The sequence below is a fragment of the Pseudoxanthomonas putridarboris genome (genome assembly GCF_038321125.1).
GTDB classification, from domain to species: domain Bacteria; phylum Pseudomonadota; class Gammaproteobacteria; order Xanthomonadales; family Xanthomonadaceae; genus Pseudoxanthomonas_A; species Pseudoxanthomonas_A putridarboris.
In genome coordinates, this window is record NZ_JBBWWT010000008.1 from 1 (window position 1) to 114,220 (window position 114,220).

General features: G+C 67.1%; 99 protein-coding genes (1 of these 99 cut by a window edge). 60 read left to right on the forward strand and 39 right to left on the reverse strand.

Annotated features, from left to right (window positions below):
* Nucleotides 1–52: 52 nt before the first annotated feature.
* Complete coding sequence (locus tag AAD027_RS15130) at nt 53–274, forward strand: hypothetical protein (RefSeq protein ID WP_341726858.1); 222 nt, start codon at nt 53–55, stop codon at nt 272–274.
* Between the two features lie 220 nt (nt 275–494).
* Here the strand turns inward: AAD027_RS15130 and AAD027_RS15135 are convergent, their stop codons facing one another.
* The 3 genes from AAD027_RS15135 to AAD027_RS15145 all read right to left on the reverse strand — a co-directional run bounded on the left by AAD027_RS15135 (nt 495) and on the right by AAD027_RS15145 (nt 3,353).
* Nucleotides 495–1,406, reverse strand: coding sequence for a hypothetical protein (locus AAD027_RS15135; RefSeq protein WP_341726859.1), 912 nt, complete (start codon nt 1,404–1,406; stop codon nt 495–497).
* Between the two features lie 76 nt (nt 1,407–1,482).
* Nucleotides 1,483–2,097: a DUF6998 domain-containing protein gene (locus AAD027_RS15140; protein ID WP_341726860.1), complete on the reverse strand. Its 615-nt coding sequence runs from the start codon at nt 2,095–2,097 to the stop codon at nt 1,483–1,485.
* A gap of 101 nt (nt 2,098–2,198) precedes the next feature.
* Entirely contained in the window at nt 2,199–3,353 is a 1,155-nt protein-coding gene (locus tag AAD027_RS15145) for a hypothetical protein (protein WP_341726861.1), read from the reverse strand.
* A gap of 1,243 nt (nt 3,354–4,596) precedes the next feature.
* Here AAD027_RS15145 and AAD027_RS15150 point away from each other — a divergent pair.
* The 3 genes from AAD027_RS15150 to AAD027_RS15160 all read left to right on the forward strand — a co-directional run bounded on the left by AAD027_RS15150 (nt 4,597) and on the right by AAD027_RS15160 (nt 9,119).
* The gene (locus AAD027_RS15150) at nt 4,597–6,504 is read left to right on the forward strand and encodes a hypothetical protein (protein ID WP_341726862.1); all 1,908 of its coding nucleotides are present in this window, start codon (nt 4,597–4,599) and stop codon (nt 6,502–6,504) included.
* Nucleotides 6,505–6,575: 71 nt separating this feature from the next.
* A complete protein-coding gene (locus AAD027_RS15155) occupies nt 6,576–8,378 on the forward strand; it encodes a metallophosphoesterase family protein (protein WP_341726863.1) in 1,803 nt (600 codons plus the stop codon).
* Between the two features lie 504 nt (nt 8,379–8,882).
* Complete coding sequence (locus AAD027_RS15160) at nt 8,883–9,119, forward strand: hypothetical protein (RefSeq protein WP_341726864.1); 237 nt, start codon at nt 8,883–8,885, stop codon at nt 9,117–9,119.
* A gap of 106 nt (nt 9,120–9,225) precedes the next feature.
* On the opposite strand, the gene AAD027_RS15165 is transcribed toward AAD027_RS15160, so the two are convergent.
* On the reverse strand, nt 9,226–9,564 hold the full coding sequence (locus AAD027_RS15165; protein ID WP_341726865.1) for a hypothetical protein: 339 nt from the start codon (nt 9,562–9,564) through the stop codon (nt 9,226–9,228).
* Nucleotides 9,565–9,822: 258 nt separating this feature from the next.
* On the opposite strand from AAD027_RS15165, the gene AAD027_RS15170 reads away from it, so the two are divergent.
* The 20 genes from AAD027_RS15170 to AAD027_RS15265 all read left to right on the forward strand — a co-directional run bounded on the left by AAD027_RS15170 (nt 9,823) and on the right by AAD027_RS15265 (nt 36,994).
* Nucleotides 9,823–10,218, forward strand: coding sequence for a helix-turn-helix transcriptional regulator (locus tag AAD027_RS15170; RefSeq protein ID WP_341726866.1), 396 nt, complete (start codon nt 9,823–9,825; stop codon nt 10,216–10,218).
* Between the two features lie 616 nt (nt 10,219–10,834).
* Entirely contained in the window at nt 10,835–11,371 is a 537-nt protein-coding gene (tssB, locus tag AAD027_RS15175; protein WP_341726867.1) for a type VI secretion system contractile sheath small subunit, read from the forward strand.
* Nucleotides 11,372–11,380: 9 nt separating this feature from the next.
* On the forward strand, nt 11,381–12,877 hold the full coding sequence (gene tssC, locus AAD027_RS15180; protein ID WP_341726868.1) for a type VI secretion system contractile sheath large subunit: 1,497 nt from the start codon (nt 11,381–11,383) through the stop codon (nt 12,875–12,877).
* Nucleotides 12,878–13,041: 164 nt separating this feature from the next.
* A complete protein-coding gene (locus AAD027_RS15185; RefSeq protein ID WP_341726869.1) occupies nt 13,042–13,545 on the forward strand; it encodes an Hcp family type VI secretion system effector in 504 nt (167 codons plus the stop codon).
* Between the two features lie 46 nt (nt 13,546–13,591).
* Nucleotides 13,592–14,404, forward strand: coding sequence for a type VI secretion system accessory protein TagJ (locus AAD027_RS15190; protein ID WP_341726870.1), 813 nt, complete (start codon nt 13,592–13,594; stop codon nt 14,402–14,404).
* A 16-nt stretch (nt 14,405–14,420) separates the two neighbouring features.
* Entirely contained in the window at nt 14,421–14,924 is a 504-nt protein-coding gene (gene tssE, locus AAD027_RS15195; RefSeq protein ID WP_341726871.1) for a type VI secretion system baseplate subunit TssE, read from the forward strand.
* A 5-nt stretch (nt 14,925–14,929) separates the two neighbouring features.
* Nucleotides 14,930–16,819, forward strand: coding sequence for a type VI secretion system baseplate subunit TssF (gene tssF / locus AAD027_RS15200; RefSeq protein ID WP_341726872.1), 1,890 nt, complete (start codon nt 14,930–14,932; stop codon nt 16,817–16,819).
* Nucleotides 16,783–17,799, forward strand: a complete 1,017-nt coding sequence (gene tssG / locus AAD027_RS15205; protein WP_341726873.1) for a type VI secretion system baseplate subunit TssG — start codon at nt 16,783–16,785, stop codon at nt 17,797–17,799. The genes tssF and tssG overlap by 37 nt, the downstream gene beginning before the upstream one ends.
* Nucleotides 17,800–17,881: 82 nt before the next feature.
* Entirely contained in the window at nt 17,882–20,653 is a 2,772-nt protein-coding gene (gene tssH, locus AAD027_RS15210) for a type VI secretion system ATPase TssH (protein WP_341726874.1), read from the forward strand.
* A gap of 75 nt (nt 20,654–20,728) precedes the next feature.
* Nucleotides 20,729–21,862, forward strand: a complete 1,134-nt coding sequence (locus AAD027_RS15215; protein ID WP_341726875.1) for a hypothetical protein — start codon at nt 20,729–20,731, stop codon at nt 21,860–21,862.
* Between the two features lie 13 nt (nt 21,863–21,875).
* Nucleotides 21,876–23,816 carry a type VI secretion system Vgr family protein gene (locus tag AAD027_RS15220; RefSeq protein WP_341726876.1) on the forward strand — a complete coding sequence of 647 codons (1,941 nt, stop codon included), beginning with the start codon at nt 21,876–21,878 and terminating at the stop codon, nt 23,814–23,816.
* Between the two features lie 3 nt (nt 23,817–23,819).
* The gene (locus AAD027_RS15225) at nt 23,820–24,356 is read left to right on the forward strand and encodes a DUF6931 family protein (protein WP_341726877.1); all 537 of its coding nucleotides are present in this window, start codon (nt 23,820–23,822) and stop codon (nt 24,354–24,356) included.
* Nucleotides 24,357–24,369: 13 nt separating this feature from the next.
* A complete protein-coding gene (tagH, locus tag AAD027_RS15230; protein WP_341726878.1) occupies nt 24,370–25,698 on the forward strand; it encodes a type VI secretion system-associated FHA domain protein TagH in 1,329 nt (442 codons plus the stop codon).
* A 37-nt stretch (nt 25,699–25,735) separates the two neighbouring features.
* Nucleotides 25,736–27,073, forward strand: coding sequence for a type VI secretion system baseplate subunit TssK (gene tssK, locus AAD027_RS15235; RefSeq protein WP_341726879.1), 1,338 nt, complete (start codon nt 25,736–25,738; stop codon nt 27,071–27,073).
* Nucleotides 27,074–27,075: 2 nt separating this feature from the next.
* Nucleotides 27,076–28,383: a type IVB secretion system protein IcmH/DotU gene (gene icmH / locus AAD027_RS15240; protein ID WP_341726880.1), complete on the forward strand. Its 1,308-nt coding sequence runs from the start codon at nt 27,076–27,078 to the stop codon at nt 28,381–28,383.
* Nucleotides 28,384–28,388: 5 nt separating this feature from the next.
* Nucleotides 28,389–31,958, forward strand: a complete 3,570-nt coding sequence (gene tssM / locus AAD027_RS15245; RefSeq protein ID WP_341726881.1) for a type VI secretion system membrane subunit TssM — start codon at nt 28,389–28,391, stop codon at nt 31,956–31,958.
* Nucleotides 31,955–32,686, forward strand: coding sequence for a type VI secretion system-associated protein TagF (gene tagF, locus AAD027_RS15250; protein ID WP_341726882.1), 732 nt, complete (start codon nt 31,955–31,957; stop codon nt 32,684–32,686). Before tssM ends, tagF begins: the two co-directional genes overlap by 4 nt.
* The gene (locus tag AAD027_RS15255) at nt 32,686–33,420 is read left to right on the forward strand and encodes a PP2C family protein-serine/threonine phosphatase (protein WP_341726883.1); all 735 of its coding nucleotides are present in this window, start codon (nt 32,686–32,688) and stop codon (nt 33,418–33,420) included. The genes tagF and AAD027_RS15255 overlap by 1 nt, the downstream gene beginning before the upstream one ends.
* The gene (locus AAD027_RS15260; RefSeq protein WP_341726884.1) at nt 33,417–36,686 is read left to right on the forward strand and encodes a bifunctional serine/threonine-protein kinase/formylglycine-generating enzyme family protein; all 3,270 of its coding nucleotides are present in this window, start codon (nt 33,417–33,419) and stop codon (nt 36,684–36,686) included. Before AAD027_RS15255 ends, AAD027_RS15260 begins: the two co-directional genes overlap by 4 nt.
* Nucleotides 36,683–36,994 (forward strand): hypothetical protein, encoded by a 312-nt coding sequence (locus tag AAD027_RS15265; protein ID WP_341726885.1) that lies wholly within the window; start codon nt 36,683–36,685, stop codon nt 36,992–36,994. The genes AAD027_RS15260 and AAD027_RS15265 overlap by 4 nt, the downstream gene beginning before the upstream one ends.
* 102 nt (nt 36,995–37,096) lie before the next feature.
* Here the strand turns inward: AAD027_RS15265 and tssA are convergent, their stop codons facing one another.
* The 9 genes from tssA to AAD027_RS15310 form a co-directional block, all read right to left on the reverse strand.
* Complete coding sequence (tssA, locus tag AAD027_RS15270) at nt 37,097–38,137, reverse strand: type VI secretion system protein TssA (protein WP_341726886.1); 1,041 nt, start codon at nt 38,135–38,137, stop codon at nt 37,097–37,099.
* A 33-nt stretch (nt 38,138–38,170) separates the two neighbouring features.
* Entirely contained in the window at nt 38,171–39,094 is a 924-nt protein-coding gene (locus AAD027_RS15275; RefSeq protein WP_341726887.1) for a LysR family transcriptional regulator, read from the reverse strand.
* Nucleotides 39,095–39,125: 31 nt separating this feature from the next.
* Entirely contained in the window at nt 39,126–40,781 is a 1,656-nt protein-coding gene (gene glsA / locus AAD027_RS15280; RefSeq protein WP_341726888.1) for a glutaminase A, read from the reverse strand.
* Between the two features lie 14 nt (nt 40,782–40,795).
* Nucleotides 40,796–41,410, reverse strand: a complete 615-nt coding sequence (locus tag AAD027_RS15285) for a cupin domain-containing protein (protein WP_341726889.1) — start codon at nt 41,408–41,410, stop codon at nt 40,796–40,798.
* 85 nt (nt 41,411–41,495) lie between these two features.
* On the reverse strand, nt 41,496–43,943 hold the full coding sequence (locus AAD027_RS15290) for a two-component system VirA-like sensor kinase (protein WP_341726890.1): 2,448 nt from the start codon (nt 43,941–43,943) through the stop codon (nt 41,496–41,498).
* Nucleotides 43,940–44,866 (reverse strand): cytochrome-c peroxidase, encoded by a 927-nt coding sequence (locus AAD027_RS15295; protein WP_341726891.1) that lies wholly within the window; start codon nt 44,864–44,866, stop codon nt 43,940–43,942. Before AAD027_RS15295 ends, AAD027_RS15290 begins: the two co-directional genes overlap by 4 nt.
* A 23-nt stretch (nt 44,867–44,889) precedes the next feature.
* Complete coding sequence (locus AAD027_RS15300) at nt 44,890–45,621, reverse strand: response regulator (protein WP_341726892.1); 732 nt, start codon at nt 45,619–45,621, stop codon at nt 44,890–44,892.
* Nucleotides 45,622–45,832: 211 nt separating this feature from the next.
* On the reverse strand, nt 45,833–46,480 hold the full coding sequence (locus tag AAD027_RS15305; RefSeq protein WP_341726893.1) for a response regulator: 648 nt from the start codon (nt 46,478–46,480) through the stop codon (nt 45,833–45,835).
* Entirely contained in the window at nt 46,477–48,063 is a 1,587-nt protein-coding gene (locus AAD027_RS15310; RefSeq protein WP_341726894.1) for a sensor histidine kinase, read from the reverse strand. Before AAD027_RS15310 ends, AAD027_RS15305 begins: the two co-directional genes overlap by 4 nt.
* 482 nt (nt 48,064–48,545) lie before the next feature.
* Between AAD027_RS15310 and AAD027_RS15315 the strand changes: the two genes are divergently transcribed.
* Entirely contained in the window at nt 48,546–49,451 is a 906-nt protein-coding gene (locus tag AAD027_RS15315) for a c-type cytochrome (protein ID WP_341726895.1), read from the forward strand.
* Between the two features lie 235 nt (nt 49,452–49,686).
* Here the strand turns inward: AAD027_RS15315 and AAD027_RS15320 are convergent, their stop codons facing one another.
* Complete coding sequence (locus AAD027_RS15320) at nt 49,687–50,124, reverse strand: DoxX family protein (protein ID WP_341726896.1); 438 nt, start codon at nt 50,122–50,124, stop codon at nt 49,687–49,689.
* Between the two features lie 50 nt (nt 50,125–50,174).
* Nucleotides 50,175–50,738 (reverse strand): cupin domain-containing protein, encoded by a 564-nt coding sequence (locus tag AAD027_RS15325; protein WP_341726897.1) that lies wholly within the window; start codon nt 50,736–50,738, stop codon nt 50,175–50,177.
* Nucleotides 50,739–51,218: 480 nt separating this feature from the next.
* On the opposite strand from AAD027_RS15325, the gene AAD027_RS15330 reads away from it, so the two are divergent.
* Nucleotides 51,219–51,419 carry a hypothetical protein gene (locus AAD027_RS15330; RefSeq protein ID WP_341726898.1) on the forward strand — a complete coding sequence of 67 codons (201 nt, stop codon included), beginning with the start codon at nt 51,219–51,221 and terminating at the stop codon, nt 51,417–51,419.
* Here AAD027_RS15330 and AAD027_RS15335 read toward each other — a convergent pair.
* Nucleotides 51,371–51,907: a DUF1801 domain-containing protein gene (locus AAD027_RS15335; protein WP_341726899.1), complete on the reverse strand. Its 537-nt coding sequence runs from the start codon at nt 51,905–51,907 to the stop codon at nt 51,371–51,373. The genes AAD027_RS15330 and AAD027_RS15335 overlap by 49 nt on opposite strands.
* Before the next feature lie 286 nt (nt 51,908–52,193).
* Complete coding sequence (locus AAD027_RS15340) at nt 52,194–52,970, reverse strand: alpha/beta fold hydrolase (protein ID WP_341726900.1); 777 nt, start codon at nt 52,968–52,970, stop codon at nt 52,194–52,196.
* Between the two features lie 104 nt (nt 52,971–53,074).
* On the opposite strand from AAD027_RS15340, the gene AAD027_RS15345 reads away from it, so the two are divergent.
* Both AAD027_RS15345 and AAD027_RS15350 read left to right on the forward strand, forming a co-directional pair.
* On the forward strand, nt 53,075–53,665 hold the full coding sequence (locus AAD027_RS15345; protein ID WP_341726901.1) for a sigma-70 family RNA polymerase sigma factor: 591 nt from the start codon (nt 53,075–53,077) through the stop codon (nt 53,663–53,665).
* Nucleotides 53,665–54,321 carry an NrsF family protein gene (locus AAD027_RS15350; RefSeq protein ID WP_341726902.1) on the forward strand — a complete coding sequence of 219 codons (657 nt, stop codon included), beginning with the start codon at nt 53,665–53,667 and terminating at the stop codon, nt 54,319–54,321. Before AAD027_RS15345 ends, AAD027_RS15350 begins: the two co-directional genes overlap by 1 nt.
* A 49-nt stretch (nt 54,322–54,370) precedes the next feature.
* Here AAD027_RS15350 and AAD027_RS15355 read toward each other — a convergent pair whose 3' ends face one another.
* The 4 genes from AAD027_RS15355 to AAD027_RS15370 form a co-directional block, all read right to left on the reverse strand.
* Nucleotides 54,371–54,733, reverse strand: coding sequence for a VOC family protein (locus AAD027_RS15355; RefSeq protein ID WP_341726903.1), 363 nt, complete (start codon nt 54,731–54,733; stop codon nt 54,371–54,373).
* A gap of 25 nt (nt 54,734–54,758) precedes the next feature.
* Nucleotides 54,759–55,316, reverse strand: coding sequence for a TetR/AcrR family transcriptional regulator (locus AAD027_RS15360; RefSeq protein WP_341726904.1), 558 nt, complete (start codon nt 55,314–55,316; stop codon nt 54,759–54,761).
* 190 nt (nt 55,317–55,506) lie between these two features.
* A complete protein-coding gene (locus AAD027_RS15365) occupies nt 55,507–56,472 on the reverse strand; it encodes an arsenic resistance protein (RefSeq protein WP_341726905.1) in 966 nt (321 codons plus the stop codon).
* Between the two features lie 12 nt (nt 56,473–56,484).
* Nucleotides 56,485–58,416, reverse strand: a complete 1,932-nt coding sequence (locus tag AAD027_RS15370; protein ID WP_341726906.1) for an FTR1 family protein — start codon at nt 58,414–58,416, stop codon at nt 56,485–56,487.
* 349 nt (nt 58,417–58,765) lie between these two features.
* Here AAD027_RS15370 and AAD027_RS15375 point away from each other — a divergent pair, with 349 nt between their 5' ends.
* The 5 genes from AAD027_RS15375 to AAD027_RS15395 all read left to right on the forward strand — a co-directional run bounded on the left by AAD027_RS15375 (nt 58,766) and on the right by AAD027_RS15395 (nt 75,445).
* The gene (locus AAD027_RS15375; RefSeq protein ID WP_341726907.1) at nt 58,766–59,479 is read left to right on the forward strand and encodes a response regulator transcription factor; all 714 of its coding nucleotides are present in this window, start codon (nt 58,766–58,768) and stop codon (nt 59,477–59,479) included.
* Nucleotides 59,480–59,838: 359 nt separating this feature from the next.
* Nucleotides 59,839–69,255, forward strand: a complete 9,417-nt coding sequence (locus AAD027_RS15380) for an SdrD B-like domain-containing protein (RefSeq protein WP_341726908.1) — start codon at nt 59,839–59,841, stop codon at nt 69,253–69,255.
* The gene (locus tag AAD027_RS15385) at nt 69,252–72,662 is read left to right on the forward strand and encodes a hypothetical protein (protein ID WP_341726909.1); all 3,411 of its coding nucleotides are present in this window, start codon (nt 69,252–69,254) and stop codon (nt 72,660–72,662) included. The genes AAD027_RS15380 and AAD027_RS15385 overlap by 4 nt, the downstream gene beginning before the upstream one ends.
* Before the next feature lie 11 nt (nt 72,663–72,673).
* Nucleotides 72,674–73,675: an OmpA family protein gene (locus tag AAD027_RS15390; RefSeq protein WP_341726910.1), complete on the forward strand. Its 1,002-nt coding sequence runs from the start codon at nt 72,674–72,676 to the stop codon at nt 73,673–73,675.
* A gap of 468 nt (nt 73,676–74,143) precedes the next feature.
* Nucleotides 74,144–75,445, forward strand: coding sequence for a sensor histidine kinase (locus AAD027_RS15395; RefSeq protein WP_341726911.1), 1,302 nt, complete (start codon nt 74,144–74,146; stop codon nt 75,443–75,445).
* A gap of 69 nt (nt 75,446–75,514) precedes the next feature.
* Here AAD027_RS15395 and AAD027_RS15400 read toward each other — a convergent pair whose 3' ends face one another.
* The 4 genes from AAD027_RS15400 to yczR all read right to left on the reverse strand — a co-directional run bounded on the left by AAD027_RS15400 (nt 75,515) and on the right by yczR (nt 78,466).
* Complete coding sequence (locus AAD027_RS15400) at nt 75,515–75,769, reverse strand: hypothetical protein (protein WP_341726912.1); 255 nt, start codon at nt 75,767–75,769, stop codon at nt 75,515–75,517.
* Nucleotides 75,770–75,887: 118 nt separating this feature from the next.
* On the reverse strand, nt 75,888–76,304 hold the full coding sequence (locus tag AAD027_RS15405; RefSeq protein WP_341726913.1) for a VOC family protein: 417 nt from the start codon (nt 76,302–76,304) through the stop codon (nt 75,888–75,890).
* Nucleotides 76,301–76,819: a helix-turn-helix domain-containing protein gene (locus AAD027_RS15410; protein ID WP_341726914.1), complete on the reverse strand. Its 519-nt coding sequence runs from the start codon at nt 76,817–76,819 to the stop codon at nt 76,301–76,303. Before AAD027_RS15410 ends, AAD027_RS15405 begins: the two co-directional genes overlap by 4 nt.
* Nucleotides 76,820–77,014: 195 nt before the next feature.
* Nucleotides 77,015–78,466: a MocR-like transcription factor YczR gene (yczR, locus tag AAD027_RS15415; RefSeq protein ID WP_341726915.1), complete on the reverse strand. Its 1,452-nt coding sequence runs from the start codon at nt 78,464–78,466 to the stop codon at nt 77,015–77,017.
* Nucleotides 78,467–78,526: 60 nt separating this feature from the next.
* Between yczR and yczE the strand changes: the two genes are divergently transcribed.
* From yczE to AAD027_RS15430, 3 genes are all read left to right on the forward strand, one after another.
* Nucleotides 78,527–79,207 carry a membrane protein YczE gene (yczE, locus tag AAD027_RS15420; RefSeq protein WP_341726916.1) on the forward strand — a complete coding sequence of 227 codons (681 nt, stop codon included), beginning with the start codon at nt 78,527–78,529 and terminating at the stop codon, nt 79,205–79,207.
* Nucleotides 79,204–80,067 carry a PhzF family phenazine biosynthesis protein gene (locus tag AAD027_RS15425; RefSeq protein WP_341726917.1) on the forward strand — a complete coding sequence of 288 codons (864 nt, stop codon included), beginning with the start codon at nt 79,204–79,206 and terminating at the stop codon, nt 80,065–80,067. The genes yczE and AAD027_RS15425 overlap by 4 nt, the downstream gene beginning before the upstream one ends.
* Nucleotides 80,068–81,057: 990 nt before the next feature.
* A complete protein-coding gene (locus tag AAD027_RS15430) occupies nt 81,058–81,786 on the forward strand; it encodes a class I SAM-dependent methyltransferase (protein WP_341726918.1) in 729 nt (242 codons plus the stop codon).
* Here the strand turns inward: AAD027_RS15430 and AAD027_RS15435 are convergent.
* A complete protein-coding gene (locus tag AAD027_RS15435) occupies nt 81,746–82,153 on the reverse strand; it encodes a RidA family protein (protein WP_341726919.1) in 408 nt (135 codons plus the stop codon). The two genes, AAD027_RS15430 and AAD027_RS15435, sit on opposite strands and share 41 nt — an antisense overlap.
* A gap of 143 nt (nt 82,154–82,296) precedes the next feature.
* On the opposite strand from AAD027_RS15435, the gene AAD027_RS15440 reads away from it, so the two are divergent.
* The 4 genes from AAD027_RS15440 to AAD027_RS15455 all read left to right on the forward strand — a co-directional run bounded on the left by AAD027_RS15440 (nt 82,297) and on the right by AAD027_RS15455 (nt 87,269).
* Nucleotides 82,297–83,232 (forward strand): LysR family transcriptional regulator, encoded by a 936-nt coding sequence (locus AAD027_RS15440; protein WP_341726920.1) that lies wholly within the window; start codon nt 82,297–82,299, stop codon nt 83,230–83,232.
* Nucleotides 83,233–83,445: 213 nt separating this feature from the next.
* Nucleotides 83,446–84,357 carry a hypothetical protein gene (locus AAD027_RS15445; protein ID WP_341726921.1) on the forward strand — a complete coding sequence of 304 codons (912 nt, stop codon included), beginning with the start codon at nt 83,446–83,448 and terminating at the stop codon, nt 84,355–84,357.
* Between the two features lie 229 nt (nt 84,358–84,586).
* Complete coding sequence (locus AAD027_RS15450) at nt 84,587–85,534, forward strand: MBL fold metallo-hydrolase (protein ID WP_341726922.1); 948 nt, start codon at nt 84,587–84,589, stop codon at nt 85,532–85,534.
* A gap of 358 nt (nt 85,535–85,892) precedes the next feature.
* Complete coding sequence (locus AAD027_RS15455) at nt 85,893–87,269, forward strand: alpha/beta hydrolase family protein (RefSeq protein WP_341726980.1); 1,377 nt, start codon at nt 85,893–85,895, stop codon at nt 87,267–87,269.
* A gap of 340 nt (nt 87,270–87,609) precedes the next feature.
* On the opposite strand, the gene AAD027_RS15460 is transcribed toward AAD027_RS15455, so the two are convergent.
* Nucleotides 87,610–88,374: a hypothetical protein gene (locus AAD027_RS15460; RefSeq protein ID WP_341726923.1), complete on the reverse strand. Its 765-nt coding sequence runs from the start codon at nt 88,372–88,374 to the stop codon at nt 87,610–87,612.
* Nucleotides 88,375–88,781: 407 nt separating this feature from the next.
* On the opposite strand from AAD027_RS15460, the gene AAD027_RS15465 reads away from it, so the two are divergent.
* Nucleotides 88,782–88,943, forward strand: a complete 162-nt coding sequence (locus AAD027_RS15465) for a hypothetical protein (RefSeq protein WP_341726924.1) — start codon at nt 88,782–88,784, stop codon at nt 88,941–88,943.
* Nucleotides 88,944–89,042: 99 nt separating this feature from the next.
* Here AAD027_RS15465 and AAD027_RS15470 read toward each other — a convergent pair whose 3' ends face one another.
* Entirely contained in the window at nt 89,043–90,431 is a 1,389-nt protein-coding gene (locus tag AAD027_RS15470) for a serine hydrolase domain-containing protein (protein ID WP_341726925.1), read from the reverse strand.
* Between the two features lie 90 nt (nt 90,432–90,521).
* Here AAD027_RS15470 and AAD027_RS15475 point away from each other — a divergent pair, with 90 nt between their 5' ends.
* Entirely contained in the window at nt 90,522–90,980 is a 459-nt protein-coding gene (locus AAD027_RS15475; protein WP_341726926.1) for a hypothetical protein, read from the forward strand.
* A 316-nt stretch (nt 90,981–91,296) separates the two neighbouring features.
* Complete coding sequence (locus AAD027_RS15480; RefSeq protein WP_341726927.1) at nt 91,297–92,610, forward strand: hypothetical protein; 1,314 nt, start codon at nt 91,297–91,299, stop codon at nt 92,608–92,610.
* A gap of 190 nt (nt 92,611–92,800) precedes the next feature.
* On the opposite strand, the gene AAD027_RS15485 is transcribed toward AAD027_RS15480, so the two are convergent.
* Nucleotides 92,801–93,556: an SDR family NAD(P)-dependent oxidoreductase gene (locus AAD027_RS15485; RefSeq protein WP_341726928.1), complete on the reverse strand. Its 756-nt coding sequence runs from the start codon at nt 93,554–93,556 to the stop codon at nt 92,801–92,803.
* Nucleotides 93,557–93,697: 141 nt separating this feature from the next.
* On the opposite strand from AAD027_RS15485, the gene AAD027_RS15490 reads away from it, so the two are divergent.
* The 5 genes from AAD027_RS15490 to AAD027_RS15510 all read left to right on the forward strand — a co-directional run bounded on the left by AAD027_RS15490 (nt 93,698) and on the right by AAD027_RS15510 (nt 98,728).
* Complete coding sequence (locus AAD027_RS15490; RefSeq protein ID WP_341726929.1) at nt 93,698–94,588, forward strand: AraC family transcriptional regulator; 891 nt, start codon at nt 93,698–93,700, stop codon at nt 94,586–94,588.
* Nucleotides 94,589–94,850: 262 nt separating this feature from the next.
* Nucleotides 94,851–95,627: a hypothetical protein gene (locus AAD027_RS15495; RefSeq protein WP_341726930.1), complete on the forward strand. Its 777-nt coding sequence runs from the start codon at nt 94,851–94,853 to the stop codon at nt 95,625–95,627.
* 83 nt (nt 95,628–95,710) lie between these two features.
* Nucleotides 95,711–96,952 (forward strand): glutamate carboxypeptidase, encoded by a 1,242-nt coding sequence (locus AAD027_RS15500; protein ID WP_341726931.1) that lies wholly within the window; start codon nt 95,711–95,713, stop codon nt 96,950–96,952.
* Between the two features lie 52 nt (nt 96,953–97,004).
* Nucleotides 97,005–97,376 (forward strand): hypothetical protein, encoded by a 372-nt coding sequence (locus AAD027_RS15505; RefSeq protein ID WP_341726932.1) that lies wholly within the window; start codon nt 97,005–97,007, stop codon nt 97,374–97,376.
* A 107-nt stretch (nt 97,377–97,483) separates the two neighbouring features.
* Nucleotides 97,484–98,728, forward strand: a complete 1,245-nt coding sequence (locus AAD027_RS15510; RefSeq protein ID WP_341726933.1) for an MFS transporter — start codon at nt 97,484–97,486, stop codon at nt 98,726–98,728.
* 16 nt (nt 98,729–98,744) lie between these two features.
* On the opposite strand, the gene AAD027_RS15515 is transcribed toward AAD027_RS15510, so the two are convergent.
* The gene (locus AAD027_RS15515; RefSeq protein ID WP_341726934.1) at nt 98,745–99,296 is read right to left on the reverse strand and encodes a mechanosensitive ion channel domain-containing protein; all 552 of its coding nucleotides are present in this window, start codon (nt 99,294–99,296) and stop codon (nt 98,745–98,747) included.
* A gap of 220 nt (nt 99,297–99,516) precedes the next feature.
* Here AAD027_RS15515 and AAD027_RS15520 point away from each other — a divergent pair, with 220 nt between their 5' ends.
* The 3 genes from AAD027_RS15520 (at nt 99,517) to AAD027_RS15530 (ending at nt 101,912) form a co-directional block, all read left to right on the forward strand.
* Nucleotides 99,517–99,948 carry a hypothetical protein gene (locus tag AAD027_RS15520; RefSeq protein WP_341726935.1) on the forward strand — a complete coding sequence of 144 codons (432 nt, stop codon included), beginning with the start codon at nt 99,517–99,519 and terminating at the stop codon, nt 99,946–99,948.
* 79 nt (nt 99,949–100,027) lie between these two features.
* Nucleotides 100,028–100,423, forward strand: coding sequence for a hypothetical protein (locus AAD027_RS15525; protein WP_341726936.1), 396 nt, complete (start codon nt 100,028–100,030; stop codon nt 100,421–100,423).
* Between the two features lie 223 nt (nt 100,424–100,646).
* On the forward strand, nt 100,647–101,912 hold the full coding sequence (locus AAD027_RS15530; RefSeq protein WP_341726981.1) for a glycoside hydrolase family 2 TIM barrel-domain containing protein: 1,266 nt from the start codon (nt 100,647–100,649) through the stop codon (nt 101,910–101,912).
* Nucleotides 101,913–102,059: 147 nt separating this feature from the next.
* Here the strand turns inward: AAD027_RS15530 and AAD027_RS15535 are convergent, their stop codons facing one another.
* A complete protein-coding gene (locus AAD027_RS15535) occupies nt 102,060–102,482 on the reverse strand; it encodes a hypothetical protein (RefSeq protein WP_341726937.1) in 423 nt (140 codons plus the stop codon).
* Between the two features lie 164 nt (nt 102,483–102,646).
* Here AAD027_RS15535 and AAD027_RS15540 point away from each other — a divergent pair, with 164 nt between their 5' ends.
* Nucleotides 102,647–102,871 (forward strand): hypothetical protein, encoded by a 225-nt coding sequence (locus AAD027_RS15540; protein ID WP_341726938.1) that lies wholly within the window; start codon nt 102,647–102,649, stop codon nt 102,869–102,871.
* On the opposite strand, the gene AAD027_RS15545 is transcribed toward AAD027_RS15540, so the two are convergent.
* Nucleotides 102,866–103,504 (reverse strand): cysteine hydrolase family protein, encoded by a 639-nt coding sequence (locus AAD027_RS15545; protein ID WP_341726939.1) that lies wholly within the window; start codon nt 103,502–103,504, stop codon nt 102,866–102,868. The two genes, AAD027_RS15540 and AAD027_RS15545, sit on opposite strands and share 6 nt — an antisense overlap.
* A gap of 295 nt (nt 103,505–103,799) precedes the next feature.
* Here AAD027_RS15545 and AAD027_RS15550 point away from each other — a divergent pair, with 295 nt between their 5' ends.
* The gene (locus AAD027_RS15550; protein ID WP_341726940.1) at nt 103,800–104,021 is read left to right on the forward strand and encodes a hypothetical protein; all 222 of its coding nucleotides are present in this window, start codon (nt 103,800–103,802) and stop codon (nt 104,019–104,021) included.
* A 36-nt stretch (nt 104,022–104,057) separates the two neighbouring features.
* Here AAD027_RS15550 and AAD027_RS15555 read toward each other — a convergent pair whose 3' ends face one another.
* Both AAD027_RS15555 and AAD027_RS15560 read right to left on the reverse strand, forming a co-directional pair.
* Nucleotides 104,058–104,576 carry an adenine phosphoribosyltransferase gene (locus tag AAD027_RS15555; protein ID WP_341726941.1) on the reverse strand — a complete coding sequence of 173 codons (519 nt, stop codon included), beginning with the start codon at nt 104,574–104,576 and terminating at the stop codon, nt 104,058–104,060.
* A gap of 148 nt (nt 104,577–104,724) precedes the next feature.
* Nucleotides 104,725–105,258, reverse strand: a complete 534-nt coding sequence (locus AAD027_RS15560; RefSeq protein ID WP_341726942.1) for an outer membrane beta-barrel protein — start codon at nt 105,256–105,258, stop codon at nt 104,725–104,727.
* A gap of 321 nt (nt 105,259–105,579) precedes the next feature.
* Here AAD027_RS15560 and AAD027_RS15565 point away from each other — a divergent pair, with 321 nt between their 5' ends.
* Nucleotides 105,580–106,095, forward strand: coding sequence for a DUF1993 domain-containing protein (locus AAD027_RS15565; protein WP_341726943.1), 516 nt, complete (start codon nt 105,580–105,582; stop codon nt 106,093–106,095).
* A gap of 52 nt (nt 106,096–106,147) precedes the next feature.
* On the opposite strand, the gene AAD027_RS15570 is transcribed toward AAD027_RS15565, so the two are convergent.
* From AAD027_RS15570 to AAD027_RS15590, 5 genes are all read right to left on the reverse strand, one after another.
* Nucleotides 106,148–107,410, reverse strand: coding sequence for an RNA polymerase sigma factor (locus tag AAD027_RS15570; protein ID WP_341726944.1), 1,263 nt, complete (start codon nt 107,408–107,410; stop codon nt 106,148–106,150).
* 91 nt (nt 107,411–107,501) lie between these two features.
* A complete protein-coding gene (locus tag AAD027_RS15575) occupies nt 107,502–107,915 on the reverse strand; it encodes a VOC family protein (protein WP_341726945.1) in 414 nt (137 codons plus the stop codon).
* Nucleotides 107,916–108,025: 110 nt separating this feature from the next.
* Complete coding sequence (locus AAD027_RS15580; protein ID WP_341726946.1) at nt 108,026–108,415, reverse strand: MmcQ/YjbR family DNA-binding protein; 390 nt, start codon at nt 108,413–108,415, stop codon at nt 108,026–108,028.
* 100 nt (nt 108,416–108,515) lie between these two features.
* Nucleotides 108,516–109,379, reverse strand: coding sequence for an SDR family oxidoreductase (locus AAD027_RS15585; RefSeq protein WP_341726947.1), 864 nt, complete (start codon nt 109,377–109,379; stop codon nt 108,516–108,518).
* A gap of 123 nt (nt 109,380–109,502) precedes the next feature.
* Entirely contained in the window at nt 109,503–110,393 is an 891-nt protein-coding gene (locus AAD027_RS15590; RefSeq protein ID WP_341726948.1) for a TIGR01777 family oxidoreductase, read from the reverse strand.
* Between the two features lie 128 nt (nt 110,394–110,521).
* Between AAD027_RS15590 and AAD027_RS15595 the strand changes: the two genes are divergently transcribed.
* The 6 genes from AAD027_RS15595 to AAD027_RS15620 form a co-directional block, all read left to right on the forward strand.
* Nucleotides 110,522–111,229: an alpha/beta fold hydrolase gene (locus AAD027_RS15595; RefSeq protein WP_341726949.1), complete on the forward strand. Its 708-nt coding sequence runs from the start codon at nt 110,522–110,524 to the stop codon at nt 111,227–111,229.
* 114 nt (nt 111,230–111,343) lie between these two features.
* Complete coding sequence (gnd, locus tag AAD027_RS15600; RefSeq protein WP_341726950.1) at nt 111,344–112,249, forward strand: phosphogluconate dehydrogenase (NAD(+)-dependent, decarboxylating); 906 nt, start codon at nt 111,344–111,346, stop codon at nt 112,247–112,249.
* A gap of 219 nt (nt 112,250–112,468) precedes the next feature.
* Entirely contained in the window at nt 112,469–113,146 is a 678-nt protein-coding gene (locus tag AAD027_RS15605) for a type 1 glutamine amidotransferase domain-containing protein (protein WP_341726951.1), read from the forward strand.
* Nucleotides 113,147–113,212: 66 nt separating this feature from the next.
* Nucleotides 113,213–113,500, forward strand: a complete 288-nt coding sequence (locus AAD027_RS15610; RefSeq protein ID WP_341726952.1) for a DUF3247 family protein — start codon at nt 113,213–113,215, stop codon at nt 113,498–113,500.
* Between the two features lie 46 nt (nt 113,501–113,546).
* On the forward strand, nt 113,547–113,741 hold the full coding sequence (locus tag AAD027_RS15615) for a CPXCG motif-containing cysteine-rich protein (protein ID WP_341726953.1): 195 nt from the start codon (nt 113,547–113,549) through the stop codon (nt 113,739–113,741).
* Between the two features lie 78 nt (nt 113,742–113,819).
* Nucleotides 113,820–114,220, forward strand: partial view of a hypothetical protein gene (locus AAD027_RS15620; RefSeq protein ID WP_341726954.1) — the 5' portion only. The gene runs 43 nt beyond the window's last position; the window shows 401 of its 444 coding nt (coding positions 1–401); its start codon is at nt 113,820–113,822; the stop codon falls past the right edge of the window.

The following is a 114,220-nucleotide window of genomic DNA, read 5'->3' on the forward strand; positions in this document are numbered from 1 at the left end:
TCCCGGACCAGCTTTACCGCCTCAAGCTTGAACTCGGGCGTGAACGTCCGCTTTGCCATTTACCACCTCCGATTTCATCATTGCACCTAAACTAGGTGTCTGTGAAATCGGCAGCAGGCCAGACTTCCATCTGGAGCATCCGCTCACCAATGAGCTAGCCGTCGTACAAGTCAATCGTTCGGCAACACAGCGTGAGCTGGATGATTTTGTTGAGAGCTTCAACGCCTCACAGGTGTACACCCGCGGCTTCTTTCTGCACCACAGCAGCGCATAACCGCTCCTCACGGCCGACGAGCGGGTCTACTTGATGGACTCGGAAGCTATCACTGAACAAGTCATCGAGCTGGGGTTCATGCGCTGGCTGATCGAACAGAACTCATAGGCGCCGCTAGCGTTCTAGTGACGTCAGAAATGGTAGCGACGAGCGCGCTGCCATACCGTAGCAGTGGAAGTTGTGGAGGGAGCCGAGCCGGGTAGGGTCTTGGAAGAGGCAGTCAAGTTCGAGGGCCACGTGGCTTTGGAGTGTGATCCCCAGAATCGTCTGCAGTTTGCTGATTTATCCGATCTTCTATTCTCTGCGCAAGCTCCCTAAGCGCCTCTTCTTCAGGTGAGGATTGGCCCGTGCCGCGGGGTTGAGCTATCGTCCCTCGCCTTCTTTCTGATCTAACTACACTTGCTAACACTGATCGGGCTGCGTCTAGGAAGTCTTGAGGCAGATCTCGGCTCAAGGATCGAAACGCCTCATCTAGCCCTTCTCTGCTTTCCAGAAGTTCTCTAGCTGCTAATGCTGATATGGTCATAACTTGATTTCCGCCGGGCATCACGGAAGCCAAGATCAGGATCTTGTTTCTGAGCTGATGAGTACTCAGCTTCAGGAGATGATTAATCAGTTGTGCCGCGGTGGTGGCCGAGCTGGAGTTCCGATCCAGGAGAAGCCATTCGAGGAGATTGCTGTGCTCGGCACTGTCAGGATCTTGAGCTAGAAGATTCGCCATACTCCCGAAAAGCTCGCTAGGTTTACACAAGTAAACTTCAAACAACGTGGTGTTAGGCCACTGTCGCTCGCGAGGCTGCCGAAGATAGCTCAGGTCGTCGACGCGGGCATACGCATACTGAATCGGCACCCCCTTTAGTTCCAGCTTCCAGTCATGAACATGCTGGATTGGGTTGTAAGAAGGGAGTATTTGGGTCCCGTACTTAGGGTCTACGTCAAGTTCCTTGATCTCAAGGAGAATCAGTTTTGACGTCGAAAGCTTAACTATGAGATCGGCGCAGTATTTGTTGAAGGCGGCGCCCTGCTGATTCGCATAAGGTGCGAACAGATCAGTGCCTATCCAGTTTCTGTCGCAATAGACCTCTAGCGCTGCCACGATTGCGCCCTGCACAACATTCTCCTTTCCAGCCATGCTTCTGATCCTTTTTCGTTGTGCGCATCAGTTGAAAGTTATCGAACCTGTAGAGGCGTGCAAGCCCATGAGTAGCTCAGGCGAGTCCTGCTTCATCAGTTCCCCTGTCATCGTCCGTAAGCCGTCCCTTGAGGAACTTTCCGGTCGCTCCTCTAAGCTGGCTGCGCTCGAAAAGCTTGCCTTTGAACTGGAAGTTCCGGTCGATCCGAATGATGAGAAGTTGCTCGAAGTCCCCTTGGCTCTTGACAAGTACACGATCGGAAGATCTCTCTGGCGAAATAGTCTTGACCTCCACCCGCCTGCCGGCGATGGTGCCGTCAGATCCCGCCTGGTGCGTGCCATGACGACGTAAGCCAAACTTGATCTCAGCGTAGATTTCGCCGAGTTCGCCCCATACCTGCAGGTAGCGGCCGGTGTTCTCGAAATGACGCTGAGCGCAGTCCACCAGATCCAGGAAGATCTCTGTCTGCTGGACGACGCTGAATGGGAAGCCTTCGCGACTCTGGAACGGAAGATGAGCTTCGATGTCATCGAACTCATCACCAGGCTCATCATCCAGCTCGGAAGCTAGCCAATCTCGGTCGATGTACTTCCACTCCCAAGGGGCAGCGCCGGAGCCTGCAGCATCGGCGATATCCTGCGAGCTGTAGCCACGCTCCCGCATCTCGTAAAGAAAGTCCCAGTCCCCCATGGCCACCCCTGGCTTAACGTGAATTATTACAAGCTTGCCGGCCGCGCGTGCCCGTGTCACGAGCAAGCGCTCGACTGACTTTCATCATGCTGACCTGAATCTTAGTACCCCTGCAGTCGGTTGATGCGCTTTGCGATTAGCTCGGAGAGCGCACACCGCTGTTCGGTATCCCAAATGTCCCCGTGCGAAGACGACAGGCTGCGATCTGCCTCTACGATCCATACTGACTGCCCAAACAAGACTTCGCATTGATCCTCGGACGCTGCGTCGGCCTTGATTGTGAGTCCGCTCTCTAGAGTAAACCGGCAGTAGTTCCCGGGAGGCTTGCCGACAAGCTTGGGGCATGCGGAGAGCGGCGCTGCGTTAGCGAAGTGGGTGCGTCGCTCCTCATCGAAGCCAATCGGCAGGCCATAGGCTGTTCCGAATAGACTCCGCACGACCCAGTCGTTCTTCGCCTGGATGATCATCAGCTTGCGATGCTCCCTGCGCTGAACACGCTCTTGGGCCTCGCGAAGTCCAGTTAGGCTGCTGGAACTGGGCGAGGCAGGCGCGATTCGTCTGGACAACGCCTCAAACTCAGCAGAGGTGGTGGCAGGATTGAGCATGAAGTAGTTGTGGCCGTCTCCCACCTCCGGCTTGAGTCGATCGAATGCGTGATACAGGGCGTTAGCACCTAGGCTGTGGCCGGCGACGAACAAATCGCGGTCTTTGAAGCTGGATACAAGCTTCAGGATACGCTGCAGGTCCCCTGTGCCGACCCTTGCCGAAGCGCGTTTTCGCCCGCCAAACGTGCCGACATCAAGGATATCCGGCAATATCCACGGATCGAGCGAGTCTCCGCGCCAGCCGACATAGATGCCCTGAACTTGGGTGCAGCTCGCGGCAGACTTGGCGAGCCTGGCGACGTCGCAGATGTCTCGATCCAACTGGGTGATGAATTGTTTGAATCTTGGCAGGTTGTCCTTCTTGCCTGATGCATTGTGGTGCCAGCCATGGATGTAGACCACGATCGGGGCGCCGTTCCCACGTTCGAGCCAGGCTTTCAGCGCATCAAAGTCCGCCGCGTTGAAGAACTCACCCGAACGCTGCGAGTCGCCCTTCGGAACACCCTCATCTATCTGGATGACGCGGATGCCAGATGTCGCGTCCGGGGCGTCGCCGTCGGGGACCGACCATTGTTTGTCCGGAATTGACCGGCAGGCCGTCAGCCCGGATAGCAGGACTATGAGCCAGGTTGCGGAAAGCCTCCACGACATACTTCATCTCCCCTGATTTTGGTTGGTCTCTGGACGATGCTTGGAATTCGCCCACCTTGGTTCGCGCCTCTCAAGCGGCCTGATCGACCCGACAGCCACAAAGGCTTCGCCTTTCGTTTTGACCCCCGGCATGATTTTGCCCGCCTCTTGGATCCAAGCAACGGGTATCTATAGGGGGTGAGGAAGCCGCTCATCGGCTGATGTCAGGTAAATCTATGTATCTGGGAAGCGGCCAAGGAAGGTTTTGGTGTTGCAGAGCCTTAGCGAACAACTGCGAAATGACCTCGTAGTCATTGAGCACGTTCGAGTTCTTTGTCCCGGATCAGCTCGCGACCTAAGCGCCGGTCCGCCGCTTACTCTATGGCCGGGATATCGGCGCCGGCTCGTTGACTACTAGTCCCCCTAGATGGCTGTGCACCCGCCACGGAATGACCAGCTAACGTACTGAGCCAGACGGGATACAAGGGGCTAGTTGCCCCAAGCCGTTTGAAGGGGAGCGCTCAAGTGAAGCCTACTACCACTCCGACCGGCGATGGCTGGTGCCTGAGTGGGGTATCAACTTGTAGGGCGAGATCGCCGGCTGGTTGACGGCGCGCAGGATCGGCGCTGGTGCTGAAAGAAGTAAAGAAGGCATGCCGGCAACGGCCGGATCGTAGCGAGGTGATCCTGCACTCGAACCGCGGCATCTAGTTCATCAGAACCCAGTACTAGCAGACTTTGAAAGATCACCTCAACTTCAGCAGCCATGAGCACATCACGGACTGGCGGGCGAATGGACTCTGATCCTAGCTCAAGGCTCACAGACGCGGTAATGAAAACTACCTCATTAAAAGGTACATGCGTTTACTAGATGTGACGACGAACGGTGTCCGACAGGCCCGTTCTGGACCGTTCAGCCGGACGAAAGGCTAGCTCCAAGAGTCCTCGCAGGCGGTGCCCGATGACGAACACGCAAGGAGTTTCGCTATCGCGTCCGGCTGCAGGTTTGGATTGGTTGAGTCTGCCGCTGCGATCTCACTTTGGGGAAACGAGAACTAACTCGACGCTGCGCATGCGTTTGGCATCCAGTACTAAGTGCGTTGTTCGAATGGTCGACCGAGTGAAGAAACACAACACATAGTTATGGATACACTTTTAGTGCCTTACAAGAATCATTTCTCGCGGACACAACACTCACGTTCCCCAGGTTGGGGCTGAGGGTTGTGGAAGATCCTACGGCCCGCTCTCAAGAAGGTGAATCGACATGCCCATTGAAGTCAAACCAACCGCGTTACCCGTAAAGGTAATGTTTGCCGCGACATATCAGGGGATCGAAACTCCAGACGATACTTTTGACGATACAGTTATACCAATGCTGCGACATGTAAGGGCTGGGCTTTTACATGAGTATCGATCTAGCTATTCGCAGGCGGGCATTGAGCTTGGGCCGTACGAGCAGGTCCTGTCAGTAGGCCCCGAAGAGACAGTCGAGATTGCGGTGGAGATCGCCAAGCGATCAACCGTGGAGCAAGAAAGTGAGTCAAGAATTGACGCCAGCACATCCTCAGAGCGCGAGGATGCGCTGGAACAGGAGTTCACGGACCGAGTGACTCGCACAGTGCAGCGAACTGAGACCTCATCGACCACCATGAACATCGGCGCCTCCTATGCCGTCGTTAGCGCAGGGCTTTCGCAGACGAAGAGCGTAAGCAACTCACAAACCGATAGCTCGGAAAAGATGAAGCGCACTCTAAGTCAGGCGAGAACGAAAGTTCAGAGTCAGATGGCGAAGAGCTACTCAGTCCGTATAAAGAGGACTGAGGAGATAACTTCGAGAGAGGTATACAGGCGTGTAATACAAAACACCGATAAGCTGAATTCTAAGCACTTTGGACTGAGGCGAGGGATGCAGGTGTACAGCGTTTGCACGCAGTACATGGGTCCAAGACTTGGCTGGGAGACTTATGTATCGGAGCCTGGTCGTGGCCTCGGAACATCGAGGCTTATAACCGATGAATTCCTTCCTGCGCATTTCATACAAGACGCCCAGAGTCATATTCGAAGAACCCCGTTCTCAGGCCATAAGCTTGCTGTAGATTTCACGAAAGTGGACGACTCGAGCACCGGTTTGATAAAGCAGAGAATCGACGAGTACGCACAAGCGCTAACGCTTTGCTTCCAAGACGGAAGCAAGGAGACACTGATCAGGCTTCCATACGACAACGTGGCCATTGGAGCTTACGCGATTGTCAGTGTGAAGCTCATGTTGAGAACGCTAAAGCAACGAGAGATGGAGATTTTCTATACAGCAAAGATGGTTAGTTTCAGTCATCCGAACGGAAGCCCTCCAGGAAAACTAGACCTCTATCTCCCTACCTCGTACTTGATGTGGACAGATCCCAGTGATCTTGTAGTTTGGGACTCAGAGACCGTCGAGCCGACGTTGTCCGCTTATGCGTCAAAGTACGCCGCGCTACTTGCTGAGATGGACAAAGTTCAGAGGCGGGAGCCCGGTGATCTCCGGCAGGAAGAGCGTGATGAACTGTTGCGCAGAGTTACTTCCAGCCTTAACGCCCAGGATAAACCGACGTGGTATCGGGAAACCTTGTCTGATCTGGTGTCGCTGTTTGACATAAATGCAGCTTTCTACACGCTGTATCCGTGGTCAATGGGATCAAGAAACTTCGGCGCGCATGCCTACGTTGACACACAAGCACGTGAGTATGACTTGCTAGGTGAGTCTAACCCTAGGCCGGCTGGCTACTCGCTTGGATGGAGAATGCAGCTAGACGGCGATGGTCGAAGAAATGAGATGCTCAATTCGCCAGGAGCAAAGGTGGTAGTGCCGATCGCGAAGGGGTGTGAGAGACGGGCGATTGAGTTGATAAGGAAGCTCTATACCAATACTGAAGGAACTACTTCCGGTGTGGTTGCGCAAAGTACGAGCGACGTAATTGAAGAGTTGGAGCAGCGCTGGCGAATGGAGAGGGCTGCTGCAGCGGAAGGCCTCGGCCCTGAAGATGTAGATAAGTCGGTTGTCTCGCCCGTGATTCCATTGGATCCTGAGCCCGACCCAATACTGCTGCCGATAGCGCTGTACCCGGTTACAGAGGTGGAGATTGCGGCGGATCCGCTGACTGGAGTGTTCTATGAGTCTGTAGACGTAGGTTAGCGACGATGCCGTCCGTTCATGCTGGGCCCATCCTACGAAGGGTTGATGAGACCTCAATAACTGTATTCATCGTGTCTGACTCCGCCGCCAAGTCAGAGATAGAGGTTGAATACCTTGATCGATCATATAAGGGAGTTAAATGGATTTCTCTTTCGGGAGTTAGGTCAGATGCTTTGATCGAACTTTCCAGTAGCGTGTACGCGCACTGGCTTTCCATCAGGATACCTGCAGGGAAGAGAATTCCGTCCGGGACAAAGATCCGATACAGAATTCAAAGTGATAACGAACCTCTTCAGCAGGCAATCAATTCTCAAGTCTCCTTGCTAGTTGCTGAGCGCCCGCATTGGATCGAGTTCGCCTCTCCATTCTCAGCGGCGGGTGAATCTAGCCTGCTTATCCAGATGTCTTGCCGCTCTCTAGAAAACAAGCAGACTGACGCCGTCTTGGGGGCAAAGGCTGCTATTGAAAGCCATAGAAAAAAGAATCCTTGGGGCGCCATAAGGCTTCTGTTGGCAGGAGATCAGATATACACGGATGAGTGGAGCTCAAGTAGCATTAAGGATGTAGTTGCGCTTGCTAAGCATCTTGGGCAAGAAGTTTCCGTGCCGGACGGCGTTCGCCGGCGGGTGGTGCTCGGCACCCCAATGGACCTTGTGGGTGAGGTGAGGCTACTTACAAACCTAGAGATTGTATCCGCCTACCTGCTGGGCCTGTCCCCCAGACTTGCTGAGAGGTTTGTTAGTGATAAAAAGATCAGGATGCGAATAGTTAATGAGAACAAGGCCTGGATGGAGCTCATGGCCACAGTGCCAACTTACATGATGTTTGATGATCATGAGGTGGCGGACGACTGGAACATAGATGCCAGTTGGAGCTCGGCTTGTGAGAAGAGTGCGGTTTGCCGATGGCTTATGGGAAACGCCTTTCTCGGCTGCTACATATTTCAGATCATTGGAAATGAACCCGATGCGGCCGCATGGGATATGGCGTCTCTCGCAGCTAAAGAGTGCCGGAAGGACCTGATCGGATCGGCAAGGGAATCCGCTTTGGCTCTTATGAAGCACAGCATGAGCTTCGTCATTCCTGGAACTAAGGAAGTAGCCGTTCTTGATTGCAGAACGAAACGTGTGCCGTATCGAGATCGCATGTGGGTGGCCGACCATAGCAAGAGTGGTCGGGAACCCTGCCTGTCTCACGAAGAGCAGAAGATTGTTCTGTGCGCAAGAACGGAAATTGAAAGTGTACTTACAAGGCTTGAGAAAGGGGAGTTAGCTGTGCTTGCAGTCGGTACTCCAGTTCTGGCGCGTCCTGGAGTAGAGAGGGCGCAAAGGCTTGGCGGGCGAGGTGTTGGAGCGCGGATACTCGATAGAGAGAGTTGGGACAACTTCCCTCAGTCATGGGTAACTCTTGCTGATGTACTTATGGATCGGACCAGTGCCAAAGGGGTAGTGATACTGTGTGGCGATGTTCACTATGGGTTCGCAATAGACGGATCTATCTGTCGGTCCGACGGGAAGAGTTTGAAAGTTCTTCAGATAACATCTAGTCCAGCGAAGAACTACTCCACTGTTCAGAGCGTTCTCCCTCTGCTTGATGAGCACGGAGAGATCATCTCCGCTTGTTGGGAGGTGGACAAGAACGGCTTTGAGTCCATATCGGCGGCTAGGAACGACGAAGTTATAAGTAAGGTTATTGAAGATGCCAAGAAGCATGGCGCCAAGATGCATCTGAAGAGATGCAATTTTGACAAGAAAATCCGCTTTTTTAGGGGCACTAACTTTGCCATGGTAGAGCTGGGAGTTCATTCAGTTAAGACGACCTTGTGCAACTCTCGCGGCGAGGAAATTTGCTCCAAAGAGCTAAAGCACAGATAGGCCGGCATTGCTCTCCCCACTAGTGCAGCCTTGCCTTGCGGGCGGGCGGGCGGGCGGGCGGGCGGGCGGGCGGGCGGGCGGGCGGGCGGGCGGGCGGGCGGGCGGGCGGGCGGGCGGGCGGGTCCACGGTAAGCCGGGAAGTCGGGTGCAGCGAAGGCTCCTAGGCGGCTGTCTTGTGGCGTCTTATACAGCGCGTGACGCAAGGACAACGGGCGCCAGGCCGAATGAAGTGAGGTGTGCGCTCAGGCCCAGCCAAAAGCAAGCAATTACATTGACCTAACGCTTTGATAGATATGGGGTTTGTCGGCGGAATAGTGGCTCTAGCCCCTTATGGCTATCCGTCTTTCCGAAACTGGCGCCTTATGCCTGTCATTCGCTAGACGAGTTGGCCTTCTACGTCGAGACAATCCTCTGAGCTACGGGGGTGATTACTAGCGCCTTTTGGCAAGACCCACACCGTCTCAGTTCCTGCGTCAGACTCATAGGTTGAAAAATTAGGAGTCAGTGGGGGCAGGTCAAACCGTCCCCAAGGAGGAGAGGCGGTGCGAGCACACCGGAGGCGCGCCGCATCCTTCCGAGCGGCGCGCGGTCCAACTGCCGCCGCTGGGCGACGAACTGAAGCCCAGGTTCTCCAAGGAGAACGTGAGCCGTACTGATCGCTACGATGCCATGGTGATCGCGTCCACGTACTTGATCGTCCAGCTCGCCCCCACGGGCGTGCTGCTGGGCGGCATGCCGTGAGCCCCCAAGACAGGCTGCAGGCCATGCCATTCCAGTTACGGCCGACCGCTCCACGGACCTGTTCCGGTCGTTCGCGAAGCGGCCGTGCAACCGAGATGGACGAGGGCTAGCCCTTCGCGCTGGTTTCCTGCAGGTCGCGTTGGGACAGGACCTTCATGCCCTCCGGCAGCTTCAGTGCATCGAACTGTCCCTGGACGGATTCCAGCAATGCCTTCTGCGGCCCTTCCGACAATGTTTGCGCCAACGCATCGATGGTTGCGAGCACTTGCAGGTCGTGCGTCAGCTCCGGCCTTATCCCTTCGCCCAGCAGCCACGGAGGATCCGGGCTGGGCGGCTCGAAGATGGGTTTGACCAGGACGAAGATGGGGATCTTGATGACCCAGAGGCAGATCCGCGTTACTGGGTCGCGAAACAGGCAGATGTAACGCCAGCCGATGATGCGCATGTTGACCTCCTATGTCGAGCGAGATTCGCTCACCGGAGATCACGTGTAATCGGCCCTTGGTCGGCTACCGGATCGCACCGCTCGTCGGCCGGATCGGCACCCGCGCCGTCAAGCGGCGCTTTCCCGGATGACGCACTGCGTGCGATGGCGTGGAAATAACACGTACGGCGACAGGCGGTAAGCATGGCTCTACAGGATTGGATTAGCGTTGCTTCACCGTCAGTCCGGCTGAACACATGCCTTGCCAGGAGGTGGGCCATGGTGAACCTGTCCACGAGAATCCGACGCGCACGGACCCTGTCCAGGATCACGCAGTCGGAGCTGGCCAAACGCATCGATGTCAAGCGCAGCGCCGTGAGTCAATGGGAGAGCGCGCTCGGGACAACGCCGAGCGTCTCGCATCTCATCCAGATTGCCCTGGAAACCGGAGTCTGCTTCGAGTGGCTGGCAACCGGACGAGGCCCCGCGAGATTGGGACAGGAAGCATTCGGCGAGGCCGTCATTCTCAAGGACTTCGCACAGGATGAACTGGAGAGTCGCGGACTCGTTGCCTTGGGCCGACTTTCGCGGCAGAAAAAGCTTGTTGCTGTCGCGATCATCGAACTCTTGAGTGGCGTCACTGCGGTCGAAGCCGAGACCAGGAGCCATACATAGGATGGAGTGGCCGAGCACCACCCGGCGCCGCCGATCCCGTGCGACGTCTCCTCCCGTGGAAAGGGGTTCCGTTCCCAGTCCTGCCGGGACCTGAGCAGGCACCCACAGACCACGCCGACCGCCAGGATCAGCCCGGTACGCAACAGGTCCGCGTAGAGCTGCGGCACGAGCAGCTGAAGAGTGTCGATCACACCCTTCGGGACCGAGTTCACGGCGCCATGCGCCAGCGCCGCCGGCCAGAAGCTGCCGGCCTTGAGGGTGAGCCAGCCCCGGCAGGATACCGAACCGGCGGGTGACTGGCCTTGCGGGAATCCCCGCCAGGCGAATCCCCCGCCGGTGAACGTCGAGGGCACGTGGCCGGCGCCGGCGCGTAATCCATGACGGCCTCCCATGCGCCGGGTCGATAGGTCGTATACGCACGCACGATTTCATGCCGTGGGTCGCGGCCTCGACAATCGCCGGGTAGACGGACAGGCGGTCGCCGTAAGGCGCGCCCATCCGGAGCGGGCCGCCGGCATCGTACGCGTGCGGCCTGCCCTGGATGCGCCTGGCGTCCGTCCGGATTTCGCCGGTGGCCGCATGGCCATCGCATCGCAGAGAGACCATCGGAAAAGCAATGGCCAAACAGAGCAGCCAGAAATTCATCGCGAGGAACCGCGCCCCGCGCGTGCAGATCGAATACGACGTCGAGGTATACGGCGCGCAGAAGAAGGTGCAGGTGCCCTTCGTGATGGGCGTGATGGCCGATCTGTCCGGCGCCAATGCCGAGGATCTTCCGCCGGTGGAGGAGCGCAAGGCGCTGGAGATCGACGTCGACAACTTCGACAGCCGCCTGCAGGCGGTCAGGCCCAGGGTCGCCTTCGCGGTGCCTAACACGCTGACCGGCGACGGCAACCTGGAGATCGACATCACTTTCCAGGGCCTGGACGATTTCTCCCCGGCCGCGGTCGCGCGCAAGGTCGCGCCATTGGCGCAGTTGCTGGAGGCGCGCACGCAACTGGCCAACCTGGGCACCTACCTGGACGGCAAGGCCGGCGCCGAGAAGCTGATCGCGCAGGCCATCCGCGACCCGGCGTTGCTGCAGGCGCTGGCCTCGGCGCCCAAGGCGGGTGATACCGGCAATCCCGGCGATGCCGGCACGGACAAGGAATAGGACGCCGCCATGGCCAACGCAAAGGCAATCGAGCAGGCGGCAGTCGCCGCGACGACCGAAAGCGGCAGCGACTTCGCCTCGCTGCTGACCCGCGAATTCAAGCCCAAGAGCGACCGCGCCCGCGAAGAGGTCGAATCGGCCGTGCGCGTGCTGGCGGAGCAGGTGCTTGGCCAGTCCGACATCGTGTCCGACGACGTCACCCAGACCATCAACGCCTACGTCGCCGAAATCGACCGCAAGCTCAGCGAGCAGCTCAACCTGATCATGCACCACGCCGATTTCCAGAAGCTGGAAAGCGCATGGCGCGGCCTGCACCACCTGGTCGGCAACACCGAGACCGACACGCTGCTGAAGATCCGCGTGATCAACCTTTCCAAGCACGACCTGGGCAGGACGCTGAAGCGGTTCAAGGGCACGGCCTGGGACCAGAGCCCGATCTTCAAGAAGATCTACGAGGAAGAGTACGGCCAGCTCGGCGGCGAACCCTACGGATGCCTGGTGGGCGACTACTACTTCGACCACAGCCCGCAGGACGTGGAGATGCTGCGCGGCATTTCGCAGATCGCCGCCGCCGCGCATGCGCCGTTCATCAGCGCGGCCGGATCGCGGCTGATGGGCATGGACAACTGGAACGAACTGGCCAATCCGCGCGACCTGGCCAAGATATTCTCCACCCCCGATTACGCCGCGTGGCGTTCGCTGCGGGAAAGCGAAGACGCCAAGTACATGGCGTTGACCATGCCCCGGACGCTGGCGCGCCTGCCGTACGGAGCCAAGACCGATCCGGTGGAAGAGTTCGATTTCGAAGAAGACACCAGCGGCGCGGATTCGTCCAAGTACACCTGGCAGAACGCTGCGTACGCGATGGCCGTGAACATCAACCGTTCGTTCAAGATGTACGGATGGTGCACGCGGATCCGGGGCGTGGAGTCGGGTGGAGCAGTGGAGGGGCTGCCCGCGCATACGTTCCCGACCGACGATGGCGGAGTGGACATGAAGTGTCCCACCGAGATCGCCATCACCGACCGGCGCTCGGCCGAGCTGGACAAGATGGGCCTGATGCCGCTGGTGCACCGCAAGAACTCGGACATGGCCGCCTTCATCGGCGCGCAGTCGCTGGCCAAGCCCGAGGAATACGACGATCCCGACGCGACCGCCAATGCGGCGCTCAGCGCGCGGCTGCCCTACATGTTCGCGTGCAGCCGCTTCGCGCACTACCTGAAGTGCATCGTGCGCGACAAGATCGGTTCGTTCAGCAGCCGCGAGCAGGTGCAGAACTGGCTGACCAACTGGGTGATGGACTACGTGGACGGCGACCCGGCCAACTCCAGCGAGGAGACCAAGGCGCGCAAGCCGCTGGCCGCCGCCGAGGTGGTGGTCGAAGAAGTGGAAGGCAATCCCGGCTACTACACCTCCAAGTTCTACCTCAAGCCGCACTACCAGCTGGAAGGCCTGACCGTTTCGCTGCGGCTGGTCTCGCGCCTGCCCTCGGCGCAGGCGGCCTGACCGGCACGGCGGCCGCCGTGCGCATGCCGGCGTAATCCGCCGACCACGATCCGGAACCGTCGCGCGGCGTCCCGCCGCGCGGCGCATCGGCCCAAGACCTCATCGCCGCCGCGGCGACCGCGACGGCCATCCCTCAACGCGACAACCACATCCGGAGATCCACCATGGCATTCGATATGCACCTCAAGTTCGGCTCGGGCGAAGTCGAGATCAAGGGCGCGTCCAACCACGACAAGCACAAGGACGAGGTGCCGATCATCGCCTGGTCGTGGGGCGCCAGCAATTCCGGCAACCTGCACACCGGCGCCGGCTACGCCGCCGGCGGCAAGGCGAACATCCAGGACATTTCCATCACCAAGTACGTCGACTCGTGCTCCAACGCGCTGCTGAACGCGTGCTGCACCGGCGCGCGCGTCGAAACGGCCACGCTCTACGTCACCAACGCCACCGGCGAGCAGACCGACTTCCTGACCATCGAGCTGAGCGAAGGCGTGATGGTGACGTCGGTCTCCACCGGCGGCAGCGGCGGCGAGGACCGGCTGACCGAGAACATCACCCTGCATTTCGGCAAGTTCAAGTACTCGTTCCAGCCGCAGGACGACAAGGGCAAGAAGCAGGGCGGCGCCAAGGACTTCACCTACAACATGCAGGAAGTGAAGAAGTCCTGATGCGCCCGCCGTTCCGCCCCTGCGCCGACGCGACGGTTTCCCTCGGATGAACGCCGTCCGTTCGCACGATGCCGCGGCGGCCCTGCTGAAGTCGGGCGCCGTGGAGGACGCCATGCGCGAACTGGCCGCGCAGGTGCGCCGCGATCCCGCGAATGCGGCGTTGCGCGTGTTCCTGTTCCAGTTGCTGTCGGTACTGGGGCAATGGGACCGCGCGCGCGATCAACTGCGCGCGGCCGGCGAACTCGACCCGCGCAATGCATTGCTGGCGAACGCCTATAACGTGGTGCTGGATGCCGAACGCGAGCGCGGCGAAGTCCTGGCCGGTGCGTGGACGCCGACGATGATCGGCCAACCGGCGCAATGGCAGGCGCAGTTGCTGCAGGCGCTGCGCTGGAACCTGCAAGGCCATCACCTTCAGGCTTCGCGATCGCGAAGCCTGGCCTTCGAGCAGGCCGAGGCGATCGGGGGCAGCATCGATGGCACCCGCTTCGAATGGATCGCCGATGCGGATCCGCGCTTCGGCCCGTGCCTGGAGATCGTGCTCAGGGACGGTTACGCCTGGGTGCCGTTCTCGCAGTTGCGCGAACTCAGTTTCGAACCGCCGCAGGACCTGCGCGACGTGATCTGGGCGCCGGTGCAGGTGACCTGGGCCGACGGCGGGCGCGCCACCGGTTTCGTCCCGGGCCGGTACCCGGCGACCGAACGCGCCGCCGACGGCGACCTGCTGCTGGCCCGACGCACCGGCTGGACGGACATCGGCGGCGGCTACTTCGTCGGCAGCGGCCAGCGCATGCTGGCGACCGATGCCGGCGACTATCCGCTGCTGGATGCGCGCACCCTCGTTTTCGACGCGGCCTGAACGGAATTCCCGCGTCATGGCCGAACTGACCACCCAGGAACGACTGCAGCCCTCGCTGCTGGATCGCCTGACCGACGATGAGCCGGACAAGCGCGAAGAAAGCCGCGACAAGCGCGTGATCACCGCCGCGCGGCTGCGCCAGTGCGTCGCCCGCGATCTGGCCTGGCTGCTCAACTGTACCCAGCGCTGGCCCGACGGGGAACTGGCGGACCATCCGCACGTCGAGCGCTCGACGCTCAACTTCGGCATTCCCGATCTGGCCGGTTCGGTGTTGTCCGGCATCGACGCCGGCGCGCTGCAGAATCGCATCCGCGCGGCGATCCTGAGCTTCGAGCCGCGCCTGACCGGCAGCACGTTGCAAGTCGGCGTCGACACCGATGCCAAGCGCATGGACCGGCATTCGCTGCGCTTCCACATCGAGTCGGAAATGTGGGCGCAGCCGCTGCCGTTGACGCTCTACCTGAAGACCGAGGTTGACCTGGAAACCGGCAGGTTCCAGTTCGCCCAGGGCCAGGAGTGACGGCGATGGATCCGCGCCTGATCGGCTATTACAACCGCGAACTGCAGCATGTCCGCGAGATGGGCGCCGAGTTCGCGCGCGACTATCCGAAGATCGCCGGGCGCCTGGGCCTTGAAGGCTTCGAGTGCGCCGATCCGTACGTGGAGCGGCTGCTGGAGGGCTTCGCCTTCCTCGCCGCGCGCGTGCAGCTGAAGCTCGATGCCCAGCATCCGGTGTTCACCCAGCATCTGCTGGAAATGATCTACCCGCATTTCCTGGCGCCGGTGCCGTCGATGGCGGTGGTGCAGCTGCAGCCGGATGCGGCCGAGGGCGTCGCGCCGGAGGGGCATGCGGTGCCCCGGCACACGCCGCTGCACGGCCTGGTCGGCCATGGCGAGCGCACCGCATGCGAGTACCGCACCGCGCACGAGGTGACGCTGTGGCCGCTTGCGCTCACCGAGGCCCGCTATCTGGAAACGCCCGCGGCCATCGCCGCCGCCGGCATCGCAGTGCCGCAGGGGCGGGGCGTCCGCGCCGCGCTGCGGCTGAAGTTCGCGGCCAACGTCGGCGTCGGGCTGGACATGCTGACGCTGGACGAACTGCCGGTGTTCCTGGCCGGCACCGACGAACTGCCGAGGCTGCTGTACGAACAGTTGCTGGGCAATGCGCTGGGTTACGTCGTGCGCGCCACCGGCGCCGATGGCGGCATGGACGTGCGCGCATCGTTCGATGCCGCCTGCCTGCAGGGCAGGGGGTTCTCCGACGACGAGGCGCTGCTGCCGTACACCGGGCGCTCGTTCAGCGGCTACCGGCTGCTGCAGGAATACTTCGCCTGTCCCGAGCGGTTCCTGTTCGCCGCGTTCACCGGGCTGCGCCGCGCGCTGTCGCGGGCGCGCGGAAGCGAGTTCGAGATCGTCGTCTGGCTGGACCGCAGCGTCGAGCGACTGCACGACGCGGTGAGCGCCGACAACTTCCGGCTGTTCTGCGCGCCGGCGATCAACCTGTTCCCGCGCCGCGCCGACCGCATCCATCTGCAGCCCGGCAGCGCGGAATACCACATCCTCGGCGACCGCACCCGGCCGATGGACTTCGAAGTGCACAGCGTGCAGCAGGTGGAAGGGTTCGGCGACCGCCAGGAGCCGGAACAGCGGTTCCAGCCCTTCTACGGCGGCGATCAATCCAACTGGCATGGCGCGCAGGCGGCCTTCTATACGCTGCGCCGCGAACCGCGCCTGGCGTCGGCGCGGCAGAAGCGGCAGGGCGCGCGTTCGAGCTATGTCGGCAGCGAACTGTTCATCGCCCTGGTCGACAGCCAGCAGGCGCCGTATTCCAGCCGCCTGCGGCAGCTGGGGATGCAACTGCTGTGCACCAATCGTGACCTGCCGCTGCACATGCCAGTGGGCAAGTCGCGCACCGATTTCACCCTGGACACCGATGCCCCGGTGGCGTCGATCCGCTGCGTCGCCGGGCCCACCCGGCCGCGCGCGCCGGCCGCCGGCGGGGAAACCGCCTGGCGCCTGCTCAGCCACCTGCAGCTGAACTACCTGTCGCTGCTGGACGCGGGCGGCGAGGATGGCGCCGCCGCCTTGCGCGAGATGCTGACGCTCTACCACGACGAATTCGATGCCGCCGCCCGTCGCCAGGTCGAAGGGCTCAAGCGCGTCCATGCGCAACCGGTGGTACGGCGTATCCCGGTACCGGGGCCGATCGCCTACGGCCGCGGTCTGGAAATCGTCCTGACCTGCGAGGACGCCGCCTTCGAAGGCACCGGCGCCTTCCTGCTCGCCGCGGTCCTGCAGCACTTCTTCGCACGCTACGTCTCGGTGAATTCGTTCACCGAGACGGTGCTGCGCACCCACGAACGCAACGAGGTGGCCCGATGGCCGGCACGACTCGGCACGCGCCCGATCCTGTAGCGCTGCTGGACGCGCTGCAGCGGCGGCCGCAGGACTTCGAGTACTTCGAAGCGCTGCGCCGGCTGGAATGCGCGTTCCCGCAGCGGCCGCGGCTGGGACGCTCGGCACGTCCGGCGGAGGACTTCGTGCGCCTGGGCCATACCGCCACGCTGGCGTTCGCGCCGCGCGACATCGATCGCCTGGTGCCGGGCGAGTCGGGCCGGCCGCCACGCCTGCAGGGATTGCTGCTGGGCCTGTTCGGACCCAACGCGCCGCTGCCGCTGCATCTGACCGAGTACGCGATCGACCGCCAACGCAATGCGAAGGACCCCACGCTGGCCGCCTTCGCCGACGTGTTCCATCACCGCATGCTCAGCCTGTTCTACCGTGCCTGGGCGGACGCGCAGCCGACCGTGCAGGCCGACCGTGCCGACGAGGACCGGTTCCGCACCTACGTCGGCGCGCTGATCGGCCTGGCCACACCGTACTTGCAAGACAGGGATGCGCTGCCGGACCGCTACAAGCGCCATTTCGCCGGCCGCCTGGTCGCCCAGGCGCGCAATGCCGAGGGCCTGAAAAGCTTCCTGGAGCATTTCTTCCGCATCCCGGTGCGCGTGGTCGAATTCGTCGCCGCCTGGATGCCGTTGCCGGCCGAGGCGCACCTGCGCCTGGGCGGCGGCATGGCCGGGCTGGGACGCACCGCGGTGATCGGCGCGCACGTGCGCGGTGCGCAGCAGCGCTTCCGCCTGCGGCTGGGACCGATGGGCCATGCGCAGTACCGCCGCTTCCTGCCCGGCAGCGACGCGTCGCGGGAGCTGGCCGCCGCGGTCCGGACCTACGTGGGCGATGAAAAGGCCTGGGAGGTGCAGCTGGTGCTGAAGAAGGACGAAGTTCCGCTGACCCATCTGGGCAAGGCCGGCCGCCTGGGGCTGTCCGGCTGGCTGGGACGCTACGCCGGGCCGGCCGACGCCGACGCGCTGGTCTTCGAACCCAGCGGGTGAACGTGGACATCCCACCCATGCCTTTCTCCTCGCATCGCCGCATCGCCGCCTCTTTGGAACACGCCTCTTTGGAGCACGCCCCATGACAGACATCAGCCGCAGCGCCCTGTTCGGCAAACTCAACGCCATCGCCTACCGCGGCATCGAGAGCGCCACGGTGTTCTGCAAGCTGCGCGGCAATCCTGAAGTCGAGCTGGCGCACTGGATCCACCAGATCCTGCAACTGCAGGACTCGGATCTGCACCGCATCGCCCGGCACGCCGACATCGATGCCTCGCGGCTGGCGCGCGACGTCACCGACGCGCTGGAACGGCTGCCGCGCGGCGCTCTTGCCATCTCCGACCTGTCCAGCCACGTCGAGGAAGCGGTCGAACGCGGCTGGGTCTACGCCACGCTGATGTTCGGCGAGGCGCAGGTACGCACCGGCTACCTGCTGCTCGGCATCCTGCGCACGCGCCACCTGCGCAACGCGCTGCTGGCGATCTCGGCCGAGTTCGCCAAGGCCAGGCCCGAGGCGCTGGCCGACGGCTTCGCCGCGATAACCGCCGGCTCTCCGGAAGACGGCCAGCGCGCCACCGACGGCTTCGGCCTGCACGGCGCCGCGCCGGGCGAGGCCAGCGGCGCGCTGGCGCCTGCGCAGATGGGCAAGCAGCAGGCGCTGCGGCAGTTCACCATCGATCTCACCGCGCAGGCGCGCGGCGGCGGCATCGATCCGATCATCGGCCGCGACGAGGAAATCCGCCAGGTCGTCGACATCCTGATGCGCCGCCGCCAGAACAACCCGATGCTGGTCGGCGAGGCCGGCGTCGGCAAGACCGCCGTGGTCGAAGGCTTCGCGCTGAAGATCGCCGCCGGCGACGTGCCGCCGCCGCTGAAGGACGTGGAACTGCGCACGCTCGACGTCGGCCTGCTGCAGGCCGGCGCCAGCATGAAGGGCGAGTTCGAGAACCGCCTGCGCCAGGTCATCGACGAGGTGCGGGCCTCGCCGAAGCCGATCATCCTGTTCATCGACGAGGCGCACACGCTGGTCGGCGCCGGCGGCACGGCCGGCACCGGCGACGCCGCCAACCTGCTCAAGCCGGCGCTGGCGCGCGGCGACCTGCGCACCATCGGCGCCACCACCTGGGCCGAATACAAGAAGCACATCGAGAAAGACCCTGCGCTGACCCGGCGCTTCCAGACCGTGCAGGTCGGCGAGCCGGACGAGGCCAGGGCGATCCTGATGATGCGCAGCGTCGCCGGGGTGATGGAACAGCACCACCGCGTGCAGATCCTCGACGAGGCGTTGGAAGCGGCGGTCAGGCTTTCGCACCGCTACATTCCCGCGCGCCAGCTGCCGGACAAGTCGGTCAGCCTGCTCGACACCGCCTGCGCGCGCGTGGGCATCAGCCAGCACGCGGTGCCGCCGGAGGTTGACGACACCCGCAAGCGCATCCAGGCACTGGAGACCGAACTGGCGATCATCGGCCGCGAGAAGCGCGTCGGCGTGGACGTGCACGAGCGCGAGGCCAGGGCGGCCGACGCTTTGGCCGTGCAGCAGGCGCGGTTGCAGGAACTGGAGCGTTCCTGGCAGGCGGAAAAGGCGCTGGTCGATCGCATCCTGGCGCTGCGCGCGCGCCTGCGCGGCGACGATGCGGGCGAGTTGCAAGCGCAAGCCCATGGCGCGGACCAGGTGCAGACGGCAGAAGCGGAAGCGGCATCGCCGCAGGCGCTGGACGCCGCCCGCAATGCCGCATTGGACGAACTGAAGACGTTGCAGATCGAACTTGCCGCCTTGCAGGGCGAGCGCCCCCTCATCCTGCCCAGCGTCGACTACCAGGCCGTCGCATCGGTCGTGGCCGACTGGACCGGCATCCCGGTCGGGCGCATGGCCCGCAACGAGATCCAGACCGTGCTCGATCTGCCCGCGCTGCTCGGCAAGCGCGTCATCGGCCAGGACCACGCGATGAAGACGATCGCGCGGCGCATCCAGACATCGCGCGCCGGCCTGGACAACCCCGACAAGCCGGTTGGCGTGTTCCTGCTGGCCGGCACCTCGGGCGTCGGCAAGACCGAGACCGCGTTGGCGCTGGCCGAGACGCTGTACGGCGGCGAGCAGAACCTCATCACCATCAACATGAGCGAGTTCCAGGAGGCGCATACCGTCTCCACGCTCAAGGGCGCGCCGCCCGGCTACGTCGGCTACGGCGAGGGCGGCGTGCTGACCGAGGCGGTGCGCCGGCGGCCATACTCGGTGGTGCTGCTGGACGAGGTGGAGAAGGCGCACCCGGACGTGCACGAGATCTTCTTCCAGGTCTTCGACAAGGGCTGGATGGAGGACGGCGAAGGCCGCCGCATCGACTTCCGCAACACGCTGATCATCCTGACCACCAACGCCGGCACCGAGCTGATCTCCAGCCTGTGCGCCGACCCGCAACTGATGCCGGACCCGGAGGGCATGGCCAAGGCGCTGCGGGCGCCGCTGCTGAAGGTATTTCCACCGGCGCTGCTCGGGCGGCTGGTGGTGGTTCCGTATTACCCGCTGAGCGAGCAGATGCTCGGGAAGATCGTGCGCTTGCAGCTGGACCGCATCAAGAAGCGCATCGAGGCGCGCTATCGGATTCCGTTCGAGTACGACGATGCGGTAGTGGAGCTGGTGGTCAGCCGCTGCACCGAGAGCGAGTCGGGCGGGCGGATGATCGATGCGATCCTGACCCACACCCTGCTGCCGGACATCAGCCGAGAATTCATCCTGTCCGAGATCGTGGGAACCCCGCTGACGGCGGTGCGGATCCGCGTTCGCGAAGGCGGCTTCGACTACCGCTTCGAACAGGCCCGGCCAATGCTGGCGGACGTGCCCGGGCTATCCGCTTAGCGACCCCCGCACGGCACGACGGCGCCAGGCGCGCGCCGGCGCCCTGGACCACAACAATCATCAAGGGAGGTTTCCATGTCTACGGCAATGACGATCTTCTGCCACGGCACCAAGTCCTACTCCGACGAAGTCAAGCTCAAAGGCGCCAGTCGCAAGGAGTACGGCGAAGAGGAGAAGGAATTGGTGTGGGTGCTGGAGAAGCACTATCAGATGCCCAGCGATCGGCAGGGCCACACCTTCAATGGCGGCAAGCTGCTCCTGCAGGGCGTGGGTTCCCTCAACGATCCCACCAGCAATCGGATCGTGCAGGCCGGCGATGGCCTGCAGGGCAATACTGGCTCGAGCTGGCCGGTGACCCGTCTGTTCAACATGGCCTGCGGCAACGGCATCGGCCGCAACATCGAGAAGGCGATCACCTTCCTGGAATACATGGTCGACCACAACCAGCGGCCGACGTGCATCAACATGGTGGGCTGGAGCCGCGGCGGCGTGACCTGCGTGCGCCTGGCCCAGGCACTGCACCGGAACAATAAGCTCAATGGCATCGAGGTCAATATCTTCGCCGGCGACCCGGTGCCCGGCGCCTTTCGGCACGACACCTGGGGACTGTCCAAGGAGTACGCGATCACGCCCAACGTGAGGCGGTACCTGCAAGTGATGGCGATGCATGTCGGCGGCCTCAAGGGAAGAGGGTTCAAGCCGCTGATCCCGGCGGTGGTCGCTCCCGCAGTGACCGTGGCCGGGGTGCTGCCGATGCCGGGGAACCACAGCCAGGTTGTGAAGGCCAAGGATTCCCCGGGCGAAATCACCCTGGACATGGCCATCCGCTTCCTGCGCATCTGCGGCAGCGAGGGAGTGAGATCGGAATTCCTGACATTCGCGCTCACCAAGGAGGATGTGTATCGCCTCTACCAGGAGATCTCCGAGTCCGTCAGCAACGACGACGGCACCTATGGTCAGCCGCGCCCGTCGGGCATCATCGGCGCGATCAAGAGCCGGGTGAGCTACACCCGAGACGCCGCCGCGGCCGGAGTGGGGGCGTGGGGCTACATGGCGCCCAGAGCCGTAGGCGCGGGCCAGGATGGCGATGCGTATCCCCGCTATGTGAACGACCACCATCATCTGATCGGCTACCTGCTGGGCAAGCCGGGAGGCGGGCCGATCATGGAGCCCAGGCTGCGGGCAATGCTCAACCAGATGTACACCTAGGCCCGTCGACGCCATGGCACACGCCATCACATTGAAGTCCGACCTGGGCGATGGCCTGCTGTTTGTGCGCATGCAGGCGCACGAGCGGCTGGGTCACGACTTCCGGTACGAGCTGCGCGCCATCAGCCAGGACAGCACGGTGGACCTGGGTGCGTTGCTGGGCAGGCCGATGTCGGTCACGGTCAAGGAAGCGCAAGGCTACACCCGCCACTTCCACGGCATCGTCGCCGAAGCGGCGCAGGCCGGCTTCCAGGTGATCCAGGACCTGCGCTACGCCGTGTACGAAGTGACGCTGGTTCCCAAGCCCTGGCTGCTCAGGCACGGGAAGGACTGCCGCATCTTCAAGAACCAGAGCGTGCCGGAGATCGTGCGCACGGTGCTGGCCGAAATCGGCTACACCGATGTCAGGCTCGGCCTGGGCGGCAGTTATCCTCCGCGCGAGTACTGCGTGCAGTACCGCGAGAGCGGCTTCGACTTCATCAGCCGGCTGATGGAGCAGGAAGGCATCTATTACTACTTCACCCACAGCGCGGCGACGCACACGATGGTGCTGGCCGATGCGCTGGGCGCGCACGCCGCGGCGCCCTCGTTCGAACGGATCCCCTATTGCCCGCCCGGGCAGAAGGGCAGTCGCATGAAGGACTCCATCACCGACTGGGAAACGGCGCGCAGCATCGATTCGAACCGGGTCCAGCTGACCGACTACGACTGGCTGAGGCCGAAGGCCTCGCTGCTGGCTACGGAGGAAGCGCCCGATGCCGTGGGCGGTTCCGGCATCGGCGACCTGGACGTCTTCGATTATCCGGGCGAGCACGTCACCGTGGCCGATGGGCAGCGCTACGCGCGCGTGCGCGCCGAGGCGCTGGGCGCGGCGCAGTCGCAGTACCGCGGCCATACCGACGCCTGCGGCCTGGCCGTGGGCGCGCTGTTCACGCTGAAGGATTTCCCGCTGGCCGAATACAACCAGGAATACCTGGTCACCCAGACCGAGATCGAACTGGTCGAGGTGGACTACGTCTCCGGCGACGCGGCCGCGCGGCCGCCTTTTTCCTGCCGGTTCACCGCGCTGCCCAGCCGCCAGCCGTTCCGTTCGCTGCCGACCGCGCCCAGGCCGGTGATCGCCGGCCTGCAGACCGCAGTGGTGCAGGGCGATACCGCCGAGGACATCGCGGTGGACAAGTACGGCCGCGTGCAGGTGACCTTCTTCTGGAACGCGCCGGACAAGCCGAAGGCGCAGACGTCGTGCCCGGTGCGGGTGGCGTCGAGCTGGGCGGGCAAGCGCTGGGGCGCCGTGCAGATCCCGCGCGTGGGCCAGGAAGTGGTGGTGAGTTTCCTGGAAGGCAATCCGGACCGTCCATTGATCATCGGCAGCGTCTACAACGCCGACAACATGCCGCCCTACGCACTGCCGGAAAACAAAACCCGGAGCGGGGTGAAGAGCCGCAGCCACCTGGGCGGGGCCGAGGACTACAACGAGATCCGCTTCGAGGACAAGAAGGGCAGCGAGGAACTGCTGCTGCACGCGCAGAAGGATCTCCGCCACGAGGTGGAGAACGATCATTTCGCCACCGTCGACGGCAACGAGACCGCCGAGATCAAGCGCGAGCGCACCCATACCATCGGCGGCGACGACACCCTGAAGGTCGGCAGGACGCTGCGGATCGAGGCCGGCAGCGAGATCGAACTGGTCACCGGCGCGGCGCGCCTGGTGATGAAGCGAACGGGCGAAATCGAACTGAGCGGCACCCGCCTGACCTTCGATGGCCAGGTGAGCGTGGACATGAATGCGGGCGTCATGACGAACATCGGCGCGGGCGCTAACCTGACGATCAAGTCGAACGCGGCGCTGCTGGTGAACGCCAACGCCGCCGCCGTGGTCCGCTCGATGGGCGGGTTGCTGTTGAACGCGACCGGTCCGGCGGTGCTGAAAGGCCTGCCGCCGATCATCGGCTGACCCATGGACGCGACGATCATCCTGGCGGCCGCGCGGCAGATGCGGATCCCGGCCGTGGCATTGGCCTGCATCGGACAGACAACGATGCCGCATGAAGCGGTGCGGGCACTGGTCGCCGCTGGCCATCGGCAGGCGGCGCTGGAGTTGCTGATGCGGCTGCTGCCCAAGCGCTACGCGGTGGCCTGGCTGTGCCAGTGCGCACGGGCCGAGCCCCTCGACACATCCGATCGCGAGGGCGTGACCCTGGCCGAGGCCTGGACGAAGGAACCCACGGAGCCGCATCGGCGGGCGGCGCTGCGGCTTGCGGCCGAACGCGACTACGGCTCCGTCGGCGCCTGGATCGCGGCGGCGGCGGGCTGGTCCGGCGGCAGCCTCAGCGAAGAGGGACAACCGCCATCGCCCGCGCCGGACCATCTGACCGCCATCGCCGCGACGGCGGCGGTCAACGGCCTCGCGGCGCTGGACACCGCGCGGTTCGAGGACCGGCGCGACCGCTTCATCGGCGATGCGCTCGGATTGCTGGACGGCCCGGCCCATTGAAGGAAACAGGATCATGGATTCCAACCACAGCCTGACCCTGGTGGTGCAGGGACAGCCGGCCGAGCGGTTCGGCAGCCGCGGCAGCCGGCGATTCGACGCCTGCGATGCCAGCATCGGCCGCGCGGAGACGTGCGACTGGGTGCTCAACGCCGAGGGCGTGTCGCGGCTGCACGCGACCATCCGCTATCTCAACGGCCTGTACTTCATCGAGGACCGCAGCACCAACGGCATGCTGCTCAACGGCGCGCCGATGGGCAAGGGCGATCCTTCGGCGCTGAAGGACGGCGACCGGCTGCAGATCGACACCTTCGAGGTGGCGGTCCACCTGCGCGCGGACGAAGACGCGCGCAGCACCGAGGCGTCGCGCGCGCCGGTCGTCGCCGCAGTGGAGACCGGGCCATCGCGGAATGCACTGCCTTGGCCGTCGCTGGCCGGTTCCGTACCGATCACCGATGGCGACGCCGGCGCGGCGCCGGACATCGATATCGGCATCGGTGGACTGGAGAGCGATGCCGAGCTGGATCCGCTGGTCCATCTGAAGGCGGTCGATGCCGTCGCGACCGGACCCGCCGACCACGGCTGGAACCATTCGCCCGGCATCGCCGATGTGTTCCGGCCGCCGTCGCCGGGCAGCGTGGCGGCCGAGCCGGTGCTTCCGGAAAACTGGGACCGCACCCGCAGCCAGTTCACCGCCGCGCAGTCGGCGCCGTCCGCCGCACCGGTTGTTCCCTTGCCGGTGCCGCCTGCTGCGGAGGCCGAGTCACCGCAAGCGGCCGCTGCGCCGGTCCGCACCGTCGCCGCCGATGTTCCGCAGCCCGCGGCGCAACCGCTGGACGAACTGTTCCGGATCGTCGTCGAAGGCGTGATGGATGTGCTGCGCGCGCGCGCGGAACTGAAGAACAGCTTCCGCCTGCCGGTCACGGTGATCCAGCGCACCGAGAACAATCCGCTGAAGTTCGCTCCGACCGCCGAAGAAGCGGTGGAGCGGATATTGGCCGCACCCAACCGCGGTTTCCTGTCCGGCGCCGCCGCCCTCGAAGACGCGATGGACGACATCCGCCACCACCAGGTGGCGCTGCTGGCCGGCGTGCGCGCGGCGTTCGACGGGTTGATGGAGCGGCTCGACCCCGCCCGCTTCGAACCCGAGGACGGTGGCGGATCGCGCTGGGCGGCGTTCGCTGCCAGGAACCGTGCCTGGGATCGCTACAAGGATCATTACCGGGACCTGCTCGCCGACCCGGACGAATGCTTCCGCCGGCTGTTCGGCGATGAATTCGCGCGCGCCTACGAAGAACAGCTGGCGCTGCTGAAGTCCGCGCGCCCGGCGCAGCAGCAGCGCTAGCGCCCGCGCGCAACGAAACCCCCACAGGTAAGAAGAGATGACGCAGCACAACAAAGTGGTATGGAGCGAAGGCCTGTTCCTGCGCCCGCAGCATATGCAGCAGCAGGAACGCTATCTGGAGCGGTTCGTCGAACTGCGCGCCGGCGGCCTGCGTGCGCACGCGTGGGGGTTCGAGCAGCTGGAACTGGAACGGGACCTGCTGGCCATCGGCAAGCTGGGCATCAAGCGCGCGCGCGGCGTCTTCCCCGACGGCACGCCGTTCTGCATTCCCGACGACGACCCGCCGCCGCCGCCGCTGGACGTGGACGCCGATTGCCGCGACCAGATCGTCTACCTGACCCTGCCGCTGCGTTCTTCCAGCCAGCCCGACAGCGCCTGGCCGGACGCGCAGGCCGAACGGCTGTTCCGCTTCCGCGTGCGCGAAACCGAAGCGCGCGACGCCTCGGGCAGCATGGAAGGGTCGGTGCCGCTGGAAGTCGGCGGCATGGACAGCCGGCTGTCCACCGAATCGCAGCCGCGCGAGGGCCTGGTGCAGATCCCGCTGGCGCGCATCGTCGAATGCCGCGCCGATCGGCGGGTGGTGCTGGACGACGCCTTCATTCCCAGCGTGCTGCGCAGCCAGGCCGCGCCGTGGCTGGCGAACCTGCTGTCGGAACTGCTGGGCCTGCTGCACCAGCGCGGCGAGGCCCTGGCCGGCCGGGTGACCGCCACCGACCGTGGCGGCGCCGCGGAGATCGCCGATTTCCTGATGCTGCAGGCGATCAACCGCTACCAGCCGGTGGTCGCCCACCTGGCCGAATCGGCGCTGCTGCATCCGGAGGATTTCTACCGCCTGCTGCTGGCGATGGCCGGCGAACTGGCCACCTTCGCCGCGCCCGGCAAGCGCGCGCAGGCGTTCCCGCCGTACCGGCACGAGCGGCTGCGGGAGAGCTTCGAGCCGGTGGTCGCGTCGCTGCGCGCCAGCCTCAGCGCGGTGATGGAGCAGACGGCCGTCGCCATCGCGCTGCAGCAGCGCAAGTACGGCGTGTGGGTGGGCGTGGTCGCCGACGCCGCGCTGCTGGACGACGCGATGTTCGTGCTGGCGGCGAAGGCGGACATGAAGTCCGAGGACGTCCGCCGGCAGCTGCCCGCGCAGTCGAAGATCGGGCCGGTGGAGAAGATCCGCGACTTGGTCAACCTGCAGTTGCCGGGCATCGGCGTTTCGCCGATGGCGGTCGCGCCGCGGCAGATTCCCTACCACGCCGGCTACCTGTATTTCGAACTCGACAGGCACGCCTCGCTGTGGAAGACGCTGAAGACCTCGGGCGGCGTCGCGCTGCATTTCGGCAGCGGCTTCGCCGGGCTGGACCTGCAGCTCTGGGCGATCAGGAAGTGACCATGAACGGAATCGATGCGTCCGGCGCGGCGCCGGACGACGCCACCGTCGTGCGCCCGCGATCCGGTGAAGTGCCACCCAGCGTCGCCGCGGAAACGCGCCCGCCGCCGCATGCGACGGCCGGCGAAGACTTCGGCGCACTGCCCGAAGGCGGGACCAATCCGCTGGTGCGCGCGGCCAGCCCGCTGCTGTTGCTGGCGACGCAGTTGCGCCAGAGCGCGGCGGCCCCGCGCGATCCGCAGCAGCTGCGCGAACAGGCGGTGGCCCATCTGCGCAGTTTCGAAGGCCAGGCGCGCGCCGCGCGCCTGGATGCGCAAACGATCATGGCCGCGCGCTACGTGCTGTGCACGCTGGTCGACGAGGCGGTGCTGAACGCGCCGTGGGGAGAAAGGACCGGCTGGGCGCAGAAGACGCTGCTGGTGGCCTTCCACGGCGAAGCCTACGGCGGCGAGAAGTTCTTCGACATCCTGGACCGGCTGTGCGCGGATTTCCCGCGCCATGTCGACCTGATCGAGATGATGTACCTGTGCCTGGCGCTGGGTTTCGGCGGCCGCTACCTGGTCGAGCCGGGCGGCACGGCGCGGCTGGCCGACCGGCAGGAGGATCTGTACCGGCGCATCAAGGCGCAGCGCGGAGCGGACGCGCAGGCGCTAGCGCCGCACTGGCGCGGCATCGAGGACCGGCGCAACCGGCTGGCCCGGCACGTCCCGCTGTGGATGGTCGCGCTGGCGGCAGCCTGCGCGCTGCTGGTGGCGTTCCTGTACTTCAGCGCCAGGCTCAACGCGCTGTCGTCGCCGGTCAGCGCGCGGCTGGCGCGGATCGGGCTGGAAAACCTGGCGCCGCCACGGATGAACATCGCGCCGGCGCCGGCGAAGCTGCGGCTGAAGCAACTGCTGCGGCAGGAAGAGCAGGCCGGCCTGCTCAGCGTCGACGAAACCGCCGACGGCCAGGCGACGGTGCGCATCGCCGCGGCGGAAATGTTCCCGTCCGGCGGCGTTGAAGTCGCACCCGCGCAGGCGCTGTTGCTGCAACGGATCGCGCTGGCGCTGGACCGGGTGCAGGGACGGGTCGTCGTGGTCGGCCATACCGACGATCAGCCGGTGCGTTCGCTGAAGTTCAAGGACAACTACGCGTTGTCTTCCGAGCGCGCGCGCAACGTCGCGCAACTGCTCGGCCGCGGCCTGGCCGATCCGCGCCGGCTGGAAGCGAGCGGCGCCGGCGATTCGCAGCCGGTGGCGACCCCGCCGGCACTTCCCGCCAACCGGGCGCGCAACCGCCGGGTCGAGATCATGTTGATTCCGGAGGCATGAAGCGCATGGACAAGCTGTTCGCGTTGTTCAAATCCAGGGAGTTCCTCGCGCTGGCCGGCCTGCTGTTGCTGGCGGCGCTGATCTGGCTGGGCGGGCCGTACCTGGGCATCGGCGATGCGCAACCGCTGGCGAGTCCGGCGCCGCGGCTGGCGTTGATCCTGCTGGCGGTGACGCTGTGGCTGGCCTGCCGGCAGGTCCGGCAGTGGCGGGCTTCAGCCAAGGCCCGGCGCATGGCCGGCGAACTGGGCGGGCAGGACGCGCGGCTGGCCGAAAGCGACACCGACGCCCGCACCGCCGCCGAACGCAGGCAATTGCAGCAGCGTTTCCAGGAAGCGATGGACGTGCTGCGCAAGACCCGCCGCGGCGGACGCGATCTGTACGCCCTGCCGTGGTACGCGGTGATCGGTTCGCCCGGCTCGGGGAAGAGCACGCTGCTGCAGCACTCGGGACTCGAGTTCTCGCTTCTCGACCGTTTCGGCAAGCGCTCGCTCGGCGGCGTCGGCGGCACCCGCAACTGCGACTGGTGGTTCACCGACGAAGCGGTGTTCCTGGACACCGCCGGACGCTACACCACCCAGGATTCGGATGCCATGGCCGACGCCTCGGCGTGGGAGGCGTTCCTCGGACTGCTGCGCAAGTACCGGCGGCGCAGGCCGTTGAACGGCGTGATCGTCACCGTCAGCATCACGGACTTGCTGACGCTGGACCATGACGGGCGGCGCCAGCACGCGCGCACGGTGCGCCAGCGCCTGGAGGAACTGGAGCTTCGCCTGCGCATCGGCATTCCGGTCTACCTGGTGTTCACCAAGTGCGACCTCGTCGCCGGCTTCGGCGAGTTCTTCGACGATCTGGACGCGCGGCAGCGCGGCCAGGTCTGGGGCATGTCGTTTCCCGCGGAACGGACCATCGACGGCGGCGCCGCCGACCTGTTCGGCGCGGAGTTCGACCTGTTGCTGGAGCGGCTGGATGCGCGCGTGATCGATCGCCTGCACGCCGAGCGCGATCCGGCGCGGCGCGCCGCCGTGCTGTCCTTCCCGATGCAACTGCGCATGTTGCGCGAGGCGGCGGCGCAGTTCGTGGAAGGCGCGTTCGCCAGGGACGCCTACGCCAAGCCCGTGCTGCTGCGCGGCGCCTACTTCACTTCCGGCACCCAGGAGGGCACGCCGATAGACCGGCTGTTGACGGCGGTGGCGCGGATCTTCGGCATCGACGCTTCGCGCGCGCACGTGCGCCGCACGCAGCGGCGCACGTATTTCGTCGAGCGTCTGTTGAAGGACGTGCTGTTTCCCGAATCCGGCTTCGTCGGCACCAGCCCGGCGCTGGAGCGGCGCAAGCTCGCGCTGCAGACCGCTTCCCATGCGGGCATCGCGGCATTGACCGTGCTGCTGATGTTCGGGCTGGCGTCCAGCCATGCGCGCAACCGCGACTACACGCTGCAGGTGCGCGAAGCCCTGCGCGCCTATCCGGACCCGGCCCCCCAGGCCGGCGCGCGCACGATCCAGGCGCATTTCGCCGAGGTGCTGCGGCGGCTCGACGCGCTTGCGCAGGTGCGCGGCGCGGCGCAGGCGCACCGCAGGGACGGCGTTCCGCTGTCGATGCGCTTCGGCCTCTACCAGGGAGGCGCGCTGGGCCGCGAGGTCGAGGATGCCTACCAGCGGGAGCTCAACGGCATCCTGCTGCCGGGCGTGGCCGCCGGCTTCCGCGAGGGCTTGAACGAAGCCGCCAACGATCCGCAGATGCTGTACTACTTCCTGAAAGGCTATCTGATGCTCGGCGAACCGGCGCATCGGGACGCTGAGGAACTGGCGATCCTGGCGCGGACGCAATGGCAGCGCATCTTTCCCGACGATCCATCGTTGCAGGACGCGCTGGACACGCATTTCCAGGCGCTGTTGGCCGGCCGCCAGGCGCCGCGCGCGCTGCCGCTGGACACCGGGCGGGTGGAGCAGGCGCGCGCCACGCTGCGCACGGCGGATCTGTCGACGCTGGTGTACGGCGGACTGAAGCTCGCCGGGCCCGATGCCGGCGCCGCACCGGTGCGGCTGGACAGGACCCTGGGCCTGCTGGGCGACGTCTTCCACCGCAAGAGCGGAACGCCGCTGTCGCAGCCGTTGCCGGCGCTGTTCACCCGGCCGGCGTTCGCGGCGCAGATCGACCAGGGCATCGAACAGGCGGTGCAGCGCTTCCTGCGCGACGACTGGGTGTTCGGCGCCGGCCATGTCGATGTGCTGGAGCGATCGCGCCTGTCGCAACAGGTGCTGGCGCTGTACCAGCGCGACTACATCCAGGCCTGGGATGGGCTGATGAACGACTTGCAGTTGCGGCCCGTCGGCAACCTGCAGGAAGCCAGCACCGTGGCGGCGAAGCTGGCAGGGCCCAGCTCGCCGCTGAAGGCGCTGCTGGATCTGCTGCGCGAGAACACCCGCGATCTGCTGCGCGAGCCGCCCGCGGAAGCCGCGGGAGCCGGGGACGGCGTGGCGGCCGCCGTCGAGGCGAAAGTACGGCAGGAAGCCACCCGGCGCAGCAGCGCCCTGGCCCGGCTGCTGCAGGCTTCGGCGGACGGCACGGCCGGCGAGGACATGCCTAGCGAGGGCACGCTCAACCAGGCAAGGCGGGCACCGGACGCGCCCATCGGCGATCACTTCGCCGAACTCAACCGGCTGACCGAAGGCGCGCCCGGCGCGACGCCGCTGGACCGGACCCTGGCCACGCTCGACCAGTTGAGCCGGACGCTGCTGACGGTGGGCGACTTCGGCGACGCGTCGGGCCGGCCCGATCCGGCGCTGCTGATCGCGCGCCAGCAGGCCGAACAGTTGCCGCCGCCGGTGTCGGACTGGATCGCCGCGTTGACCGGCAAGAGCCAGGCGCTGGCGGCCCGCAGCGCCAGCAACGCTCTGGAGGACGGTTTCAGGCAAATCGCCGGCGGCGATTGCGCGTTGTTCGTGCAGGGGCGCTACCCGTTCTCGCCGGACAGTCCGGCCGAGATACCGTTGCAGAATTTCGCCGAGCTGTTCGGCAACGGCGGCCGTTTCGACGCCTTCTTCAAGCAGGCCCTGAGCGGCCGGGTGGATACCGGACGCGCGCAGTGGCAGTGGAAAGCCGACAGTGGAAGCGCACAGGGACCGGCCGCGTTGCTGGCGCAGGCGCAGATCGCCGACGGCATCCGCCAGGCCTATTTCCGCGGCGGAAACCAGCCGGAGGTCGCCTTCACCCTGCTCGCGCCGCAGCTCGGCGCGGGTATCGGCCGGCTGCTGATCGAGGTCGATGGACAGCAGTACGACTATCGGCCCGGCGGCGCGCCGAGCATGGCGATGACGTGGCCGGGGCCGCAACCGGGGCTGACCCGGATCAGCGCCTGGGACGCGGGCGGAAGCGCGTTGCCGATCCGCGAGTATCCGGGCGAATGGGGCTTCTTCCGCGCCCTGCGCGCGGCCGGCCTGAAACGGCAGACCGATCTGCGCTACGCGGCCGGTTTCGATTTCGGTCCGTCGGCCGCGACGGTGGTCGTGCAGGCCGCCAGCCTCAAGCATCCGTTCATGGACACGCAGGTGCGGCGTTTCCGGTGCCCGTCGTGAACGTGCGGTTTCTTCCGCAAGTGGGTTGCTTCGGCAAGCTGCCCGGCGTCGGCGATTTCGTGCAGCGCAGGTTGCCGGCCGCGTTCCTGGACGCATGGGATCCCGGCTTCCAGCAGGCGCTGGCCGCCAGCCGCCGATGGCTGGGAGAACGCTGGCCGGCCGCGTACCACGGCAGCGCGGCATGGCGTTTCGTGCTGCCCGCGCAGGTCTGCGGCGATCGCGCCTGGGCCGGGGTGACCGGCGCGGCGACGGACCGGGTCGGGCGCTGCTTCCCGATGGTGATCGCCGCGCCGTTCGCGGACGGCGACGCCGAGGTTGCGCGGATCTTGGAGAACGATGCCTGGTTCGGGGCGCTGGAAGTCATCCATCGCCAGGCGCAGGCCGCCCCGTTGATCGACGCGCGCGCGTTCGATGCCGCGCTGGCCCGCCTGCCGGGACCGCTTGCGCGGTTTCCCGAGCGATTGCCGACATCGGAGGTGGTCGCCGCATCCGATCGTGCCGGCAGTGTCGACGGCGATCGCCTGCACGGGTTGCCGTCTCTGGCCGCGAACGTATCCGAACGCCGCTGCCTGTGGTGGACGCAGGGCAACGCGGACAGGCCCGCCGACCGGTTCGCGACGCACGGGTTGCCGGACCCGGACACCTATCTGCGGATGCTGGGCACCGCGCGGGATCCGGTGGCCGACCCCGGCGACGATGCGCCGTTCGTTCTTTCCGATCCGGCCTGATGCGCATGGACTATCTTTCCTTCGGCCGGACCGAGACCGGCAATGTCCGTCGCCACAACGAAGACGCGGTGCTGGTCCGTGACGACCTCGGCCTGTGGGCCGTGGCCGACGGCCTGGGCGGCCACACGGCCGGCGACTACGCCAGCGCCCTGATCGTCGAACGGCTGGGCGCGCTGGAGCGCAATGGCAGCGTGCTGGACTTCGTCGATGCCATCGAGGACGCGCTGCGCGGCGTGAACGCCGATCTGCGCGCCGCCGCCGCCGCGCGCCGGGTCGACGTGATCGCGTCCACCGTCGTGGTGCTGGTGCACGACCACGACCTGATGCTGTGCGGCTGGGTCGGCGACAGCCGCGCCTATTGCTTCGAGGACGGCCGCCTGCGCCAGCTCACCCGCGATCACGTGCACGGCGAAAAGGACGACCTGACCCGTTACGGGAACCATGCCGGATCGCAGGCCGGCGCGGGCGCGCTGACCCGCGCGGTGGGTGCGGAGGAACGCCTGTTCGTCGACTGGGTGGTGACCGGCCGGCGGACCGGCATGCGCTTTTTGATTTGCTCCGACGGCATCAACAAGGAATTGTCCGACCAGGAGATAGGCGAGCAATGCGGATCGCACGCGGATCCGCCCGCGCTGCTGGAGCGCCTGTTCGCGATGGCGCTGGCCCGGGCCGGACGCGACAACGTGTCGGCGGTGGTGGTGCGGATTCAGGAACCCGAAGGATCACAACGATGACTAGCCTTGCCGAACTGATCGGCCGCTACCGCGACAACACACTGGAACTGTCCGGCCTGCTGGAGGCGGTGACCGCGCGCGGCGCGCTCCCCGAGGCCGAGCAGCGTGCCGAACTGGCCTGGCTGCAGGAACTGGCCGGGCGCGACGGCATCGATCGCGACACCGTGCGACGGCTGACCGAACACCTGCGCACGCTGCCGCTGCGGCCGCCGCGCGAGGACAGCGACGACGCCACCCGCGTCAGAGCCTCCGCCGGCGATCCCGCCACGCAATCTTCGGCAGTTGCCGATGCGGTGGCGCCGCATGTGCCTGGCGAACCGCCATCCGGCGGCGACGCGACCATCGTCAAACCGTTTCCGGTGCGCCCGGCCAACACGGAGGAAGTGCGCGGAGCCGACGAGGGGACCGGGACCGGTTCCAGCGCCAGCGGCTCGAACCAGTCCAGCTGGCGGCGGATCGCGCGGGCCGAAGGCGGCGACCGCCCCGGCGTCGGCAGGCTGCTGAAGGGACGCTTTCTGCTGGAACGGGAGATCGGCCGCGGCGGCATGGGCGTGGTGTTCCTCGCCCGCGACGAGCGCAAGGTCGAGGCGCGCGATCGCGATCCGTACGTGGCGGTGAAGGTACTGAACGACGAGTTCCGCCATCATCCGGATTCGCTGATCGCCCTGCAGCGCGAATCGCGCCGCGCGCAGCAGCTGGCGCAGGACAACATCGTCCGCGTCTACGACTTCGACAAGGACGGCACCATCGTGTTCATGACGATGGAGTACATCGACGGCTCCGATCTCAGGGCGCTGATCCGCCAGCGCGCGCAACATGGATTGACGTTCGCCCAGGCGTGGCCGCTGATCGAAGGCATGGCGCGCGCGCTGCAGGGCGCGCATGCCGTGGGCATCGTGCACTCGGATTTCAAGCCCGGCAACGTGATGGTCACCCGCGCCGGCGTCCCCAAGGTGTTCGATTTCGGCATCGCCCGCGCCAGCAAACTGGTCGGCGATGCGGCCGGGGAACAGACCGTGTTCGACGCCGGCACGCTGGGCGCGATGACCCCGGCCTACGCCAGCCTGGAGATGCTGCAGGGCAGGGAGCCGTCGCCCGCCGACGACGTCTACGCGCTGGGCTGCGTGGTCTTCGAACTGCTGACCGGCCGGCATCCGTTCGACAAGGCCAGCGCGGAAACGGCGATGAAGGAGGGACGCCGGCCGCCGCCGGTGCCAGGACTGGACAAGCGCCAGTACCGGACCTTGTGCGAGAGCATCGCCTTCGATGGCGACAAGCGCCTGCAAAGCGTCGCGCAACTGGTCGAAGGCCTGCGTCGGCGCAGCCTGCGCGAGCGGCTGGGACCGTATGCGCTGGGCGCGGCGGCGATCGTCGCCGTGGCCGGCGGCGGTGCATGGGCGCTGTCGGGCCATCTGCACCAGCAGCGCACCGCGCAGGTGCTGGAGCGTTTCGGCGACGCGGCAAGCGATCGTTTCCAGAGCGAGGAGCAGGCAAGGCAGGCGCTCAACGATCTGGACGAGGACGAACGGCGCAAACTCATCCTCGATCGCGGCGAGACCATCGAATCCTTCCTGCTGGGCCGGCTGGATCGCTACTGGAATCCGGCACAGGGGCGCGAGAACTACGCCGGCGCGCAGCGGATATTCGCCCTGCGCGATGAACTCAAGCTGTTCTCGCCCAGGCTGGACGCCAGAAGCGGGGACATCGAGCGCGAGCGCGACGATCTGCTCAACACGCTGGACACCGGCCTCAACCGGGCCATCGCCGCCGGCGCCATCTTCGAGGACCAGCCAGGCAATGCCGTCGCCATTCTCGACCGGATCCGCGCGATCGTGCCGGGCAGCGCGCTGCTGAAGAATCCCGAACTCGAACTGAAGTACGACATCGCCATAGGCCAGTCGCTGGACGGCGGCGACATCGAGCAGGCCGGGCGGCGGATCGCATTGGCCAGGCGCCTGTTCCCGGCCTCCGAACGCCTGCGGCAGCGCCGGATCCAGTTGGCCACGCTCACGACCGCGCACGCCGGATCGCAGGATTCGCCGGCGCTGGCGGCCCTGGCGCCGGACGAGGAACTGGTCAAGGCGGAAATCGTCTCGCGGATCGAATCGCTGCGCCGCGCCACCGCCGCCCACGATATCGTCAAGGCGAAGGAGAGCCTGGCCAGGATCGGCGAGTTGCAGCCCGGGCATCCGTTCATCGCCGGGGAAGGCGCGCAGCTGCTGGCCGAGGCCTATCTCGGCCGGGCGCGCGCCGTCTGCCGCAACGGCAGGTGGCGCGATGCCATCCAGGTGATCGCCCAGGGACTGGCGACGGTGGGCGAGCACGCGGAGATGTCCAAGGCCAGGGAACGCTACGAATTCGCGCTGGCCTTGATGGAGGCCCGACGATCGCCGCCGCTCGCGGCTCCCGAAGTGGAGCAACTGCGCAGGCGGTTGGCACGGTTGCGCAATGTCGATCCGGACGGAATGAAGCAGCTCGAGAGCGACATGTCCGCCAAGGGTGGGCTTCCCCAGGGGGCGCTGGACGGGCTGCTGGCGAGCATGGAACGCCAGGGACAGGCGAACCCGCCGGTCGCCGCCGGCGACGGCGCGGCTTCGCGCGCCGGGAATTCCGTGGAGGCAGCCGGCGCCGCTCGCAGGCAAGGCCCCGATCCTTGCGCGGCCCGGGCGCTGATAGGCAGCGGCAGGGAATGCTTCGACACGTTCGCCATCGGTGCCTACGGACCTTCGCTGGTCGTCGTGCCCGGCCGCGGCGGAGGCAGGCCCTACGCGCTGTCGCGCACGGAAATCTCCGTCGCCAATCTCGATCTGTTCTGCAGGAACACGCGCAGCTGCCCGGTGTCGCAGAAGGCGCAGGCGAACGGACCGGCGCGGGATGTGTCGCTGTCGCTGGTCCAGAAGTACGCCCAGTGGCTCAGCGACACCAGCGGCTACGTGTACCGGCTTCCCACCGACGAGGAGTGGCTGCACGGCGCCCGCGCGGGACAGCGCTGGGATGGCGCGGCCGCGGGCAAATGCGCCGATCCCGCCAAGGGCCCCTGGTACACGCAGCAGGCCGACCTGGGCCGCCCGGGCGTTTCCAATCCCTGGGGCCTGGTCGATCTTGCCGGCAGCGTCTGGGAGTGGGTGGCCGATGGCGGCGCGGTGAAGATGCGCGGCGGAAGCTACCGCAGCAGCGGCGCGGAATGCTCGGTGGAAAGCCAGCGCGCCGGCAAGCGGTCCGGCCAGCGCGATGTCGGGTTCAGGCTGCTGAGGGAACTGAAATGATCGAATGGGAGCGCTGGATCAATGTCGCTTTGGACGATCTGGGCCAGGCCCACCGCCAGGGCCGGGTGGACGGCCAGGAATATCGCCGCCGCCGTCGCCGCCTGCTGCTGACGGCGCTGCACTTCCAGAATTCCAGCAATACCGTGAGGCGTGCCATCCGGGACCGGCCCGGACCCGCGCCGCAACCGGTGCCCTGGCGGATCGAATCCACGCTGGCGTACCGCAGGCGCGCGTGGACCGGGCCGTTGCTGCTGTTCGCCGGCGGCCTGCTGTGCGCGACCTGGTTGTGCTGGAAAGTCTGGAAATGAATCCGGCGGACGCCACGCGCGTCCAGCGGGATGCGATGCATGGGATGGCGGTTGGCGATGGCGACTCGCGGGCGTCGCCGGCCGGAGGCGCCCGGTCGATGCTCAGTTCTCGTCGGTCCGGCCCGAGATGACCTGCAACTCCGATATCCCGCCTGGCGCCAGTTCCTTCATCAGATCGACGAAGTTCATGCCGACCAGCCGCTGGGCCCGCCGGAGCAGCAGCGGAACCGGGCTGGAGGGCTCCGACCTGGCGTAGTAGTCGCACAGTTCGTCGAGGCGACGGACGACGTCGTGCGGATTCTCGATGGCGTGACCGTGGCGTTCCGCCGGCGATGGATCGGAACCGGAAGCGTTTCCTGGCAGGGCTTCCTCAACAGAAGCCCGGGGAGTCCTCTGCGCCGCGTGCTGGTCGATGAACCTGTGCAGTTCGCGCACGTCGCGCACAAGCGGTTCCAGATCCGGTCCCGCGCCAGGCGTGTGCATCTCGAAGACGCGGTTGATCGCCTGCGCGTGGTCGAGGGCATGGTCGAGCGCCTCCTTTACCTCGAGAAGATGTTCGAGCGGACACTCCTGGCAGCACGCGTCCATGTCGAGCATGCCGGGCCGCGCTTCCTCGCCGGCCTCTCCCGCGGCGGGCTTGAGCGTACCAGTGGCGATGCGCAGGTCGCGCAGGGAGAAGTGTGCCGGGTGCGCGCCACGGAACAACCTGGTGTTGCGGAAATAGGCCAGCATGCCGGTTGCGCTGCCGATCGCCGCGATCGCGTTGATCCGTTCGGTCGGGTCGCCGTCCTCGTCCTTGTCCAGGACGGGATGAACGTCCTCCCAGAAGCATTCGAGGAATCCGCGGACGAGGCCCAATCCGGCGGACCAGCCAGGCAGGCCATGCACGTTCAACCATGCTGTCGCCACGTGGACCGCTATCCTGAGATCCCTGGTCTGGGCCAGCAGCCGCTCGCCCCTCGCGGCGACGTCGTTCCAGTCCGGCTCTTCGGCGTGCCTGACGCTGTTGCCGATGCCGCGCTCCGGAAGCGGCGACGCGGCCTGCTCCAACGCCAGGAAATCAGGGTGGTACTCCAGGTTGGCGCCGGCCGGCGCCTGTTCGTCGATCGGCAGCAGCAGTGTCTCAATGCCGGGAATCGTCATGGGTAAGGGTCCGGGGAGTGGGAGGCGAGTCAATCAGCAGTTTCCCGTGGTGCCGCATTGGCATGCGTGGACCAGCGTGTCGCGCAGCCAGCGATGGGCGGGATCCTTGTCGCTGCGGCTGTGCCAGGCCATCGCCAGCGACGATTCGGGGATGTCCAGCGGGAGTTCGAAGGTGTCGAACCGGCCATCGAAGGCCTGCAGGAAGCCGACGGGCAGCGTGGCCACCAGGTCGGTGCCATCGAGTATGCCCGGCACCATGTCGTAGCCGGGAACGACGACGGACACCCGGCGCGTCTGTTCCCTCTTCTTCAGGTGCTCGTCCATCATGCCGTTGAACCGGCCGGAGCCGGAGACCAGCACATGGTTGAGGGAGCAATAGGATTCCAGCGTCAACGGCCCGGTTCCGCGCGGATGGTGGCGGCGCTGCGCCATGACATAGCGGTCGGTGGTCAGGCGGCGCATCTTGAGCGCGTCGGGAATGGCCATCGCCGGTCCCAGCAGCAGGTCCACGTCGCCGCTCTCGAATTGCTGGAGCGACCGATCCGCATCCGCGCTGGCCAGCGAAATCCGGAGCGCGGGATTTCCCTGCTCCTGGATCGAATGCACCAGGCGCTGGCCCAGCGTCGCGATGGCGTTGCTGTTGCCCACGATCCTGAATGTCGTCGCCGAACGTTGCGGATCGAAGGCCTGGGTGCGCGCGCCGATGGTTCCCAGCCTGGCCAGCGCTTCGCGCAGGGGCGCGGCCAGGTCGACCGCTTTCTTCGTCGCCACCATGCCGCGCCCCGTTTCGGACGGCACCAGGAGCGGGTCCTTGAACAGCAGGCGCAGCCTAGCCAACTGTGCGGACAGCGCGGGTTGGCTCATGTGCAGCTTGGCCGCGGCGCGGGTGACGTTCTTTTCTTCGAGCAGGGCGTCGAGTGAAACGAGCAGGGGGAGGTCGCTCGGTCTTATGTCCATACAGGGAGGGTGCGTCGGCTTCGGGGGAGGATCATTTCGGACCGGCCTTGGCGAGCACCGGCTTCAGGGACCTGGCGGTGGCGGTCGCGCGGAATGGCCGGCCTGCCGCCGCCTTGAGCCGGGCGACGATGTCGTGATGCATTCCGCGTTCCGCGTCGTCCAGCGGCGTATTGCCCCACCTGTCCAGTTTCACCGCGTCGGCGCCGCGTTCGAGCAGGTACGCGATGGTCTCCGCGCGTCCTTCGCTCGCGGCCAGGTGCAGGGCGGTGCGGCCGTCGTAGTCGGCCCGGTTGATGTCGATGCCGCGCGCCAGCAGGCGCCGCAGTTCGTCGATGTCGCCGGCGGCGGCGGCGGCGCAGAGATACGTGGCCTCGTCCGCGGAAATCTCGGCGCGGGGACGTCGCGGATTGGACAACCCGGAATCCGAGACCATGTCGGAGAACGTGTGGAAATTGAATGCCCGGGTAAGCTGCCGCGAGAATTCGACCCCTCGCACGGAATTCCCGAGCGCGTCGAGTCGCGGGCTCCACAAGGCGATCCCGCACACCCCGGGGATGGTGATGAAGAGCGCGCCGGAGACGCCGGATTTGGCCGGCAGCCCGACGGTGAACGCGTACTCGCCGGAGAAGTCGTACATCCCGCAGGACGCCATCAGCGACAGGCAGTTCTTGACGGTGCCGCTGGTGAAGACGCGTTCGGACGTCAGCGGGCACACGCCGCCGTTGGCGAGGCTGGCGGCGATGACCGCCATCTGCCGGACATCGACGGTGATGGAGCAGCACTGGAAGTACAGATCCAGGGTGCTCTGCAGGTTGGTGTCCGGAGGGAACGCCCCGTTCTCGCGCATGAAATACGCCAGCGAGAAGTTCCGGTCGGCGGTATCCCTCTCGGACAGGAACACGGCGTTGTCGAAACCCACCGGGCGATCGCCGGCCATCGCGCGCCAGGTCTTGATGATCCTGTCGAACCGATCCGCTGAGGAGTTCTGGGGCTCGATGAGGGAGGCGCACATGATGGCGCCCGCGTTGATCATCGGGTTGTGCGGCAGTCCGGCGGAGTTCAGCGTGATCTCGTTGAACGAGCGGCCCGACGGTTCCCGGCCGACGTGCCTGTGCACTTTTTCGGCATCGAGCAAGTCCAGCGCGATGGCGTAGTTGATCGGCTTGCAGGTGGACTGCACGCAGTACGGGGTCGCATCGTCGCCTAGCGAGAACTGTTGTCCGTCCAGCGTGCACACGGCCATGGCGAAGGCATCGGCGTCCACGCGGGCCAGTTGCGGTATGTACGAGGCGACCTCTCCCGTCCGGATGCCCGTGACGTCATCGAATATCTTCTTCAGCGTCGAAGTGAAGAGGTCGAAATCGGGAATGGTCAGGTCCCCGCGCAGGGCGCGGCGGAGCAGGGTGCCGCCGTCCCCGCGCAGCGCGGGAAGCAGGGCGTCGAAGGGCACCGCGTCGGACATGGCGTAGGGCTTGAGCACTCCGCGCAGTGTCGCCAGCCGGGGGTCGTCCGTCGTGAGGCCGGTATGGGCGAGGACGCTTTCGATCTCGGCGCGGGTAGGCGCGTCGCGCCCCTCGCGCAGGAGTCCGTCGTAGAAGCTGCGTTCCTGCGGATACTGCATGGTCTGCGGCTTTTGCATGCCCGGCTTGCTTTCCGGGGAAGCGCTGGTTTCGGTCGTCGTCTGCATGGCACGATCAATGCTCAATCGATGGGATGGAGGAGCCTGCTGTCGTGCTGCCTGGCCACCAGTTCGCGTTCCTGAGGTTTGATCCGGGCCACCTTCACGAAGTAGTCCTCGATTCCACCGGGAGTGAAGTAGGCGAGAACCCGGACTTCCCGCGGGGACGTGTTGGACCAGGCGTGCGGCAGGCCCCTGGGGATCACGACAGTGGTGCCTTCCGGAGCCTCGAAGCGTTCCTTCCCGCACTGGACGACGAGCGTTCCCGCGAGGACGTGCAGTTTTTCGTCGGCGGTGTGGTGCACGTGCGGCGGACAGGACGAGCCCGGCGAGATCCTCGATTCGCACAAGGTGACGGCGGTTCCCGTGCCTTGGCCCGGCGCCCGCAATGTCATGCGCTCGCCCGGGCCGACGTCGAACCAGAAGCTGTCGCGGTCGTACTTGATCCATGCGTGCTGCGGCGGGCACCTTGGGGCGGCAGAGGCATGCCCGGAAGCACTGTCCGGACGCGCCCGGACCGGGGCGGCCGGTGCATGGCCATCGATGCGGTCGATACCGGCGGCGCGGAGCGAGCCGACCGATGCTTCGCTGGAGCCGGATCCGCCAGCGTCCTTCCGGCGTGGGACTGCATAGAGCATGTTCAAGCTCCTCGAAATCGAATGAGAAGCTTAGAGGGGCAGGGCTACGAAGCCATTTCCAAACGGACGATCATGGTTACGATTGTCATCGTCTGTAACCTGCGCGCATCAGTCCGCATCGTTCCATCGCATAGGCGATTTCGGTGGCCTGCGGCGGGCTGCCGATGATTTCCGCCACGCCACTGGCCGATGCCGGGCCCGCATCCAGCGAATCGGTCGCCGTCGCCACGACGATGGGCGTTTCCGGGGCGACCGAATGCAGCGCATGCGCCGCGTCGATGGCCTTCCCGACATTGGACAGATGGATCAGGAACGCGCCGAATCGTTCCGGATCGTGCGCGACCGCGCTCACGGCGGCCTCCAGCCTGAGGTAGCCCACGGGCTCATGGCCGAGCGCCGCCAGGGTGTCCTCGTCGCGTGTCACGCGGACTGGCTCGTCGCCCAGGACGAGGATGGCGCCGTCCATGACGGGACTCGCGGTCGAATCGGCCCGATCGTGCGCGGGAAGCGCCGGCAGCCATATGGAAAAAGTCGTTCCTTCGCCGACACGGCTGTCGACCTCGATGCTTCCCTCGTGTTCGACGACGATCTGCTTGACCGTCGCCAGGCCCAGCCCGGTTCCTTCGCTGCGGGTGGTGAAGAACGGCTCGAAGATGCGCTCGATGGTATCCGCCGCCATGCCGATACCATGGTCGGTGATGGAAATGCGGAGGAAGTCGCGCTGGCCGATGGCGGAGGTGCGCGCATCCTGCAGTTCGATGGCCTCATGGAAAGTCAGGCCGATGACGACCGTGCCCTGCGACGACATCGCGTTGGCGGCGTTCTGGACGAGGTTGAAGACGACCTGCTGGAGCTGTCCCGCGTTTCCCCTGACCAAGCGGTTCTCGCGATGTCCGTCGAACGACAGGCGTACGCCCGACGGCAGCGAGGCGGCGAGCAGGGACACGCTTTCCGTGATCAGGTTCCCGATATCGACGGCCCGCATGATGCCGCGCTGGCTGCGGCCGAAACTCAGTATGCCGTCTATCAGGTCGCGCGCCCGTTCGGCTGCCCGGCATATCTCGAGCAGGTTGTGCTGGGCGGGCAGCCCCGCCGGAATCGCGGCGTAGGCCGCTTCCGCATTGCCCTGGATGGCGCCCACGATGTTGTTGAAATTATGCGAGATGCCGCTGGCCATCACGCCCACCGTTTCCATGCGCCTGGCCCGTTCGAGCCGGCGTTCGAGCCGCAGGGCGCCATCCTCCAGCGTTCTTCTTTCCACGGCCCCCGTGAAGGCGTCCAGCGCCGTTCCCAACAGGTTGAAATCGCCGTATTTGTCGAAGAACGGTCCATCCCGCCGGACGAAGCAGAGCATCGCATCGATGCCCTCCTGCGTCTTCCTCTGTATGCAGAGCCAGTCGCCCGTTTCGCTTCTTTCCAATGGCGATGCCGATGCGGACGCCTTGGCAGTGGGGGACGACAGCAGGACCACTTCGCTCTGCGTGCCGGCGGAGGCCAGGAAGTCGAAGGCGGATTGGAGGGTACGGCGGACCTCGCAGCCGATCCCGCGCGGCCATGCCTGGAGCTGGCTGGGATGAGGGGAATAAGCGAAATAGCCTTCATCCGCCCCCACCCAGGCCGCGAGCTGTTCCAGCGAGGCGCCTATGTCGTGGTTCAGCGATGCCTTGTCGCCGCCTAAAAAACGCGCGGAAACGGCGATCATGGTGCGTCCGAATGCCGAATGCCGGCGCAGCGCGTCCGCGCGATGCTTCAGCAGCACCGCAAGATAGACCAGCGTGAACAGCATCAGCAGGGAGAGCCCCAGCAGCAGGAAGCGGAGGTGCGCCGACCTGGACTCGGTGCGGGTGCGCTGCTCCTTCATCAGCGTCCGGACGGATTCGAATTCCGGCAGGGAGGCGATGGGATGGATCTGCGAAAGGGTGGCGTCGGTGGCGGGAAGGAGATGGATGAGAATCCTGCTGTGGACGATCAGGTTGCGGATCGACGCCGGGTGGTCGCAGCAGAGGGCGACGCGCTGGAGCCGGCGATCCGCTTCCTCGACCGACGCCTGGGTGGCATCCATGGTCAGGCGCTGCATGGCGCTGGCCAGGGCCACGACCGCAGGCGTCGTCTCCCCGTCCGGGGCATCCATGATGTGACGATCGCTCGTGTGCCAGAAGTAGGTCAGCGAGTTGGCCAGCAGCGAATTCTGCGACTTGAAGATCTCCACCTGGTCTTCGTTCCGCTGCGCGACCTTCCGCAGGCGACCGAGCCTCTCCGTCATTTCGGAATCGCCCGCCGCGTGGACATGCAGGCGTTCCAGCGCATGGCGGATCCGGTCGCTTTCCCGGTTCAGGACGTCGTAGTTCTTCAGGAGGCCGGCGCGGGCCTTCAGGATGTCGCGGCCGAGTCCGCTGTCGGCGAGTTCGAGTTCGTCCAGCACCGCCTGCGCGTCGCCGTGGCGACCGGTTTCCTTTTCCAGCACATGCGCCTGCGCCGCCAGCACGACCAGCGTGATGAAGAGCAGGGTGCTCAGGGCGATGGTGAACCTCATCGTCCGGGGACGCTTACTGGCTTCCCGTCATGGAAGCCGGTGAGCGTTTCCAGGAAGGCGGATATGTCGGCGACGTCGGCCGGATCGAGTTCGACCCCCAGTTGCGCGCGTCCCATCGACTCGATGGCCTGGGCCAGCGTCGTGGCGCTGCCATCGTGGAAATAGGGTGCGGTAGCGGCGACGTTCCGGAGGCTGGGAACGCGCAGGCGATCGACGCCGTGAAGTGCCGCCGGCTCGAATATCCCGCTGCGCTGGTAGATGTTCCCGCCCACGTTCGCGCCCTGGTGGCAGGAAACGCAACCCGCGGTCTTGAATGTCCGGTAGCCGCGCAACTCCTGCGGCGTGAGCGCCCTGGCATCGCCGGCGAGCCAGCGATCGAAGCGGCTTCCCGGCGTGACGAGCGACCGCTCGTACGCGGCCAGTGCATCCAGCAGGATGGCCCGGTCGATATCGCGCCCATAGAGACGGCGTGCCGCTTCGGCGATCCGTCTGTCGGCGCGCAGACGGCGCACCACTTCGGCGGTATCGGCATTCATGATGTCGGGGTTGCGCAGCGAGGCGTCGGCCTGTTCTTCCAGCGTGCGGAAGCGCCCCGACCAGTTCAGGCGGAAATTGTGCGCTGCGTTGAATAGGGTGGGAGTGTTCAACTTGAGCGGCGTGCCGCGGGGAGACAGGTGTCGCCGCTGCGATCCGGCGCCGTTGCTGGCGATGTCGTGGCAGGAGGCGCAGGAACGCGACTGGTCGCCGGAAAGGCGGACATCGCCGAACAGCATGCCGCCAAGTTCGACTTTCCCCGCGGACAGGCGTTCGAACGGCAGGACCGGCGTGATGGGTTCGGAATCGCCGGCCGGCTCCCCGGGAAAGGCCGCCACGACCCACAGCGCGCCGAGGATCGCGACGGCTGCCAAGGTGTACTTGCGCATCCGGTTCCGTTCGCTGGAAGCCTTCACAGCAACTCGACCGCAAGCGTGAAGACATAGCCGACGCCCCGCTGGGTGACGATGATCTCCGGGGAACTGGGATCGGCTTCGAGCTTGCGCCGCAGCCGCAGGATCTGCACGTCGATGCTGCGGTCGAAGACATCGTCGTGCACCCGTGTCGCCTGCAGCAGCTGGTCGCGGCTGAGCGGGCGCTTGGGCGATTCCAGGAACGCGAGCAGCAGCGCGTATTCGCTTTTCGTCAACGCAACCTGTTCCCCGGCGGGATTGGACAAGGCGCGGCTTTGGACATCCAGCCGCCAGTCGCCGAACCGGTACCCGCCTGCCTGGGCATGTTGCTGCGCCGTGGGCGTCCTGCTCGCGCGCCGGCGCAGCACGGCGCGGATGCGCGCGGTGAACTCGTGCAGCCCGAACGGCTTGGGAAGGTAGTCGTCGGCGCCCAGTTCCAGGCCCACGACCCTGTCTATTTCGTCGCGGCGATGGCCGGTGATGATGATGACGGGGATATCGGATTGCCGGCGTATTTCCCGCAGCAGGTCCAGGCCGTCTTCCTGCTTGAGCTGCAGGTCGAGTACGACCATGTCCGGCTGGTGGGCGCGCAACGATTCCTCCAGGCCGCGGCTGTCGGCGGCGGTCGATATCTGCATGCCCTGTCCCTTGAGATGGGCAACGAGCACCGAAAGCATGGCGATATCGTCGTCCACGATCAGGATCTTCGGAGGCGAGGACGGTATGTTCATTTTCTTATTGGCTCTGATGCATGGATGCGGTGATGCGTTGAAACGGGATGTGCGGGCCCGGCCGTGCCGAGCGCTGCCCGGGAAGCCATGGAATCGGATGGATCAGGAAGCCCGTGGAACGGGCATGCATGGATCGCCCCAGGGCCGGCGCGCGTGGTCGGCCGACACGGCGTCTGTCGTCATTCACATGCGGGCGGTCGGATCGGGAAATTCAGGGTGATGCGCCGTCTCCGGTCAAACCTTCCCGATGCGCCAGCAATGCCGCCTGGGTTCGATCCGCGACCCCGAGCTTGTCCAGGACTTGGCTGACATAGCCCTTGATCGTTCCTTCGGTAAGGTCGAGGCTGCGCGCAATCTGTTTGTTGCTTTGTCCCGCGGCGAGCAGCGAAAGCACCGAGCGCTCGCGTGCGGTCAGGTTGTCGATCGGCGAGGGCCGGCGCCGCAGCCAGTCGAGCATCTGCCGTTGAGCCTGCGGATGCAGCCAGGCCCGTCCGGCGCTGACCTCCCGCACCGCGCGTATCAGGTCCTCGCGCAGCGCGTCCTTGAGCAGATAGCCGGTGGCGCCGGCGGTCAGTGCGTCGCGGACCTGCGAATCCTCCGCATAGCTGGTGAACACCAGCACCTGCGTCTCCGGACATTGCCGCTTGGCTGCCGTGATGGTTTCCACGACGGTGAGGCCGGGCATCTTCATGTCCAGGATGATCACGTCGGGCGCGTGGATCTTCAGCAATTGCAACGCGGTTTCGCCATTGCCCGCCTCTGCCACGATTTCGATGTCGGGTTGCTGCTCCAGCAGGGCGCGCAAGCCTTCGCGAACCACCGCGTGATCGTCGGCCAACAGGATTCTGATCGCTTTCATGGACTTGCCTGGTCGAAGCGGGGAAGGTAGGCCAGGATCTGGGTGCCGCGTGGCTGGCGCTGCACGATGTGCAATTGTCCGCCCAGTTCGGACAGGCGCTCGCGCATGTTGCTCAGGCCCATGCCTTCGTGGGCCGCATGGGAGATGCCGCGGCCGTCGTCGGAGATGCTCAGGCGGATGCCGCTGGAGCTGAAGGCGGTTTCTATCTGGATCGAAGACGGCGAGGCATGGCGCACGGCATTGGAAACGGCTTCCTGGCAGATGCGGAGCAGCGTCTCCTCATGCATCTTCGCTTGCGCCTGGAACCCGGAGACATTGATGTGGAGCTGTATGGAATCCGGCACCATCGCCGACACCAGTTGCTGCAACTGGTGCGGGAAGGATGAACGCCTGGCGACGGGGGAACGCGGAACGTCGCGTGGCGACAACTCGTGCAGCAGGCCGCGCATTTCGGCGAAGGCCAGCCGCGAAAGTTCGCCCAGGCGCTGCACCCTGCGCTGGCCTTCGACCGGATCGCGATGCCAGGCCTCCGCCAGGGACTGGGTGATCAGGCTCATGGAGGACAGGATCTGGGTGACGTTGTCGTGCAGGTCGCGGGCCAACCGCTGGCGTTCCTCCAACACCGCGGCGGCGGTGGCGTTTTCGTACAGGCGCGCGTTGACGATGGCGATGCCCAGGTGCTCGGCCACGATCTCCAGGCTGGAGCAGTCGAGTTCATCGAACACCCGGTCGCCTTCCACGTTCAGCACGCCCAGCGCCTGGTCGCCGTACACGATCGGGATGGCCAACTCGGCCAGGGGCGGGCGGACGCCCGGGGGAGTGACGTAGCGGGGATCGGCGGCGACGTCGTTGACCAGTTGCATGCGGCGTTCGCGTACCGCGGCGCCCATGATGCCCGTGCCCACGGGCAGCCGGTCCTCGTGCCGGATCAGGCGCTTGTAGTTGCCGCCGCGGATGCGGATGACCAGCGTGTCCGGATCCTGCGGATCCAGCAGCGGGATATCGACATTGGGGTACTCCAGGGTGTCGTGGATGGCATCGGCGGCTTGCTGCAGCAACGTATCCAGGTCCGGCCCCGAGGCGGACAGCGCGGCCACGCGCGCGATGAGCGCGAAGCGTGAAGCGCGGCGTTGCTCGGCGCTGTAGCGCTGAGCGTTGTCTATAGCCACGGCGGCATGGCGCGCGAACAGGGCCAGCAGTTCCTGCGCGCCGGCATCCAGCACGCGCGGGGCGTAGGCGCTGATGCCGAACACGCCGATCATGCGGCCATGCGCGCGGATGGGCATGCCGATGTTGTGCATGCCATCGGGCGCGTTGCGGCTGGGATGAGGCAGGTCGTGGTAGTAGCCGCGTACCGGGCTGTCCAGTTCGAGCACCCGCCCGGTCAGCCCCTCGCCACGCCGCAGTTCGTCGCGCAGTTCGTGCGCGGGGATGTTGTAGCTGGCCGCCGTGCGGATCACGTCGCGTTCGGGCACGTAAAGGCCGATGACGCCATCGTCGGCGCCGATCAGCCGGCAGGCGCGCTCCACCATGTCCGCCAGCAAGGGCTCCAGCGCAAGCTCGCCCGAGATCTCCTCGATCATCCGGGAGATGAGCGCGAACTGCTGGTGGACATCAGGATTGGAGCTTGCTGTCGGCATGGGGGCAAGGAAGCGTGCCGATGGGACCGGATCGACATGTTACGCCCGCTGAAACAATTCCATGCCTGTCCTGCGACAGGGAAATGACCCTGACCAAAGTCAGGGGCGATGCCGCGAAACACGCGTCGCAGCCATGGGAGATGCGCCGATCCCGCCTTGCGCATGCCTGCCGGAGACACGGATCGCCACAGGTGCGATATGACATCTGTCATCGATGGGCATCTTCATATTGCGGCGTCACGATTTTCCTGAAGATGACGTTCCGCACCGACGCCCTGCGGGTTTGGGCCGACGCTCACCTTTCCGTCAGTGGGAAGTCATGCACTTTGAGGGTGGTGGCCTTCGAACCGCCTGGCGATCATGGCCGTCATCGAGTGCCAAGAACACGCCCGGAACATTCCTGTCGAGAACAAATGCCAAAATTGATGTCCAATAAGTTGTTGCGGTACGGGATTTTCGTCCTGTGCGGTCTTGTCGCATTGCTTGCGGTAGCCGCTGCCGCGGTCTATCTGTCGAGCGAAGCGCGGCTTCGAAGGGAATACCGCGTCGATGTCTCCCTCGGCGCGCCGGACGGATCGCTGGTTGGAATGGGTCGTGAGCTGGCTCTGTCGCGCGGTTGCGCGGACTGCCACGGCGACGATTTCGGTGGCAAGGTGGTGCTGGACGAGATGCCGTTCGCCCGAGTGGTCGGAACCAACCTCACTCCAGCGGCCGGGATGGACGATCCCCGTCTCCGCCATGAGTGGTTGTATCGCGCACTGCGTCACGGGGTAGGCCAGGATTCGCACCCGCTGCTCATGATGCCGTCGAATTCGTACTCGAAATTGAGCTTGCGGGAAATCGAGGCGATCTCTGCGTTTCTGGACACGGTGCCGCCCGTGGGGCGCGAATTGCCCGAGAGCGCCCTGGGCCCCGTCGCGCGTACGTTGCTGGTAGCCGGCAAGCTCGAAGGCTTCCTGTCGGCGGAGATCATCGACCACGACAGGCCTGCCGTCGCCGCGCCCCCACCCGCAGGCACCGTGGACCATGGGCGCCACGCGGTGCAGATGTGCACCAGCTGCCATGGAGTGGACCTGGGCGGAGGCCGGATGCCCCATGGGGGACCCGACGCGCCGCCCGCGTCGAATCTGACCTCGCACGCGAACGGCTTGGCGGCATGGAGCGAAGCCGATTTCATCTTGTCGATGCGTAGCGGAAAACGCCCGGACGGTTCGACGATCGACGGCAGGTACATGCCATGGCGTGCGGTCGGACACGCCTCGGACGATGAGCTGAGAGCGGTCTGGAGTTATCTGCGCACCCTGCCTCCGATCGATCGGGAAGCGCGTTGATCGATGCGATGGGCTGTGCACGCGGGCAGGAGACGGAGGCCCGCTCTCTTGTTCCGCACTATTGCGGATTGAATCGAGAGCAATGCGTGTTCGAGAGCGCAGCCGCGCCGACAGTTTCGGCTGGCCAACAATCCAGGTGCCACGCCGCTTGAGCGGCGTGGCGCGGTCCGGCATCGGGCGGAAACGGCCGACGTGGATCGATCGCGCGGCCGCGTGCCGTTGGCATGCAGTGCCGTCAGTTGCCCTGCGCGCGGGCGTCGAGGCTGTAGCGACCGGCGCCACGGCCGATCAGCAACAGGAAGCCGCCGACGATCGACACGTTCTTCGTGAACATGATCAGGTTCATCTTGTCGGAGAAGTCGCCGTGGAATATCGCGCCGGCCACCAGGGTGAATCCGGCCAGCAGCAGGGCCGCGATGCGTGTCTTCCACCCCAATACGACAGCCAGCGAACCGAGCAGATCCAGCGCGATCACCAGCGGGAGGGCGGCGGCGGGAATGCCTTTCGACGCCATGAGGAACACGGTCGCGTCGTAGTTGGCGATCTTGTCGGCGCCCGCGATGAGGAAGAGGGACACCAGCAGGATGCGCCCGGCCAGTTCCAGGGTGCTGGCAAGCGCGTTGTCGCGGTGATGGGAAAGTGTGGAGAACGATGTGCGGTCGGCGATATGCATGGGGTAGGTTCCTTGGGGAAGGGGAGTGGGGTGCGGCGGATGCGCCGCGCTCAGGGCCAGGCGGGGCCGGCGATGAGATGGCAGTCGTGCTGGCGCGCGGCCAGTGCGTGGGCGGCGGGATCCTGGCGCGCGAGCGTGACGAAGTAGTCCTCGATGCCGCCCGGCGTGAAGTAGGCGAGTACGCGCGCCTCGTGCGCCGAAGTGTTCCACCACAGGTGCGGCGTGCCGCGCGGGATGACCACCGTCGTGCCCTCGGCCGCCTCGACCAGCTCCCCGCCGCAGCGGACCGTCAGCGAGCCGGACAGGACGAAAAGGGTCTCGTCGGCCGCGTGGTGCAGGTGCAGCGCGCAGCGTGCGCCCGGCGCGATGCGCGACTCGCACAACGTGACGGCGGTGCCCGAGCCCTGCCCCGGCGCGCGCAGCGTCATGCGCACGCCCGGTTCGCAGTCGAACCAGGCACTGTCTTGGTCGTACTTGATCCAGGGGCGCGCCCTGGGCGGGGAAGGGACGGCGGGCTGCGGCAGCGGACCGGCGGCGGTTGCCGGTTTCAGCGTGGACGCGCGGCGCACGTCCACGCGTGCGGCGGACATGCCGTCGGGAAATGTCGCGCCCATGTCGATTGCGGGAGCGGATGGGTGGGAATGCGGGGCCAGCATCGTGCGAACTCGTGTGCATCGGGGGAGGGGGGCGCATCGTAGGCGGCGGCGCCTACGCGATGATGTCGATGCGCAGGGATCCGGTTACCGCTGTAACCGGCCCATGGATCGTTGTGTTCCCGGTCAGCAACGCCTCACGGCGCCCGGTGCGACGGCGCCGGGATCCCGTGGCTCGAGCGCCCCGCGGATACTGCGCGACCACAGGCAAGCGGTTGCTGTTCCCATGAACGGCAGGGCATCGCATCGATCTGCGCCGGGCCGCGCGGCATCGGCGCGGCGATCGCCATGAGTTCGACGGAAGATGGCCTCGGCGCCACCCCGATTCCCGTGTCGCGACCGGACAACGCGAAGGCGTCGCGCCGCCGCATCGCGCCTTTGCCATGACGCCGCCGATACACGGTTTTCCCTACGATGGATCACCCATCAAGGAGCACGCCCATGACCCAACCCACGCGCGAAGAGGTCATCCTCAAGCTGGACCGCATCGATACCGCGCTGGAAGCGCCGGATGCCGACCGCGTGGCGATCATGCGCGAGGCGCGGGACTGGCTGGCGGAGAATCCACCGAAAGTTGCCGCCGACGCCCTGTACTACCGCGAGCGCCTGCAGGTGATCCGCGGGCGGCACGGCGTCTCCTGATCGAGGTCCCATGGAGTGTGGACTCCCGCCCGCCGGATGCGGGCGGGGGTGGGCACGCAGGTGCGCCTCAAGCGCTCTTTGCCTTCTTCTTCGACGTGTCCGTCCAGCGCCACGGCGGCGCGGATGAGCGCCTTCAATGCCGCTCCATCGATCTTGTCGCCCTCTGGATATCGATGGCGCGACAGGTATTGCCTTCCAGGCTGGCATTGAAGAGGCCGGAAGGGTCCTCCAGCGCGGTGCCCGTTGGCTAAGGTCAGCTTCACGGCCGCCTTGTACGTCTCGTCCGTGCAGATGATGCCCGCGTGCGACCATACCGGCACCCCTCTCCACTTCCGCTCCTCGACCACCTCGGGATCGGCATGCTGGATGAGCGTGCGGACACGGGCGAGCGTCCCGCCCCGCCAATCGGCCAGTTCCTTGATCCTCGCGTCTATCAGCCGGAAGGGAGAGGCCTCCGCTGCTTCCTTCGCGTCGCTCGTCTTCTCCATGGTGATTGTCGCTCCTGGGTGGTGGGTGGTCGCACGTCGGCCACCCGTACACGGCCCGCGCTGGCCGCTCACATCCGTTCGCCTGGCAATCGGCTGGCCTGCTTCACCCAGGCGGCGAAACGGGCTTCGTCGAATGGGTCGTCCTACCGGCAGCCCACTGCCGGGCTGCTGGGCATGGAAGGCCGCGCACGCGACGTGCATGGATGGATTCGGCATGGCGCCTTCGACGCTCCCCTCGTTGCCGGCCCCGCATTCCGACCGCCTGGGAGAATCGATCGCGAGCGAGTCAGCGTGTCCGCTTGCCCGCCGCTTCCAGGATCATTTCGGCGATCTCCTTCGGGTGCGATACCAGCGACAGGTGGCCTGAATCCAGTTCCACCGTCGTGGCCTTCATGCGTTCGGCGAGGAAGCGTTGCAGGTCCGGAGAAGTCGTCTGATCGTCGCGCGACACGGCGTACCAGGACGGCTTGCTCCGCCATGCGGCCACGGTGGTCTTGCCGGCGAACAGGTCCGCCGCGATGGGCTGCTGTACGGCGTAGAGCACGTGGGCCTGCCTGGCCGGTACGCCATTGGCGAAATGGTCGAGGAAGGCGGGTTCGGAAAGGACGGAGTAGCCGTCGTGCGTTTCCACGCCGGCGCGCACGGGCATGGTGGGGAATCTCGAGGCCAACGCCGCGAAATCCTCGCCGGCATCGGGAGCGCGTGCGGCGACGTAGACCAGGGCGGTGACCTTGGGGTCCGCGCCGGCTTCGCTGATCACGGTCCCGGCCCACGAGTGGCCGACCAGCACGGTGGGGCCGTCCTGCTGCGCCAGCGCGCGGCGCGTGGCGGCGACGTCGTCGGCCAGCGACGTCAGCGGGTTCTGGACGGCGGTGACGCGCAGGCCCGCGGCCTGCAGGTAGGGGACGACCTCCGCCCAACTGGAACCGTCGGCCCAGGCGCCATGGACCAGCACGACGTTGCGGGCCGCTTCGGGCGCAGCGCTCGGTGTGGGCGCCGCGCTGGAAACTCCGGGCAACACGGTGGACAGCAGCAGGGCGAGGATAAGGACAGGGTGCTTCACAGTGGTTTCTCCTTGGCAACGGAAGCGGAATGCTTCGGTAAGGTCTTTCGCGCTGCGCGCCCGCTTGTTACTCCCCGATCGGGGCAACCTGTGTGATAGTGGGAATGCGTTCAGGCAGAGAGGGCGGCGTGGAATCGCAGGAACGGCTTTGGGCCGAAGCCATGCGTGCGGAGCGCGCGGGGGACGGTATTGCGTATGCGCGCTTCCTGGAGGAATTCGCCGCATTCCTGCGCCGGATCGTCCGTTACCGCCTGGGCCACCTGGGCCTGGACGCCGGCGAGGCCGAGGACGTGGTGCAGGAAGTGCTGATCGCCGTCCACACCCGGCGCGGCCAGTGGGACGCGTCGCGGCCGTTGCTTCCCTGGTTGAACGCCATCGCCCGGTACAAGGTCATCGATGCCGCCCGCCGGCTGCGCAAGGAACTGCGCTGGCGGATGCACCTGGGCGAAGATGAGTGGTCCTCGCTGCTGGGCGTCGAGTCCGGGAGCCGCGACATCACGGCCGAAGACGTGGACCGGCTGGTGTCCGACCTTCCATCCGGGCAGCAGTCGGTGGTACGCGCGATCGGCCTGGAGGGCGCGTCGCCGCGCGAGGCTGCCGACCGGCTGGGCATGAACGAGGGCGCGGTGCGCGTCGCCTTCCACCGGGGCCTGAAACGCTTGATGAAAGCCACGCAGAAGTGGAGACAGCAGTGATGCAGACGACCGAAACGCATGCACGCAAGACCAGCGAACTGGTGCGGGAACTGGCGCGCGAGGCGGGCACCAGGTCGCGCACGCGCCTGCCATTCGGGTGGGTCCTGGCGATGGGCGCGGTGTTGTCCTTCATGGCGGCCCTGTGCGTCGTCGCCGGCGTGTTTGGCGCGCGGGCGGATCTTCCCGGACTTCCGGCCAGCGGCATCTTCCAGTTCAAGGTCGCGGCGATGGGCCTGCTGGCGTGCGGCGCGCTGGCGCTGTTGCGCGCGGCGGGCATGCCGGGGGCCAGGTTGCGACCGTGGCTGGCGGTATTGCCGGTCGCGCTCCTGCTGCTTGTCGGCGTGTGGGTGGATGGCTCCGGCTTCCCGATCACCGGTGCGCGTTCCGTATCCATCCCGGTATGTCTCGGCGCGATCGTCCTGGCCGCGGCCCCGGGCCTGGCGATCCTGCTGGCGGTGCTGCGCCGGGGCATCCCCACGCGCCTGGCCTCGGCCGGTGCCATGGCCGGCCTGTTGTCCGGTGCTTTGGGCGCATTGGCCTACACCATCGCCTGCATCAACGATGGCGCGTTGTTCGTGGCCGTCTGGTACTCGGCGGCGATCCTGGCGACGACGTTGCTGGGGGCGATCCTGGGCCCGCGGATATTGGCCTGGTAGGAAGCCCAGGCCGGCGCATCCGCATGAGGCGAAGCGCGATCGACGCGTGTCAGCCAGCCGGCGCGGTGTTCTGCCCGATCCACAGTCGATTGCCGTCCGGGTCGTCGATGCGGAATTCCGTCATCCCGTAGAACGGCTGCTCGAGCGGGGGCACCTCCAGTCCGTTCCTGCGCACCTGGCGGTGGTACGCGATGATGTCGTCCGGGTACAGGTACACGACGGTGGAGCGCGGCGCGTCGGGGTGGACGTTGATGGATTCGTCCACCATCAGGCGGCAGTCGTCGAAAGCCAGCATGGCCCAGCGCCAGTGGTCGTTCCGCTTTTCCACGCTGAAGCCCAGCTTTTTGTAGAACTCGACGCTGGCGGCCATGTCCCGCACCGGCAGCATGGGAGTGAGGCGATTCATCTTCATGGGGACCTCGCACGTTGGAGACGATTCATCGTTCGGCGATCCGCAGGGCGCGGACGGAAGCCATGGCGGCATCCCGCAACGCGATGGCGAGGTCGGACGGATCGCAGTTCGCCTCGCCCGACAGCCATGCCGCGATCGGCGAGAAGATGCCATCGGCCAGCGAATGCGCCGCCAGCCGCGCGGGAATCCTCAGCCGGCCCGGTTCGCGATCCAGGCAGGACTCCACGTGCGCGACGAGGGTCTCCCTGACCACGCGCGAGGCGGCGCCCTCGAAGAGGCTTCGGGCCAGGGCGCGATTCTGGAGGAAGTGTTCGAGGACGCCCTGCACGCGCAGCGTGCCCGCATCGCCCTCGACCATGCCCGCCAGAATGCGGAACGGACCGTCCAGGCTGGCCGACAGCAGTGCGTCCTTGTTCCTGAAGTGCTCGTAGAACGTCGACCGGCCTACGCCGGAGACCGCCAGTACATCCGCGACGCGGATGTCGTGATAGCGGCGGCTCAGCGCCAGCGAGAAGAAGGCGGACAGCAGGTCGCCGCGCGTGTGGCGCTTGCGTGGATCCGCGACGTGGGCGGGGCGATTCATGGCCCGGGATCTTCCCACGAAAGCCGCCGGACATTGGGGCCCGATTGTCTGGAACGGCAGGGTGCGCACTCGTTGGTTCGCGGCCCGCCCAGCGGCGAATCGCGCGTGTCTCTTTCAGGCGTTCATGCATCGCCGCGTCGTCGCGGCGCATCGTGCTCGTAGCGGACGCCTCGCCGGCGCGCCGGTCATGTCAGCGTGTCGCTATCCTCGGCAGCAAGGGAATGTAGACCAGCATGGCCACCAGTTCGACCAGGGTCTGGGTCACGATGACCGCGGGCACCACCGGCAGCGCGCCGGGAACCGATAGCGCCAGCGGCAGGATGACCAGCGAGTTGCGCGTGGCCGACGAGAACGCGACGGCGCGCTTGGCCGGCACGCCCAGGGCAAACGTGCGTCCGACCAGCAGGCCCAGCATGGGCGCGACGATCGCGAACGCGAGGTAGAACGGCAATGCCGTCGCGGCGGCCTGCAACGCCGGCCCCAGCTGCGGCGTGACCGCGGCGATGACGATCAGCAGTACCAGTGCCGTGGCGGGCACCGGCAGGATGCCGCCCCAGTGGGCGATGCTGGCCGTCATCGGCCATCGCGCCGCGGCCGCCTGCACGCCGGCCGCCAGCAGCATCGGAAGGGCGATGAGCCACAGGAACGCATGCAGGAAGGGGCCCGCCTTGACCAGCGCGGCCGACTCCGGTCCCAGCAGCACGCCCAGGTAGAGCGGAAGCAGCAGCATCTGCACGATCAGCAGGACCGGCGTGGCGGCCAAGAGCAGCGAGGCATCCGCCTTTCCCAGGTGGGAGAAGGTCACCACGTAGTCGATGCAGGGGCACAGCAGGACGAACAGCATGGCGATGCGGACCAGCGGGTCCGCCGGCAGCAGGGGCAACATCGCCGCCACCAGCAGCGGCACCACCAGGAAGTTGGCCACCATCAGCGCGCCGATGAAGCGCGTGTTCGCCAGTGCGCTGCGCACCCTCGCCAACGGCACCTGCAGGAAGGTCACGAACAGCATCAATCCCAGCGCGGGATTGATGGCGGCCTCCAGCCGCGCGGACCCCGGCACGGCAAGCGCGACGCCGAACCCCAGCGCCACCGCCGCGAAATACAGGGCGATCTGGTGTTTCTCCAGAGCCGCGCGGGTGTTGTCCAGCGCGCTCACGGATTCACGGGCTCACGACTTCGCCCGGGAGGGTTGGCTGGAACGACCGGACAGGATGAATCCGACCACCAGCAGCAAGGCGATGCCGATCTGCGCGCCCACGCCCTGCAGCGTGGGATAGATGCCCAGCATCTCCACCCGCAGGCCTCCCTCGAACCAGGTGATCGGCAGGTAGCCGGCTTCCTGCAGCGCCGATACCGCCTTGCCCGCCAGCACCACGGCCAGCACGGCGATCAGCCACGAGCTGTAGCGGAAGAACTGGCCGATGGGCAGGCGGCGGCTGTAACGCAACATCATCCAGGCTATGGCCACGAGCACGAGCGCGGCAGCGGCGCCGCCGGCGACCACGCTGCCCTGGCCGCCCTGGTTCCAGATGGCGGCGAAGAACAGGATGGTCTCGAAGACTTCGCGGTAGACCACGACGAAGACCAGCCCCAGCAGGAAGATGCCGGATTGCCTGCTCAGCGCATGTCCCAGTTTCTCGCGCACGTAGCGCTGCCAGGCGTCGGCGTGGCTCTTGCCGTGCATCCAGATGCCCACCCACACCAGCACCACCGCCGCCAGCAGGGAGCCGAATCCTTCCGTCAGTTCGCGGCTGGCGCCGCTGATGGTGATGACCCAGGTGGCCAGGGCCCAGGTGACCGCGCCGGCCAGCAGGGCGGACAGCCAGCCGGCATGGACCCACGGCAGCATCTCGGTGCGCTCGGCCTTGCGCAGCAGCGCGATGATCGCCACCACGATCAGCAACGCCTCCAGGCCTTCCCGCAGCAGGATGGTGAAGGCGGCGACGAAACTCGAGACCGAGGAAGTCTGCTTCTCCGACAGGACCGCTTCGGCCTCGGTGAACAGGCCATCGAGCGCATCGACCTGGACCTGCAGATCGTCCGCGCCGATGTTGCCCGCGATGCCGGTACGCACGCGCGCCATCGCCGTCTCGATCTTCACCATCAACGGATTGTCGCGCGCGGCGAGCAGCGGTTCGACGGGTTCGAATCCGTCCAGGTACGCCGCCAGGGCCAGGTCCTTCGCCTGCTTCGCATCGCCGGCCCGGTAAGCGGTCATGGATTGCTTCAGCAGTCCGCGCGCCGTTCCCAACAAGGTATCCGGATCCTGGGCATGCACCGCCGCATCCGGATGCCGCCGCAGATAGGCGATGATCGCCTCCGCGTCGTCCTGGCCCAGCTCCTGGACCAGCGTCGCCGGCGTCGTGCCGATGTACCGCTCCATGTCCAGGCCGGCCCGCAGGGCGTCATCGCCCTCCAGCAGTTCGCGACCGGCCTGCGCGCGCGATTCCGGGTAGGCGATCGCGCCGACATACGTGGCCAGCGCCCAACGGTCCTCGACCGGCAGGCCGGCGTAGCTGACCATGGATGTGCCTTCCAGCCCCTGGTCGATCACCTGGTACAGCGCGAAGACACTGCGCTCGTCGGCGCGCGATCGATCGGTGAAATCGATCGGCGGCGGATCCAGGCCCGCGCTGGCCGGGCCGTCGCCCGCGCCGGTGGGCCCGTGGCAACTGGCGCACAGTTGCGCATAGAGCGCCTTGCCCTTTTCGTATTGCGGTGGCGCGGTCGGCATCAGCGGGATGGGGTAGTGCTGGACCAGCAACGCCGCGAGCGAACGGGCCTGGGTGGCGACCTGCTCCGGGGAAGCCTTGCCCTGGATCGAGCGCTGGAGTTCCCCGGCGCGCTCCTTCAATTCGGACGATCCGGGCGTCGCCGGCAAGGCCTCGATCGAGGCGGCGGCGGTGGCGGAAAACTCCACCATTTCGTCGTATTCCATCGGGTTGACGATCGCGCCGTCCTCGACGGCCTCGCGATAGTCCACGGCGATGTAGTCCAGCAGCCGCCATGTGGTGGCCACCGATTGTTCGGAAGCGGCTGCGGCAAAGGGCACCAAGGCGGCGCAGGCCAGCAGCGGCGCCAGGAGACGTCGTAGGAGCATGGGGGAAACCCGGATGGGAATTATTCTCATCCAGTGTACGGGAACTGCGCCGCCAATGCAGCGGCGCGACACCGGGCCAGGCACTGCGCCTGGGGCGTTCCATGGCTTGCCGGCGGTTCCACAACATCCCCGGATGTCTTGTCGCCCGCGGTGGAGGGCCGGTGATGTGTGCCTTGGCGAGCGCCCGACAGGTGCGGAAGTCCGGCCTGGCGTCCGCTCCCGGCCGAAGCGATCGTGGCCGGACAAGGCGGACCCCGGGGGCGTCCGGATCGACGCCGTCCGGCGCTGAAGGGTCGAGAGTCCGCGGAATCTAGGCTACGCTCCGCGGCGGACCATCGAACTGAGCTCTATGAGCGAGCCGAATTTTCACCTTTCCCCGCCGCGTGTCGTGGTTGTCGAGGATGAAGACGAACTGAGGGAACTGGTTGTCGATGATCTGCGCGCGCGTGGCTATGCCGTCGTGGGGCTGCCGAGCGCGGAAGCCCTGTACCGCCACATGAGCGTCCATGCGCTGGACATCGTCGTGCTCGATATCGGCCTGCCCGGGGAAAACGGCTTCGGGGTAGCCGCCCACCTGAGGCAGTTGGCCAGGGTCGGCATCATCATGCTCACCGCGCGCGGCGGCGGGAGCGCCATGGCGCAGGGACTGGCAGAAGGCGCCGATCTTTTCCTGACCAAGCCGGTGGATTACGACGTGCTGGCGGTGGCCATCGCCAATCTCCACCGGCGGCTGGCGGCGGGCGAACTGCCGCCGGGCGGACAGAGCGAACCTGCGCGCGCGTGGTCGTTGTCCGACAACGGATGGACGTTGCACGGGCCCGATACCAGGACCCTGGCGCTCAGCGAGGCCGAGCGGACGATCCTGGTGAAACTGTTCGAGCAACCGGGCGAGCCGATAGCACGCACACTGCTGATCGAGGCATTGACGGATCAGCCCTGGGACTTCGATCCCCATCGGCTCGACATGCTGGTGCACCGCCTGCGCGCCAGGGCCGGCAGTGTGTTCGCGCAGCCACTGCCGCTGCGCGCGATACGCGGGACGGGCTACGTACTGACGCCCTGACGCGTCCCGCTGAATGTGAGAAACGGTGAGGTTCCGTGAACCACCGTCATTGAAGCGCGTCCGGCTGCAATAGAGACTTTTCTCACATTCAGTGCCGTTGCGGGCACTGGTGGCGCGCCGTGGATGCGGTGCGCCTTCTCGCCATCCGGAGGCTCATATCCCGCTGCGGGTTCCAACCGCGGTTCGGTGATGTTCGTCCCGAAGGTTTGGCGAGCGTGCTCGGGGACCAGCGTGACAGGGGAAAGCCAGTGAACGACCAAGTTGGGCCGGTGCCGACCGGCGGATGCGTGCGTATGGGTGTGGACGAAACGCGAACGGCGCGTCCGCTACCGGTGTCACGCCGACGCACGAGCCCCTGGATGGCGCTGGCTTTCTGGCTGCTGGCGCCTGCCGCACTGGCCGCCGACCTGCAGATCACCGATCTGTCCGACACGGGTTACGACCCCACGCCCGCGGGCGGCGAGGTCATCTACAGCATCACCATCGAGAATGGCGCCGCCGATACCGTGACCGATGCGGTCACGATCTTCGACCTGCCCGCGGGCACCACGGCGGGCACGCTGCCTGCGTACTGCAGCGCGGATGTCGGCACGCCGACGCGCATCGTCTGCAACAACGGCACGTTGGTCGGCACCCTCACGCCCGGCGGTGAACCGGTAACGTTCCAGCTGGGGGTGAACACCGCCGGCCAGCCGCCCGGTACCGTCATCATCCGCAGCGCCATCGGCTTCGGTAACGCGGTACCCCCCGCCACCACGCCGATCAGCAGCCTGGTCGGGACGGATCCGTTCTTCGCGGGCGACACGAATACCGCCAACAACCTGCGCAACGAATCGACCACGCTGACCACGGCCGGCGACCTGCGCCTGGCCAAGTCGGCCACGCCCGATCCGGTCGTCGGCGGTTCGGAAGTGACCTACACCCTGACCGTCACCAACGACGGCCCCAGCCCTTCCACCAATTTCCGGGTCGTCGACACGCTGCCGGCCGCGGCCAGCTACGTGGCCAACAGCTTCGCGGGTGCGGGCTGGACCTTCAACAGCGGGACGATGACGGCGACCCATGCGGGCACGCTGGCGGTCGGCGCCAGCGCCGCCTTCAGTTTCCGCGCGCGCGTGGATGCGGGCAGCGGCAACATCGTCAATGCCGCCGTGGTCACCGCCGTCGGTACGCCCGACCCGAACGGGGACAACGACAGTGCGCAGGTCAGCACGGCGGTCACCCCCGGCGCCGACCTTACCCTGAGCAAGTCGGCCGCCCCCGCGCCGGCGATCTCGGGGCAGCCGGTGACGTTCACGCTGGTCGCCCGCAACCTGGGCCCCAGCGACGCGCAGAACGTCAGCTTCACGGATGCCTTGCCCGCCGGCTTCGTCATCACCGGCGGCACCCAGCCGGCAGGCTGGAATTGCGTCAACAACGGCGCGAATACCGCCCGCACCTGTACGCGCGGCAGCGCGATGCCCAATGGCGCGGTGGAGAACTTCACCATCGTCGCCACCGTGCCGGCCAGCGGCCCGAACAGCAGCGGCGACGTCACCAACACCGCGACCATCACTTCCACCACGCCCGACCCGAACGGTCCGGACCTGGGCGTGAACAACAACAATGGCAGCGTCACCTTCACCGTGCTGGGCGATGGCGCGGACCTGTCGCTGACCAAGGCCAAGACGCCGGCGCTGGTCGCGGTGTGGGACGGCGTCGGCAGCGACGCCGACAGCCGCATGACGTCCAACATCACGGTACGCAACCTGGGGCCGCGCGCGGCCACCGGCCAGGTGCAGGTGGTGGACGAACTGGCCGCGGGCGAGGAGTTCGTGTCCGCGGCCGGCCCATGGACCTGCGTGGTCGACAACCCGTACGCCGTGCCACCGGCGCGCCAGCGCGTCACCTGCGACCTCAATGCCGGTTCGCTGCCCCTGGCCGTGAACACCAATGCGCCGCAGCTGCAGATCATCAGCCGCGCGCGCGCCGCGGGTTCGCTGACCAATACCGCGTGCACCGGCGGCTCCAACGGTTCGCTCGAACCGCTTACGGCCGGCGGCATCGACCTTGATCCGGAAACGGACAACGACTGCAACGGCGCGGGCACCCGCACCACCGACGAGCGCGCCGACCTGCGCATCAGCAAGCAGACCAATGGTCCGGGCACCGCCGACAACGTGCTGAGCGCCAGCCAGGACACGCTGACCTACACGCTGGTGGTGACCAACGACGGTCCCGACAGCACCACCGGCGTGGTGGTGAACGATGCGATCCCCGGTTTCGTCGCCGGCCGCACCACGGTCACCGCGACGACCGTGCCGCCGGGCTGGACCTGCACCACGGGCGGCTCGGTCGTCTGCCGCTCGAACACCACGCCGCTGGCGAGCGGCGCCAGCGCCACCATCGTGCTGACCGTGCAACGCGCGCTGTTCGACAGCGCCGGCCTCGGCGCCGGCACCTGCGGCGGCGTGCCCACCATGAATGCGTTCTGCAACACCGCCGGCGTGGGTATCGATGCGGCCGTGCCCGGTTCGGTCGGCGAGATCAATGCGGGCAACAACAGCGCCTCGGACTGGCTGCAGGTGGACCGCGTCGCCAATGTGCAGACGACCGCCAAGAACATCACGTCCGGCGCGACCGGCCAGGCCGGCGTCAACACCACCTACGTGATGTCGTTCCGCAACCAGGGCCCGTCCACGGTGCCCGGCGTGGTGTTCCGCGATGTCTTCACGCTGCCGGCGGACGACGCCGGCTTCGTGCTGGTGTCGGCGGTGCGCACGCCCGGCAACACCACCTGCAACGCCACCCCGGGCGCGGGCATCACCACCGCGCCGGCCGGCGGCGGCACCTCCTACGCCAACCCGACCGCCGGCCCGGCGCAGGTGACCATCACCTGTCCGGCGCTGTCGCTGAACAACGGCCAGACCGAAAGCCTGACCGTGGTGATCCGCCCCAACGTCAACGTCGGCAATACCGGCCGGGTGTTCACCAACCTCGCCGACTTCTTCTTCGACCGCAACGGCGACGGCAATCCGGATCCGGCCACCGGGACCGACGCCAACGGCAGCTTCGACTTCAACACCGACACCAGCGCCGCTGACGACCAGCGCAGCGCCAGCCTGCCGTTCAACAGCGGCAGCGTGGACCTGATCACCAACAAGGTGGACACCGGCTTCGCCGGCGGCGTCGATCCGCTGGGCTACGACGCGGTGACGATGGCCAACAACGCCGTCACCTACCGCATCACGGTGCGCAACAACGGCCCGTCCGTGGCCACCAACGTACGCATCAGCGACACCATCACGCCGCTTGCCGGCCGCACGGTGCGTTTCATCGGCGCCTCCAGCGAGCCCACCGGCCCCTTCGCCGAGGCCGCCTGTACGGTCGTCAGCGGCGGCAATCCCACCGTCGGCGTACCGCAGACGCTGGATTGCGCGATGCCGGGCGCCGGCTTTTCGCCGAACCTGGAAGGCGTGGTGGCGTCCGGGCAGACCAGCACCCTGTACCTGCGTTACCAGTACGAAACCGCGCCGGGCGCCTCCGGCGACACCTTGTTGAATTCGGCCACCGCCACGTCCGCGGAAAACGACACCGACCTGGCCAACAACACGGCCGACCAGGACACCACCATCCGCGCGCGCGCCGACATGGGCGTGAGCAAGACCACGGTGGTGCTCACGCCGGATTCGGATCCTTCCGTGGCGCTGCCCGCCACGGTCACCAGCGTGGCGTTGCGGCAGCCGTTCTTCTACGTGGTGGAAGGCGTCAACAACGGTCCGGGCGCCAGCCTGTCGCGCGACCGCAGCGGCAGCAACCCGCTCAACGGGACCGGCACGGTCATCACCGACACCCTGCCCGCGGGGCTGGTGGTCACCGGCCCCATCAACTGGCGCAAGATCGGCCCCAACCCGGGCGGCGGCGAAGTGCCCGTGGGCACCGGCACCTGCAGCCAGGCGGGCGATACCGTCACCTGCAACCTGGGCGACGTCACCGTCACCGGCCGCGTGCGCATCATCGTGCCGGCGCGCTGGGACACCTATCCCAGTGGCGGCACCGCCAACAACACGGCCACCGTGACCACCGAACAGGTGGACCTGGACCCGGGCAACGACACGGTGACCGTGCCGCTGGACGTCACGCGCTCGTCGCTGGAAGGCGTGGTGTTCGAAGACCGCGACCGCAGCGGCGCCAACGGCGGCATCCGCCAGGACGCGGCCACCGAACCGGGCATCGCCGGCGTGACGATCACGCTGACCGGTACCGACGCCTACGGCAATGCGGTCAACCTGACCACGACGACGGCGGCCGACGGCAGCTATCGCTTCGAGAACCTGTCGCCCGCCGATGCGTCCGGCTACACGCTGACGCAGACGCAGCCCGCGGGCTACGTGAACGGACCGATCGATCCGCCGGCCGCCGGTGGCGACGCGCCGTCGCTGGGCGGCAGTTATGCCGCAGGCTCGCCGAACTCGTCGATCAGCGCCATTCCCGTTGGCGCGGACCAGGACGGCGTGCGCTACAATTTCCCCGAAGTGCGGCGTCCCTCGCTGTCCGGCTTCGTCTACATCGACGCCAACTTCAGCAACGTGCGCGACGCGGGCGACGGCGCCATCGCCGGCGCCACGGTCGAACTGCTCGATGCGAGCAGCGGCGCGGTCGTCGCGACGACGACGACCGACGGCACGGGCGCCTACGGCTTCACCGACCTGGACCCGTTGATCGTCTACACCTTGCGCGAGGTGCTGCCGACCGGCAACTACCAGAACCGCCCGACCGCGGTGAATCCCGGCCAGATCGACGGCGCGCCGTGCGCCACGGGCTGCACGCCGGGCACCGGCGTGGCGGGCGATGCCGCCACCACCGACCGCATCAGCAGCATCGACCTGGGCGCCGGCCTCGACGGCACCGGATTCAACTTCGGCGAAGACGCCGTCGCCGGCATTTCCGGCAGCGTCTACGTGGACCGCAACGGCAACGGCGATTTCGATGCCGGCGATGCGGGCACGACCAACTCGCGTCCGAATGGCGGCCTGCAGGGCGTCACCGTGACCCTGACCGGCGCCGGCCCGGACGGCATCTTCGGCAACGGCGACGATCCCGCGCCGGTGGTGGTGCAGACCGACGCCGATGGCGCGTACCAGTTCGTCGATCTGGTGGTGGGCCAGGACTACCGCGTCACCGAGACGCAGCCCGACGGCTATGCCGACGGCATCGAGAATCCCGGCAACGTCATCGAGATCGCCAACCTGCCGCCGGCCGGTTCGTCCGGGAACGATTTCGGCGAGTTGCTGGGTTCGCTGGCGGGCGTGGTGTTCGAGGACTTCTCCGCCACCGCGGCCAACAACAACAACGGCGCGTTCGACGCCGGCGAGAACCCGATCGCCAACGTCACGCTGACGCTGACCGGCACCGACGTGCTGGGCAATGCCGTCAACGTCGCCGTGCAGACCGATGCGACGGGCGCGTATGCCTTCCGCGACCTGTTGCCGCCGCAGGCCGGCACCACCTACACCATCACCGAGACGCAGCCCACCGGCTACATCGACGGCAAGCACACCCCGGGCAACGCCGCCACGCCCGGCAGCGCGACCACGCCGAACGTCATCGACGGCATCGCGATCGACGCGGGCCAGGATGCCACCGGCTACCTGTTCGGCGAACTGGCCAACGCCATCATCAGCGGCACCGTCTACCTGGACCGCAACGACAACGGCGACCAGGACGGCGGCGAACCCGGCATCCCGGGCGTCACCCTCGTCATCGAGGGCGCGGGCCCCGACGGCATCTTCGGTACCCCCGACGACCTGCCGCCGGTCACCCTGACCACCGATGCGAACGGCGACTACAGCTATGGCGGCGCCGTCACCGGCCAGGACTACCGCATCGTCGAGACCCAGCCCACCGGGCTGGCCGACGGGCAGGAGAACGCCTCCAACACCATCACGCTGACCAACCTGCCGGCGGCCGGCTCCAGCGGCAACGACTTCGGCGAACTGGCCGCGTCGCTGTCCGGCAGCGTGTGGCTGGACGCCAACAACAACGGCGTGCGCGATGCGGGCGAGGACGGCATCGCCGGCGTCAGCATCAGCCTGCCGGCGGGCACCGTGGACGCGCTCGGCAATCCGGTCGCCGCCGCGGTGACCGACGCCAACGGCGACTATCGCTTCGACGATCTGCTGGCCGGTACCTACACCGTCACCGAGCAGGCGCAGCAGCCCGTAGTCGGCGGCGTCGCCACGCTCAACGGCATCACCGTGGCCGGCACCGTCGGCGGCGCCACCAGCGGCACCGCGACGCCGGTGACCACCGTGCCCAGCGCCGTGTCGGGCATCGTGCTGCCCGCGGGCGGCGCCTCGGTGCGCAACGACTTCGGCGAGACGCTGGCCGTGTCGCTGTCCGGCCGCGTGTTCTTCGACGCCGACAACGACGGCGTGCAGTCCGGCGCCGCGGAAACCGGCATCGACGGCGTGACCATCACGCTGACCGGCACCGACGACACCGGCGCCTCGGTGACGCTGAGCACCACCACCGACGCCAACGGCGACTTCCGCTTCGAAGGCCTGCGCCCGGGTACCTACACGGTGACCGAACCGCAGCAGCCCACCGGCACCAGCAACGGCCAGACCGTGGCCGGCACCGTCGGCGGCACGCCGTCGGGCACCGCCACGCCCATCACCACCGTGCCCAGCGCGATCAGCGCCATCGACCTGACCACGCCGGGCGGCGCGTCGATCGACAACCTGTTCGGCGAGATCCCGCTGAACAGTTCGATCACCGGCCGCGTGTGGGAGGACACCGACAACGACGGCGTCATCGATCCGTCCGAGCAGGGCATCGGCAACGTCGTCATACGGCTGACCGGCACCGACCTGGCCGGCAACACGATCACCCGCGAGGTGACCACGCAGCCGGACGGCAGCTACGCTTTCACCGAACTGCCGCCGGGCACGTACACGATCACCGAACCCGACCAGCCGGCCGGCACGCTCAACGGCACCACCGTGCCCGGCACCGGCGGCGGCACCGCCACGCCGCCGACCAGCACGCCGTCGGTGATCGGCAACGTCACCCTGGGCGTGGGCGAGGAAGCCAGCGGCAACGACTTCGGCGAGGTTCCCGCCGGCAGCATCGCCGGCCGCGTCTACAACGACGGCAACAACAACGGCGTCATCGATGCCGGCGAAGGCGGCTTCCCCAACGTGCAGGTGGTGCTGACCGGCACCAACGACCTGGGCGAAGCGGTCGAGGTCACCGTCACCACCGACAGCGAGGGCCGTTACCGTTTCGACGACCTGCGCCCGGGCACCTACACCGTCACCGAACCGACCCAGCCGGCCGAGACGCTCAACGGCATCACCACGCCGGGCACCATCGACGGCACGTCGGTGGGCACCGCCACGCCGGTGACCACCACGCCGTCGGCGATCAGCGGCATCGTGCTGCCGCCGGGCGGGCAGTCGATCGACAACAACTTCGGCGAGATCGGCGATTCGCCCGACCTGGTGGTCAGCAAGACCGCCACGCCGGCCACGTTCACCGTCAACAACATCGGCACCTACACCGTGCGCGTGCGCAACATCGGCCAGCAGCCGAGCGCGGGCGAGTACGTGGTGGAGGACCGCCTGCCCGCCGGCCTGACGCTGGCGGCCACGCCGGCCGGCAACGGCTGGGCGTGCACGGGCGCGGCCGGCGACAACCGCTTCCGCTGCACCAACGCCACGGTGATCGCGGCCGGCGCGACGCTGGCCGACAGCATCGTCGCGCAGGTGCGCGTGGACGCGTCCGCGGCGGCCGGTTCGCCGGTCAACAACGCGGTACTGGTCGAAGGCGGCGGCGAGAACGAATTCCGCACGCCCACGCCGGAAGAACGCGCCGACTTCGAGGGCGACCCCGCCAACCTGCCGGTCTGCGATCCGGCGATCACCCAGAATGCCTGCCGCCTGCCCACGCCCGTGCAACTGGCGGCGTCGGTGTCCGGCACGGTGTGGTTCGACCAGGGCAGCGAGTTCGGCCAGATCGATGGCGGCGACCGTCGCCTGCCGGGCTGGATCGTGGAAGTGGTGGACGCCAACGGCCAGGTCGTCGGCACCGCCACCACCGGCGCCGATGGCAGCTATTCCATCGCCGACCAGATCCCCGGCGTGCCGCTGCAGGTCCGCTTCCGCGATCCCGCCACCGGCGTGGTCTGGGGCTGGCCGGTGAACGGCGAAACCGCCGGCAGCGCACCCGCGCCCTGCGACGCCGCCACGGCCATCGCCAATGGCACCGCCAGCTCGTGCCGCAGCAACGACGACGGCAGCACGCACCTGGCGGTGATCCTGGCGCCCGGCGCCAACCTGCCGCAGCAGAGCCTGCCGCTGAATCCCGGCGGCGTGGTCTACGACGCGGTCACCCGCAACCCGGTGCCGGGCTCGCGCGTCACCCTGACGCCGGTGGGCACCTGCGCCGGCTACGCGCCGGAACAGCACCTGCTCAACGCCGGCCTGGGCGGCTACACGATCCAGGGCACGTCGGTCTCGATGACCGTGGGCACGGAAGGCTTCTACCAGTTCCTGATGGGGCCGAACGCGCCGGCATCCTGCCGCTTCCAGATCGAGGTGACCCCGCCGGCGGGCTATACGTTCGAGTCCGGCATGATCCCGGCCGAGACCGCGCCGCTGACGCCGCCGTCCACGCCGGGCGTCGCCACGCCGGTGCAGCCCAACGCCACCGCGCCGACCGGCCCGGTGGGAACGGCGACCACGTACTACCTGCAGGTGACGCTGGGTTCGAGCGTCTCCGCGCCGGTGCACAACCACATCCCGCTCGACCCGCAGGTCGCGCCGGGCCTGGTCATCACCAAGACCGGCGACCGCAAGACGGTGGAAGTGGGCGACAGCCTGGTCTACACCATCACCATCCGCCAGACCGCGGGCGCGGCGCTGGGCACGGTCAACGTGGTCGACCGCCTGCCGCACGGCTTCACCTTCATCGACGGCACCGCGCGCGTCGACGGCGCGGGCATCGCCAATCCGCTGGGCAAGCCCGGCCCGACGCTGGTGTTCGACGTCGGTCCGCTCGCCGTCGGCGCGCAGAAGACGCTGAGCTACCGCGTGCGCGTCGGCGTGGGCAGCCAGCAGGGCGACGGCGTCAACCGCGCCCGCGCCTATGGCTGTTCGATCGACGGCGGCTGCGTGGATCCCATCACGCTGGCGCCGTACCCGAACGGCGGCGTGGTGCCGTCCAACCCGGCCGAGTACCGCGTGATCGTCAGCGGCGGCGTGTTCACCGACGAAGGCTGCGTGCTGGGCAAGATCTTCGTGGACTGCAACGTCAACCACGTGCAGGACCGCGAGGAACTGGGCATCCCCGGCGTGCGCCTGTACTTCGAGGACGGCACCTGGATGGTCAGCGACTCGGAAGGCAAGTACAGCTACTGCGGCCTGCCGCCGAAGAGCCACACGCTGAAGGTCGATCCGTCCACGCTGCCGGTCGGCTCGCGCCTGACCACCAGCAGCAACCGCAACCTGGGCGATGCCGACAGCCTCTTCATCGACCTGAAGAACGGCGAGCTGCACCGCGCCGACTTCATCGAGGGCAGCTGTTCCAACCCGGTGATCGAGCAGGTCAAGGCGCGCCGCACGCAGGGCGAGATCCGCGCGCCGGAAACCGAGAGCGGGCAGAAGCCGCTGCGCTTCGAGAGCAAGCCGCTGCGCGCGCCGCAGCAGGGCACCGACTCGGCCAACCAGCGGCCGATCGTGGACCCCAGGCCGACCGCCACGGATGAGGACGAAGGCCAGGAGGTGCAGCCATGAGCCGCACCCCGTCCCGTCCCTCGTCCCTGCCGGAAGCCAAGCCCATGCGCGCCTCACGTCATCCGATCAATCCCCTGGCGCTCGCGCTCGCGCTGGCCATCGCGCCCACGCTGGCGATGGCGCAGACCGTGTCCGGCGACCAGCGCTTCACCCCGGTGCTCGGCCAGGGCACGCCGCTGTTCCCGCAGTCGCCGCAGTTGCAGGACACCGCTTCGCAGCCGCTGTACGCGCAGCCCGGCAACGTGGACTACAGCGTCAACGCCGGCGTCGATCGCGTGGTGGTGGAGGTGGACCGCGATGGCGTGCCGGCCGACGGCCAGTCGCCGGTGAAGGTGGTGGTGCACCTGTACGACGCCGACGGCGAGCCGATGAGCGGCGAGGTCTTCGCCACCATCGAACACACCGGCGGCCGCATCAAGCTGCCCGACGGCCGTACCGACGAACTCGGCCCCGGCCGCCTCGACGCCGACAAGGTCACCCCCGGCGTGCAACTGGCCGTGCGCGAAGGCAAGGCCGAGTTCGAGCTGCTGGCGCCGCACGATCCGCAGGACGTGCTGCTGCGCGTGACTTCCGGCGGCCAGAGCGCCGAGGGCGTGGTCGGCTTCGTGCCGGAAATGCGCGACCTGATCGCCACCGGCCTGATCGAGGGCGTGATCAACTTCCGCCGCCACGGCGAAGGCCTGATCAACGGCAGCCAGCGCGGCGACGGCTTCGAGCGCGAGATCCGCCGCTGGGAGAAGCAGTTCAACAACGGCAAGGCCAATGGCGCGGCGCGCGCGGCGTTCTTCGCCAAGGGCACCATCAAGGGCGAGTACCTGCTGACCGCCGCCTACGACTCGGACAAGGAAGTGCGTGCGCGCCTGCTGCGGGACATCCAGCCGGAAGAGTTCTATCCGGTCTACGGCGACGCCTCGCTGCGCGGTTTCGACGCGCGTTCGGCCGAACGCCTGTACGTGCGCGTGGACAAGGACCGCAGCTACCTGCTGTACGGCGATTTCCAGACCGGCGACAACATCACCACCCAGACCGGCGTGGATTTCGGCAGCCGGGCGGCGCAGCGCGTGCTGGGAACCTACAACCGCACCGCGACGGGCCTGGGCTGGCATTTCGAGAACGCGCGCGTGCGCGGCAACGTGTTCGCCATCGAGGACTCGCTGCGCCAGGTGATCGAGGAGCTGCCGTCCTCCGGCAGCGGCCCGTACGGCCTGCGCAACAACGCGGTGCTGGAAGGCAGCGAGCGCGTGGAAGTGGTGGTGCGCGACCGCAACCAGCCCTCGCGCATCGTCTCGGTGCGCCCGCTGGCCCGGCTGGTGGACTACAGCTTCGAGCCGTTCTCCGGCCGCATCCTGCTCAACAGCTTCCTGCCCTCGTTCGACAGCGACCTCAACCCGGTCTCGCTGCGCATCACCTACGAACTGGACCAGGGCACCGAGAAGTTCTGGGTGGTCGGCGCCGATGCCCAGTTGCGCGTGGGCGAGCACGGCGAGATCGGCGGTTCCTACGTGGACGACCGCAATCCGTTCGCCGAGTTCGAGATGGGCAGCGCCAACATCGGCTACAGGCTGGGCGCCAACACCTGGCTGGTGGCCGAAGCCGCGCGCACGCGCAGCGAGGTCAACACCAACTCGATCAACCAGTACGGCACGCCGGCCCTGCAGGGCCTCAGCGGCCTGGTGGAAGGCGACGCCTGGCGCGTCGAGCTGGGCCACGCCGGCAAGGACCTGGACCTGAAGCTGTTCGCCGGCCAGTCCGATCCGGAGTTCAACAATCCCGCCTCGCCGCTGTACGGCGGCCGCGGCGAATACAGCCTGACCACGCGTTACCGCCTCAACGAGCGCTTCGAGCTGTACGCCGAAGGGCTGCGCAGCGAGGACCGCAATCCCGACGGTGGCGAACGCAATGCCGCCAGCGCCGGCACGCGGGTGAAGGTCACCGACAAGCTGACGCTGGACTTCGGCTACCGCGCGATCCGCGAGACCGTCGGCGCCTATTACACCTGGGCCACCAACAGCGGTTACGGCAACATCGGCGGCCTGTCCGGCGGTTACGCCACCGGGGCCGGCGGCGGTGCGCTGGGCTATGGCCAGCAACCGCTGGATCCGCTGACCGGCCTGCCCATCATCAGCAACGGCAATCCCAACGACGTGGCCAGCGGCCTGCCGGTGGGCACCGAGCTGTCGTCGGACATGCTGCGCTTCGGCCTTGGCTATCGCGCCAGCGACCGTTTCAGCTTCGGCGGCGAAGTGGAGCAGGACATCCACGGCGAGGACCGCAACCGCATCGCCCTGGGCGTGGACTACCAGTTGCGCGAACGCAGCCGCCTGTACGGCCGCTACGAGAAGCAGACCGGCATCAGCGGCGTCAACGGCCTGACCCAGGACGGCCGCGAAGCCGACACCGTCGCGCTGGGCGTGGACACCAGCTTCATCAAAGATACGCAGCTGTTCTCCGAGTACCGCCTGCGCGACGCCATCTCCGGCCGCGACATCCAGGCGGCCTCCGGCGTGCGCAACAACTGGGACATCCGCGAAGGCCTGCGCCTGAGCTCGTCGCTGGAGCACACCAACGTGATCTCCGGCAACGTCGGCGATTCCACCGGCGTGGGCTTCGCCCTGGACTACACCGCCAACCCGTTGTGGCGCGGCAGCATGCGGGTCGAACACCGCATCTCCGACGACGTCGCCGGCACGCCGACCGACGAGGGCTACAACACCACGCTGTTGCAGTTCCTGGCCGCGCGCAAGCTGAACCGCGATTGGACACTGCTGGCGCGCAACTACCTGCTGAGGACCTCGTACGACGCGCGCGGCGACGTGCTGCAGGACCGCTTCCAGATCGGCGCCGCGTATCGCGACACCGACACCAACCGCGTCAACGCGCTGGCCCGCTACGAGTACAAGCTGGAGAAGGACGAGAGCGGCATGGACGGGTCCGGTTTCGGTTCCGACACCGGCCAGGACATCCGCATCAGCGCCCATATCGTCTCCGCTCACGCCGACTGGCACCCGTCGCGGCCGTGGTGGCTGACCGGGCGGGTGGCGGCCAAGTGGCAGGAGGACAGTTTCTTCTATGCCGACACCGGCCGCGTGGACGACGACTTCCATGCCGTGCTGCTGTCCGGCCGCGTGGTCTACGACATCACCGAGAACTGGGACATCGGCGTGCTGGGTTCCACCTTCCGCGGGCAGGACGGCGCCAACCAGTACGCGTTCGGCGTGGAAGTCGGCCGCCTGCTGCGGCAGAACCTGTGGCTGTCGGTGGGCTACAACGCCACCGGCTTCCGCGGCGACGAGGACCTGACCGGTTACGAGTACACGCAGCAGGGCGCGTTCATCCGCCTGCGCTTCAAGTTCGACGAAGACCTTTTCCGTAGGGAAGACGCCCGCTACCGCGATCCGGTGCGCTGAGGACCATCGACATGACCATCACCAAATCCACGCTTCTCGGCGCCGCCGTCCTCGCCTCGCTGGCCTTTGCCGCCGGCGCGCAGCAGACCACGCTGACCCCGCAGCGGGACCGCATCACCGACGAGGCGATCCACGCCGATCTGTCCGGCTACGAGCACACCCAGGGCCGCATCCAGGCGTTGAACGACGCCGGCCGACCGGTGCGCGACTACCACTTGTCCAAGGCGCAGTGCTGGCTGGACGTGTCCTTCCACGAGTACACCCGCAACGACCGCAGCGCGTTCCCGCAGGAAGCGCTGACCGAATCGGAGAAGCTGATCGTCGGCATGGAACAGGGCGTCTCGCCGCTGCCGACCGACACGCCGCTGGTCAACAACGCCGCCCGCCTGCGCGAGGACCTGTGGCAGCGCCTGGGCGCCATCCACGGCACGCCGGGCTTCGAATGCGCGCAGCAGGCCGTGGCCTGCGGCGAAGTGGAACTGGTGCACGCCGGCAACGAGTTCAACCAGCAGCAGTGGCGCCACGCCAAGCCGTACATCCAGATCGCCGAGGACTGGGTCAGCGACGCCGAGGCGCTGTCGCGCCAGTGCGGCGGCGCGCCGGGCGTGCCCGCCCTGCTGCCGGTGGACACCGTGCTGACCGCCAACGTGCTGTTCGAATTCGACCGCGATGGCCGCAACGACATCCGCGCCTATTCGCTGCAGAGCCTGGATCGCGAACTGGCGCGCCTGCGCGAGGAGGGCCTGACCCTGACCGGCGTGGAACTGGTGGGCCATGCCGACCGCCTGCAGGGCCGCGGCTACGACTACAACCAGGGTCTGTCGGAACGCCGCGCGCGGACCGTGCGCGACCTGCTGGTCGAACGGGGCATCGACGCCGGCATCATCCAGTACGCCTACAAGGGCGACACCGTCCAGGTGCAGCAGTGCGAAGGGGTCAAGCCGCAGGCCGCCCTGCGCGAGTGCCTCATTCCCAACCGGCGCGTGGAAGTGCGGCTGAAGGTGGCTCGCTGAGCCGAACGCTGTAGCGTCGGAAGGACGGACGGGGAGTACGGACGTCCCTCAACCGCAACGGGTCCGCCTGGACGAGAGGCAGCAGGCGGCCCGCCACGCGATGGATGCATCCGGTCCGGCGGATGCCTGGCATGAATCCTGGGTGCCGATCACAGGGTTCGTGGCGTCTGTAGAACATGGCTTTCGGATCATCGAGCCGATGCCCGGTCCGCCTCACTCGCGGGCCACCTCTCATTGGTGCCTATAATCGATCCAGTGCCTTCCGTGGCGATCCGGGCGGGGCGTGCGACGGATCACCCTGCCAGGGGACCCCTGCGACCAGAGAGCGACTGCATGCGCGATGGCCAAATCCTGCGTTCCCGTGGTCCAGCCGCCCCGGTGTTGCGGCCGGCCCGTGCATGGCGTGCGCCCATCGCCTGGCTGCGCGATGTCCCCATCTCCGATCCCGTGGACCGGCGCAATGCGCCGATGCTGCAGCTGATCTCGTTGCTGCTGGCCGTGCTGCCGACGCTGGCGTGGCTGTACCGTGCCTTCGCGCTCGACATCCCCTGGCGCCCGGGCGAGTTGACCAGCATGGCGCTCAGCCTGTCCGTGTGCGCGGCGGCCGGCGTCAGCTTCGTGCTGATCCGCCTTGGCCGGTTCGCCTGGGCATCGCGCCTGCTGCTCGTCGTGTTCGCGGTCACGGTCATCCCGGCCTACATGACCACGGGATTCGGCGCTCAGCGCTTCGAGCAGCCCGTGCTGGTGATCTGGATGGCGGTGGCGGCGCTGGTGGTGGGCAGGGCGGCTCTCTGGCTGATGTTCGCGAGCATCGTGGCGGCCTTCCTGCTGGGCATCACGGTGGATGTATCGCGCCAGGGCGATGCGGCGGCGCTTTACGGGGATGCCGCTTTCAGCGTGGCCATGTTCCTGATGATCGCCATCGTCCTCGACCGCAGCTCGGTGGCGCTGCGCCAGAGTCTTCGCGAGGCCAACATCCGCGGCGACCAGTTGCAAGAAGCCAACCATCGCCTCCTGCACGAAATAAGCGAGCGGGAGCGGGCGCAGGAACAGTTGGTGCATGCGCAGAAGATCGAGGCGGTGGGCCGCCTGGCGGGCGGGGTCGCCCACGACTTCGGGAACCTCATGGCGGTGATCAGCGGTTATGCGCGCAAGGGCCTGCGGGCGGACGCGGCGGAGCAGCGCCAGAAGTCGCTGGAAGGCATCGAGGCCGCCGCACGGCGGGCGACGCTGCTGACGCACAAGCTGATGGCGTTCGCGCGGCAGGACGACTATGTGGAGGAGACGTTCGACGCCGCGGGGGCGCTCGCCGACCTGCAGCCCATGCTCCGCCAGTTGTTCAATCCGGGCGTGGAGCTGCGATACGAGTTCGGCGCCACGATGCCGCAGGTCCAGATGGACCGGAACCGGTTCGAGTTGATGGTCCTCAACATCGCGGCCAATGCCGACTACGCGATGCCGCTGGGAGGGATCTTCTCGTTGAGGGTCGAACAGGACGATCCGAATCACGTCGTGCTCGAATTCTCCGATACCGGCGCCGGCATGGGCGGCGAGGTCCTCGCGCACATCTTCGACCCCTTCTTCACGACGAAACCGGCAGGCCAGGGCACCGGCCTGGGGTTGTCGGTGGTTCGCGACCTCGTGACGAGGGTGGGCGGTTCGATCTCGGCCAGGAGCGGCGTGGGCGTGGGCACCACGTTGAGCGTCCGGCTTCCTGTCACGGGCGCCTACCCTGCGCCGCCCGTGCCATCGCACCCGGAAATCCGGTGACCACGGCGGGACCGCCACGTCGGTTGCGCGCGACCCCCGCGTGCGTTGCGCCGGAGGCCGGAAAGGCGGTCAGGTAGGAGAGCCGCCCGGCGCCCGATCCTCCTGCCCCCCGGCGTGCTTCCCACCTCGCCGCCGGGTGGCATACGGCAGCACGAAGAGGTACAGACCGGTGAGCAGCAGCAGGGCGAGCGGGAGCAGCGTCAGCAGGCCCACCCAGAGGGCAAGGTTCTCCCGCCCCATGACGACGAGGTTGGCGATGACCGCCACCGTGAAGGCGATCGACAGCCAGCGGTGGATCCGCCGGGCCCACGTGTTCCAGTTCATTGGAATCTCCTCATGAAGAAGACAGGCCCGAAGCGATTTCGGGACGTTTGTACGTGCTGCGCAAGCGCCCCCGGCAGGCGCGTCCCGCCCGCCGGGCGCAAGGTGGCGATGCTGGCGCTCAACCCGGTCCGCGCCGGGACTCGATCATCTTCCAGCCATTCCCCGACGGATCGCGGAAGCTGGCGTCCACGTTGCCGTAGCGCTCCTCGGGTGCCTGGGTGAACTCCACCCCGCGGGCGCGCATCCACTCGTAGGCGGCGCGGCAGTCGTCGACGTTGAGCACGAGCGGCGGCATGGCGCCCTTCGCCACGATCTCGCGCACGGCCTGCGCGGTCGACGCGTCGAGCGCTGGCGCCTGCGGCGCGAACAGGCCAAGCTGGAAGGACGGCTGGTCAGGATGCTGCACCGTGAGCCAGCGGTAGTCGCCGTTGCGCGCGTCGGTATGGACGCGGAATCCGAGCTTGCCGACATAGAACTCCAGGGCTTCGTCCTGATCCCGAACGTATAGCCCGACCACGCCAATACCCTGACTCATGGGACCTCCGGTTTCTGCGGGGTGCCTTTTGTAGCACCCGCCTCCCGTCGCCGCTTCTCCGAAACTGCGATCGTGAGCCCGGGCCGGTGGGCGGCGCTGACGTAGCAGTGCGGCACCTGTTCGAGTTCGTGCCGGGCGGCCTGCTCGCGCGCCCGCAACTCACCCGGGCTCTCGCCGGTGACGTCGCGGAACGTGCGCCCGAACGTCCCCAGGCTGTTCCAGCCCGTCTGCAGCGCGATCTCGAGGATGGGCAGATCGGTGTCGCGGAGCAGCGCCTTGGCCCGTTCGATCCGGCGCGTGAGCAGGTACCGGTGCGGCGGGACGCCGAAAGCCTGCTTGAACGATCGCGCGAAGTGGGCCTCGGAGACGTTGCTCACGCGCGCCAGCCGCCGGACGGGCCACGCCTCGTGCGAGGCGGCGTCCATCCGGTCCTTCGCGCGCAGCAGGCGACGCAGCAGCTCGGGGTCCTGGCCTGCGCGTGCGTGTCCTTGCCGGTTTCCGGGCACTATTTCCATGGCGACCGATCAGGTGTCCTCATCGAGGTTCATGGCCCGGTATCGTCCCGGGCGCGCGGTCACCCTTTGCAGGCGCGCGGCCCCGGCGTTTCCGGGCGAACCATATCCCAAGAGGCGTGGGGCGAGGGGTTCGACGTCCATCCCGCTGCCAGCGGATCGCATTGGGCCGTACGCCGGGACGCATCGCGCCCTGGATCAAGCGATCAGGAACCTCGACGTCTCGCGGCGGTTCCTCGATTCGAACGGGTCGGCTGGCAAAGCGTCGGCGATGTGCCTGACGGCCTCCACCAACTCCTCCTCCGGCTTGGCGTACGGAATCCGCAGCCAGCTGTCGGATCCGCCTTCCACGCTGAACACCGGGCCCGGCGCCAGGTAAACGCCCGCACGTTCCACGTCGGCGGCCAGTCGCGTCGCGCTGCCATGGGGCATCTGCACCCATAACGTCAGGCCGCCGCCGGGAAGCCGGAAGCGCCAACCGGGCAGATGCTCGCCCAGAGCCCGGGCGAGCGCATCACGGCGTTGCCGCAGCTGCTCGCGACGGGCGGCGAGGATGTCGTCGGTGACGAGCAATTCGGCGACCACCAACTGATCGAAGAGCGAGCTGCCCAGGTCGATCCGCACGCGTGCCGCGACGATCCGGCCGACGAGTTGGCGCGGGGCCCTGATCCATCCCACGCGCAAACCGCCCCAGTACATCTTGGATGTACTGCCGACGGTGACGGCATCGGGCGCATGGACGGCGAAGGGCGCGGGCATCGGGTCGTCGGACAGGCGGGTCGGTTGCAGCGTCTCGTCGACGATGGCGATGGTCCGCGCCGCCCGCAGCGCACGGGCGTATCGCGCCCGGACCGCGTCGCTCATCAGGAAGCCGGTGGGATTCTGGAAATCGGGAATCAGGTACGCAAGGTGCGGCGAGGTCTGCCGCAACGTGGCTTCGATGCCGTCCACGTCCCAGCCTTCTTCGCCCAGCGCGTCGCCCAGCGGCGAGGTGACCAGGCGGCCGCCGCCGAGCCGCAGGGCCTCGATCGCGTTCGAGTAGACCGGCGACTCGATCATGACGCGGTCGCCCGGGCGGGAGAATGCGCGGGCGATGATGGCGATGCCCGACAGGGCGCCGGAGGTGATCACGATCTGTTCGGGGGCGGTGGGCAGCCCGCGCCGTGCGTACGACTCGGCGATAAGGGCCTGCAACCCCGGCAATCCCGACGGCAGGTAACCGTCGCTGGCCAGGTAGGCCGGCAGGGCGGCGAGGGCGCGCTCGTAGGCGGCGGCGACACCCGGCGTCGCCGCGCCGGCCGCGCAGTTGAGATCGATCGCGCCTTCGGGCGACTGCGCCGCGCCCAGGGAGTGGAGGGCATGGTCGTGCGCGCGGCGGCGATCGATCGGAGCGGCCGCATACGTGCCCGAACCTTGCCGGGCGGTGGCGAATCCGGCCGCGATCAGGTCCGCGTACGCGCGGGTGACGGTGTTGCGCGAGACGCCCAGCGCCTCGGTCACGGCCCGCTCGCTGGGCAGGCGGGTGCCGATGGGGATCCGGCCATCGCCGATCAGTTCCTGCAGCGCCTGGCGCAGGCCGCGATAGGCGGGCGAGCGGTTGAAATCGCCGACGAGCGCGGCGAGGCGATCTGGGGCGATGGACCGGTTCATGAGGCCACTATCGCACGATTGGCTCTTTTTTATAGAGCCAATTGACGCAATGGTGGCACCATGAAAACGACCACTCCTCCTTCCGGGTTGGCCAATCTGGGCCCCCTCGCGCAACTCAAGGCAGGGCGACTGCCCGAGCGCCTGCTGCGGCTGCTGCTGGGCCTCTGGCTGTACGGCCTGGCCATCGCGTTGATGATCGAAGGCGCCGTGGGCGCTTCGCCGTGGGATGTTTTCCACCTGGGTGTCGCGCTGCACATGCCGCTGTCCTTCGGCGTGGTCATGATCCTCACGGCGGTCGCCGTGCTGCTGGCCTGGATTCCCCTGCGCCAGATGCCGGGCCTTGGGACGGTGGCCAACACCCTGCTGCTGGGTCCGTTCGCGGACCTCAACCTGGCGCTGCTCGGCACGCCGGACAGCCTGCCGGTGCGGTGCGCCTACCTGCTGGCCGGCGTGGTGGTCTGCGCATTGGCCACGGCCCTGTACATCGGCGCCCAACTGGGGCCGGGGCCGCGCGACGGGTTGATGACCGGCCTGGCGCGCCGGACCGGCTGGTCCATCCGCCGGGTCCGCACCATCATCGAAGTCACCGTGCTCGCCGTCGGTGTGTCGCTGGGCGGGACGGTCGGCGTCGGCACCGTGGTGTTCGCCCTCGGTGTCGGGCCGGTGACGCAGTTCTTCCTGCGCTATCTGGTGGTGCGGCTGGACACGCCTGTCGGCGCGTTGCCCGGGGAGGTCCGATGAACACCGTCGTCCTGCGCTACAGCGCTTTCACCGCCGACCCGAAGGGCGGCAATCCGGCCGGGGTGGTACTCGATGCGCGGGGGATGTCCGATGCCGACATGCAGCGCATCGCCGCCCAGGTCGGGTACTCCGAGACCGCCTTCCTGCTGCCGCGGGCGGACGGCGAATTCGACATCCGCTACTTCAGTCCGCGCGCGGAGGTGAGTTTCTGCGGGCACGCCACCATCGCCGCGATGGTCGCGCATGCCGAGCGTCATGGCCCGGGCGAGCGAGTGCTGCATACGCGGGCCGGCCGGGTGCGGGTCTTCGTCGATGAAACGTTGGCGGCCACGCTGGTCAGCGTCGAACCGCGCGTGGTGCCGCTCGATGCTAGTGACCTCGACCTGATCCTGGCCGCGCTGGATTGGCGTGGCGATGAACTCGACCCGGCGCTGCCGCCCGCCATCGCGTATGCGGGAGCCTGGCATCCGGTGATCGCCGTGGCAAAGCGGGCGCGCCTCGCGCAACTGGACTATGCATTCGACGTGCTCGCCGACCTCATGGCGCGGCGCGACTGGACCACGCTGAACCTGGTCTGGCGCGAAAGCGCGGCGACGTTCCATGCCCGCAACCCGTTCCCGCCCGGTGGCGTGGTGGAAGACCCTGCCACCGGGGCCGCGGCGGCCGCGCTCGGCGCCTATCTTGCGGTGCGCGACGCGTTGCCTGCCCAGCGCACCTTCACCATCCATCAAGGCGAGGACCTGGGCCGTCCCAGCCGCCTCACGGTATCCGTGCCACAGGACCTGCGCGCGGGTATCCGGGTCAGCGGTATCGCGGTGAAGATCGAAGAAGCCGCCAGCGAAGCGCATGTACTCGGTTGAGATCCGGGCGATGTTCGCTTTCGGTCCTGGATTCCATCGATCGACGCAAAGTCCGACGATATCGCTTGGCCGATGTCTCATTGCCTGGCTTCCTCCCCGGGTGTCCGTTCGACTGCCGCGCCGCGGCGTCGGGCCTAGTTTGGGAGACCCTGGACAGGGCGACACCCTTTTTGCAGCTCACGCTGGACCACTGCCATCCGCGCGCGCCGGAACTGCGCCGGACCCTGCGCACAGGATCCCTCGGCCCGCCTCGAGCACGAGAGCGTGCCCTGTCTCGATGAGACGCGCACCGACCCACCGACTGGAAACACAACAGTCCACTGCACGGTTACAGCGGTAACCCGGCGGCGGCACATCGACATCATCGCGTAGCCGGCAATTGCCTACGATACGGGTCCCCGATACACGATCCCGAGTGATGCTCTCTCCCAATCCCGAGGCATTCGCCCAGGCAGGCGGTCCATGTGGCCGTTCCAGCGATATCACGCCGGACGACCGAAACCAAGGCCGCAACGCGTCCCTGACACCAATCTTCCTTCCATAGCATGTGGAGTTACAACGTGATTCGCAGTATCGCCGTCATGACGGCCTTGGGTCTGGCGTCCCTGTCAGGCAACTCATTCGTTGCAGTTGCCGGCGATCATGAGATGTCCAGGCAGGTAGCTGTCAACGCTTCGACAGCAGGCATATCGGCAGGAGAATCCGCGCTCGATCGTCCAGCCGAGAGCAGGCCCGCCAACCAACGAACGGTCAGGCGTTGTCGCAGCCACCACAAATCACCACTCGCATTCTGTCGAAGAAAAGCAACGCGCTGATTCCGGGTGACTGGACGGCCATGGCCGCCTCGTCCCCTGGCCCAGGTTCCAGGCCCCACAGCGCCCACGACAGAGTCAACCGACATGCAAGTACCCCTTTCCGCATCGTCGCCAAGAGCTTGGGCGACGCCCATGGACGATCGGCGATGCTCCGCGTCCTGCAGCAAGGCATCCCATGAAACCCCAGCGCGCCTGCGCCAGCTCCGCCATCTATTCCCCCACTATTCTCAGGATCTACGATTGGTGGGTCTTGCGCATATCGAACCGGTACGCATGGAAGTGCCGCACGGACAAGGTGCTTCTTCCGTTCTTTCGGCGGCACATGGGCAGGAACCACCTCGATGTCGGCGTGGGCACGGGCTACTACCTGGCAAACGCGGAACTCCCGCCGAAGGTCCGGCTCACTTTGATGGACGTGAATCCGGACTGCCTGGAGGCAGCGGAACGAAGGTCGGACCGAAGCGCGACCAGCCTGGTCCGGCATGACGTCACCACGGAGCTTCCCGCCAGTCTCCGCGAACCGTTCGATTCGATTTCCCTGTTCTATCTCCTCCATTGCCTGCCGGGAACGATGGACGAGAAGGCCGTCGTATTTGCCAACCTGAAGCCCCATCTGGGGAAGGATGGTGTTCTGTACGGCGCGACCATTCTGGGAGACGCCGCCGCCCATAACGGGTTCGGCCGGCGGCTGATGCGGATCTACAACAGGCGGGGAATCTTCGGAAACCGCCTCGACACCGCCGAAGACCTCGAGCGCGTGCTGGGCGATCATTTCGCCCGCGTCCAGGTGCGGGTCCACGGCAGGGTGGCCATGTTCGAGGCGCGGCAGCCCATCGGCCTGGCGACGCCCCCTGCCGGGGCCATCAGCGGCCAGCGCCCTCGGGCAGCCTGGCGATCGCCTTGATCTCGAACTGGAATCCGTACAGCCACGTCACCCCGATGCCGGTCACGGTGGGATGCGGCGCATTCCCCCAGTACTCCGGCACGATGTTGTCCCAGATGGCCTGGAAGCTGGATTCGGGATCGACCATGAAGATCGTCACATCGACCACGTCGTCGAACGTACATCCCGCCGTCTCCAGGATCGCGTTGAGGTTCCGGAATGCAAGCCTCACCTGCGCCTCCAGGTCGGGCTCGGGCGAACCGTCCTCGCGGCTGCCGACCTGCCCGGAGACGAACAGGAAGCCGTTGGAGCGGATCGCGGGCGAGTAGCGGTTGCGCTCGTAGAGCGCCTGGCGTCCGGCGGGGAAAACAACGTCGCGCTTTGTCATGAGTGATCTCCTGGTGGGGCCCGTAATGGACCGTTCTTCAACGATACGGTCACTCTAGGCAGGCGCGGCCCGCGGATAAACACGTCCATCGCGGCATCACTGTTTGTAGAATCCAAATAATCCCCGCCGCCGCAGGAGCCGACATGGACCGTATCGATGCGATGCAGGCCTTCGCCCGTGTGGTGGAAACCGGCAGCTTCACCAAGGCGGCCGAGACGCTGCAGATGAGCAAGACCAGCGTGACGCAGCTGGTGCAGCAGCTGGAAGCGCGCCTGCGCGTGAAACTGCTGAACCGCACCACGCGCAAGGTCAACGCCACGGCCGACGGCGCCGCGTACTACGAGCGGGTCGTGCGCCTGCTGGCCGACATGGACGATGCCGAAACCAGTCTGTCCAGCGCTTCGGCATCGCCCAGGGGCCGGCTGCGGGTGGACGTTCCCAGCCCGCTGGCCAGCATGATCCTGGTGCCGGCCTTGCCCGCGTTCCATGCGCTGTACCCCGACATCCAGCTGGACATGGGGGTGAGCGACCGGATGGTGGACCTGATAGATGAAAACGTCGATTGCGTGGTGCGCGGCGGCGAGCTCACCGACCAGTCGCTGATGGCCCGTCATGTGGGCGACCTTCAACTGGGCGTGTACGCAGCGCCGGCCTACCTGGATCGGCTCGGCACACCCGCGCACCCGCGGGAACTGGAAGATACCCGTCACCGTACCGTCGGCTACCGCTGGGCGCGCACCGGCAAGGTCTTCCCGTACGCCATGCATCGCGACGGGGAGAGCATCCATGTGTTGGGCCGCTACGTGCTCGCGGTGGACGACGGCAACGCCTATCTCGCGGCGGGCCTGGCGGGACTGGGCGTGCTCTGGCTGCCGGACTACATGGCCAGGGCGCACGTGGCGCGCGGCGAACTCGTGCCGGTATTGCGGGAGTGGCGGCTCGATCCGATGCCGCTGTACGTGGCGTTCCCGCCGAATCGGCATGTCAGCAGGAAACTGCGCGTGTTCATCGATTGGATCGCCGAGCTGATGGCCCGGCATGCGCCCGTCACTTTCAAAGGAGCTAGCAGTGCGCAGTGAGAGACGGACGCGGAATGGGCGGCTGTTCGTAGGACTTGGGCTGGTCGCCTGGCCGGGCAGTCTGCTTTCGGCCTTGGATTCAAACAGCGAGCGGAATTTCGGTTTCTGGATCAAGTAATCTGTTGAGCAAGAATGTTCACCTCGTCCGTGGTGGGCAATCCTGGAATGTCGGAAACATGACTCGCGGCATCGACAATCAATGGAGGGGCTCCAGTGGGCGCATTGCAGGAGGCGGTTCGAGCCACTTACGAGCGTTCCAGGCGCACAACGGAGCTGAGCGCTCTGGAGGCGTTGATGGGCGAGGATGTTCTGCTTGCGATCAAGGAAGACGAAGAGAGCTCCTTGCGTCACGAGAGATACTACGACCAGCGTGTCTACGTGGATGCAGCCTGGATCGACAAGATCCCATTGGCTTCTTTCTGTTCAAGCGTGAAAGACATCCACGGGCTTGAGATAAAGTCGAAGGTCGAGGTCGGCGACTTGCTGGTGCACAGGACGCGCACCCAGATGAATGCGGGCAGTGCTCCTTATGTGTTGTCGAGCCGAAGCCTGATCGTGCAGGCGAAAATCACTGACGCGAATCCGGTCGTCCCGATTGGTTCGCTGAGCAAACGCCGCGTCACATCCACATCCAAGGAGCTCGCGCTACTTGAGCATTGGCCCGAGTTCGACTTGTTCGAGACCAGCCGCAGTCTTGCTCCGATCATGACGAAGCTCAAGATAAACGCGAGCGATCCGCACTCGTTCTATGGCGCCTTCCTTCGTCCATCCCAGGAGTGGCGATTTGGCCAGGCGAGGTTCGGCGATCCATGCAGACTGGAATTTCACGAAATCCTGGATGCCCTCAGGCAAGGCGAGATTGGGGATGACGCCGGAGGCACAGGGCCTTGGGCAAGACTTACTCGAGGGGTCATGCAGGCGGCTTCCAACAGAATGATCCCGGGCTACTTGAACAGCGAGTTGCGCGAGCGGATTCAGAGGGTGCAAACCGGGATCGCCGGTGTCGATCTGCGTCCTCTGGTTGATTGGTGCTTCCCGCACAGGATGGCGGTGCTGATGATTGATCAGGTTGACTTCGAGGGGCACGGCCTCGAGCAAATTCGCGCGGAGTTCCAAGAGCGCTAGTGTCTGGAACAGCCGGTTCCTGGCCGGAAGCGCACACCGGATCGTGGGCTAGCGGCGCTGGCGGTCCTCGCGGCTCCGGTCCGGACGGTCGTGCATTCCGGCGCTGCGCGGGACGCAGCGTCTTGGGGCATCGCCTTGCTGGCCGATACCGCCGCGCATAAGCTCGCTGGAGCGCGGGGCCGCCAGCGGCGAGGGCCGTCGCGTCTCTTCTCCCATGCGAGGCACCCTCATGAAACGCACTTCGCTTTCTGTCCTGACGACCGTGTTGCTGGCTGGCGCCACGTTGTCCGGTTGCTCGGAATCGCAGCCCGGTGCCGGGGCGACTTCCGCGCCGGCCACGTCCGCCGCGACACAGTCGGCCAGTCATCCCGACGTGTTCCACTTCCGCATCGGCACGCTCGACGCGGTCGCGTTGAAGGATGGCGACATCGACGCCGCCAACGATGGCAAGACCTTCGGCGTCGGCCAGCCGACCGACCAGGTGGCCGCGTTGCTGGCCGCCGCGGGGCAACCGACCGATGTCCTTCACCTGAGCATCCAGCCGCTGCTGGTACGCGACGGCGCGCGGGTCCTGCTGTTCGACACCGGCGCGGCGGACGCCTCCTTCGCGCGTGCCGGCCGCCTGCCTGCCTCGCTGCGGGCCGCCGGCGTCGAACCTTCGCAGGTCACCGACATTTTCATTTCGCATGCGCATCCCGACCATGCCGGCGGCCTGCTGACCCGCGAAGGCGCGCTCGCCTTCCCGAATGCCGCCATCCATCTGTCGGCACCCGAATGGGATGCATTGAAGGGCGATGCCGATGCCGCCGCCCTCGTCGCCGCGATCGCGCCGAAGGTGGCGACCTTCCAGCCCGGTGCGGCGATCATCCCCGGCACGGTCACCGCCGTGGCCGTGGACGGCCACACGCCGGGGCATACCGCCTACGAGATAGCGTCGGGCGATGAGCGCCTGCTTTATCTCGGCGATTCGGCGCACCACTACGTGGTCTCGGTGCAGCGCCCGGAATGGACCGTGCAATACGACGGCGACGCACCGTTGGCGCAGGCCAGCCGGCGCGCGCTGCTGCAGCGCGCCGCCGACGGCAACCTGCGCGTCTACGCGGTGCATTTCCCGTTCCCCGGCCTGGGGCGTGTCGATGCCCAGGGCGATGGCTTCGTGTGGGTGCCGGAGCGCTGAGCCGGCCGCAACCGCGACGCACCACGCTGCGAGGGAGCATGGGCCGGTGCGACTCCTGCCCCTGCCTTCGTTCCACTGTGGGCGAGGCTGCGGACATTGTGCATGACGCTCTCCCCGCTGGCCGATCCCATACAGGGTGAAGGTCGGATCAGGCGGCTCCTGCCATGTCCGCTTGCACCCGGAGCGGGCGATTCAACTGTGTTTCGCCACCCATCCGCATGGATTCATCGGCGGATGAAGCGGTTTCGTCCTGTGCCGATGGCGGGACGCCATGTCGCTGTGACAGCCTCCCATTGTCGCTGGCCTGACGGGCCGGCGTTTCGGGTCCCTGGGGAGCGGTGAATCCGGCCCGGTGAACATGACGGATCATTCGCGGGAAGAAGACATGCGCATCAGGACATCGTTGTTGAAGATTGTGGCACTCGCGGGCTTTTTGCTGACCGCATCGGCAGTTGCATCCGAACAGCAACGGCCGGTCGCCTCGCGACTTCCTTGCGAGGTAGGCAGCTACCTGATGACGGACGGCACTTCGCTCGACATTGGTCCAGGCGCTCAAGGGCAGCTCCGTTGGAGGCGCCCGGATGGGCGTACCGGTGCGCTCACGCCGCAGGGCAATGGCCGATGGACCAGTACTCTGGGTTGGACATCCTGGCCCGACGGGCACCATGTCGCCATTCGCGACTGCGCGCGTGGAAATATCCGCTTCGATGATGTCGCGGGTCGGCGATTGCCTCTGGTCGAGATCGACACGCGTTTCCAGGGCAGCGGGATTGTTCTCGCCGGGCGATTGACGTTACCCCCGGGCGAGGCACGTGTCCCGATCGTCGTGCTGATCCATGGCTCCGAGAATTCCTCGGCACTCGAGCGATATTCGCTGCAGCGTGAATTCGCCAGCGCGGGCATCGGCGTGTTCGCGTACGACAAGCGCGGCACGGGTGCTTCGGAAGGGCGCTACACGCAGGACTACCTGACGCTGGCGATCGACGCGATCCATGCCACCCGCGAGGCGCGCCGTCTCGCGGGCGCGCGTGCGGGGCGCGTGGGATACCAGGCGGGCAGCCAAGGAGGCTGGGTGGCTCCGCTGGCGGCGCGGATAGAGCCGGTGGACTTCGTCATCGTGAGCTTCGGGCTGGCCGTCTCGCCGCTGGAGGAAGACCGGGAGGCGATCGAGTTCGACATGGAGCGTGCGGGCTACGGCCCGGAGATCAAGGCCAAGGCCATGGAAATCGCCGATGCCGCGGCGGCCATCATCGAGAGCGACTTCACCGAGGGCTACGAACGGCTGGAGGCCGTGAAGACGAAGTACGGCGGCGAACCATGGTTCGAATCGGTCCGGGGCAACGTCACCGGTTACCTGCTTGCCACGCCCCCCGAGACGATCCGCGGAGAAGGCCCCCGACTGCTCGAAGCCGTCCCGGCCCATTACGATCCGCTGCCGGTGCTCGTCAACCTCGAAGTTCCCCAGCTATGGATATTCGGAGGGCAGGATCGCGATGCGCCTCCCCATGAAACCCGTCGTCGCCTGGCCACGCTGAGAAGCGCCGGCCGCCCGATCGCGACGGCGGTCTTTCCCGATGCCGAGCATGGCATGTACGAATTCGAGGAGGGTCCCGACGGAGAGCGCCTCTCGACGCGGCAGCCGGAGGGTTACCTCGACATGATGAAGGATTTCATCAATACGAGGATGCGGGCCTCCGAGTACGGAAGCGCGGAAGTATCGGCTGGGCAACCTTGAATCGCGTGGAAGTGCGATCCTTGCGATCCGCATCCGCTTCTGGTCGCGACCGCGTGCGGACGCCCGGATGTCCTCCGCTCACAAGGCGACGGGCCATGACTCGGCGATGCCCCGTCGGCGCGCGGCGGCTCGGGTCGGGCCGATCTCTTGACAACGACGTTACCGCAGCCGGTGACCATGGCAGCGAGGCCGGATCCGCAGGCGAGTGGCCGCTGCTGCAGCGCAATGGCTGAAATCACTCTTGAAGGCGTGAAAGTGTCGGCTTCGATTCATACGTTGGTATTGACAGAACCTCCGCAACCAATCCGCAACCCGCAAGACGGGTTGCGGCATTGTCGTCTCAAAGAGACTGCGCCTGCAGCAGTGCATCCCTGCCAGCGGACGTAAGCGTACTGCCATATCCTGTGACTGAGCGACCGCTACAACTGACTCGCACTTCAAAGGCGGCACCAACGATCCCGGCGGATACAATGGAGCACTTCCTGTCGATGGATGCTCCAAGTTCGGCGAAGCCGAGCGTGTTCTGGGCTGCATCGGTTGCGGTAGAGCCAATGCCGCCAATCGTGCTGGCGCGCCCTGTGCCGCCTGATGTGCTGGGATAACCGCAGCCGAAGTTGGTGATATAGCCGCCCGGAATGACTTTCGTTTCCGATGAATCACAACGATAGCCATTGGATGCCGCGTAAAGTTGGGCAAAACCAAAGATGTTGTTCCCGGCATCCGTCAATGTCGTTCCGACACCACCTACGTGGCTGGAACGTCCGGTGGTTCCGTCGCTGTTGGGTCTACTGCAGCCGAAACTGACTACGAATGCGCCTGGTCCACCGCTGTAACTAGAGTAAGAACAGCGGACGTCGTACTGGAGGAGGGAAGCGATGGCGTTTGCATTGCTTGTGGCCGTATCCATGGTCGTGCCGATACCGCTGATGCGCTTCCCATCGCAAGTAAGGCTGACGACGAAACCACCTTGTAGAACCTGTGAAGATGCGCTGCCGCAAGTGACTTGGGGAGTAACGATCGGATTTGCGGCCATCGTGAATGGAGATGCGAAAAGTGTTGCGAGACAGAGGGAGGCAATCGATACAGTTTGCTTTAGCTGACTCATGCGATTTCCTTATGCGTGCTGTAATACTGCTGTTAGTTAGTACGCCCCACTATCGCGGGACGACGACCCGGTTGAGCCTAGACAGTCATAGCACTTTTTTGTCGCATGTATGCCAAGGAAGCGCCTAGGTAAATGCATTCCTGTTAAGTGCGTCACTTAATTACGAGGGCTTGGTAGCCGCCTACATGTCATCTCCTCCAAGCCCGTGTAGCACATCATGCGAAGGCAGGGCGCAGGGCCCGCTTGTTGCTGCGATCTCCAGCCACGCAAACGGCTTACCTCTCATTGCGCATCAAATCCGAATGTGGACTACACACGGTGCTGCATACGATGGATCACCTATCAAGGAGCACCGCCATGCTCCCGTCTACCCGTGAACAGATCATCCCGTAACTCGACCACGTGGAGTGGACACCGCGCTGGAAGCGTCAGAAGTCGGCAAGGCCGCTATCATGTACGGCGCTCTGGACTGGTTCGCCGATAACCGGCTGGAGGAGGTCGCCGATGCTTTCCAAGGCCATTACCGCAAGCGCTCACAGGCGACCCGCGAACGGCACGATATTTTCTGATTTTCGTTTCCATGGGCAGGCTCCCGCCTGGCGAATGAGAGCTTAACTTGGGTTCGCCTCATCGAACGGGTATGCCGCGCACGCCGCATGCGTGTCCCTTCACTCCACCGCCTTCGCCACCTCCGCGGTGAACGCGGCGATGTCGAAACGGGTGCCGGCAGGGTCTTCGCCGCGGCGGACGATGACGAGCTTGCGGCTGGGCACGACGATCACGTACTGCCCGCGGTTGCCGAACGCTCCGAAGGCGTCGGCGGGCACGCCGGGCGAGCCGTTGAGCAGCCACAGCGTGGCGCCGTAGCCGAAGTCGCCGTTGGGCGGCTGGGGGCCGGTCGGCGACGTGGCGTGCTTCACCCAGCCTTCCGGCAGCAGGCGTTGTCCCTGGAACACGCCATCGTCCTGGTACAGCAGGCCCAACCGCGCCAGGTCGCGCGCCGTGCTCCACACCTGGCTGGACAGCACGTAGTTCCCGCGCCAGTCCGTTTCCGGCACCGTGCGGGTCATGCCGATCTTCCACAGCAACTGGGTGAACGGATACGCCAACGCTCGCGCGTCGTCGCCGATCCGTTCGCGCAGCCCGCGCACGGCCAGCACGGTGTCGTTGTTGGCATAGCGGAACATCGAGCCCGGAGGCGCCTGCAGCGGTCCCGCCACCGCATCCTGGTCCACCGTCGCGCCGCCGAAGTACAGCGCATCGGTGCGATTGCCGGAGGCGCTGCTGTACAGGCCGCTGGACATGCGCAGCAGCTGGTCGGTGGTGATGGCCGCACGCGGGTCGCCCGGCGCCCGCCATGCCGCCAGCGCCACCGGTTGCGCCGGGTCCATCGTGCCTTGCCCCGCCGCCACGCCCAGCAGGGTGCCGGCCAGGCTCTTGGCCACCGACCAGGTACGTTGCGAGACGTGCGGGCCGAAGCCTTCGCGGTAACGTTCCAGCACGATGCGCCCCTGCTGCACGACGATCACGGCGGTGGTGCGGTGGCGCTCGCCGTACTGCGTGCCGTCGAAGGCGCCATCCACGCTGTGTGCCAGGGTGCGCGCGTCGCCGCGCAGGCGGCCGGTCGCGTTCCTGTCGCCCAGCGGCCACGGCTTGCCGTCCAGTTCCGGTGCGGCGTCGTCGAAGCGCGGCAGTGTGGCCACCGCATCGGCCGTGGCGCCGATCGGCAGCTGCGCGCAACCCAGGTTCGGCCGCCATGCCGCCACGCGCGGCGGCAGCGCGTCGTCGAACGGCACCGCCACCTGCTTGCGTGCGGTATCCACTTCGGCGGGCAGCGTCGGCACCAGCGCGTCGTATTCGGGATAGATGCCGGTCAGTTCCAGCGCCTCCACCTGCGCCGCCGTGCGGCCGGCATTGAACAACCCGCTGCATAGCGTCAGCGCCTTGTACCCCGCCGCGATGGCGCGCTCATGCGCATCGGCGGGCCTGGGCTGCGCCTGGGTGGAGGCGGAAGCGGAAACCAGCAGGCACAGCAGCAGGACGGCGGGGCGTTTCATGGCGAGAGGGTCCTTGAAGCAAGGCAGGCGCAGGACCTACATTGTGCCCGCGGACGATGGGCCGCGACGCATGCCCAGGGGGAGACAGGGATGAATGTTCTGAAGGCGGGGATGGCCGTCATGGTCATCACGGTGGCGGTGCTGGCATTGCGCGAATACGTGCCGAAGCAAGCCGTGCAGGCGGTCGTGGACAAGGTGTCCGGCAATGCCGCGCCGGCCGCGCGCGGCGACAGCCGACACGGCTTCGTGGACATACCGCTGCCGGATGGCCAATCGGGCTACCACGTGGTGATCTTTGCCCCGCCGAACTGTCCTTCCGAAGCGGCGCGTCGCGCCGATCTGCTGGCGCAGTACCTGGACCGGGAAGGCATCCCCTATGCGCGGGCGAGCAGCGCCGACTTCAGCACGCTGCGCTCGCAGGAGGAAGCCAATCGCGTCATGGCGGTGATGAACGGCAGCATCCCGGTCGTGTTCGTGCGGCATCGTGCCCGCGCCAACCCGAGTCCCGACGACGTGGTGGCCGAATACCGCGCGGGCGGATCGAGCTGATCCGTCTGCTGCAGAAAATGGAGAGTGCGCTTGCATGCGCTCATGCCGCGACGCGCGCCTGTCCATCGCGGCTACATGCATTTACCTTGTCCGAATTCGCTTGGCTTGGGCGTTGTACCAAGAGCAAGACGGCACGCGACGCCCTGGATCCGATAGCCCGAGGATGGCGTACACCGTGAAGGTGCATCCGCTGGGGCTGCCGGCCATGCTTCAGCGGCATCGCGTTGGTATCCCGAGGGTGGCTTGATCGCCGAAGGACGGAGTCAGGACGATGCGTACGGATATTCGGGTTGCGCCTGTTGTGCGGCATCCGGGGATGTTGTTCCTGCTGGCCGCGAGCCTCGTCTTCGCCGATGCGGCCAGTGCACAGAGCAGCAGCGAAATGCGCAGGCTGCAGGACGTGATAGCGAAACGCCCCGTCGACAAGCTGGTGGTTCCCACGCACCACGATGCGATCGCAGGCACGCGTGTCGTTGCGACGGACCGCGACGTTGCCGGGCCGAGCCAGGCGATCGGGGCGGCCCGGCGGCAGGTGCCGGGCGTGGCGGTGCCTGCCGGCGTTCCGGTCGGTGCCGTCCCCTCGCGTCCATCCGGCGCGCAACGGCTGCCGGCCGGACTCTACAGCGTGGCCTTGAGCAAACCCGAAGAGCAGGTCGCATCGAGGGCCGTGCAAGCGCTGCAAGCCGATCCGCGCAACGCGGGCACGGCCATCGCCGTGTTTCCGAACCTCATCCGGGACGTCGGCGCGGACCAGAGCGTCGCCCACTTCAAGCCCTACGTCATGACGGGCGGGCCATTGAAATATCAGCCGCAGACGGGCGCCTTCGTCGGTTACCTGCGGGTGGGTGTGGCCGCCGTCGACAAGCCAGGAAGCCAGGAACTTTCCGCGCCGCTCACCTTCCAGGTGCTCGAACAGGATGTCGCATCGCCCGGGCACGTCAGCCTGGAACGGACGAGTCCACCGTACGCGACGATAAACATCGCCACGGCGGATGCGATCGAGCCCTTCATCGTGCGGGTCGCCTCGCAATTCGTCCCGGACGGCGTGCCGGTCAGTTTCACGGTCAACCCCACGCTGTTCCTCAAGCTCGACCGCCGGACCATCCAGGGGTATGGACTCGAGACCACGCGGGTAAGCGTCGCCGTCATGGGCATCGAGAATCCCAAGGACCGGGTGGTGACCTTGCAGGCGGATCCGTCCGCGCACCTGGCCAGCGCACAGCTCAGGCTCGACGGTTCCGGCCATGCCGAGACCCTGCTGCGGTCCGACGGTACCGGTCCATCGACGATAACGGCCTCCATGCCGGGCTTGGCCAATGCCACCGCGCCGATCGACTATGCGCCGCCCTGGAGAACCATCATCGCGTCGGCGCTGGGCGGACTGCTGGGCGGCGGCGTCCGGCTGGCGTCCACCGTCAAGCAGTCCCGGCGATTCGGGCGCGGATTGATCGCCATCCTGATGTCCATGCTGGTGGGAGTCATGGTGCTCGGGCTGGCGGTGCTGGGCGTGAACGTACTGCCGATATCCTTCCCCGTGCGGGTGGGGGAGGTGTTCTCGTTCATCGTCTCGGCGGTGGGGGCATTCGTCGGTGTCTCGGCGCTCAAGGGGTTCGTCGCGCAGGAAACATGAGCAGCCGTTTTCCTGTACGAACGAAAGGGCAGGGCGGAAGGTGCACGAGGTCCTGAACAAGTCGGAGACCAAGTCCCACCCGCAGCGATGAACGCATCGCACAGGCGATGCATCCCGTCCGCGCGACTGCATCGCGTGCAGAGGAAACGGGCGACCCTGCCGGGGCCGCCCGCGGCGTCCGGCGGACCGGTCAGATCGCCTGGCCACCGGAGACCTCGATCCGCTGCGCGTTGATCCAGCGGTTGTCCCGGGCCAGCAGGCTGGCGATCATCGGGCCGATGTCGTCCGGCACGCCGACGCGGCCCAGCGCGGTCATGTCGGCGAAGACCTTGTTGAGGTCGGGCATGTCGCGCACGGCGCCGCCGAGGAAGTCGGTCTCGATCGCGCCGGGCGCCACCGTGTTGACCGCGATGCCGCGGTTGCCCAGTTCCCTGGCCAGGTAGACGCTCAGCACTTCCACCGCGCCCTTCACCGCCGAATAGGCGGAGAAGCCGGGGTAGGACACGCGGGTCAGCCCGCTGGACAGGTTGACGATGCGGCCACCGTCGGCGATCGCCGGCAGCAGCGCCTGGGTCAGGAAGAACACGCCCTTGAAGTGCACGTCGACCAGATGATCGAACTGCGCCTCGGTGGTATCGGCGAACGGCGCCATGTCGCCGTGGCCGGCGTTGTTGACCAGGTGGTCGAAGGTATCGCGTCGCCAGGTCTGGCGCAGACTCGCGCGCAGGCGCTCGGCGAAGGCGGGGAAGCTGGCCACGTGGCCGGTGTCGAGTTGCAGGGCCAGGGCCTTGCGGCCCATCGCCTCGATCTCCGCGACGACGGCCTGCGCGTCCTCGGCGCGACTGTGGTAGGTGAGGACGACGTCGCCGCCGCGGCGGGCGATGCTCAGCGCGGTGTTGCGGCCAAGGCCGCGGCTGGCGCCGGTGACGAGGGTGATGGTGTTCATGGTCGGACTCCTGGGGCGTGCTGGATGGGACGGCGCCACTTTCGTGCCCAAGCCATTCGCGCGGTTGCTGGAATCTCGACGTTCCTTGCCTGATCCTGCGAACGGCCCCGCGCGGCCGCGGCGCCGGAGTAGGCTTTCCCCATGACCTCCTTGCTCGAAGCCGTCCGCCACCATGCGGACGCCCATGCCGACAGCGCCGGCGTGGCGCGTACTCCCATCGCCGGCCTCACCACCGTGCGCGCCACCGCGCCCAGCGGGTTGGACTACGCGATCTCGCGCCCGCTGGCCTGCCTGGTGCTGCAGGGCAGCAAGCACGTCGCGATGGGCAGGCAGGCCTTCGCCTTCCGTGCGGGCGATTCGCTGCTGATCACCGCCGATGTACCCACGGTCAGCCAGATCACCGGCGCCAGCGCCGCCGCGCCGTACTTCTCGCTGGTGCTGGAACTGGACCCGGCGGTGATCGCCGACCTGGCCACGCAGATGGAAGCGCACTCCGAGGCCGACCACGCGCCCGTGACGGTGGAGCCGACCGATGGCGAAGTGGCCGATGCGGCGTTGCGGTTGATGCGCCTGCTGGAGCGGCCGGCCTCGGTGCCGGTATTGCAGGCGCAGCTCGTGCGCGAGATGCATTACTGGCTGCTGGCGGGCCGGCACGGGCCGGCGATCCGGCGCCTGGGCTGGCCGAACGGCAACGCGCAACGCGTGGCGCGGGCCGTGGCGGTGCTGCGGAGCGAGTTCGCGCATCCGTTGCCGGTCGAGCGGCTGGCCGCGGTGGCCGGGATGAGCCCATCGTCGTTCCACCAGCACTTCCGCGCGGTGACTTCGCTGTCGCCGTTGCAGTTCCAGAAGCAGTTGCGCCTGATCGAAGCGCGGCGGTTGATGCTGTCGCAGGGCGTGACGGCGAGCAGCGCGGCGTTCGCGGTCGGCTACGAGAGCGTGCCGCAATTCACCCGCGAGTACGGCCGGATGTTCGGCCGCCCGCCGGTCCGCGACGCGGCGGCGGCGAAGGACCGGGCACGCGCGTCCGTCTGAGTCGCCGGCATCGGTGCCACCACTGGCGCGGTGTGTTCGACAAGCAAGATAGAGGTCGGAGCATGTTCTTGTTCGCTCTGTTCGGACGTTGCGGAGCGAACTGCGGGACGGATGATGACGCCGACCCGTGGATTTCACTTCCGGATGGATGGCAGGCCCGGCGGCGGGCTGGTATAAGTGCGCGGGAAGCCGCCGGGAGGTTGGACAGGGGCCGAGGGCGGCGACTGGGATCGTGGTTCGTTGAACCATCGGGAGGGATGGCATGTCGGCCTTGTGGCGCGGGATGGTGCTGGTCGCCCTTGCAGTGCTGTCGCACGCGGCACGGGCGCAGGCCGCGGACAACGAAGCGTGGTCGTTCCGCATCGCTCCGTACCTGTGGGGTTCCGCGATCGACGGCAACGTCGCGCACGCACGATTGCCGATCGATCTGCATGCGAGCATGAGTTTCGGCGACGTCTGGGACAACCTGGACGTCGGCGCGATGGGCACGTTCGAGGCACGCAAGGGCAGGTACGGGATGCTCGCGGACGGGATGCTGGCCAAGCTTTCCACGACGGTCCACGCGCCGGTCGCCGGCGCGGCCTTGCCGGTCAGGCTCAAGACGCGCACGGCGACCGGCCTGGTGGCGTTCCAATACGGCTGGCTCGAGAACGACGACGGATACCTGGATCTCGTCGCGGGCGTGCGCGTCTGGTCGGCGCGCACGCGATTGGCCTACTCCATTCCCGTTCCCGTGCCGCCGCCCGTGCCGCAGCAATATTCCGGCTCCCAGCAGGAGCGGTGGGTCGACCTGCAGGTCGGCATCAAGGGCCGGCGCGCGTTTTCCAACCGGATGTTCGTGGGCGGCTGGGCCTTGGCCGGCGCGGGCGAGTCCGATCTGTCGACGGACGTCATGCTGCTGGCGGGATACGACGTCAACGAGCGGCTCTCCGTCGTCGCGGGCTATCGCTGGCTTTCGACGGACTACGAGACGTCGAGCGGATTCAAGTTCGATACGACGATGCAGGGGCCGGGAATGGGCCTCGAATACCGGTTCTGACATCGTCCCATCGTCCAGCCACTTCCAGTCGCAGGAGTCGAACCATGGGTATCGCAAGCAAGTCGCTGTCTGCAGGTCTCGTCATGCTGGGCGTCGCGGGATACGGCGTGCTGGCCCACGCATCGGAAGCCGACCAGCGCCTCCTGGAGGCCGCCCGCGCCGAGCAGCCCGCGGTCGTCGCCACGCTAGGCGAGCTCGTCACCATCGAATCGGGTTCGGCGGATCGCGAGGGACTCGGGAAACTGGCGACGTACCTCGAAGGGCGCCTGAAGAACCTCGACGCGGAGGTGGACCGTGTCGCGTCGCTGACGGGCGGGCCGGACATCGTCAGGGGCGTGCTCGAAGGCCGCGGCGCGCTCAGGATCATGCTGATCGCGCACACCGATACGGTGTACGACAAGGGAATCCTCGAGACCGAACCCTACCGCCAGGAGGGAAACCTGCTGTACGGCCCGGGCATCGCCGACGACAAGGGCGGCGTGGCGGTCATCCTGCATGCGTTGGCCCTGCTGAAGGAAAGGGGCTGGAACGACTACGCCCGGATCACCGTGCTGTTCAATCCGGACGAGGAGATCGGTTCGCCCGGATCGGGCGAGACGATCGCCGCACTCGGCGAACAGCACGATGTCGTGTTGTCGTTCGAACCGTCCCCGGCCAAGGCGGTCATCAAGGACGAGGGCGTGCTGTTGAGCGCGGCGGGCACTTCCGAAGTCAGGATGAAGGTGCAAGGTCGCTCAGCGCACGCCGGCGCCGCGCCCGAGCAGGGCCGCAACGCACTGGTCGAACTGGCGCACCAGATCCTGCAAACCCGCGATGTCGCGACAGGCGTCGAGGGCGCCCAGTTGAACTGGACCACGGCGTCCGCGGGCACGGTGCGCAACCAGATCCCCGAAAGCGCGGAGGCCGGCGGCGACGTGCGCGTTTCGGAAGCGGATGCGAACGACAGGCTGCTGGCCGCCCTGCAGGCCAAGGTCCGGGAAAGCAGCGTGGTGCCCGATACCACGACCACCGTGACCCTCGACCCCAAGCGCCCGATCTACGTGGCGGGAGACAAGGGCAGGGCCCTGGCCGATCTCGCGAAGAGCATCTATGCCGAACTCGACGGCAGGAACCTGCTCATGCACCCGACCACCAACGGCGGGACCGATGCCGGTTTCGCCGGTCGCTCGGGGCATCCGGCCGTCCTGGAGGGCCTCGGACTCGCCGGTTGGGGTTACCACGCCAAGGACGAGTACATCGAGATCGATTCCATCCCGCCGCGCCTGTATCTCGCTTCCAGGATGCTGATCGAATTGGGCAAGCGGGCGAACGCGCAGTCTCCATGAGCATCGTTCCGCGCATCCCGGCAACCCATGGCAGCGGAGGGAGCCGGCACGGATGAAGGATCATGTGCCTCCCCTGCTGCGGGGGATCGGGTTCCTGTTGGTGCTGCTGACCAGCCTGGTGGTGGGCGTGACGGAGCACCGCGCCGATGCCGAACTGCGGGCCAGGATGGCGCATGCGAAAGCCAGGGTGGATGCCGAGGCCGCGGCATCGCTGGAAAACCGTCAGCTCGATGCCATCGCCACCGAGATCCGGTTGCTGCGGCTGCAGTTGCAGGAAGACGATCTTGCCGACAAGGTTTTCGAGAATCCGTGGTTCCAGTTCATCGGCACGCTCGGCACCGCCTTGGTGGCCCTGTCGTTTCTCTACGAGGCGCGGACGAAGTGGCCGCGACGATCCGATCCCGGACAGCCCCCTTTGCCTTGAGTCTCCCTATCCGGGAATCGCGCCCGATCGTTCGTCGGTGCAGCGCATTCAATGCAGCGTTCCGGCGGCGGGATCGACCGTTCTGCTGCGTTGCAGCATAATGCGCCATGTCCCCCGTTTCCCCCGCTGCGGTTGCCGACCCCGCCACCGGCCTGACGCCGCGCCAGGTGGGGCTGATCCTGTTCGCGCTGACGCTGGGCGGATTCGCCATCGGCACCAGCGAGTTCGCCAGCATGGGGCTGATGCCCAACATGGTGGTGTCGCTGGGCGTCAGCGAACCGCAGGTGGGCCACCTGATCAGCGCCTATGCGCTGGGCGTGGTCGTCGGTGCGCCGCTGCTGGCGATCATCGGCGCGGGCTGGAAGCGCAAGACGCTGCTGCTGGCGCTGATGGGCTTCTACGCGCTGGGCAACCTGGCCAGCGCGCTGGGACCGGACTACCACAGCCTGTTGCTGTTCCGCTTCATCGCCGGCCTGCCGCACGGCGCGTACTTCGGCGTGGCGGCGCTGACGGCGGTGGCGATCAGTCCGCCGCACAAGCGCGGGCGCGCCGTCAGCCTGGTCATGCTGGGATTGACGTTGGCGATCCTGATCGGCAATCCGTTGGCGACGTGGCTGGGGCAGGTCGTGGACTGGCGCTGGGTCTTCGCGGCGGTGGCGCTGATCGCGCTGGCCACCGTGGTCTTGCTGGCCATCTGGCTGCCGGCGCGCATCGACGGCCCGAAGCCGAAGCCGCGGGACGAACTGCGTGCGTTCCACCGCCTGCCGGTGTGGCAGGCGCTGGGCATCGGCGCGATCGGGTTCGCCGGCATGTTCGCGGTCTTCAGTTACCTCGCGCCGACCATGCTGGAAGTGACGCGCGTGTCGCCGGCGTGGATTCCGCTGGGATTGGCCGGGTTCGGCGTGGGCGGGGTGATCGGCAACTTCGCCGGCGGCTGGCTGTTCGACCGCTTCAAGCTGCGCGGCGTGCCGCTGGTGCTGGGCTGGGCGCTGGCGATGCTGCTGCTGTTCCCGCTGATGGCGAAGGGGCTGCCGACGATCCTGCTGGCGACGGTCGCCATTGGCCTGATGGGCGCGCTGGGACCGATCCTGCAATCGCACCTGATGGACGTAGCCGGCGATGCGCAGACGCTGGCGGCCGCCTCGCACCACGCCGCATTCAACACCGCCAACGCGCTCGGGCCCTGGCTGGGCGGCATGGCGATCACCGCCGGCTACGGCTGGACCTCCACCGGCTACGTCGGCGCGGCCACCGCGCTGGGCGGGTTGCTGCTGTATGCGTGGGCGCGCCGGACCGCGCGCGCCGGGGCCGCCCGGCTGCCGCCATCGGTGGCGTGCGGGTCGCGCCCGTGAGCGCGGGTGCCGCCGATCATTCCGGTGCGGCGGCGGCGGACGGAGAACCGCTGCGCCAGCGGCGCGTGGTGCGCTGGAAGAACTGGCTGTTGGGAATCTGCAGCACGGTGTCGCCGCGCGCGGCGTCTTCTTCCAGCAACGTGGTGTAGAGCAGGTTGATGTCGATGACGCGGCCGCGCAGGCCGGGCTTGTCGCCGCTCTCCAGTACCTCGATGTGGTCGTGCACGCGGAACGGGCGCGTGGTCAGGATCAGCACGCTGCAGAAAATGTTGGACAGCACGCTCCACGCGGCGAAGAACGCCACGGCGGCCACCGCGGTGAAGCCCGTCAGCGCCGTCCACAGCACGCTGCTGGACACGCCCAGCCGGCCCAGCGCGAGCATCGTGGCCGAGGCGTAGATCACCACCCCGATCAGCCGGCGCGCGCTGATCGCCACCTCGGCCGGCAATTGGTAGCGGTCGCATACGCGCCGCACCACGCCGCGCAGCAGGCGCCGCAGCAGCCAGGCCGCCAGCAGGATGGCCAGCGCCTCGGCCACCGGCACGGCGACCTCGGCCCAGTCGCGCATCCAGTCCGGGAGCGATGACGGTATCGACGCGACTGGGCGGGCAGGGGAGGCGGGCGATGCCGCGACGGCGGCGCTGATCGGATTCCACATGCCTACAGGGTGACGCCGCGCCGGTGTCGGGTCAATCCGGCGCGGGCGCCCACGGATCGGACGAATGCGCCGGCTACGCAGCGTGGCGCATATCATTGGGCGCAATTCGCATTCACGGGAGATCGTGCGGATGGCCGCATCGCGGACCGCAGTGCCGGTGGAATTCGTCGAGAAGCTGCGCGCGATCTGCCTGGCGTTGCCCGGCGTCTACGAGGAAGCGGCGTGGACGGGCACGCGCTGGATGATCGGGAAGCGCAACCTGGCGCACGTGGTGATGATCGACCAGGGCTGGCCGCCGGCCTACGCCAAGGCTGCGGGGTCGAACGGGCCGCTGGCGGTGCTGACCTTCCGCGTGCCGCAAGGCCAACGGGAGGCGATGGTCTTCAGGCAGCGGCCGTTCTTCAAGCCGGTCTGGTGGCCCGACATCGCCGGTGTCGCGCTGGATGCCGGCACCGACTGGGACGGGATCGCGCGACGGCTGGCCGACAGCTATCTGGCCCTGGCGCCGAAGCGCCTGATCGTCGATGCCATCGACCACGGAGCACGCACGAAGCGCGTGTGATCCGTTCCGGGTGGCGTGGTGCCCTGCGAGGGGAATTCGGGCACGATGGATGCCTTGGCCTGGTCACGCGGGAATCGCCATGTCGCTGAAACGCAAACTCGTCTTCGCGCTGCGCTCGCTGCTCGCGCTGGCGCTGGCCTTCGTCGTGGTGCAGGTCGTCAACCTGGCGGGCATGTGGCTGGCGCAGGCATCGGGATGGCCGGCGGGCGGCGATCCGCGATTGGCGTGGGACCTGCTGTGGGTGTTCCTGGCCGGCGTGGCGGCCACGTGGACCGCGGTGAAGCTGGCGCCCGGCGCGCCACGCGGGCATGCCATCGCCTTCTTCGTGCTGGCGCTGGTCATCGACGTGGTGGCGGTGGCGCAGTTGGGCGATGGCTGGCCGTGGTGGTTCAGCACCGGCATCCTGCTGACCCTGCCGTTGCAGGTGTGGCTGGGCGCATGGCTGGCGCTGCGGAAGCGCGCCGCCAGCGGCTGACGCGCGCGGGACGTTTCCTGGCACATCCATCGCGGACGCGCCACCGCGCCTGATCCATCCGCACATGCGGGATGAAGTGCGCAAGCGCCATGCGCGCAGCGTGAATCCGGGCAGGCCGTCCACCATGGCATCATGCCGGCTTCCTGGTGTTCCATCCGGTCGGAGGCTAGCCCGCATGTCCATTCGTTCCGTGCTGTTGGTCGCGCTGTTGTCGTGCGTTCCGATGATCGCTTCCGCGCAGCACGCGAAGGCCGGCGAGGGACCCGCGCAGGTGCGCATCGTGCAGGAGGAGGGCCGCTACCGGCTCCTGGTCGATGGCCAGCCGTTCCACGTGAAGGGTGCCGGACTGGCGAACGGCGACCAGGAGGAACTGGCCGCGCGCGGCGGCAATTCCTTCCGCACCTGGAGCACCGGCACCGACCGCGAGGAAGTGCTGGCCATGCTGGATCGCGCGCGGCGCAATGGCCTGATGGTCGCCATGGGCATCACGGTGGGCAACGAGCGCCATGGTTTCGATTACGACGACGCCGATGCCGTAGCGGAGCAGCTGCAGCGCATCCGCACCGAGGTGGAACTCTACAAGGACCACCCGGCCGTGCTGATGTGGGTGGCGGGCAACGAGCTGAACCTGGAATACAGCAACCCCGCCGTGTGGGATGCGGTGGGCCGGATCGCCGACATGATCCACCAGGTCGATCCGAATCATCCGGTGATGACCACGGTGGCGGGTTTCGACGCGAAGTTGATCGACCTGCTGAAGACGCGCGCCGGTTCGCTGGACCTGATCGGCATCCAGCTGTACGGCGACATCGGTGAGTTGCCCGGGAAACTGCGCGCCAGCGACTGGACCGGCCCCTACATCGTCACCGAATGGGGTCCCACCGGGCACTGGGAAAGCCCGCTGACCACGTGGCAGGCGCCCATCGAGGACGATGCCTCGCGCAAGGCGCAGCTGTTGCAGGAGCGCTACGAGCGGGTGATCGCCGCCGACACGAAGCAGGGGCTGGGCTCATATGTGTTCCTGTGGGGCGACAAGCAGGAACGCACGCCCACCTGGTACGGCCTGTTCCTGCCCAGTGGAGAAACCACGCCGGCGGTGGATGCGATGCAGTACGTGTGGACCGGCCGCTGGCCCGACAACCGCGCGCCGTCGATCCGTCCGTTGCGGCTCGATGGCCGCGTCGCGCTGGACAGCGTCACCCTGCGGCCCGGCGTTTCCTGTGAAGCGCGGGCCGACGCGGAGGACAGCGACGGCGATGCGCTGAGCTATCGCTGGACGGTGCTGCGCGAGAGTACCGCCAGTACCATCGGCGGCGATCGCGAAGACGTGCCGCCGCAGGTGCCGCTGCGCATGGACGAAGACGGCAAGGGCGGCCTGCGTTTCACTGCGCCGGAAGCACCGGGCAACTATCGCCTGTTCGTGGAAGTCCACGACGGCAAGGGCCATGCCGCCTACGCCAATCTTCCCTTCCGGGTGGAGGCCCGCTAGCTGGAAGCGGCAAGTCGTGCGCTGAGCGCACTGGCAAGCCGGCGGCTTCGCCGCCTGTAAAGGGCAGGGACGAGTGCTGTCGCTTCTGGTTTACAGGCGGCGAAGCCGCCGACTTCCCTCCTTACCCCTTACCCTGCGGGGCGGCCCTCAATCCGCCCGGCGGCGGTACACGCCCACGTTGGTGTAGGGCCGTCCGTTGCTGAGGTGGCCATGCATGCGGATCACCAGTGTGTCCGGGTCGACCAGTTCGCGCTCGGACCATTGCACCTGGTGGCCGTCGTGCCATGTCGCCGAATGCAGTTGCGTGGGCGACACCGGCTGGAAGCTCAGCGCATCCACCTGCGGCGTGCTGTGGTACGGATAGGGCTTGCCGTCGGCGGGCCCGCTGAACGCGGCGCGATAGCGCTTGCCGGTGGCGCTGATCCACTCCGAGGCGATCGACAGCGTGCCGTCGATGTCGTAGTCCAGCTGGTAACGGGCGCTGCGCGGCGGCCGCCCCAACTGGTAGTCGCACTGCTCGGGAAGCAGTTGCCAGGTGCCGGCCAGGCCGGTGTTCACGTTCGCGTTCATGCGCGCTCCTTGCAGGGAAATCGGGGCCTGGCGTCGGCCCGCGAACGTCATGCTAGCCAGTACCCGGGGTAGGGCGGGTGCCAACGCGGTCGCAAATTCCATTCCTCGCCGCAGGCACCCGCGCGCAACGCAAAAGCAATGGATGAATCGTGAGAGGGAGTGCGATGGGCGCCGCATCGCACCTGTGCGCCCGTGCCATTCCCGTCAACGAACCGTCGCGTGGCATCCCGCCGATGCGCGGCGCCGACGGCATGGGCGCGGGCAAGCGCGAGGCGAAGCATCGGCTTCAGCATGGTTATGCGGAGGTTGGCGGAAATTGGCCGGCCCGGGCGATGATGCCGGCGGCGCCCTCTTGGGAAAAGGAGGACAAGAGGGTCACAACCTCATGACGGCGTACAGAGCGCGTGCAGCAGTTGCGCCGTGGTCAGCACGCGGTGCGCGAACGTCGGCGCGTTGACCTCGTGCGCGGCATGCATGGCCTCCGCGCTGATCGCCGCGGTGGCATCGCGCACGAGGGTGACGTGGTAGCCCAGTTCCGCGGCGACGCGGCCGGTGGTCTCGATGCAGGTGTTGGCGATCAGCCCGACCAGGATCAGGTGGCTGATGTGGTGCTGCTTGAGCAGGTAATCCAGGTCGGTGTTGGCGAAGCCGCTGGCGCCCCAGTGCTCTTTCGCCACGATGTCGCCGGGTTGCGGCGCGAATTCCGGATGCCAGTCGCCGCCCCAGCTGTCCTTCGCGAACGGCTGCATGCGCGCGGCGCCCAGCTGGTACGGCGTGGGATGGTCCCAACCACGGAAGTCGTCGGGTTCGGCGCGATGGTGGGGCACGATGAAGACGGGCAGGCCCGCCTCGCGGACGGCATGGGAAATCCTGCGCAGGTGTACATGCAGGTCCACGCTGCGCGCGACCTCCGATACCAGCGGCCAGAGCTTGCCGCCTTCGGACAGGAAGTCGTTGTAGGGGTCGATGAACAGCAGTGCGGTACGGCCGGCGGGATAGCCGGGGGTGTCGTGGAAAGGCATGCGCTGCTCCTGCGTGCGCCGACACATGGCTGTCGTGCCGGCAGGATTGTCCCGGCGCAATGGCGTGGGATTGCACTGGCGTGCGGTACATCGTCAGCGGCATGCCCCGGCGAACCGGCGGGGAAGCACCGGCACGTCCTGCGTCCAGGCCAGCGGGCGGAAGCGCGCGCCGGGCTGCCTGTGGACATTTCCCCACGATGCGGCCCGGCCGATACGGCCCGCTTACGATTTCATTCGCCGCGCTTAACAAGCCCGCGCGTACGCTGCGCCCGTGTCCGGTCCGGGAGCGAAGACGATGACGACGCATACCTTCATCGCGCAGGATGAATCGGGCCGGCGTTGCCGGATCCAGGTGACGCGCGACGCGGCCGACGCCGCATCCCGTGCAGGGGCAGCATCCTCGCCCGATCATGCGCCGGTCTATGTGCTCGAAGACGGCAGCCGTGTACGGCGCATCGACAACGACACCTTCCAGGTCATCGCCACCGGCGCCTACGTCACCCGGGTAGCCGAGTAAACCGGCTGTCCAGCGCGCAGCCGTGGCGGCGGGGCGTCAGAAAACGGCCGATGCGTGCAGTGGCGCCGCGTGCGGCCAGGTGGCGCGGGCCTCGAGGAACGCGAGTTCGACCAGCACGCTGGCGCCCGCCACCTGTGCGCCCTGTTGCTCGACCAGGTGGATGGCCGCCTTCAGCGTGCCGCCGGTGGCCAGCACGTCGTCGACCACGATGACCCGCGCATCGGGCGGCAATGCGTCGGCATGGATCTCCAGCCGGTCGCGGCCGTATTCCAGCCCGTAGTCCAGCGCCAGTGTGTGCGCCGGCAGTTTGCCCGGCTTGCGGACCGGCACGAATCCCACGCCCAGTTCGTGCGCCAGCGCGGCGCCCAGGATGAAACCGCGCGCCTCAACGCCCACCACCGCATCCAGCTCCGCATCGCGCCACGGCAACGCCAGGTCGGCGATCGCGCCGGCAAGGCCGCGCGCATCGGCCAGCACCGGCGTGATGTCCTTGAACAGGATGCCCGGCTGCGGAAAGTCGGGAACGTCGCGGATCAGGGTGGTCCAATGGGGCATGCGCAGGTCGCCTGACAGGGCGCACGATGCTAACGCAGTCCGAGGTGCAGGGGCGAACGGAAGGCATCCCGGAAGATTCAGCATCTCTTCCCATAAAAAAGCCGCCGGGATTGCCGGCGGCCTTGGGGTCCGGTTTCCGTCGTGCGGCTCAGAAGTCGTAGCGGACCTGCAACTGCGCCAGATCCAGGTCGGCATCCTCGATCTCGAAGCGGCTGTACTCGCCGCGCAGTGCGACCTTGTCGTTGAACCGGTACTGCAGGCCCACGCCATAGGTCGGGTCGGTGCCGCTGTCGTCGCGGGTGCCGGTCACGCCCGGCAGGGCGGTGTCCAGATCCCAGCGCTGGAAGCCGGCCTTGGCGTAGCCGGAGAACTTCTCGGTGAACGGCACGGTGCCGACGGCGGTCAGGTAGACCGAGCTGGCTTCCAGGTTGCGGCCTTCGCCTTTGGATTCCAGCTTGCCCAGGTCGGCATAGCCGCCTTCCAGGCCGAACCAGCGATTGAACTGGTAGCCACCGAAGACGGAGAACGCAGTGTCTTCATCGTCGTAACTGCCTTCATCGACCAGCGACTGGCCCGCGCCGACACCGGCGTAGAAACCCTTGTCGGCGGCCTGTGCGCCGAACGCGGCGGCGCCGACCAACATGGCGGCGAAGGTACGGGACAATATCTTGTTCTTGTTCATTGCGGTTGAACTCCTGCAGGGCACACCGCGCGGGGGAGGGAGTGGCGGTGTTTCCAGCGACGGGTCCTGGCGGAATGCCTGGGCAGCCATCGTTGCGAGGACAAGATGGGCGCACGCGGACGCCATCCAATGGCGTGGATGGCGACGCACTTTCCCGTGGATGGAACGACTGCGATTCAGCGTCCGTAACGGCGTCGCGCGCTATGGCGCCGCGCGTTTGAAGATGCGGCATGGATTCCGGGATGCACTCTCCCGGCATGGACGACTAATCAAACGAGAGGACCGGCGATATGCTCGCGACCTTTCCCATCCGTGAATCCCATGAGCCCATCCCTGTCGATGTACCAGGCTTCCGTTCCTGTTTTCGTCCGTGCCCTGCGCAACCTCAAGCATGTGCTGGAAAAGGGACAGGCCCATGCGCAGGAGCGCGGCTTCGACGCCGGCGTGTTGCTGCAGACGCGCCTGTACCCGGACATGCTGCCGCTGTTGCGCCAGGTGCAGAACGCCACCGACACCGCCAAGTTCGGCGCGGCGCGGTTGGCCGGCGTCGAGTCGCCGAAGTTCGACGACGACGAAACCAGCTTCGCCGAGCTGTACGCGCGGCTGGACAGGGTCATCGACTACCTGGGGAGGTTCGACGAAGCCGCCTTCGCCGGCAGCGAGACGCGTGCGATCACCTTGCCGACGCGCTCGCGCGGCGAGCTGAAGTTCGACGGACGCGGTTACCTGCTGGGCTTCGCCACGCCCAACCTGTATTTCCATGTCAGCACCGCCTACGCCATCCTGCGCCACAGCGGCGTGCCGGTGGGCAAGCGGGATTTTCTGGGCGACCACTGACGGCGGGCGCTGCCTGCGCTGGCGCGGTCTTGCTGTTTCGGCGCGTCGTCCGCTAGGAAAGGCACTCCTTCGCCCGTCCCAGCAGCAATGCCTGCTCGCGCGCGTTGCGCGTCATCGCGGCGGCGCGCTCGAACTCCGCGCGCGCTTCGTCCTTCCTGCCCAGCTTGAACAGCAGATCGCCGCGCACGCTGGGCAGCAGGTGGTACTGCTTCAACGCCGCTTCTTCGCCCAGCTTGTCCACCAATGGCAATGCGCTGGCCGGTCCGGTCGCCATCGACACCGCCACCGCGCGGTTCAGTTCCACCACCGGCGATGGCGTCACCCGCGCCAGTGCGGCGTACAGCGTGGCGATGCGCGGCCAGTCGGTTTCGTCGGCGCTGCGCGCCCGGGCATGGCAGGCGGCGATGGCGGCCTGCAAGGCATACGGGCCGAACGCGCCGCCCAGTTGTTCCGCCCGCTCGAGTGCGGCCAGGCCGCGGTTGATCAGCAGACGGTCCCAGCGCGCGCGGTCCTGTTCCAGCAGCAGCACCGGCTCGCCGTCCTCGCCCACGCGCGCATGCAGGCGCGAAGCCTGGATTTCCATCAGCGCGACCAAGCCGTGCACTTCCGGCTCGCGCGGCGCCAGCGCCGCCAGCATGCGGCCCAGGCGCAAGGCTTCCTCGCACAAGGCCGGGCGCGTCCAGTGGTCGCCGCTGGTGGCCGAGTAGCCTTCGTTGAACACCAGGTAGACCACGCCCAGCACCGACGACAGCCGTTCCTGCAATTCGGCGCCGCGCGGCACTTCGAACGGCACCTTCGCCTCGGACAGCGTGCGCTTGGCGCGCACGATGCGCTGGGCCACCGTCGGCTCCGGCACCAGGAACGCGCGCGCGATCTCGTCGGTGGCCAGGCCGCACAGCAGGCGCAGCGTCAATGCCACGCGCGCTTCCATCGACAGCACCGGATGGCACGACACGAACACCAGCCGCAGCAGGTCGTCGTCGATGTCGTGTTCCAGCGCTTCCTCTTCGCGCGCACGGCGGTCGTCCTGCACGTCTTCCAGTTCGTGCGCCAGTTCCCCGTGCTTGCGCTCCAGCAGTTGCAGCCGGCGCAGCCGGTCGATGGCGCGGCGTTTGGCCGTGGTCATCAGCCAGGCCCCCGGATTGTCGGGCACGCCGTCATCGGGCCAGGTCTCCAGTGCGGCGACCAGCGCGTCCTGCGCCAGTTCCTCGGCCAGGCCCACGTCGCGCACCATGCGCGCCAGGCCGGCGATCAGGCGGGCCGATTCGATGCGCCAGACGGCGTCGATCGCGCGGTGGGTGGCGGACGTCTGCATGGCGCGCATCACACCACGGCGCCGCGGCCGGGGAAAGCTGCGGTGCACCGTGCGGCGGGATGGAGCGGATCATCGCCGCATCCCGCCAAGGTCATGCGTCCTTCTCGCAATTGACCATCCACGGCACGCCGAAACGATCCACCAGCATGCCGAAGCGCACCGCCCAGAACGTCTGGTCCAGCGGCATGGTGACTTGGCCGCCTTCCGACAGCGCGGCGAACACGCGCTCGGCCTCGGCGACGCTGCCCACGGCCAGCGCCACCGAGCAGCCCTTCACGCCCTCGTAGGGGTAGTCCGGGTGGTTGTCCGATCCCATCAGCACGGTCTGCCCGAACGTCACGTACGTATGCATGATCTTGTCCTTGTGGCTGGCCGGCATGTCCTCGCAGCCCGGCGACTCGCCGAAGCGCATCAGCGGCCCCAACTCGCCGCCGGTGGCCTTGGCATAGAAGGTGAAGGCGGCTTCGCAGTCGCCGTCGAAAACAAGATAGGGATTGACGTTCATGGCGGTCTCCAGTGGGCGGTGGCAACACGGTCGCGCGCCGGCGGCGTGCCGGTGCAGTCCGTTCTTTTCTTCGACGAACCAGCAAGCGCTGGATCGACACGGGCATGGCGTTATCTGCCATGGCCCCGGTCCACCGCATCGCCGCCTTCCGCGATGGCCCGTTGCTGGCGCTTGGGCAGCTTGTCCAGCGCGTGCCGGTAGGACCAACGCACCAGTTCGCGCAGGTAGTCCGAGGGCATGGCCGACACGTCCACGATGGTGATCCAGCGGTGGTTGCCCAGCCAGCGCGCCGGCTTGATGCCGGGCTGGTCGGTCAGTTCCAGGAAGCGTTCCGGCGTGACCTTCACGCTGAAGCGCCAGCGCTCCGGCTCGCTGGTCTTGAAATGGGCGAAGCGCTTGCCGCCCACCGCGTACACCAGGATGTTGGCGGGCTCTCCATGCAGCGTTTCGCTGGCGCCGGGCAGGGTGCGGCAGTGGCGTTTGAGGGCGGCTGTGTCCATGCGCGCATGCTAGCGCCGGCGTGCCGGCGGCGGACGGGTGAAGAGCGATGTCGAGGTCAGTCTCTGTCCTCAAGCGGATCCTGTTCCACCATGCATTGCGTCATGCCGAGATATGCCCGCCGCCGTTGACGTGGATCAGCTGGCCGGTGATGTAGCGGGCGTCGTCGCTGGCGAGGAAGACGTAGGCCGGCGCCACCTCCGAAGGCTGGCCGGGGCGCTTCATCAGCGTGTCCGAGCCGAACTCGGCCACCTGCTTGCGGGTGAACGAGGCGGGGATCAGCGGCGTCCAGATCGGTCCCGGCGCCACCGCGTTGACGCGGATGCCGCGGTCGGCCAGCGACTTGGCCAGCGAGAACGTCATCGCGTGGATCGCGCCCTTGGTGGCGGCGTAGTCCAGCAGCGTATCGTGGCCGCGCACGCCGGTCACCGAGCCGGTGTTGACGATGCAGCCGGTCCGGTCGGGCAGGTGTTCCAGCGCTGCATCGATCAGGTGGAAGAACGAGAACAGGTTGGTCTCGAACGTGTGTCGCAGGCGCGCCGGCGTGAGTTCTTCCGGTTCGTCCACCGGATACTGCTGCGCGTGGTTGTTGACCAGCACGTCCAGCGCGCCGAACCGCTTCACCGTGCGCGCCACCGCCTGCCGGCAGCGCGCCGGCGTGGCCAGGTTGCCGCGCAGCAGCAGGCATTGCTGGCCGGTGGCTTCCACCAGCCGCTGGGTCTCGCGCGCATCGTCGTCTTCCTCCAGATAGGCGATGGCCACGTCCGCCCCCTCGTGCGCGAAGTGCACCGCCACCGCGCGGCCGATGCCGCTGTCGCCGCCGGTCACCAGCGCCACCTTGCCGGCCAGCCGTTCGCTGCCGCGGTAACCGGCGCGGATGGTTTCCGGTTCCGGCCGCATGCGCGGTTGCCGGCCGGGCTGGCGGCGCTGGGTCTGCGGCGGGTTGACGCGCTTCTTGGCGGGCATGGACGGATTCCTCCAGCGGGCTGCGAGGCATCCGATGCTCGGCGAGAAGGCGTTATCGACCCGTGGGCATCCGATGAAGAACGGGTTTCCCCGTTCAGCGGCGGCATGACCGCATGGTTCGTGTCAGTGCCGCCGCAGCAGGTCGTGCAGCGCGGCATCCAGCGTGGGGAACCGGAAATCGAAGCCCTCCGCCAGCGCGTGCGCCGGCAGCACGCGCTGGCCGGTCAGCAACAACTGCGCCATCTCGCCGAACACCAGTTTCAACACGGGCGCCGGCGTGGGCAGCAGGGCCGGGCGATGCAGCGCCTTGCCCAGCGACCTGGCGAAGTCGCGGTTGGTCGCCGGCTGCGGGGCGGTGCCGTTGTAGGCGCCGCCGGCGTGGTCGCTGTCCAGCAGCCACTGGATCAGCCGCACCAGGTCGTCGCGATGGATCCAGCTCATCCACTGGCGTCCGTCGCCCATCGGCCCGCCGGCGCCCAACCGGAATGGTGGCAGCATCTTCGCCAGCGCGCCGCCGTCGGCGGCCAGCACGATGCCGGTGCGCACGCGGCAGGTGCGCACGTCCAGTGCCTCGGCGTGGATCGCCTCGGTTTCCCAGTCGCGGCACAACTGCGCCGCGAAGTCGTCGCCGGGCGATGCGGACTCGTCCAGGGGAGTGTCGTCGCGCGGGCCGTAGTAGCCGATCGCCGAGCCGCTGACCAGCACGCGCGGCCGTACCGGCTGGCGCGCCATCCAGGCCACCAGTTGCTGCGTGGTGCCGATGCGCGAGGTGCGGAAGGCCTGCTTGCGCGCGGCATTCCAGCGTCCCGCGGTCAGCGGTTCGCCGGCCAGGTTGACCACCGCCTCCACGTCGCGGGCTTCGTCCAGCGAGGCGATCGCGCGGACGGCGGACAGGCGCGTACGTGCTCGCGCCGGATCGCGCGTCAGCACGGTCAGCGCGTGGCCGGCCTGCAGCAGGCGGTCGCAGAGCGCGGTGCCGATGAAGCCGGTACCGCCGGTGATCAGGACATGCATGGGAGCCACGACGGAGGAGGCAGGCCGAGTCTACGCCGGCGCGCGTGTGGCGCATGTGTTGCGCTGGTGGGATGGACCGTCGGGCGCGCGGCCGGGCCGGTCCGGCGCGCGCCCACTACAATGGCGGCATGTCATCGACGTCGCGGATCCCCCTGCTGTTGCTGCCCGGCCTGCTGTGCGACGCGCGGTTGTGGCGCGACCCGGCGCAGGCGCTGGCCGACGTGGCGGAGCTGCATCACCCGGACCTCACCCGCGACGACAGCGTGGCCGGCATGGCCGCGCGCGTACTGGCCGCCGCGCCGCCGACGTTCGCGCTGGCCGGGCTGTCGATGGGCGGCTACGTGGCGTTCGAGATACTGCGGCAGGCGCCGCAGCGGGTGCTGAAACTGGCCCTGCTGGACACCAGCGCGCGGCTGGACCCGCCCAGGCGGAAGGCCGTGCGGCTGGCCGGGCTGGCGCTGGCCGAGGCCGGCCGCTTCGCCGGCGTCACCCGCAAGCTGCTGCCGCAACTGGTGCATGAAAGCCGCGTGGACACGGAGGTCGGCGAGGACGTGATGGCGATGGCCCAGCGCGTCGGCCTGGAGGCCTTCCTGCGCCAGCAGCGCGCGATCATCGACCGCCCCGATTCGCAGCCGTTGCTGCCCACGTTGACCCAGCCCACGCTGGTGGCGGTGGGCGAGGACGACCGCATGACGCTGCCGGAGGAATCGCGGCTGCTGCACGAGCGGATCCCGAACGCGCGGCTGCACGTGTTCGCGCGCTGCGGCCACCTGCCGCCGATGGAACTGCCACGGGATACCGCGCAGGTGCTGCGCGACTGGCTGCTGGCGGCATGAACCCGACACCTTCCGCGCGCACCGCCATGCAGGCATCGCGGCCACGTCGCCGCGACGATGCGGTCGCGCGCCATCCTCCTTTTCTTCTTTCCACATGACCGCACGGGAGTACGCATGGAACTGGCAATGATCGGACTGGGCCGCATGGGCGCCAACATGGCCGAGCGCCTCGCGCGGGGCGGGCACACCGTGCACGGCTTCGACCCGGGCGAAGCGGCGCGCCAGCAGGCGGCCGCGCGCGGGATCGCCGCGCACGCCACGCTCGCGGAAACCGTCGCCGCGCTGCCGTCGCCGCGCGTGCTGTGGCTGATGGTGCCGGCGGGGAAGATCGTCGACGACACGCTGGCGCAGCTGCAGCCGCTGCTGGCCGCGGGCGATACGGTGATCGACGGCGGCAATTCCAACTACAAGGACAGCCAGCGCCGCGCCGTGCAGCTGGCCGACGCCGGCATCCATTACGTCGATTGCGGCACCAGCGGCGGCGTCTGGGGCCTGGCCGAGGGCTACAGCCTGATGATCGGCGGCGATGCCGGGGCGGTGGAACGCCTGCGCCCGGTTTTCGCCACCTTGGCGCCGTCGCAGGACAGCGGTTGGGGACATGTCGGCCCCGCGGGCGCCGGCCACTTCGCCAAGATGGTCCACAACGGCATCGAGTACGGGATGATGCAGGCCTATGCGGAAGGCTTCGCCATCCTCAAGCAGAAGCGGGAAATGGGCTTCGACCTGGGCGCGCTGGCCGAGATCTGGCGCGAGGGCAGCGTGGTGCGTTCGTGGCTGCTGGACCTGACCGCCGATGCGCTGAAGAAGAACCCGGAGATGCAGGGCATTGCGCCGTACGTGGAGGATTCCGGCGAAGGCCGCTGGACGGTGGCCGAGGCGATCGACCTGAACGTGTCGGCGCCGGTGATCACGCTGTCGCTGCTGGAGCGGCTGCGCTCGCGCGACGACGATTCCTACACCGACAAGCTGCTGGCGGCGATGCGCAACGAGTTCGGCGGGCATGCGGTCAAGAAGGAATGACGCCTCCCCTGTAGGAGCGGCTTTAGCCGCGACCGCACCGCAGGAAAGCAGAAGTCGCCAGTGGGGAAGAGCGCGTCGCCACGCGACAGGGTGGGGGAACAACAAAGGGCTGCTTTCTTCCCCGGGCGCGGTCGCGGCTAAAGCCGCTCCTACAGGCGCTCACCGGTCCTTATCGATCCGGCTGCTAGCGTTGTCCTCCTTCGTTCACGGGACTCCGCCATGAAGATCCTGATGGTGCTCACCTCCCACGACCGGCTGGGAGATACCGGCCAGAAGACCGGCTTCTGGTTGGAGGAATTCGCCGCGCCGTACTACGTGTTCAAGGACGCCGGCGCCGAGATCGTGTTGGCGTCGCCGAAAGGCGGACAGCCGCCGCTGGACCCCAAGAGCGACGCGCCCGATGCGCAGACCGCCGCCACCGTGCGCTTCAGCGGCGATGCCGATGCGGTGGCCGCGCTGGCCGCCACGCGCAGGCTGGCCGACGTGGCGAAGGACGAATTCGACGCGGTGTTCTACCCCGGAGGGCATGGCCCGCTGTGGGACCTGGCCGAGGATCGCGATTCCATCCGGCTGATAGAAACCACGTTTTCCGCTGGCAAGCCGGTTGCGGCGGTATGCCATGGCCCGGCCGTGTTCCGTCACGCCCGCGGTGCGCTGGGCGAACCGCTGGTGAAGGACAAGCGCGTCACCGCGTTCTCCAATGCGGAGGAAGACGCGGTCGGGCTGGGCGACGTGGTGCCGTTCTCGCTGGAGGACATGCTGAAGGCCAACGGTGCCGCCTATGAACGCGGCGAACCGTGGCAGAGCTACGTCGTCACCGACGGCAGGCTGGTGACCGGACAGAATCCGGCGTCGTCCGAAGAAGCGGCGCAGGAAGTGCTTCGGCTGCTGCGCTGACGCGTTCACGGCGGTTTACCCGGCCGCGGCTACAGTGCCCGTCCAGGCCCTGCACGGAGAACGGACATGATCGGAGTACCGGAGCATCTGTATACGCGGCGGGCCGACATCGCGCGCCTCGAGGCGCTGATCGTGCAGTTGCCGCAGGAGGCGCGGGTGGAACTGCACCTGACCGATGGCAGCCGGGTGACCGGCACCGTGTCCACGCGGCCCAGCATGCAGACCTTCCGCAATGCGAAAGGCGTGGAGGGCACCAATGCGGGCGTGCGCATCGACGACCGCGCGCATCCGGAAAAAGCGCACTATCTTTGGATAGACCGGATCGCGTCGGTCACCTCGCTGGGTCCCGCCTGATCGCGGCACGGTCATCCGGCCGCCTGCCCGAAGCGGAGTACACCCGATGCCGCAACTGCCCAGCGCCGACATCCCGTGCCCCTATTGCGGGGAGACCATCACCGTCTTCGTCGACGATTCCGCGGGCGAGCAGCAGTACATCGAGGATTGCCAGGTCTGCTGCCGGCCCATCGAGATCCACGTGAGCCTGGACGAGGACGGCGTGCCGGACGTGCGTGCCTGGGGGCAGGACGACGCCTGAGCCGACGAACGCAGGTGCGACGACGCGGCGATCGGCGCTATGCTCGCCCCGGTCCGACCACACGCCTGGGGAGGGAAGATGAATACGACCACCGCCGTGCCTTCCGTGCGTCCGCGCAGCTATTGGGCGATCGCCGTGCTGGCGCTGATCTGGAACCTGATCGGCGCCGCCATGCTTTACCTGCAGGTGAACATGCCCACCAAAGCGCTGGCGCAGATGACCGAACCGCAACGCCAGGTGTACGAGGCCACGCCGCAGTGGCTGAACATCGCCTTCGCGGTGGCGGTCCTCGGCGGCGTGCTGGGCGCCATCGGCCTGTTGATGAAGAAGCGCTGGGCGGCCACGCTGTTCCTGCTGTCGCTGATCGGCCTGCTGGTGCAGCTGATCGGCGCCTACGTGGTGACGCCGGCGTGGGCTGCCTATGGTGTGGCGGGGCTGGTGATGCCGGCCGTGCTGCTGGCGATCGCGGTGTTCCTGCT

What these genes read in the sequence shown, in the direction of transcription:
- AAD027_RS15460 (WP_341726923.1), bottom strand. Translation starts at nt 88,374, where the DNA reads ATGAGTCAGCTAAAGCAAACTGTATCGATTGCCTCCCTCTGTCTCGCA.
- AAD027_RS15505 (WP_341726932.1), top strand. Translation starts at nt 97,005, where the DNA reads ATGAAGGATCATGTGCCTCCCCTGCTGCGGGGGATCGGGTTCCTGTTG.
- AAD027_RS15300 (WP_341726892.1), bottom strand. Translation starts at nt 45,621, where the DNA reads ATGAACATACCGTCCTCGCCTCCGAAGATCCTGATCGTGGACGACGAT.
- AAD027_RS15530 (WP_341726981.1), top strand. Translation starts at nt 100,647, where the DNA reads ATGATCGCTTCCGCGCAGCACGCGAAGGCCGGCGAGGGACCCGCGCAG.
- AAD027_RS15435 (WP_341726919.1), bottom strand. Translation starts at nt 82,153, where the DNA reads ATGACAAAGCGCGACGTTGTTTTCCCCGCCGGACGCCAGGCGCTCTAC.
- AAD027_RS15425 (WP_341726917.1), top strand. Translation starts at nt 79,204, where the DNA reads ATGAACACCGTCGTCCTGCGCTACAGCGCTTTCACCGCCGACCCGAAG.
- tssG (WP_341726873.1), top strand. Translation starts at nt 16,783, where the DNA reads ATGGCCGGCACGACTCGGCACGCGCCCGATCCTGTAGCGCTGCTGGAC.
- AAD027_RS15455 (WP_341726980.1), top strand. Translation starts at nt 85,893, where the DNA reads ATGACGGATCATTCGCGGGAAGAAGACATGCGCATCAGGACATCGTTG.
- AAD027_RS15515 (WP_341726934.1), bottom strand. Translation starts at nt 99,296, where the DNA reads ATGCGCGACTGGGCCGAGGTCGCCGTGCCGGTGGCCGAGGCGCTGGCC.
- AAD027_RS15325 (WP_341726897.1), bottom strand. Translation starts at nt 50,738, where the DNA reads ATGGGCGCGACATTTCCCGACGGCATGTCCGCCGCACGCGTGGACGTG.
- AAD027_RS15565 (WP_341726943.1), top strand. Translation starts at nt 105,580, where the DNA reads ATGAGCCCATCCCTGTCGATGTACCAGGCTTCCGTTCCTGTTTTCGTC.
- AAD027_RS15390 (WP_341726910.1), top strand. Translation starts at nt 72,674, where the DNA reads ATGACCATCACCAAATCCACGCTTCTCGGCGCCGCCGTCCTCGCCTCG.
- AAD027_RS15605 (WP_341726951.1), top strand. Translation starts at nt 112,469, where the DNA reads ATGAAGATCCTGATGGTGCTCACCTCCCACGACCGGCTGGGAGATACC.
- AAD027_RS15545 (WP_341726939.1), bottom strand. Translation starts at nt 103,504, where the DNA reads ATGCCTTTCCACGACACCCCCGGCTATCCCGCCGGCCGTACCGCACTG.
- AAD027_RS15560 (WP_341726942.1), bottom strand. Translation starts at nt 105,258, where the DNA reads ATGAACAAGAACAAGATATTGTCCCGTACCTTCGCCGCCATGTTGGTC.
- AAD027_RS15525 (WP_341726936.1), top strand. Translation starts at nt 100,028, where the DNA reads ATGTCGCTGAAACGCAAACTCGTCTTCGCGCTGCGCTCGCTGCTCGCG.
- AAD027_RS15405 (WP_341726913.1), bottom strand. Translation starts at nt 76,304, where the DNA reads ATGAGTCAGGGTATTGGCGTGGTCGGGCTATACGTTCGGGATCAGGAC.
- AAD027_RS15495 (WP_341726930.1), top strand. Translation starts at nt 94,851, where the DNA reads ATGTCGGCCTTGTGGCGCGGGATGGTGCTGGTCGCCCTTGCAGTGCTG.
- AAD027_RS15550 (WP_341726940.1), top strand. Translation starts at nt 103,800, where the DNA reads ATGACGACGCATACCTTCATCGCGCAGGATGAATCGGGCCGGCGTTGC.
- AAD027_RS15225 (WP_341726877.1), top strand. Translation starts at nt 23,820, where the DNA reads ATGGACGCGACGATCATCCTGGCGGCCGCGCGGCAGATGCGGATCCCG.
- AAD027_RS15265 (WP_341726885.1), top strand. Translation starts at nt 36,683, where the DNA reads ATGATCGAATGGGAGCGCTGGATCAATGTCGCTTTGGACGATCTGGGC.
- AAD027_RS15320 (WP_341726896.1), bottom strand. Translation starts at nt 50,124, where the DNA reads ATGCATATCGCCGACCGCACATCGTTCTCCACACTTTCCCATCACCGC.
- AAD027_RS15145 (WP_341726861.1), bottom strand. Translation starts at nt 3,353, where the DNA reads ATGTCGTGGAGGCTTTCCGCAACCTGGCTCATAGTCCTGCTATCCGGG.
- AAD027_RS15295 (WP_341726891.1), bottom strand. Translation starts at nt 44,866, where the DNA reads ATGCGCAAGTACACCTTGGCAGCCGTCGCGATCCTCGGCGCGCTGTGG.
- AAD027_RS15615 (WP_341726953.1), top strand. Translation starts at nt 113,547, where the DNA reads ATGCCGCAACTGCCCAGCGCCGACATCCCGTGCCCCTATTGCGGGGAG.
- tagH (WP_341726878.1), top strand. Translation starts at nt 24,370, where the DNA reads ATGGATTCCAACCACAGCCTGACCCTGGTGGTGCAGGGACAGCCGGCC.
- AAD027_RS15185 (WP_341726869.1), top strand. Translation starts at nt 13,042, where the DNA reads ATGGCATTCGATATGCACCTCAAGTTCGGCTCGGGCGAAGTCGAGATC.
- AAD027_RS15475 (WP_341726926.1), top strand. Translation starts at nt 90,522, where the DNA reads ATGAATGTTCTGAAGGCGGGGATGGCCGTCATGGTCATCACGGTGGCG.
- AAD027_RS15410 (WP_341726914.1), bottom strand. Translation starts at nt 76,819, where the DNA reads ATGGAAATAGTGCCCGGAAACCGGCAAGGACACGCACGCGCAGGCCAG.
- yczE (WP_341726916.1), top strand. Translation starts at nt 78,527, where the DNA reads ATGAAAACGACCACTCCTCCTTCCGGGTTGGCCAATCTGGGCCCCCTC.
- AAD027_RS15140 (WP_341726860.1), bottom strand. Translation starts at nt 2,097, where the DNA reads ATGGGGGACTGGGACTTTCTTTACGAGATGCGGGAGCGTGGCTACAGC.
- AAD027_RS15575 (WP_341726945.1), bottom strand. Translation starts at nt 107,915, where the DNA reads ATGAACGTCAATCCCTATCTTGTTTTCGACGGCGACTGCGAAGCCGCC.
- AAD027_RS15485 (WP_341726928.1), bottom strand. Translation starts at nt 93,556, where the DNA reads ATGAACACCATCACCCTCGTCACCGGCGCCAGCCGCGGCCTTGGCCGC.
- AAD027_RS15595 (WP_341726949.1), top strand. Translation starts at nt 110,522, where the DNA reads ATGTCATCGACGTCGCGGATCCCCCTGCTGTTGCTGCCCGGCCTGCTG.
- AAD027_RS15380 (WP_341726908.1), top strand. Translation starts at nt 59,839, where the DNA reads ATGGCGCTGGCTTTCTGGCTGCTGGCGCCTGCCGCACTGGCCGCCGAC.
- AAD027_RS15275 (WP_341726887.1), bottom strand. Translation starts at nt 39,094, where the DNA reads ATGGACATAAGACCGAGCGACCTCCCCCTGCTCGTTTCACTCGACGCC.
- AAD027_RS15590 (WP_341726948.1), bottom strand. Translation starts at nt 110,393, where the DNA reads ATGCATGTCCTGATCACCGGCGGTACCGGCTTCATCGGCACCGCGCTC.
- tssC (WP_341726868.1), top strand. Translation starts at nt 11,381, where the DNA reads ATGGCCAACGCAAAGGCAATCGAGCAGGCGGCAGTCGCCGCGACGACC.
- AAD027_RS15570 (WP_341726944.1), bottom strand. Translation starts at nt 107,410, where the DNA reads ATGCAGACGTCCGCCACCCACCGCGCGATCGACGCCGTCTGGCGCATC.
- AAD027_RS15220 (WP_341726876.1), top strand. Translation starts at nt 21,876, where the DNA reads ATGGCACACGCCATCACATTGAAGTCCGACCTGGGCGATGGCCTGCTG.
- AAD027_RS15500 (WP_341726931.1), top strand. Translation starts at nt 95,711, where the DNA reads ATGCTGGGCGTCGCGGGATACGGCGTGCTGGCCCACGCATCGGAAGCC.
- AAD027_RS15190 (WP_341726870.1), top strand. Translation starts at nt 13,592, where the DNA reads ATGAACGCCGTCCGTTCGCACGATGCCGCGGCGGCCCTGCTGAAGTCG.
- AAD027_RS15555 (WP_341726941.1), bottom strand. Translation starts at nt 104,576, where the DNA reads ATGCCCCATTGGACCACCCTGATCCGCGACGTTCCCGACTTTCCGCAG.
- AAD027_RS15335 (WP_341726899.1), bottom strand. Translation starts at nt 51,907, where the DNA reads ATGGAGAAGACGAGCGACGCGAAGGAAGCAGCGGAGGCCTCTCCCTTC.
- AAD027_RS15350 (WP_341726902.1), top strand. Translation starts at nt 53,665, where the DNA reads ATGCAGACGACCGAAACGCATGCACGCAAGACCAGCGAACTGGTGCGG.
- AAD027_RS15355 (WP_341726903.1), bottom strand. Translation starts at nt 54,733, where the DNA reads ATGAAGATGAATCGCCTCACTCCCATGCTGCCGGTGCGGGACATGGCC.
- tssK (WP_341726879.1), top strand. Translation starts at nt 25,736, where the DNA reads ATGACGCAGCACAACAAAGTGGTATGGAGCGAAGGCCTGTTCCTGCGC.
- AAD027_RS15290 (WP_341726890.1), bottom strand. Translation starts at nt 43,943, where the DNA reads ATGAGGTTCACCATCGCCCTGAGCACCCTGCTCTTCATCACGCTGGTC.
- AAD027_RS15135 (WP_341726859.1), bottom strand. Translation starts at nt 1,406, where the DNA reads ATGGCTGGAAAGGAGAATGTTGTGCAGGGCGCAATCGTGGCAGCGCTA.
- tssM (WP_341726881.1), top strand. Translation starts at nt 28,389, where the DNA reads ATGGACAAGCTGTTCGCGTTGTTCAAATCCAGGGAGTTCCTCGCGCTG.
- AAD027_RS15255 (WP_341726883.1), top strand. Translation starts at nt 32,686, where the DNA reads ATGCGCATGGACTATCTTTCCTTCGGCCGGACCGAGACCGGCAATGTC.
- AAD027_RS15520 (WP_341726935.1), top strand. Translation starts at nt 99,517, where the DNA reads ATGGCCGCATCGCGGACCGCAGTGCCGGTGGAATTCGTCGAGAAGCTG.
- AAD027_RS15375 (WP_341726907.1), top strand. Translation starts at nt 58,766, where the DNA reads ATGAGCGAGCCGAATTTTCACCTTTCCCCGCCGCGTGTCGTGGTTGTC.
- AAD027_RS15330 (WP_341726898.1), top strand. Translation starts at nt 51,219, where the DNA reads ATGACCCAACCCACGCGCGAAGAGGTCATCCTCAAGCTGGACCGCATC.
- AAD027_RS15170 (WP_341726866.1), top strand. Translation starts at nt 9,823, where the DNA reads ATGGTGAACCTGTCCACGAGAATCCGACGCGCACGGACCCTGTCCAGG.
- AAD027_RS15480 (WP_341726927.1), top strand. Translation starts at nt 91,297, where the DNA reads ATGTTGTTCCTGCTGGCCGCGAGCCTCGTCTTCGCCGATGCGGCCAGT.
- AAD027_RS15450 (WP_341726922.1), top strand. Translation starts at nt 84,587, where the DNA reads ATGAAACGCACTTCGCTTTCTGTCCTGACGACCGTGTTGCTGGCTGGC.
- tssA (WP_341726886.1), bottom strand. Translation starts at nt 38,137, where the DNA reads ATGACGATTCCCGGCATTGAGACACTGCTGCTGCCGATCGACGAACAG.
- AAD027_RS15370 (WP_341726906.1), bottom strand. Translation starts at nt 58,416, where the DNA reads ATGCTCCTACGACGTCTCCTGGCGCCGCTGCTGGCCTGCGCCGCCTTG.
- AAD027_RS15395 (WP_341726911.1), top strand. Translation starts at nt 74,144, where the DNA reads ATGCTGCAGCTGATCTCGTTGCTGCTGGCCGTGCTGCCGACGCTGGCG.
- AAD027_RS15150 (WP_341726862.1), top strand. Translation starts at nt 4,597, where the DNA reads ATGCCCATTGAAGTCAAACCAACCGCGTTACCCGTAAAGGTAATGTTT.
- AAD027_RS15585 (WP_341726947.1), bottom strand. Translation starts at nt 109,379, where the DNA reads ATGCCCGCCAAGAAGCGCGTCAACCCGCCGCAGACCCAGCGCCGCCAG.
- AAD027_RS15440 (WP_341726920.1), top strand. Translation starts at nt 82,297, where the DNA reads ATGGACCGTATCGATGCGATGCAGGCCTTCGCCCGTGTGGTGGAAACC.
- AAD027_RS15345 (WP_341726901.1), top strand. Translation starts at nt 53,075, where the DNA reads ATGCGTTCAGGCAGAGAGGGCGGCGTGGAATCGCAGGAACGGCTTTGG.
- yczR (WP_341726915.1), bottom strand. Translation starts at nt 78,466, where the DNA reads ATGAACCGGTCCATCGCCCCAGATCGCCTCGCCGCGCTCGTCGGCGAT.
- AAD027_RS15510 (WP_341726933.1), top strand. Translation starts at nt 97,484, where the DNA reads ATGTCCCCCGTTTCCCCCGCTGCGGTTGCCGACCCCGCCACCGGCCTG.
- AAD027_RS15535 (WP_341726937.1), bottom strand. Translation starts at nt 102,482, where the DNA reads ATGAACGCGAACGTGAACACCGGCCTGGCCGGCACCTGGCAACTGCTT.
- AAD027_RS15385 (WP_341726909.1), top strand. Translation starts at nt 69,252, where the DNA reads ATGAGCCGCACCCCGTCCCGTCCCTCGTCCCTGCCGGAAGCCAAGCCC.
- AAD027_RS15305 (WP_341726893.1), bottom strand. Translation starts at nt 46,480, where the DNA reads ATGAAAGCGATCAGAATCCTGTTGGCCGACGATCACGCGGTGGTTCGC.
- AAD027_RS15215 (WP_341726875.1), top strand. Translation starts at nt 20,729, where the DNA reads ATGTCTACGGCAATGACGATCTTCTGCCACGGCACCAAGTCCTACTCC.
- AAD027_RS15470 (WP_341726925.1), bottom strand. Translation starts at nt 90,431, where the DNA reads ATGAAACGCCCCGCCGTCCTGCTGCTGTGCCTGCTGGTTTCCGCTTCC.
- AAD027_RS15260 (WP_341726884.1), top strand. Translation starts at nt 33,417, where the DNA reads ATGACTAGCCTTGCCGAACTGATCGGCCGCTACCGCGACAACACACTG.
- tssB (WP_341726867.1), top strand. Translation starts at nt 10,835, where the DNA reads ATGGCCAAACAGAGCAGCCAGAAATTCATCGCGAGGAACCGCGCCCCG.
- AAD027_RS15610 (WP_341726952.1), top strand. Translation starts at nt 113,213, where the DNA reads ATGATCGGAGTACCGGAGCATCTGTATACGCGGCGGGCCGACATCGCG.
- AAD027_RS15310 (WP_341726894.1), bottom strand. Translation starts at nt 48,063, where the DNA reads ATGATCGAGGAGATCTCGGGCGAGCTTGCGCTGGAGCCCTTGCTGGCG.
- AAD027_RS15490 (WP_341726929.1), top strand. Translation starts at nt 93,698, where the DNA reads ATGACCTCCTTGCTCGAAGCCGTCCGCCACCATGCGGACGCCCATGCC.
- AAD027_RS15400 (WP_341726912.1), bottom strand. Translation starts at nt 75,769, where the DNA reads ATGAACTGGAACACGTGGGCCCGGCGGATCCACCGCTGGCTGTCGATC.
- glsA (WP_341726888.1), bottom strand. Translation starts at nt 40,781, where the DNA reads ATGCAGACGACGACCGAAACCAGCGCTTCCCCGGAAAGCAAGCCGGGC.
- AAD027_RS15360 (WP_341726904.1), bottom strand. Translation starts at nt 55,316, where the DNA reads ATGAATCGCCCCGCCCACGTCGCGGATCCACGCAAGCGCCACACGCGC.
- icmH (WP_341726880.1), top strand. Translation starts at nt 27,076, where the DNA reads ATGAACGGAATCGATGCGTCCGGCGCGGCGCCGGACGACGCCACCGTC.
- AAD027_RS15580 (WP_341726946.1), bottom strand. Translation starts at nt 108,415, where the DNA reads ATGGACACAGCCGCCCTCAAACGCCACTGCCGCACCCTGCCCGGCGCC.
- AAD027_RS15285 (WP_341726889.1), bottom strand. Translation starts at nt 41,410, where the DNA reads ATGCTCTATGCAGTCCCACGCCGGAAGGACGCTGGCGGATCCGGCTCC.
- AAD027_RS15430 (WP_341726918.1), top strand. Translation starts at nt 81,058, where the DNA reads ATGAAACCCCAGCGCGCCTGCGCCAGCTCCGCCATCTATTCCCCCACT.
- AAD027_RS15540 (WP_341726938.1), top strand. Translation starts at nt 102,647, where the DNA reads ATGGGCGCCGCATCGCACCTGTGCGCCCGTGCCATTCCCGTCAACGAA.
- AAD027_RS15165 (WP_341726865.1), bottom strand. Translation starts at nt 9,564, where the DNA reads ATGCGCATCATCGGCTGGCGTTACATCTGCCTGTTTCGCGACCCAGTA.
- tssF (WP_341726872.1), top strand. Translation starts at nt 14,930, where the DNA reads ATGGATCCGCGCCTGATCGGCTATTACAACCGCGAACTGCAGCATGTC.
- AAD027_RS15315 (WP_341726895.1), top strand. Translation starts at nt 48,546, where the DNA reads ATGTCCAATAAGTTGTTGCGGTACGGGATTTTCGTCCTGTGCGGTCTT.
- tssH (WP_341726874.1), top strand. Translation starts at nt 17,882, where the DNA reads ATGACAGACATCAGCCGCAGCGCCCTGTTCGGCAAACTCAACGCCATC.
- gnd (WP_341726950.1), top strand. Translation starts at nt 111,344, where the DNA reads ATGGAACTGGCAATGATCGGACTGGGCCGCATGGGCGCCAACATGGCC.
- tssE (WP_341726871.1), top strand. Translation starts at nt 14,421, where the DNA reads ATGGCCGAACTGACCACCCAGGAACGACTGCAGCCCTCGCTGCTGGAT.